At 61.6% G+C, this 113778-nt stretch carries 105 protein-coding genes and 1 tRNA gene (1 of these 106 only partly in view); 55 read left to right on the top strand and 51 right to left on the bottom strand.

Annotation, left to right across the window (positions count from 1 at the left end; translation table 11 throughout):
* Positions 1 to 178: 178 nt before the first annotated feature.
* From U862_RS0100810 to U862_RS0100825, 4 genes are all read right to left on the bottom strand, one after another.
* Entirely contained in the window at positions 179 to 2062 is a 1884-nt protein-coding gene (locus tag U862_RS0100810; RefSeq protein ID WP_025108659.1) for a TonB-dependent receptor domain-containing protein, read from the bottom strand.
* A gap of 141 nt (positions 2063 to 2203) precedes the next feature.
* The gene (gene dxs, locus U862_RS0100815) at positions 2204 to 4102 is read right to left on the bottom strand and encodes a 1-deoxy-D-xylulose-5-phosphate synthase (RefSeq protein ID WP_025108660.1); all 1899 of its coding nucleotides are present in this window, start codon (positions 4100 to 4102) and stop codon (positions 2204 to 2206) included.
* 91 nt (positions 4103 to 4193) lie between these two features.
* Entirely contained in the window at positions 4194 to 5081 is an 888-nt protein-coding gene (gene ispA / locus U862_RS0100820) for a (2E,6E)-farnesyl diphosphate synthase (RefSeq protein WP_025108661.1), read from the bottom strand.
* Complete coding sequence (locus tag U862_RS0100825) at positions 5078 to 5320, bottom strand: exodeoxyribonuclease VII small subunit (RefSeq protein ID WP_003228627.1); 243 nt, start codon at positions 5318 to 5320, stop codon at positions 5078 to 5080. The genes ispA and U862_RS0100825 overlap by 4 nt, the downstream gene beginning before the upstream one ends.
* A 364-nt stretch (positions 5321 to 5684) precedes the next feature.
* On the opposite strand from U862_RS0100825, the gene U862_RS0100830 reads away from it, so the two are divergent.
* Positions 5685 to 6476: a YfaP family protein gene (locus tag U862_RS0100830; RefSeq protein ID WP_025108662.1), complete on the top strand. Its 792-nt coding sequence runs from the start codon at positions 5685 to 5687 to the stop codon at positions 6474 to 6476.
* Positions 6477 to 7013: 537 nt separating this feature from the next.
* On the opposite strand, the gene U862_RS30725 is transcribed toward U862_RS0100830, so the two are convergent.
* A tRNA-OTHER gene (locus U862_RS30725) sits at positions 7014 to 7102 on the bottom strand.
* On the opposite strand from U862_RS30725, the gene U862_RS0100835 reads away from it, so the two are divergent.
* From U862_RS0100835 to U862_RS0100855, 5 genes are read left to right on the top strand one after another with little or no spacing between them, the layout of a single operon-like run.
* Positions 7073 to 8227: a DUF2138 family protein gene (locus tag U862_RS0100835; RefSeq protein ID WP_157836047.1), complete on the top strand. Its 1155-nt coding sequence runs from the start codon at positions 7073 to 7075 to the stop codon at positions 8225 to 8227. The two genes, U862_RS30725 and U862_RS0100835, sit on opposite strands and share 30 nt — an antisense overlap.
* Positions 8197 to 8862 (top strand): DUF1175 domain-containing protein, encoded by a 666-nt coding sequence (locus tag U862_RS0100840; RefSeq protein WP_049827973.1) that lies wholly within the window; start codon positions 8197 to 8199, stop codon positions 8860 to 8862. The genes U862_RS0100835 and U862_RS0100840 overlap by 31 nt, the downstream gene beginning before the upstream one ends.
* Positions 8859 to 13433, top strand: a complete 4575-nt coding sequence (locus tag U862_RS0100845; RefSeq protein WP_081794833.1) for an alpha-2-macroglobulin — start codon at positions 8859 to 8861, stop codon at positions 13431 to 13433. The genes U862_RS0100840 and U862_RS0100845 overlap by 4 nt, the downstream gene beginning before the upstream one ends.
* Position 13434: 1 nt before the next feature.
* Complete coding sequence (locus U862_RS0100850) at positions 13435 to 15054, top strand: DUF2300 domain-containing protein (protein WP_025108666.1); 1620 nt, start codon at positions 13435 to 13437, stop codon at positions 15052 to 15054.
* A 3-nt stretch (positions 15055 to 15057) separates the two neighbouring features.
* Complete coding sequence (locus U862_RS0100855) at positions 15058 to 15870, top strand: YfaP family protein (RefSeq protein WP_025108667.1); 813 nt, start codon at positions 15058 to 15060, stop codon at positions 15868 to 15870.
* Positions 15871 to 15929: 59 nt separating this feature from the next.
* On the opposite strand, the gene U862_RS29315 is transcribed toward U862_RS0100855, so the two are convergent.
* The 10 genes from U862_RS29315 to U862_RS0100905 form a co-directional block, all read right to left on the bottom strand.
* Positions 15930 to 16181 (bottom strand): type II toxin-antitoxin system RelE/ParE family toxin, encoded by a 252-nt coding sequence (locus U862_RS29315; protein ID WP_081794834.1) that lies wholly within the window; start codon positions 16179 to 16181, stop codon positions 15930 to 15932.
* Between the two features lie 340 nt (positions 16182 to 16521).
* Positions 16522 to 17268: a S24 family peptidase gene (locus tag U862_RS0100865; protein WP_025108669.1), complete on the bottom strand. Its 747-nt coding sequence runs from the start codon at positions 17266 to 17268 to the stop codon at positions 16522 to 16524.
* 223 nt (positions 17269 to 17491) lie between these two features.
* The gene (ppa, locus tag U862_RS0100870; RefSeq protein ID WP_008052339.1) at positions 17492 to 18019 is read right to left on the bottom strand and encodes an inorganic diphosphatase; all 528 of its coding nucleotides are present in this window, start codon (positions 18017 to 18019) and stop codon (positions 17492 to 17494) included.
* Between the two features lie 112 nt (positions 18020 to 18131).
* Entirely contained in the window at positions 18132 to 18944 is an 813-nt protein-coding gene (locus tag U862_RS0100875) for a zinc-dependent peptidase (RefSeq protein ID WP_025108670.1), read from the bottom strand.
* Positions 18945 to 18948: 4 nt separating this feature from the next.
* A complete protein-coding gene (locus tag U862_RS0100880; protein ID WP_025108671.1) occupies positions 18949 to 19599 on the bottom strand; it encodes a DedA family protein in 651 nt (216 codons plus the stop codon).
* 229 nt (positions 19600 to 19828) lie between these two features.
* The gene (locus U862_RS0100885; RefSeq protein WP_007958617.1) at positions 19829 to 20290 is read right to left on the bottom strand and encodes an N-acetyltransferase; all 462 of its coding nucleotides are present in this window, start codon (positions 20288 to 20290) and stop codon (positions 19829 to 19831) included.
* Positions 20291 to 20405: 115 nt separating this feature from the next.
* A complete protein-coding gene (gene eutC / locus U862_RS0100890; RefSeq protein WP_025108672.1) occupies positions 20406 to 21230 on the bottom strand; it encodes an ethanolamine ammonia-lyase subunit EutC in 825 nt (274 codons plus the stop codon).
* A gap of 5 nt (positions 21231 to 21235) precedes the next feature.
* A complete protein-coding gene (locus U862_RS0100895; RefSeq protein ID WP_025108673.1) occupies positions 21236 to 22630 on the bottom strand; it encodes an ethanolamine ammonia-lyase subunit EutB in 1395 nt (464 codons plus the stop codon).
* A 190-nt stretch (positions 22631 to 22820) separates the two neighbouring features.
* The gene (gene eat / locus U862_RS0100900; RefSeq protein WP_025108674.1) at positions 22821 to 24191 is read right to left on the bottom strand and encodes an ethanolamine permease; all 1371 of its coding nucleotides are present in this window, start codon (positions 24189 to 24191) and stop codon (positions 22821 to 22823) included.
* Positions 24192 to 24488: 297 nt separating this feature from the next.
* Positions 24489 to 26009, bottom strand: a complete 1521-nt coding sequence (locus U862_RS0100905) for an aldehyde dehydrogenase family protein (protein ID WP_025108675.1) — start codon at positions 26007 to 26009, stop codon at positions 24489 to 24491.
* A gap of 301 nt (positions 26010 to 26310) precedes the next feature.
* On the opposite strand from U862_RS0100905, the gene U862_RS0100910 reads away from it, so the two are divergent.
* From U862_RS0100910 to U862_RS0100925, 4 genes are all read left to right on the top strand, one after another.
* Complete coding sequence (locus tag U862_RS0100910) at positions 26311 to 28218, top strand: sigma-54-dependent Fis family transcriptional regulator (RefSeq protein ID WP_025108676.1); 1908 nt, start codon at positions 26311 to 26313, stop codon at positions 28216 to 28218.
* A 157-nt stretch (positions 28219 to 28375) separates the two neighbouring features.
* Complete coding sequence (gene mpl / locus U862_RS0100915; protein WP_025108677.1) at positions 28376 to 29725, top strand: UDP-N-acetylmuramate:L-alanyl-gamma-D-glutamyl-meso-diaminopimelate ligase; 1350 nt, start codon at positions 28376 to 28378, stop codon at positions 29723 to 29725.
* Positions 29722 to 30369: a flavin prenyltransferase UbiX gene (gene ubiX, locus U862_RS0100920; RefSeq protein ID WP_025108678.1), complete on the top strand. Its 648-nt coding sequence runs from the start codon at positions 29722 to 29724 to the stop codon at positions 30367 to 30369. The genes mpl and ubiX overlap by 4 nt, the downstream gene beginning before the upstream one ends.
* Positions 30362 to 30646: a YceK/YidQ family lipoprotein gene (locus U862_RS0100925; protein ID WP_025108679.1), complete on the top strand. Its 285-nt coding sequence runs from the start codon at positions 30362 to 30364 to the stop codon at positions 30644 to 30646. Before ubiX ends, U862_RS0100925 begins: the two co-directional genes overlap by 8 nt.
* Before the next feature lie 107 nt (positions 30647 to 30753).
* Here the strand turns inward: U862_RS0100925 and U862_RS0100930 are convergent, their stop codons facing one another.
* The 3 genes from U862_RS0100930 to U862_RS0100940 form a co-directional block, all read right to left on the bottom strand.
* Entirely contained in the window at positions 30754 to 31395 is a 642-nt protein-coding gene (locus U862_RS0100930) for an oxidoreductase (RefSeq protein WP_025108680.1), read from the bottom strand.
* Positions 31396 to 31422: 27 nt separating this feature from the next.
* The gene (locus U862_RS0100935; protein ID WP_025108681.1) at positions 31423 to 33150 is read right to left on the bottom strand and encodes a C13 family peptidase; all 1728 of its coding nucleotides are present in this window, start codon (positions 33148 to 33150) and stop codon (positions 31423 to 31425) included.
* Between the two features lie 111 nt (positions 33151 to 33261).
* Positions 33262 to 33717, bottom strand: a complete 456-nt coding sequence (locus U862_RS0100940; protein WP_025108682.1) for a MaoC family dehydratase — start codon at positions 33715 to 33717, stop codon at positions 33262 to 33264.
* Between the two features lie 180 nt (positions 33718 to 33897).
* Between U862_RS0100940 and U862_RS0100945 the strand changes: the two genes are divergently transcribed.
* Genes U862_RS0100945 through U862_RS0100955 form a run of 3 tightly spaced genes read left to right on the top strand, consistent with a single transcriptional unit; the run spans position 33898 to position 35577 of the window.
* Positions 33898 to 34260: a CidA/LrgA family protein gene (locus tag U862_RS0100945; RefSeq protein WP_025108683.1), complete on the top strand. Its 363-nt coding sequence runs from the start codon at positions 33898 to 33900 to the stop codon at positions 34258 to 34260.
* Positions 34260 to 34976: an LrgB family protein gene (locus U862_RS0100950; RefSeq protein ID WP_007960614.1), complete on the top strand. Its 717-nt coding sequence runs from the start codon at positions 34260 to 34262 to the stop codon at positions 34974 to 34976. Before U862_RS0100945 ends, U862_RS0100950 begins: the two co-directional genes overlap by 1 nt.
* A gap of 10 nt (positions 34977 to 34986) precedes the next feature.
* A complete protein-coding gene (locus tag U862_RS0100955) occupies positions 34987 to 35577 on the top strand; it encodes an LON peptidase substrate-binding domain-containing protein (protein ID WP_025108684.1) in 591 nt (196 codons plus the stop codon).
* A 3-nt stretch (positions 35578 to 35580) separates the two neighbouring features.
* On the opposite strand, the gene U862_RS0100960 is transcribed toward U862_RS0100955, so the two are convergent.
* Complete coding sequence (locus tag U862_RS0100960) at positions 35581 to 36897, bottom strand: bifunctional DedA family/phosphatase PAP2 family protein (protein WP_025108685.1); 1317 nt, start codon at positions 36895 to 36897, stop codon at positions 35581 to 35583.
* A gap of 133 nt (positions 36898 to 37030) precedes the next feature.
* Positions 37031 to 37750: a DNA-3-methyladenine glycosylase gene (locus tag U862_RS0100965; RefSeq protein ID WP_025108686.1), complete on the bottom strand. Its 720-nt coding sequence runs from the start codon at positions 37748 to 37750 to the stop codon at positions 37031 to 37033.
* 177 nt (positions 37751 to 37927) lie between these two features.
* Here U862_RS0100965 and U862_RS0100970 point away from each other — a divergent pair, with 177 nt between their 5' ends.
* The 13 genes from U862_RS0100970 to U862_RS0101030 all read left to right on the top strand — a co-directional run bounded on the left by U862_RS0100970 (position 37928) and on the right by U862_RS0101030 (position 50477).
* Positions 37928 to 39199, top strand: coding sequence for a glutamate-5-semialdehyde dehydrogenase (locus U862_RS0100970; RefSeq protein WP_025108687.1), 1272 nt, complete (start codon positions 37928 to 37930; stop codon positions 39197 to 39199).
* A complete protein-coding gene (gene nadD / locus U862_RS0100975) occupies positions 39168 to 39890 on the top strand; it encodes a nicotinate-nucleotide adenylyltransferase (protein ID WP_049827974.1) in 723 nt (240 codons plus the stop codon). The genes U862_RS0100970 and nadD overlap by 32 nt, the downstream gene beginning before the upstream one ends.
* Before the next feature lie 72 nt (positions 39891 to 39962).
* Positions 39963 to 40457, top strand: coding sequence for a ribosome silencing factor (gene rsfS, locus U862_RS0100980; protein WP_007960601.1), 495 nt, complete (start codon positions 39963 to 39965; stop codon positions 40455 to 40457).
* 9 nt (positions 40458 to 40466) lie between these two features.
* The gene (rlmH, locus tag U862_RS0100985; RefSeq protein ID WP_003185785.1) at positions 40467 to 40934 is read left to right on the top strand and encodes a 23S rRNA (pseudouridine(1915)-N(3))-methyltransferase RlmH; all 468 of its coding nucleotides are present in this window, start codon (positions 40467 to 40469) and stop codon (positions 40932 to 40934) included.
* Positions 40935 to 40944: 10 nt separating this feature from the next.
* Positions 40945 to 42840, top strand: a complete 1896-nt coding sequence (gene mrdA, locus U862_RS0100990) for a penicillin-binding protein 2 (protein ID WP_025108689.1) — start codon at positions 40945 to 40947, stop codon at positions 42838 to 42840.
* Positions 42841 to 42871: 31 nt separating this feature from the next.
* Positions 42872 to 43975 carry a rod shape-determining protein RodA gene (rodA, locus tag U862_RS0100995; protein ID WP_049827977.1) on the top strand — a complete coding sequence of 368 codons (1104 nt, stop codon included), beginning with the start codon at positions 42872 to 42874 and terminating at the stop codon, positions 43973 to 43975.
* Positions 43976 to 43992: 17 nt separating this feature from the next.
* Positions 43993 to 45003, top strand: coding sequence for a lytic murein transglycosylase B (gene mltB, locus U862_RS0101000; protein ID WP_025108691.1), 1011 nt, complete (start codon positions 43993 to 43995; stop codon positions 45001 to 45003).
* On the top strand, positions 45003 to 46013 hold the full coding sequence (locus U862_RS0101005) for a septal ring lytic transglycosylase RlpA family protein (RefSeq protein ID WP_025108692.1): 1011 nt from the start codon (positions 45003 to 45005) through the stop codon (positions 46011 to 46013). The genes mltB and U862_RS0101005 overlap by 1 nt, the downstream gene beginning before the upstream one ends.
* Positions 46014 to 46200: 187 nt before the next feature.
* Entirely contained in the window at positions 46201 to 47358 is a 1158-nt protein-coding gene (locus tag U862_RS0101010) for a D-alanyl-D-alanine carboxypeptidase family protein (RefSeq protein ID WP_025108693.1), read from the top strand.
* Positions 47359 to 47444: 86 nt separating this feature from the next.
* Positions 47445 to 47720 (top strand): DUF493 domain-containing protein, encoded by a 276-nt coding sequence (locus U862_RS0101015; protein ID WP_025108694.1) that lies wholly within the window; start codon positions 47445 to 47447, stop codon positions 47718 to 47720.
* Positions 47720 to 48367 (top strand): lipoyl(octanoyl) transferase LipB, encoded by a 648-nt coding sequence (lipB, locus tag U862_RS0101020; protein WP_025108695.1) that lies wholly within the window; start codon positions 47720 to 47722, stop codon positions 48365 to 48367. Before U862_RS0101015 ends, lipB begins: the two co-directional genes overlap by 1 nt.
* A 25-nt stretch (positions 48368 to 48392) precedes the next feature.
* A complete protein-coding gene (lipA, locus tag U862_RS0101025; protein WP_160768663.1) occupies positions 48393 to 49391 on the top strand; it encodes a lipoyl synthase in 999 nt (332 codons plus the stop codon).
* 135 nt (positions 49392 to 49526) lie between these two features.
* On the top strand, positions 49527 to 50477 hold the full coding sequence (locus U862_RS0101030) for an LD-carboxypeptidase (protein ID WP_025108696.1): 951 nt from the start codon (positions 49527 to 49529) through the stop codon (positions 50475 to 50477).
* 126 nt (positions 50478 to 50603) lie between these two features.
* Here the strand turns inward: U862_RS0101030 and U862_RS0101035 are convergent, their stop codons facing one another.
* Positions 50604 to 51926, bottom strand: a complete 1323-nt coding sequence (locus U862_RS0101035; protein WP_025108697.1) for a lytic murein transglycosylase — start codon at positions 51924 to 51926, stop codon at positions 50604 to 50606.
* A 231-nt stretch (positions 51927 to 52157) separates the two neighbouring features.
* On the opposite strand from U862_RS0101035, the gene U862_RS0101040 reads away from it, so the two are divergent.
* Positions 52158 to 53096: a hypothetical protein gene (locus tag U862_RS0101040; RefSeq protein ID WP_025108698.1), complete on the top strand. Its 939-nt coding sequence runs from the start codon at positions 52158 to 52160 to the stop codon at positions 53094 to 53096.
* Positions 53097 to 53107: 11 nt separating this feature from the next.
* Here U862_RS0101040 and arfA read toward each other — a convergent pair whose 3' ends face one another.
* The 4 genes from arfA to leuS all read right to left on the bottom strand — a co-directional run bounded on the left by arfA (position 53108) and on the right by leuS (position 57787).
* Positions 53108 to 53272 (bottom strand): alternative ribosome rescue factor ArfA, encoded by a 165-nt coding sequence (gene arfA / locus U862_RS0101045; protein ID WP_025108699.1) that lies wholly within the window; start codon positions 53270 to 53272, stop codon positions 53108 to 53110.
* Positions 53273 to 53409: 137 nt separating this feature from the next.
* The gene (gene holA / locus U862_RS0101050; RefSeq protein WP_025108700.1) at positions 53410 to 54447 is read right to left on the bottom strand and encodes a DNA polymerase III subunit delta; all 1038 of its coding nucleotides are present in this window, start codon (positions 54445 to 54447) and stop codon (positions 53410 to 53412) included.
* Between the two features lie 39 nt (positions 54448 to 54486).
* A complete protein-coding gene (gene lptE, locus U862_RS0101055) occupies positions 54487 to 55092 on the bottom strand; it encodes an LPS assembly lipoprotein LptE (protein ID WP_025108701.1) in 606 nt (201 codons plus the stop codon).
* Between the two features lie 88 nt (positions 55093 to 55180).
* Positions 55181 to 57787, bottom strand: coding sequence for a leucine--tRNA ligase (gene leuS, locus U862_RS0101060; protein WP_025108702.1), 2607 nt, complete (start codon positions 57785 to 57787; stop codon positions 55181 to 55183).
* Between the two features lie 255 nt (positions 57788 to 58042).
* On the opposite strand from leuS, the gene U862_RS0101065 reads away from it, so the two are divergent.
* Both U862_RS0101065 and U862_RS0101070 read left to right on the top strand, forming a co-directional pair.
* Positions 58043 to 58366: a hypothetical protein gene (locus tag U862_RS0101065; protein ID WP_025108703.1), complete on the top strand. Its 324-nt coding sequence runs from the start codon at positions 58043 to 58045 to the stop codon at positions 58364 to 58366.
* A gap of 104 nt (positions 58367 to 58470) precedes the next feature.
* Positions 58471 to 59250, top strand: coding sequence for a YdcF family protein (locus U862_RS0101070; protein WP_025108704.1), 780 nt, complete (start codon positions 58471 to 58473; stop codon positions 59248 to 59250).
* 75 nt (positions 59251 to 59325) lie between these two features.
* On the opposite strand, the gene lnt is transcribed toward U862_RS0101070, so the two are convergent.
* The 5 genes from lnt to miaB all read right to left on the bottom strand — a co-directional run bounded on the left by lnt (position 59326) and on the right by miaB (position 64717).
* The gene (gene lnt / locus U862_RS0101075) at positions 59326 to 60849 is read right to left on the bottom strand and encodes an apolipoprotein N-acyltransferase (protein WP_025108705.1); all 1524 of its coding nucleotides are present in this window, start codon (positions 60847 to 60849) and stop codon (positions 59326 to 59328) included.
* Positions 60850 to 60864: 15 nt separating this feature from the next.
* Positions 60865 to 61704, bottom strand: coding sequence for an HlyC/CorC family transporter (locus U862_RS0101080; RefSeq protein WP_025108706.1), 840 nt, complete (start codon positions 61702 to 61704; stop codon positions 60865 to 60867).
* A 5-nt stretch (positions 61705 to 61709) separates the two neighbouring features.
* Positions 61710 to 62204, bottom strand: a complete 495-nt coding sequence (gene ybeY, locus U862_RS0101085; protein ID WP_025108707.1) for an rRNA maturation RNase YbeY — start codon at positions 62202 to 62204, stop codon at positions 61710 to 61712.
* The gene (locus U862_RS0101090; protein WP_025108708.1) at positions 62197 to 63195 is read right to left on the bottom strand and encodes a PhoH family protein; all 999 of its coding nucleotides are present in this window, start codon (positions 63193 to 63195) and stop codon (positions 62197 to 62199) included. The genes ybeY and U862_RS0101090 overlap by 8 nt, the downstream gene beginning before the upstream one ends.
* Positions 63196 to 63382: 187 nt before the next feature.
* The gene (gene miaB, locus U862_RS0101095) at positions 63383 to 64717 is read right to left on the bottom strand and encodes a tRNA (N6-isopentenyl adenosine(37)-C2)-methylthiotransferase MiaB (RefSeq protein WP_025108709.1); all 1335 of its coding nucleotides are present in this window, start codon (positions 64715 to 64717) and stop codon (positions 63383 to 63385) included.
* A 133-nt stretch (positions 64718 to 64850) separates the two neighbouring features.
* On the opposite strand from miaB, the gene U862_RS0101100 reads away from it, so the two are divergent.
* Complete coding sequence (locus U862_RS0101100; RefSeq protein WP_003185742.1) at positions 64851 to 65180, top strand: DUF1820 family protein; 330 nt, start codon at positions 64851 to 64853, stop codon at positions 65178 to 65180.
* A gap of 108 nt (positions 65181 to 65288) precedes the next feature.
* Here the strand turns inward: U862_RS0101100 and U862_RS0101105 are convergent, their stop codons facing one another.
* The 4 genes from U862_RS0101105 to U862_RS0101120 all read right to left on the bottom strand — a co-directional run bounded on the left by U862_RS0101105 (position 65289) and on the right by U862_RS0101120 (position 68824).
* Positions 65289 to 65843 (bottom strand): tetratricopeptide repeat protein, encoded by a 555-nt coding sequence (locus U862_RS0101105; protein WP_003228518.1) that lies wholly within the window; start codon positions 65841 to 65843, stop codon positions 65289 to 65291.
* Between the two features lie 225 nt (positions 65844 to 66068).
* Positions 66069 to 67352: a glutamate-1-semialdehyde 2,1-aminomutase gene (gene hemL, locus U862_RS0101110; protein ID WP_025108710.1), complete on the bottom strand. Its 1284-nt coding sequence runs from the start codon at positions 67350 to 67352 to the stop codon at positions 66069 to 66071.
* Positions 67353 to 67384: 32 nt separating this feature from the next.
* Positions 67385 to 68008, bottom strand: a complete 624-nt coding sequence (thiE, locus tag U862_RS0101115) for a thiamine phosphate synthase (protein WP_025108711.1) — start codon at positions 68006 to 68008, stop codon at positions 67385 to 67387.
* 18 nt (positions 68009 to 68026) lie between these two features.
* The gene (locus U862_RS0101120) at positions 68027 to 68824 is read right to left on the bottom strand and encodes a hydroxymethylpyrimidine/phosphomethylpyrimidine kinase (protein WP_025108712.1); all 798 of its coding nucleotides are present in this window, start codon (positions 68822 to 68824) and stop codon (positions 68027 to 68029) included.
* A gap of 304 nt (positions 68825 to 69128) precedes the next feature.
* On the opposite strand from U862_RS0101120, the gene U862_RS0101125 reads away from it, so the two are divergent.
* The 4 genes from U862_RS0101125 to U862_RS0101140 all read left to right on the top strand — a co-directional run bounded on the left by U862_RS0101125 (position 69129) and on the right by U862_RS0101140 (position 75612).
* On the top strand, positions 69129 to 71477 hold the full coding sequence (locus U862_RS0101125) for a hybrid sensor histidine kinase/response regulator (RefSeq protein WP_025108713.1): 2349 nt from the start codon (positions 69129 to 69131) through the stop codon (positions 71475 to 71477).
* A gap of 97 nt (positions 71478 to 71574) precedes the next feature.
* On the top strand, positions 71575 to 73224 hold the full coding sequence (locus tag U862_RS0101130) for an acyl-CoA dehydrogenase family protein (protein ID WP_025108714.1): 1650 nt from the start codon (positions 71575 to 71577) through the stop codon (positions 73222 to 73224).
* A gap of 180 nt (positions 73225 to 73404) precedes the next feature.
* Positions 73405 to 74904, top strand: a complete 1500-nt coding sequence (amn, locus tag U862_RS0101135) for an AMP nucleosidase (RefSeq protein ID WP_177327301.1) — start codon at positions 73405 to 73407, stop codon at positions 74902 to 74904.
* Between the two features lie 72 nt (positions 74905 to 74976).
* Complete coding sequence (locus U862_RS0101140) at positions 74977 to 75612, top strand: pseudouridine synthase (RefSeq protein ID WP_025108716.1); 636 nt, start codon at positions 74977 to 74979, stop codon at positions 75610 to 75612.
* On the opposite strand, the gene U862_RS0101145 is transcribed toward U862_RS0101140, so the two are convergent.
* A complete protein-coding gene (locus U862_RS0101145; protein WP_003228500.1) occupies positions 75607 to 75816 on the bottom strand; it encodes a DUF2788 domain-containing protein in 210 nt (69 codons plus the stop codon). The two genes, U862_RS0101140 and U862_RS0101145, sit on opposite strands and share 6 nt — an antisense overlap.
* A 216-nt stretch (positions 75817 to 76032) precedes the next feature.
* Entirely contained in the window at positions 76033 to 76512 is a 480-nt protein-coding gene (locus tag U862_RS0101150) for an Lrp/AsnC family transcriptional regulator (RefSeq protein ID WP_007909658.1), read from the bottom strand.
* A gap of 456 nt (positions 76513 to 76968) precedes the next feature.
* Between U862_RS0101150 and U862_RS0101155 the strand changes: the two genes are divergently transcribed.
* Positions 76969 to 78018: a DUF6515 family protein gene (locus tag U862_RS0101155; protein WP_025108717.1), complete on the top strand. Its 1050-nt coding sequence runs from the start codon at positions 76969 to 76971 to the stop codon at positions 78016 to 78018.
* On the opposite strand, the gene U862_RS0101160 is transcribed toward U862_RS0101155, so the two are convergent.
* Together U862_RS0101160 and U862_RS0101165 are read right to left on the bottom strand one after the other, a co-directional pair.
* Entirely contained in the window at positions 78012 to 78920 is a 909-nt protein-coding gene (locus U862_RS0101160) for a cation diffusion facilitator family transporter (protein ID WP_003228494.1), read from the bottom strand. The two genes, U862_RS0101155 and U862_RS0101160, sit on opposite strands and share 7 nt — an antisense overlap.
* A gap of 15 nt (positions 78921 to 78935) precedes the next feature.
* Entirely contained in the window at positions 78936 to 79355 is a 420-nt protein-coding gene (locus U862_RS0101165; protein WP_025108718.1) for a hypothetical protein, read from the bottom strand.
* Positions 79356 to 79718: 363 nt separating this feature from the next.
* On the opposite strand from U862_RS0101165, the gene hrpB reads away from it, so the two are divergent.
* Positions 79719 to 82238, top strand: coding sequence for an ATP-dependent helicase HrpB (gene hrpB, locus U862_RS0101170; protein ID WP_025108719.1), 2520 nt, complete (start codon positions 79719 to 79721; stop codon positions 82236 to 82238).
* 97 nt (positions 82239 to 82335) lie between these two features.
* Here hrpB and U862_RS0101175 read toward each other — a convergent pair whose 3' ends face one another.
* Positions 82336 to 83250: a LysR substrate-binding domain-containing protein gene (locus U862_RS0101175; RefSeq protein ID WP_025108720.1), complete on the bottom strand. Its 915-nt coding sequence runs from the start codon at positions 83248 to 83250 to the stop codon at positions 82336 to 82338.
* Between the two features lie 222 nt (positions 83251 to 83472).
* Between U862_RS0101175 and U862_RS0101180 the strand changes: the two genes are divergently transcribed.
* From U862_RS0101180 to U862_RS0101195, 4 genes are all read left to right on the top strand, one after another.
* Positions 83473 to 84963: an aldehyde dehydrogenase gene (locus U862_RS0101180; protein WP_025108721.1), complete on the top strand. Its 1491-nt coding sequence runs from the start codon at positions 83473 to 83475 to the stop codon at positions 84961 to 84963.
* Positions 84964 to 85314: 351 nt separating this feature from the next.
* On the top strand, positions 85315 to 86301 hold the full coding sequence (locus U862_RS0101185; RefSeq protein ID WP_025108722.1) for an ABC transporter substrate-binding protein: 987 nt from the start codon (positions 85315 to 85317) through the stop codon (positions 86299 to 86301).
* 9 nt (positions 86302 to 86310) lie between these two features.
* Positions 86311 to 87114 (top strand): ABC transporter permease, encoded by an 804-nt coding sequence (locus U862_RS0101190; protein ID WP_025108723.1) that lies wholly within the window; start codon positions 86311 to 86313, stop codon positions 87112 to 87114.
* Positions 87102 to 87938 (top strand): ABC transporter ATP-binding protein, encoded by an 837-nt coding sequence (locus U862_RS0101195; RefSeq protein ID WP_025108724.1) that lies wholly within the window; start codon positions 87102 to 87104, stop codon positions 87936 to 87938. The genes U862_RS0101190 and U862_RS0101195 overlap by 13 nt, the downstream gene beginning before the upstream one ends.
* A 129-nt stretch (positions 87939 to 88067) precedes the next feature.
* Here U862_RS0101195 and U862_RS0101200 read toward each other — a convergent pair whose 3' ends face one another.
* Together U862_RS0101200 and U862_RS0101205 are read right to left on the bottom strand one after the other, a co-directional pair.
* Positions 88068 to 89147, bottom strand: coding sequence for an endonuclease/exonuclease/phosphatase family protein (locus tag U862_RS0101200; protein ID WP_025108725.1), 1080 nt, complete (start codon positions 89145 to 89147; stop codon positions 88068 to 88070).
* Positions 89148 to 89221: 74 nt separating this feature from the next.
* Positions 89222 to 89896 (bottom strand): YciC family protein, encoded by a 675-nt coding sequence (locus tag U862_RS0101205; protein ID WP_025108726.1) that lies wholly within the window; start codon positions 89894 to 89896, stop codon positions 89222 to 89224.
* A gap of 178 nt (positions 89897 to 90074) precedes the next feature.
* Here U862_RS0101205 and U862_RS0101210 point away from each other — a divergent pair, with 178 nt between their 5' ends.
* The 3 genes from U862_RS0101210 (at position 90075) to U862_RS0101220 (ending at position 92138) form a co-directional block, all read left to right on the top strand.
* A complete protein-coding gene (locus tag U862_RS0101210; RefSeq protein WP_025108727.1) occupies positions 90075 to 90830 on the top strand; it encodes a DUF2076 domain-containing protein in 756 nt (251 codons plus the stop codon).
* 181 nt (positions 90831 to 91011) lie between these two features.
* Complete coding sequence (locus U862_RS0101215; RefSeq protein WP_007949802.1) at positions 91012 to 91491, top strand: NYN domain-containing protein; 480 nt, start codon at positions 91012 to 91014, stop codon at positions 91489 to 91491.
* Positions 91492 to 91532: 41 nt separating this feature from the next.
* Entirely contained in the window at positions 91533 to 92138 is a 606-nt protein-coding gene (locus U862_RS0101220) for a PolC-type DNA polymerase III (protein WP_025108728.1), read from the top strand.
* 136 nt (positions 92139 to 92274) lie between these two features.
* On the opposite strand, the gene U862_RS0101225 is transcribed toward U862_RS0101220, so the two are convergent.
* Complete coding sequence (locus U862_RS0101225) at positions 92275 to 92727, bottom strand: Lrp/AsnC family transcriptional regulator (protein ID WP_025108729.1); 453 nt, start codon at positions 92725 to 92727, stop codon at positions 92275 to 92277.
* Positions 92728 to 92890: 163 nt separating this feature from the next.
* Between U862_RS0101225 and yedA the strand changes: the two genes are divergently transcribed.
* Both yedA and U862_RS0101235 read left to right on the top strand, forming a co-directional pair.
* On the top strand, positions 92891 to 93832 hold the full coding sequence (yedA, locus tag U862_RS0101230) for a drug/metabolite exporter YedA (protein WP_025108730.1): 942 nt from the start codon (positions 92891 to 92893) through the stop codon (positions 93830 to 93832).
* Between the two features lie 65 nt (positions 93833 to 93897).
* The gene (locus U862_RS0101235; RefSeq protein WP_025108731.1) at positions 93898 to 95238 is read left to right on the top strand and encodes a DEAD/DEAH box helicase; all 1341 of its coding nucleotides are present in this window, start codon (positions 93898 to 93900) and stop codon (positions 95236 to 95238) included.
* A gap of 117 nt (positions 95239 to 95355) precedes the next feature.
* Here U862_RS0101235 and U862_RS0101240 read toward each other — a convergent pair whose 3' ends face one another.
* Positions 95356 to 96597: a TIGR03862 family flavoprotein gene (locus U862_RS0101240; RefSeq protein ID WP_025108732.1), complete on the bottom strand. Its 1242-nt coding sequence runs from the start codon at positions 96595 to 96597 to the stop codon at positions 95356 to 95358.
* Between the two features lie 293 nt (positions 96598 to 96890).
* Entirely contained in the window at positions 96891 to 97811 is a 921-nt protein-coding gene (locus tag U862_RS0101245; RefSeq protein ID WP_025108733.1) for a histone deacetylase, read from the bottom strand.
* A 96-nt stretch (positions 97812 to 97907) separates the two neighbouring features.
* On the opposite strand from U862_RS0101245, the gene U862_RS0101250 reads away from it, so the two are divergent.
* From U862_RS0101250 to U862_RS0101260, 3 genes are all read left to right on the top strand, one after another.
* Positions 97908 to 98477: a GNAT family N-acetyltransferase gene (locus tag U862_RS0101250; protein ID WP_025108734.1), complete on the top strand. Its 570-nt coding sequence runs from the start codon at positions 97908 to 97910 to the stop codon at positions 98475 to 98477.
* A 105-nt stretch (positions 98478 to 98582) separates the two neighbouring features.
* Positions 98583 to 99452: an acyl-CoA thioesterase II gene (tesB, locus tag U862_RS0101255; protein ID WP_025108735.1), complete on the top strand. Its 870-nt coding sequence runs from the start codon at positions 98583 to 98585 to the stop codon at positions 99450 to 99452.
* Entirely contained in the window at positions 99449 to 100042 is a 594-nt protein-coding gene (locus U862_RS0101260; protein ID WP_025108736.1) for an HAD family hydrolase, read from the top strand. Before tesB ends, U862_RS0101260 begins: the two co-directional genes overlap by 4 nt.
* A 115-nt stretch (positions 100043 to 100157) precedes the next feature.
* On the opposite strand, the gene U862_RS0101265 is transcribed toward U862_RS0101260, so the two are convergent.
* The gene (locus U862_RS0101265; RefSeq protein WP_025108737.1) at positions 100158 to 101111 is read right to left on the bottom strand and encodes an alpha/beta fold hydrolase; all 954 of its coding nucleotides are present in this window, start codon (positions 101109 to 101111) and stop codon (positions 100158 to 100160) included.
* Complete coding sequence (locus U862_RS0101270) at positions 101112 to 102005, bottom strand: neutral zinc metallopeptidase (protein ID WP_025108738.1); 894 nt, start codon at positions 102003 to 102005, stop codon at positions 101112 to 101114. It abuts the gene before it with no gap.
* Between the two features lie 297 nt (positions 102006 to 102302).
* Here U862_RS0101270 and U862_RS0101275 point away from each other — a divergent pair, with 297 nt between their 5' ends.
* Positions 102303 to 103181: a DMT family transporter gene (locus U862_RS0101275; protein WP_025108739.1), complete on the top strand. Its 879-nt coding sequence runs from the start codon at positions 102303 to 102305 to the stop codon at positions 103179 to 103181.
* Positions 103182 to 103295: 114 nt separating this feature from the next.
* Here U862_RS0101275 and U862_RS0101280 read toward each other — a convergent pair whose 3' ends face one another.
* Positions 103296 to 104609 (bottom strand): MFS transporter, encoded by a 1314-nt coding sequence (locus U862_RS0101280; protein WP_371262549.1) that lies wholly within the window; start codon positions 104607 to 104609, stop codon positions 103296 to 103298.
* A gap of 287 nt (positions 104610 to 104896) precedes the next feature.
* Between U862_RS0101280 and quiC the strand changes: the two genes are divergently transcribed.
* Entirely contained in the window at positions 104897 to 106798 is a 1902-nt protein-coding gene (gene quiC / locus U862_RS0101285; RefSeq protein WP_025108741.1) for a 3-dehydroshikimate dehydratase QuiC, read from the top strand.
* Positions 106799 to 106900: 102 nt separating this feature from the next.
* Positions 106901 to 107578 carry a TetR family transcriptional regulator gene (locus U862_RS0101290; protein ID WP_025108742.1) on the top strand — a complete coding sequence of 226 codons (678 nt, stop codon included), beginning with the start codon at positions 106901 to 106903 and terminating at the stop codon, positions 107576 to 107578.
* 116 nt (positions 107579 to 107694) lie between these two features.
* On the opposite strand, the gene U862_RS0101295 is transcribed toward U862_RS0101290, so the two are convergent.
* Both U862_RS0101295 and aroQ read right to left on the bottom strand, forming a co-directional pair.
* On the bottom strand, positions 107695 to 108549 hold the full coding sequence (locus U862_RS0101295; RefSeq protein ID WP_025108743.1) for a shikimate dehydrogenase: 855 nt from the start codon (positions 108547 to 108549) through the stop codon (positions 107695 to 107697).
* On the bottom strand, positions 108546 to 108995 hold the full coding sequence (gene aroQ / locus U862_RS0101300; RefSeq protein WP_025108744.1) for a type II 3-dehydroquinate dehydratase: 450 nt from the start codon (positions 108993 to 108995) through the stop codon (positions 108546 to 108548). The genes U862_RS0101295 and aroQ overlap by 4 nt, the downstream gene beginning before the upstream one ends.
* Before the next feature lie 331 nt (positions 108996 to 109326).
* On the opposite strand from aroQ, the gene U862_RS0101305 reads away from it, so the two are divergent.
* Together U862_RS0101305 and U862_RS0101310 are read left to right on the top strand one after the other, a co-directional pair.
* On the top strand, positions 109327 to 109755 hold the full coding sequence (locus U862_RS0101305; protein WP_025108745.1) for a hypothetical protein: 429 nt from the start codon (positions 109327 to 109329) through the stop codon (positions 109753 to 109755).
* Positions 109752 to 110198 carry a DUF2442 domain-containing protein gene (locus U862_RS0101310; RefSeq protein WP_025108746.1) on the top strand — a complete coding sequence of 149 codons (447 nt, stop codon included), beginning with the start codon at positions 109752 to 109754 and terminating at the stop codon, positions 110196 to 110198. The genes U862_RS0101305 and U862_RS0101310 overlap by 4 nt, the downstream gene beginning before the upstream one ends.
* Before the next feature lie 55 nt (positions 110199 to 110253).
* Here U862_RS0101310 and trmA read toward each other — a convergent pair whose 3' ends face one another.
* Complete coding sequence (gene trmA / locus U862_RS0101315) at positions 110254 to 111333, bottom strand: tRNA (uridine(54)-C5)-methyltransferase TrmA (protein ID WP_025108747.1); 1080 nt, start codon at positions 111331 to 111333, stop codon at positions 110254 to 110256.
* Complete coding sequence (locus U862_RS0101320; protein WP_025108748.1) at positions 111330 to 112625, bottom strand: NCS2 family permease; 1296 nt, start codon at positions 112623 to 112625, stop codon at positions 111330 to 111332. Before U862_RS0101320 ends, trmA begins: the two co-directional genes overlap by 4 nt.
* Before the next feature lie 222 nt (positions 112626 to 112847).
* On the opposite strand from U862_RS0101320, the gene U862_RS0101325 reads away from it, so the two are divergent.
* Together U862_RS0101325 and U862_RS0101330 are read left to right on the top strand one after the other, a co-directional pair.
* The gene (locus U862_RS0101325; protein ID WP_025108749.1) at positions 112848 to 113297 is read left to right on the top strand and encodes a DUF4879 domain-containing protein; all 450 of its coding nucleotides are present in this window, start codon (positions 112848 to 112850) and stop codon (positions 113295 to 113297) included.
* A 67-nt stretch (positions 113298 to 113364) separates the two neighbouring features.
* On the top strand, positions 113365 to 113778 hold the 5' portion of the coding sequence (locus tag U862_RS0101330) for a DJ-1 family glyoxalase III (protein WP_025108750.1). Its footprint extends 138 nt past the window's final position; only the first 414 of its 552 coding nucleotides appear in the window; its start codon is at positions 113365 to 113367; the stop codon falls past the right edge of the window.

Genomic DNA, 113778 nt, shown 5'->3' on the forward strand with positions numbered 1-113778 from the left:
TTTGCCAGAGTTTCAGGGCAGGCCCCGATCTACTGTGGGAGACCGAGGTGAATTGTTCGCGAGCAAGCCCGCTCCCACATGGGATCTGTGTTTTGCCAGAGTTTGAGGACAGGCCCCGATCTACTGTGGGAGCGGGCTTGCTCGCGAAGAGGCCAGTCAAAGCAGCGTGAATTCTGGATCAGAGCTCCGGTGTCCAGGTCACCCCAAACACCCACGCTCGACCTTCCTCGCGATAGCCATATTGGCTGCCGTCATAGCTGTACAACGCGCGGCTGTAACCCTTGTCCAGCAGGTTATCCAGCTTTAGATCCAGTTTGATCTCACGGTTCAGCGCCCAGCTGCTGCGCAACCCGACTGTGCCGTAGCCACCCAGCGACTGCGTGTTGTTCAGGTCGTCGTAACTGCCGCTGACCAGTTGCCAACTGGCGCCCAGTCCCAACCGGTCGAACTGGCGATCCAGATCCCAACTCGCGGTACGCCGTGCACGACGCGCCAGGGTGTGCCCGGTATCGCGATCGCGCGGGTCGATGATCGCCACGCCGAGGTTGCTCTGCCAGCCAAACAGTTCCTGTTTCAGCGCCGCTTCAAAACCATTGATCCGCGCCGAGGCAACGTTCTCCGGGCGTGAGTTGCTGCCGAAGATGATCGCGTCTTGCAGGTCAGTACGGTAAATCGACGCTTCCAGACGGCTGGTGTCGCTCAACTGGCTGCGCCATTGCAGCTCGTAGCTTTTCGAGGTTTCCGGTTTCAGGCCAGGGTTGCTGAAGTCCGGGTAGTACAGGTCGTTGAAGGTCGGTGCACGGAAACCTTCGCTGTAGCTCAGCAACAGGTCGTTGTCCGGGTTCAGCGGCAGGGTAAAGGTGCCGCTCCAGGTGTTCTGGCTGCCGAACTGCTGGTTGTCATCGTGACGCAGGCCCAGTTCAGTCGAGAAGCTGTCGGCCTGATAGCGATGCTGGATGAAGACGGCGCGGTTCCAGCGGCTGTCCTCGTTGAACGCGGTGCTGCTGTTGATCCGGTCTTCGTACCAGTCGCCGCCAAGGATCAGGCTGTTGCGCACATCCAGGGCCAGGTCGTTCTGCCAGGTCAGCGAGTCGCGGTAGGTATTGAACACCGTGCGCTCGTCGCTGAGCTTGTCGAGGGTCTTCTCGCGGTTCTCGGTGTGGCCGAACTCGACGCGGGTTTTCCAGGTTTCGTTGACCCGCGCATCGACGTAGCTGCTGACACTGCTGACGTTGAAGTCGCTGTAGGGCTGCTGCTGCACCGATTCGAAGGTGCTCGTGTCGAAGCGGCCGAACGGATTGTCGAATTCGCTCTTGCCACGGTTATCCAGCAGATTGGCGCCGACTTCAATGTCATCGGTCAGCGCATGGCTGAGGCTCAGGCTGATGGATTTGTTGCGGTAGGCATCATGATCGCTGTCGCTGGGGTAGGACTCGTGAGTACGGTCGAGGCCGGCGGTGTCATCGAGGCTGGCGCCAAGGTTGAAGCGGGTTTTGTCATCGCCCCCTGACAGGCCGAGGCTGCGCTCCCAGGTCTGGTTGCTGCCGAAACCGACGTGCAGGCGCGGCTGCAGGCCTTGGTCGTTGCCGCGCCGGGTGAAGATCTGAATCACCCCGCCAATCGCATCGCTGCCGTAAATCACCGAACGCGAACCGCGCAGCACTTCGACGCGCTCGATCTGATCGATGTTCAGGTGCTGCAGGTTGCTGTCGCCGGAGGTCGAACTGCCAATGCGCAGCCCATCGACCAGCACCAGGCTCTGCGCCGACTGCGTGCCGCGAATGTAGATTCCCGGCAGACTGCCGCGTCCGCCGGTCTGCGCCACTTGCACGCCCGGCACCCGTTGCAGCAGGTCGGTAACGCTGCTCGGCTGCAGGCGATCGATGTCTTCGCGGGTGAACACGGTGTTGGCAGCGCTGCTGTCGTTGCGCGCTTCAACCTGGCGGTTGGCGCTGATCAGCGTGTCCGGCAGCTTCAGGGCTTCGTCGCGTTCGAAGGTGTCGGCGAGGGCGCTGGCGGCTGGCAGCAGCAAGAGGGGCAGGGCGAGGCGCGAGAGGTTCATCGGTGATCCATTGGGTATTTCTGATGTACACAAATCAAATGTGGGAGCGGGCTTGCTCGCGAAGGCGGTGAATCAGTCAACACTGAGTTGATTGACAGTCCGCCTTCGCGAGCAAGCCCGCTCCCACATGGGTATTGCGTGTTACTTGTTGAGCAGTTCCAGGCGCTCGCGAATCGAGGCCTCGATTCCGGCCTCGTCCAACCCGCATTCGGCCAGCATCTGCGCCGGTTTTGCGTGTTCGACGTAAACATCCGGCAAGCCCAGGTGCAGCATCGATTTGAGGATGTTCTCGCGTGCGAGAAATTCGCTGACCGCCCCACCGGCGCCGCCCATGATCGCGTTTTCTTCGATGGTCACCAGCAGCTCGTGGCTAGCGGCAATCTCGCGCACCAGTTGTTCATCCAGCGGTTTGACGAAGCGCATGTCGACCACGGTGGCGTCGAGCTTCTCGGCGACTTTCAGCGCTTCGGTCAGTTGCACGCCGAACACCAGCAAGGCGACGTTGCGGCCCTGACGACGGACGATGCCCTTGCCGATTTCGATCGGCTCCAGATCTTTGTCGATGCTCGCGTTCGGGCCAGTGCCGCGCGGGTAACGCACTGCCGCCGGGCCGTTGTACAGGTGACCGGTGGTGAGCATCTTGCGCAGTTCGTTTTCGTCGCTCGGGGTCATGATGACCATGCCCGGGATGCAGCGCAGGTACGACAGATCGAAGCTGCCGGCGTGGGTCGGGCCGTCTTCGCCCACCAGACCGGCACGGTCGATGGCGAACAGCACGTCGAGGTTCTGCACCGCGACGTCGTGCACCAGTTGGTCGTAGCCGCGTTGCAGGAATGTCGAGTAGATCGCCACCACCGGTTTGGCACCTTCGCAGGCCATACCGGCAGCGAACGTCACAGCGTGCTGTTCGGCAATCGCCACGTCGAAGTAGCGCAGCGGGAAGCGCTCGCTGAACGCCACCAGGTCCGAGCCTTCCTTCATCGCCGGGGTGATCCCGACCAGGCGTGGGTCAGCCGCTGCCATGTCGCACAGCCATTCGCCAAACACTGCCGAATACTTCGGCCCGCCGGCCTTTTTCGGCGCAGCGGCCGGGGCGTCGACCGGTTCGAGCTTGGTGATCGCGTGATAACCGATCGGGTCGACTTCCGCCGGGGCGAAGCCTTTGCCTTTCTTGGTGACGATGTGCAGGAACTGCGGGCCTTTCAGATCGCGCATGTTGCGCAACGTGGCGATCAGGGTCGGCAGGTCGTGGCCGTCGATCGGGCCGATGTAGTTCCAGCCCAGCTCTTCGAACAGGGTGCCGGGCACCAGCATGCCCTTGGCGTATTCTTCAGTGCGACGGGCGATTTCCCAGGCGCCGGGCAGGCGCGACAGGACTTTCTTGCTGCCCTCGCGCATGCTTGCGTAAGTGCGGCTGGAAAGGATCTTCGCCAGATAGTTCGACAGGCCGCCGACGTTGCGCGAGATCGACATGTCGTTGTCGTTGAGGATCACCAGCATGTTGGCGTTGACTTCCGGCGCGTGGTTCAGCGCCTCGAAAGCCATGCCGGCGGTCAGCGCGCCGTCACCGATCACGGCAATCGCCTTGCGATCGCTGTTTTGCAGGCGGGCGGCAATCGCCATGCCCAGCGCTGCACTGATCGAGGTGCTGGAGTGACCGACGCCAAAGGTGTCGTATTCGCTCTCGGCGCGACGCGGGAAGGCGGCAATGCCGTCCTTCTGACGCAGGGTTTCCATGCGCTGGCGGCGACCGGTGAGGATCTTGTGCGGATACGCCTGATGACCGACGTCCCACACCAGCCGGTCATCCGGGGTGTCGAAGACGTAATGCAACGCGATGGTCAGCTCGATGACGCCCAGGCCGGCACCGAAATGCCCGCCGGTCTGACCGACCGTATAGAGCAATTCCAGGCGCAACTCATCGGCCAGGGTTTCCAGCTCGGCTTCGCCTAACCGGCGCAGGCCGTCCGGCGTGTTCGCGCGGTCGAGCAGGGGCGTGGTCGGGCGCTTGCGGGGAATCTCATGAAACGTCGTGGGCATCAGGCGAATCGTTATAGGTATAAAAGATGCGGCAGTTTACCTGATGCATCGCCCCCTGCCCACGCGTTGGTCTTTTTTGGCAGGTTGGCGTTCAGTTACGCCGCTCGACGATATACCGGGCCAGGTCGCGCAAAGGCTCTGCCGCCGCGTCAAACGGTCGCAGTGCGTGCAGCGCCTGATCGCGCAGTTCCAGAGCGTAGGCCTTGGCCGCGTCCAGACCCAGCAGGGCCGGGTAGGTCGGCTTGTCACGGGCGATGTCGGCGCCCTGGCGTTTGCCGAGGGTTTCGGTATCGCTTTCGACGTCGAGAATGTCGTCCTGGACCTGGAAAGCCAAGCCAATGGCCTGTGCATAAGTTTGTAGGGCCTTGAGTTCGTCCTTTTCGGCACGGCCACTGGCCAAGGCGCCAAGCTGGACGCTGACTTCGATCAGCGCGCCGGTCTTGTGCCGGTGCATCAATTCCAGTGCTTGCTGATCGAGCTTCAGGCCGACCGAGCCGAGGTCGATGGCCTGCCCGCCGACCATGCCCGCCGGGCCTGCCGCGTGCGCCAGCGCCGTGACCTGTTGCAGACGGATGTCGGCGTCGAGGGTGCTCAGGCGTGGGTCAAGCAGGGCGCTGAACGCCAGGCTCTGCAAACCGTCACCGGCGAGGATCGCGCAGGCTTCGTCGAATTTTTTATGAGTGGTGGGCTGGCCGCGACGCAGATCGTCGTCGTCCATCGCCGGCAAATCGTCGTGCACCAGCGAATAGGCGTGGATCAACTCCACCGCGCAGGCCGCGCCGTTGGCTTGCTCGGCCTTGCCGCCGAGCGCTTCGCAGGCGGCATAGGCCAGCAGCGGACGCACGCGTTTGCCACCGATCATCACGCTGTAGTGCATCGCCTCATACAGACGCGACAGCTCTGGCAGCGGTGCCTTGAAGAGAATTTCCAGTGCCGCATTGACCCGCGCCTGGCTGGTCGCCGAATACGCTGCAATCATTCTGGCTGTTCCGCGTCGAAGGGTTCCTCGGCGAGTTCGCCATCGCGCTCCAGCAGCACTTGCACCTTCTGCTCGGCCTGGGCCAGCGCTGCCTGGCAGTCACGGGTCAGGCCGATGCCCTGCTCGAAAGCGGTCAGCGAGTCTTCCAGCGACAATTCTCCGTTCTCCAGACGCTCGACCAGTGTTTGCAGGTCGGCGAGGGACTGTTCGAAATCCAGTGCAGCTTTTTTGCGGGCCATGGCGGCGATTTCCGGTTGACGTTAAACCGGCGCGACACTAGCAGATAGGGGGTTTATGGGCAAATGAGCGGCGGTTTCACGGCCATCGCGGGCGGATGGGAAACGGGTTTTGGACGTGGTGAAAGTTATTCGGCTCATTTTGTGAGCCGAATAAGTCCGCTATTCGGCTCACGCCTCGTAAATGTGCGTGATTCCCACCGCATTTCAAGATGTATCCGATTGTTAAAAAACTGCCGAATCGCTAATCTTCGCGCCTTCTACGACCCGGTAGTCACGGGTCTTTCAGACGAAACGCAGTTTTCACCGCTGTGAAGTACCGAGGATCGGGTGCAAGGTTTCGTCCAGGCATGGCAGGAGGCATTACATGCGTTCATTTCTTTTGCTGCTGATCGGCCTGGCTTGCGCGCCTGCGCTCTCGGCGGCGCCGAGCGCTGAACTGTCGGAACCGGCGGGCGGCTGGCGTTACCACGGCCTGCTTGATCGCAGTGAAAACCCGCAGGTCGCTTACCCCACGCCGCCGATCGATCGCGGTATCCAGCGCAATCGCACGATGATCCAGGGCCAGCTCAAGGCCATCGGCAATCAGCGCGGGCCGCACACGCTGGCGGTCAACGGCAATCCATTGAATCTGTACACCGACGATGACGGGCGTTTCGCCCGGCCGTATGCGTTCGGCGCCGGCTCCAACAGTGTCGAGGTGCGCAGCGCCGCGGGCCAGTCGCTCAAGCGCGTGCAGTTTTACGAAGCGAATAACCTGCGCACGCCGGCGAAGATCCGTGTGGTGCTCGGCTGGGACGACCCCAAGGCCGAGCTCGACCTGCACATCATTACCCCCGACGGCCAACACGCGTTCTTCGCCCACACGGCGCTGACCAACGGCGGCGGTCTGGACCCGGATGGCGTCGATGGCCCCGGCCCGGAAATGTTCACCATGACCGCTCCGCTGCATGGCACCTATCTGGTTTACGTCAACTATTGGGGCAACTTCGGTGACGGCGGCTATAACTTCGAGGAGGCCAGCAATCAGAACGAGGTCATCACCTCGCAAATCACGCTGGTGCTCAACGAAAACACGGTCGACGAAAAACGCGAGACCTTCATCGTGCCCCTGCGGGCGATCGGTGATCTGCTGCTGGTCAAGACTTTCAACTATTAAGCATCCCGCACCACGGATGAACTTCGGGTTTTGTGAACATGAGTGATAACGCTGCTTCTCCGGCCGTCCCGACACCTGCCGGCCAACCTTCCCGGCGCTGGCCGGCGCTGCTGATCGGCCTGGTCCTGGTGGCCGGGGTAGCCGGTGGTCTGGGCTGGCTGCTGCACAAACCCAAGCTGCCGGCGGCGGCACTTGCCAGCGACAAGCTCGGCCTGAGCCGTCCGGACGCGCTGCTGGAAACCCGCTCCCTGAGCCAGTTGCCCAAAGACCTGCTGACGGTGCCGTTGCTCAAGGCCACGCTCACCGAAGATTTCGTCTTCTATTACGAAACCCACGCCGACCGCCTGGGGCTGATCGGCAGCCTGCGGCGGATCATCTACGAGCATGACCTGAAGCTGCAGGACAGCCTGATCGAGCAGCTTTTCGATCAGCCGGCCGATGTCGCGCTGTGGCGCGGTGCCGATGGCCGGCTCAAGGATTTCCTGCTGGTGATGGATCGCGGCGGGTTGGCGAAGCTGCTTGAACCACTGGCGAAAGTGGCGCTGGACGATTCGCAGCTCAGCGTCTTCGGCAGCCTCAAGGTCGGCAGTGACGAGGTGCCGCTGTACCAGCTCAGCTACAACGCCAGCAAATCGCTGCTGTTCGCTTCGCGCGGCGACAAACTGGTGGTGCTGTCCAATCCGAACAAGTACTACGACCCGGCCACCGGTGAATCCGAGGAGTCGGGGCACGTCTCGCCACAAGCGCTGGCGGCCCTGCTCAACGGCGACAAACTGTTCCCCGAGGCCTTCGGCTTGCCGGCCAAGGCGCCGGAGATCAAGCAGCGTCTGTCGGTCAATTCCAGCGTCCTCGCCATGGGCTATCAACGCTTCATCCCGAACTTCGCCGGGCTGCGCTTCGACATGGATGACAAGGGCTGGCACAGCTTCCTTGCCATGGACGAGCTGGATAACCAGCCGGACTTCGATTTCAAACCGGTGTGGCAAGCCATGCCGCTGGGTGCCAGTGCCTGCGTGACCTTGCCGGTGGCGGCCGAACCGCAGAAACCGCTGCTGGTGAAACTCGGCGCCGACGAAGCGGTGGCGCAGAAACTCACCGAGCACGTGGCCGGTGCGGCGGGTCTGTGCTGGTACGCCGACTCGCGGTTGTACACACCGTTGCTGGTTGCCAGTCTGAAGGACGAGGACAGCAGCAAACTCGACGGTGACCTGGGCACGTTGTTCGGTTCGATGGTTGGCGCCTACGAGTCGAATGTCGACGAACACGCGTTCCCGGTGGTCGAGAAACAGCAAGGCCAGAGCCACGTCTGGCAGCGTCAGGTCAGCTCCAACTTCGGCCCGTACGCGGCGAAGACGGCCGAGAACCCGGACGCCATCAGCGGCCGCGCTTTCATGAAAGTCAGCCTGGCACGCCACGGTTCGACGCTGCTGTTTTCCCTCGACGACAAACTGGTCGACAAGGCCCTCGGCACGCTCGACAAACGCTTCCCGCCGATGGCTGACGTATTGCCCAAAGACGTGCTGATGCCGATCTACTTTGGCCCGGATTCGATGGCGCAACTGATGCAGCAGGAAACCCTCGACAGCCTGCCGCAGGACATGGAACCGGTGTTCTACAACGCCGCGCAAACCTACCTGATCCCGAAACTGCGCACCCTCGGCGGCATGGGCAAATACGCCCTGACGTTGCCGGAAGGCAGCGAACCCGACGGTCACTGGCAATGGCTGCCGCTGGAGTGGAAAGCGCTGTGACGGCACTGATCCGCAGCCTCGGCTTGCTCGCGCTGTTACTGAGCGCGGGTGCCCGAGCGGTCGAAGCACCTGCGCTCGATCCTGCGCAGTCCCAGGTCTTTCGCGCCTGGTTCGTGCGCATCGCTCAGGAGCAGTTGAGCAAAGGCCCGAGTCCGCGCTGGTATCAGCAGGACTGTGCCGGGCTGGTGCGTTTTGCCGCCAACGAAGCGCTGAAAGTCCACGACGACAAGTGGCTGCGCAGCAATGGTCTGTCCAATCGCTACCTGCCGCCGGAACTGTCGCTGAGCGATGAGCAGCGCAAGCTCGCCCAGCAATGGCAGCAGGGCGGCGGCAAGGTCGGGCCATACGTCAACGCGATCAAACTGATTCAGTTCAACAGCCATCTGGTCAGCCGCGACGTGTCCCAGGCACGCCCCGGCGACCTGATGTTTTTCGATCAGGGCGACGACCAGCACCTGATGATCTGGATGGGCCGCTACATCGCCTATCACACCGGCACGACCACCCCCACTGACAACGGCATGCGTTCGGCAAGCCTGCAGCAACTCATGACATGGAAGGACACCCGATGGATACCCGACGCAGCCAACCCCAACTTCATCGGCGTCTATCGACTGAACTTTCTCTCCCAATGACCGGTGCCCGCATGCTGCGACTCTGCGCTCGAATTCCCCTGCTGCTGGCGCTGTTGCTGCCATTGGCGACCGTCAACGCTGAAGATTCGGTGGAGCCGAGCGGCTACACGCCGGTCGCCGGTGAAAGCTTCTTCCTGCTCGCCGACAGCAGTTTTGCTGCCGACGAACAGGCGATGGTGCGTCTCGAAGCTCCGGGCCGCGACTATCGCCGCTTCCGTATGGAGCCTTACGGCGGCGCCGATATTCGCGTGTACCGCATCGACAAGCCGCTGGATTTCCTCAAGCGCCAGAAGAACCTGCACCGCGTGGTCAGCGACGGCCAGTTCAAGGGTGAAGGGCTGTCCAACACCCTCGCGTACCTGTGGGACAACTGGTACCGCAAATCGCGGCGGGTGATGCAGCGCGCGTTCTCCTATGAGTCGCGCAAGCAGGTCACCGAGGAAGTGCCGGAACTGAAGATGGGCACCGCCATCGCCGCGCCGACCCCGTACGACGCGCAGCCGCAATTCGCGCTGATTCCGGGTCTGCCGGTGGTCAGCCAGTTCCGCTATCCGTTGTGGCAGGCCAAGCCGATCCAGCCGCCGGCCGGGGTCAATCTGGCCGGCTCTTCCAGTGAGTTCGTCAGCGTTGCACCGGGTAACGTGTACATCCCGTTGGGCAACCTGAAACCGGGCCTGTACCTGGTCGAAGCGCTGATCGGCAAGTACCGCGCGACCACCATGGTTTTCGTCTCCAATACCGTGGCGGTGAGCAAGATTGCCGGTGATGAATTGCTGGTGTGGGCGGCGCGCAAACACGAAGGCAGTTCGGTACCGAAGGTCAATATGCTGTGGACCGACGGCCTCGGCGTGATGAGCAGCGGTGCTACCGATGCCGATGGTTTGCTGCGTCTGAAACACGTCAGTCCCGAGCGTTCGTTCGTGATCGGTGAGGACGAAGAGGGCGGGGTATTCGTCTCCGAAAACTTCTATTACGACAGCGAAATCTACGACACCAAGCTCTATGCGTTCACTGATCGACCGCTGTATCGCCCGGGTGATTGGGTGTCGCTGAAAATCGTTGGGCGTGAGTTCAAGAACGCGCGGGATTCGGTATTGCCAGGTGCGGCGGACGTCACCGTCAGTGTACTCGACGCCACCGGCACCGAGCTGCAACACCTCGACCTGAAACTCGATTCGAAGGCCGGTACTCAGGGCCGTTTCCAGTTGCCGGACAACGCCGTGGCCGGTGGTTACGAGATCCGTTTCAACTACAAGGATCAGGCCTACAGCAGTGCCTTCCGCGTGGCCGAGTACATCAAGCCACACTTCGAGATTTCGCTGAATCTGGCCAAGCAGGATTACCGCACCGGTGAACCGGTCAAGGGCAGTCTGGTGCTGCTCTACCCGGACGGTAAACCGGTGGCCAACGCCAAGTTGACCCTGAGCCTGCGCGCCCAGCAACTGTCGATGGTCGATAACGAACTGCAATACCTCGGGCAATTTCCGGTGGAGCTGACCAGCACTGAACTGACCACCGACAGCAAAGGCAACGCGACCCTCGACCTGCCGGCCGCCGACAAGCCGAGCCGCTACATGCTCACCGTGTTCGCCAGCGACGGCGCGGCGTATCGGGTCAAGACCACCAAGGAAATCCTCATCGACCGTGGCGCTGCCAGCTTCCGTTTGAGCGCGCCGCAACGCTTCAGCGCGGTCAACGACAAAGTCGCGTTCAGCTATGCCAACGAGGGTGGCAGCGAGCAGAGCAAAGCGGTCACCCCGAGCAGCTACAGCTGGGTGCGTCTGGAAGACCAGAGCACGGGTGAAGGCAAACTTGCGGCGACGGACAAGGGCTTCAGCATTGCCTTCGAACGTCCCGGTACTTACAACCTGACGCTGAAAGATCAACACGGTCGCGTCCTCGGCGCCACCGGCCATTCGGTCACTGGTGAGGGCGTCAAAGCGGTGCCGGGCACCGTGGAAATCGTCCTCGACAAGCCCGAGTACAAGGCCGGCGATGAAGCGCTGGCGCTGATCACGTTCCCTGAGCCGGTCAGCGATGCACTGCTGTCGCTGGAGCGCGACAAGGTCGAAGCCACCGCGCTGCTGGGCAAGGGCGGCGACTGGCTGAAACTGGAAAAGCTCAGCGACACCCAATACCGCGCGCGCATTCCGGTGAAGGACAACTTCGCGCCGAACCTGACCTTTTCGGTGCTGTACACCAAGGGCGGTCAGTACAGCTTCCAGAACGCCGGGATCAAGGTGGTTGCGCCGCAAATCGACGTGGCGATCAGCACCGACAAAGCGGTGTATCAACCGGGCGATACCGTCACCGTCGACCTGACTACCCAGTTCGCCGGCAAAGCGGTGCCGGCGCACCTGACCGTCAGCGTGGTCGATGAAATGGTCTACGCGCTGCAACCGGAAGTCGCGCCGACCATCGACCAGTTCTTCTACCACCCGCGTCGCAACAACGTGCGCACCAGCGCCAGCCTGTCGTTCATCAGTTACGACGTGGCGTTGCCGGGCAGCCCCGGCGCACCGGGCAAGGCCAACCGCAGCGAGCGTGGGGTGAAAGTGCTGGAGCGTCCGCGTCGCGAAGACGTCGATACCGCGGCATGGCAGCCGGAACTGCTCACAGGTGCCGACGGCAAAACCCGCTTCACCTTCAAGATGCCGGACTCGCTGACCCGCTGGCGCATCACCGCCCGGGCCATCGCCGATGACGGTCAGGTCGGGCAGAAGAAGCAGTTCGTGCGTTCGGAAAAACCGCTGTACCTGAAGTGGAGCGGGCCAAGCAAATTCCGCAAGGGCGATCAGCCGCAACTCGGCGTGTTCGCTTTCAGCCAGGCCGAGAAACCGGTCAAGGCGGAACTGGTTACGCATTACGCGGGCGCCGAACAGCGCCTGCCGGTGACCCTGAACAACGGCATCAATTACGTGCCGCTGCCCGCGTTCGCCCTGGCCTCGGGTGAGTGGACTGCCGAACTGGTGCAGGATGGCAAAACCGCTGACGCCCTAGCCGTACGCCTGAGCGCGACCGGTGACGGCTGGCAAGTGACGCAAACCCAGAGCCTCGATGTGGCTAGCGGCGACACACCGTTGAGCCTGCCGGCGGACGCCACCGACATTCGCCTGCGTCTGGATGACAGTCCGCAAGCGCTGTTCCGTTCGGCCCTCGATGATCTGCTGAGCTACCCGTACGGCGGCGTCGAGCAGACTGCCAGCCGTCTGCTGCCGCTGAGCATCGCTTATCCGTCGCTGGCGTCGAACCCGCAGATCCGCGATCGCCTGCGTCTGATCATGCAGAACAGCCGTTTGCGTCTGGTGCAAATGGCCGGGCCGTCGGCGAGCTTCACCTGGTGGGGCTTCGACGGTGAGCCGGATGCCTTCCTTACCGCTTACGCCTATTACGCCGACTGGAACGCCAGCCAGGTGCTGGAACTGACCCTGCCGCCAGAGCACTGGCAGCGAGTGCTGGAGGTCTACGCCAAGCAAGCGCCGAACACGCCGTTGCTGCAGCGGGCGCTGATCCTGTCGTTCGCCAAGCAGATGCACCTGCCAGTGAACACTTTGCTCAGCGGCTTGATGGACGATCTGGCCAAGGCCGGTGAAGGCAACGCCGAGACGTTGATGGACGACGGCGAAGACAGCCTGGTGATGAGCGACCCGGATTCGGCGCTCGGTCTGGCGGCGGCGCGGGTGTTGACCGCATCGTTGGCCACCCAGTCGAAAGTGGCGTTGCCGGAGGCGTTCAATCGTCAGGTCGGCGCGGCGCAGCAGCGTCTGGCGGTCAGTTCGCAGCCGTTTGCCGAGGCGCTGAACCTGTCGCTGCAAGCGTTCGATCAGGCCCGCGCGAGCGCATTGCTGCAACGTCTGCTGCCACAACAATCGACTCTCGAACGCGCCCTGGCGCTGAGCTGGTTGCAACGCAGCATTGCTCAGGCCTCGCCAACCATCGCGCTGATGCCGGGTGAAGGCTGGAAGAAAAACTACGGCGCGACCGGCGAGATGTTCTGGACGTGGCAGGGCACGACGCCGGTGCCAAGCGTGTTGTCGGTGTCGGGCACTCAGGAGCGTCCGCTGCGTGCGGCGCTGAGCTTCCAGACCCAGCAACCGGCGGTCGATCCGATGGCCGTGACCATCACCCGTCGCCTGTCGCGACTGGTGCCGGGCGATGAAGCGTTCACCTTCAAACTGGAGCCGGTCGGCACCAGGCCGCTGTCCAGCGACAGCCTGTATCTGGACGAAGTGATCCTCACCAGCAAGGCACCGAAACCGCTGCGCTACGGCATGCTCGAAGTGCCGCTGCCACCGGGCGCCGATGTCGAGCGCACCACCTGGGGCATCAAGTTGCAGGGCAAGGACGGCACCGAACCGACCGCGCTGGAGAAGGCGCGCTTCGAGCCGGGGCAACTGGCCTACGCGGTGCCGGTGGATGCACTGAGCGGCGAATTGCGTCTGCGCCATCTGGTGCGTTTCTCGCAGAAGGGGCAGTTCAACCTGCCGCCGGTGCGTTTCACGCAGGTGTACGCGCCGCAGCATCAGGCCCAGGAAGCGAAAGCCGCCCTCGGCCAGGTCACGGTCAACTGACATGAACCGGCCGCTGCTGTGGCTGCTGATGTGTGTGATTCCTGCGCTGGCGACGGCGCAGGATGAGCCGCTGCGGCTGGCGTACAAGGGCGAGTTGCTGTCGTTGAATCACACGCAACTGATCGCTCGCGAGCCCTTGCCGTCGACGCTGGATACGCCGCTGGGCAGCCTGTGGAAATTGTTCGTGTACGCGTGGCTGGTGGATACCGGTGCGCGTGAGCCGGCTTATGAATGTCGCGGGCAGTCCAAGGAAGAGGTTTATTGCTGTTCGGCGGGCGGCAAGATCGAGCGCGATCAGGCGTTGGTGAAATCCTGCGGGTTGTACTTTGATCCGTCACGGTTGGGCATTGCTTCTGCCGATTGGCGCACGTATTGGCAGGCGCGGCAGGCGCCGTCGTGGTTGCTGGATTTGCCAACCGTGCAACCGGCAACAAGGGTTTCGGTGGCTGAGTTATTGGGCGTTTTGGCTTTGCTGCCGGCGCAGGATCAGATGCGCCGCGTGTTGCTCGACGTCGTGCTGAACGCGGCGGACGGCAACGTCGTCGGTGAACTGGGTGGGCGTTTGCGGGTGAAGACCTGGAGCTGGCTCGGTGATCAGGATCCGCAATCGCGCCAGGGTGGTTTTGCCGGCTGGACGGCGGACGGTTCGCCGATCTGGGCCGGTGGGCGTGGCACCAGTCAGATGGTTTTGCGCCATTACGGGCAGGCGTTGGCGACGGTGTTGCCTTCTTCCTGGCCGGCTGACGCAGGGCGTTGTGTCGAGGTCGGACTGTTCTCGCGTTATCCGGTTTCGCGAGTCCTGTCGGGTGAGCGCGTTGCCGGCGCCGGGCCTTTGCAGGGCGACTACCGCGTCGAATTCGCCAACGGTAACGCGCTGGATATCCACAGCGCCGGCGAACTGTTTCTGCTCAACGACAAACTCGTCGCACGGCTTGACCGTGAGGAATACGTCGCCCGCGTCCTTGAGCGCGAAGCCAGACCCGAACCCACCGAAGCCGCCAAGGCACTGGCCGTGGCGATCCGCACCTATCTGCTGCAAAACGCCACGCGCAACGGCGATTGCCTGAGCATCGACGACAGCAGCAACCGTCAGCGCGTCGCCCCACGCCCGGCTTCCGCCGAGTCGCGCAACATCGCGGCGTGGACAGCGGATCTGGTGCTGGCCGGCAGCACCGTCACCTATCATTCCGACCAACCAGGCCCGGACAAACTCGCCTGGCAACAAGCCGTCGAACAGGCCAACGCCGGCCAGCGTTACGACGCGATTCTGCTGCACGCCTATCCGCGCGCCAGCCTCAGCCGTTGGGACAACCCGGTCGCCTCCTGCGAAGCGCTGCCGGCCGCTCAGGACTGGTTGCAAAAGCAGCGTCGCGGCTGGCGTCCGACGCTGGAAAGCGAAACCGGCTACAACGAAGTCAGTACCTTCGCCGTGTGCAAACTGGCTTTCGGCCGCCCGTTTGTCGACCGCGAGCGTCAGCGCATCTACGTGCGCGGCGTGCTGACGCTGCAGGATCGCCTCGACCTGACTCACGAATATCTGCACCTGGCTTTTGAAGCACATCCCAACGGCCAGGATGAAACTTACATCGAAGGGCTTGCCCGTCACCTCTTGCTGGAATAGACCATGACACTCCGTTATCCACAGGTCTTGCTGTTGCTCTGCGTGTTCAATGCGTTGCCGATGGCAATGGCCGCTGACAGCTTCAAACTCGACACCCCGGTCGGCGGCTGGCGCACCGGCGCGCCTGAGGGCGAAGGCGAAAACTTCCGCCAGACCGTCAACTACCCGGCCTCCTCGGTGAACACCCCGGTCGGCCAGGCCAACACCGCGCGCATCAGCGGCGAAATCAAAGCCACCCCCAAAAGCAAAGATCCCGGCCGACTGATCGTCAACGGCGTCAGCATGCCGCTGAAAATCGACGACAGCGGCCGCTTCGACCGTCCGTTCTCCTTCCCCAACGGCAGCAACAGCGTCGAAGTGCGCAGCCCCGACGGCCAGCAACGCCACCGCACCCAGTTCCTCAACGCCAGCGGCGGCGCCACCCCAGCCAAACTGCGTGTGCTGCTGTCGTGGGACAGCGACGGCACCGACCTCGACCTGCACCTGATCACCCCCGACGGCGCGCACATCTGGTACGGCGACCGCGTCGCCCCCAACGGTGCAGCGCTCGACGTCGACGTCACCACCGGCTACGGCCCGGAAATCTTCGCCATGCCGGCGCCGATCAAGGGCCAGTATCTGGTGTATGTGAACTACTTCGGCGGCGGGTATCGCGGGGATGACGAGGGCGGCGAAGAGGCGGTGCAGCCGCTGACCACGGCGCAGGTGACGGTGATTACCGAGGAAGGCACGCCGAGCGAGAAGATGGAGACGTTTGTCGTGCCGATGCGGGCGGTGGGGGAGTTGACGTTGGTGAAGTCGTTTAGTTATCCGTGAGGGGGCTTGGGCAGCAGGTTGTTGCCCAATTACAGAGTCGGTCCTGATGATTAACTGGCTCAGGGTTGGGACGACAGTCGATCCTGTGCAGCGTCATAAGCCGCCTCTCGCTCCCTCTTTCCGATAGAGACTACGAACTCCACAATTTCGTGATCAATCACCTCATAAATCAGGCGATATCCAGCGTTTTTCAGCTTCACCCTGTAACAATCTGGCAGCTCGCGAAGCCTGTTGGCTTCTATGCGCAAGCGCGTTTGGTATCCGGCAAGCGGCAGTTGAGAATTCGGACGGTAGGTTTGGCCTTTAAGCAGGCATTAAAAAGCCGGCTTGTGGCCGGCTTCTCGGGGACTGGCTTGGCCTATTTTTGGTAAGCCTTGCCAGCCTTCAAAACGTACACCCGGATCTGCGTCCGGCTGTGGGACTTGGTCAGACGTTGGTCTGCCGCGTCGGGCGTCATCTGAGCCGCGGGAGCGGGTCGATGCGCAAATGTGGGGCGCAGGATACTGAGTTTTGTTGGGGATTCCCAGTCTCAACTGCGGAATAGAGCCACTGCGGTGATCGAAATTCGTAATTTGTACTGACTTTTGGGGCCTCTTCGCGAGCAAGCCCGCTCCCACAGGGTTTGGTGCAGGGTCGAAGATTCGTATCCGGTCATAGAAACGGCACCACCGGGCGACGTTTGCCCAGGGTCGACCACCAGAAGACCCAGCCCAGAATGTGTATCCGCTGCTCATCGATCTGCGCCGCGCGAAAGATTTCGTCCGGGTGTTCGGCGCTGTTGTGGCTGCGCAGGCGCAGGGCGTTGCCGGGCATGCGGTGCAGGTACTTGATGCGTAGCATGCCGTCGTGTTCGATGGCGTAGATTTCGCCGTCGACCACCTGGGTCAGGCCACGATCGATGCCGACGATGGAGCCGTCTTCTATGCGCTCGCCCATGCTGTTGCCGATCATGTGCGCGCAGATAGCGTCGGTGTGACGGATCTCCAATTGGTCGAGGTGGGCACGGGGCAGGCGGATGGTTTGCTCGGGGTCGAGGATGACGTGGGTCTTGCCGGCGCCGGTGGTGAGTGGCGTTTCCTTGAAAAACGGCAGTTCGATGTCGTTGGGGTCGATGACTGTGTAGACACCGCGGATGGCCTGGGCGTCGAAGGTGTCGCCATTGCTGGCAGGGGTTTGCAGGCGGGGAGACTCCTTGCTGCCTTCGCCGGTTTTCAGCCAGTCGCTGTTGACAGACAGCAGGCGTGAGACTTCCTCCATGCGATACGCCGGGACGCCCCGGGTGTACCAGTTATGAATATTTTGGGCTTCCGTGCCCCAGAACTTTGCGAATCCCGTGGTGGTGATGTTCGCTGCTTCCAGGAGTGCCTTGAATCTTGGACCGCTAGTGTTCTTTCTCATAAACACCGAGTCTACGGCCGTGCCAGAGCGGTTTGAATAAACCGGGCGTTCAAAAAAGGGCTGTATTTTGCGACTGGATGTAAGGCGTGCTTGTGGGAAATCACTCACTTCGAAACTTTTCTGTAGTCCGCCATAAACGCAGCGTTTAAGACAGCTTCTCGCAGGCACAAAAAACCCCGGATCAACCGGGGTTTTCTTCAGACTTCACGCAGCAAGCAAGTGCTTAGCCCTTGTAGGCAGCAACCGACTTGGTGATCGCGTCGCGAGCGGCGTCAGCGCCAGCCCAGCCTTCGATCTTGACCCATTTGCCTTTTTCGAGATCTTTGTAGTTAGCAAAGAAGTGCTCGATCTGCTGGATCAGCAGTGGCGGCAGGTCGGTGTATTCCTTCACATCGACGTACAGCTGGGACAGCTTGTCGTGTGGGACTGCGATGACTTTGGCATCGCCGCCGCCGTCGTCGGTCATGTTCAGGATGCCGACCGGACGCGCGCGGATCACCGAGCCTGGAGCAACCGGGTAAGGGGTCACAACCAGCACGTCGAGGGGATCACCGTCGTCAGCCAGGGTGTTCGGGATGTAACCGTAGTTGGCCGGGTAGAACATTGGGGTGGCCATGAAACGGTCAACGAACAGGCAATCGCTGTCTTTGTCGATTTCGTATTTGATCGGCGCGTGGTTGGCCGGGATCTCGATCGCGACGTAGATGTCGTTCGGCAGGTCTTTGCCAGCCGGAATCTTGCTGTAGCTCATTGGGCGTTGCCCCCGTAGTTGACCAAAAACACTTGGCCGGATTGACCAAAAAGTGGCGGCGATTATAGGCACATTCCTACGCCGACGCCACGTACCAGAAGTCGTGCAGCGCTTACTCGTGCGCCTGATAGACCGGGTCTGTGGCCTGAAGTTGCCGCAGCCTGCCCAACGGATCCTGCCGGTAGAAAAGCTTCAGTTGCAAGTAGACCTGTGAATAAGCCTCGTACAGCAGATCCGGGGCGCTGAAGAAGTATTCGCTGGTGACTGCGAAGAACTCGGCAGGGTTTTCGGCGGCGTATGGGTCGATGGCGGTTTCGGCATCGGGATGGCGGTCGAGCTGGCGGTTGAGGTCATCGTAGGCGTGCTGCATGACCTCGGCCCAGTCGCTGACGCGCATGTCGGCGTGCAGTGGCGGCAGGCCGTTGGCGTCGCCGTTGAGCATGTCGAGTTTGTGCGCCAGTTCGTGGATCACCAGGTTGTAGCCTTCCCAGCCACCGCTGGCCATTACGCCTGGCCAGGCAAGGATGATCGGCCCCTGTTGCCAGGCTTCGCCGCTGTGTTCGCCGTCCCACTCGTGCTCGACCCCGCTGGCATCGCGATGGCGTTGCGGGCTGAGGAAGTCATCGGGGTAGAGGATGATTTCGTGAAAGCCCTGATACCAGTTCAAGTCGCCCAGATTGAGCAGGGGCAACTGGGCCTGTGCGGCGAGCAGCAGGCGTTGCTCCTGATGCAGTTCGACGCCGGGCAGGGCGGTCAGGTGTTTGTCTTCGAGAAACAGCACGCAGGCTTCACGCAGCCACTGGTCCTCGGCGGCGCTGATGCCATCGAGGAAGCTCAGGTGGTGGCGCACCCGTTGCCACAGGTCGTCGGCAATCGGGTGTCTGGCCAGAATGCGCCGGCGACGCCAGGCGCTCAGTGACCACATCGGCTCAGCGGGTTTCGGCTTTGGCGCCGCCGAAACGGCTGCGCACCACACCGATGATCATCGGCACCAGCGACAGCAGGATGATACCGACGACCAGCAGCGACAGGTTCTTCTTGATAAATGGCACGTTGCCGAAGAAGTAACCCAGGGTTACCAGGCCACCGACCCACAGAACGGTGCCGAATACGCTGAAGCCGAAGAAACGCGGGTAGGGCATCCGCGCGACGCCTGCGACGAACGGTGCAAATGTACGGATGATTGGCAGGAAACGCGCGAGGGTCACGGTTTTGCCGCCGTGCTTGTCGTAGAAGTCGTGGGTCTGTTGCAGATAGTCGCGGCGGAAGATTTTCGAGTTCGGGTTGCTGAAGAGTTTTTCGCCCGCCGTTCGTCCGATCACGTAGTTGGTGCTGTCGCCGAGGATGGCCGCGAGCATCAGCAAACCACCCAACAGAACCGGGTCCATGCCACCACCCGCCGCCACGGCACCGGCGATGAACAACAGCGAATCGCCCGGCAGGAACGGCATCACCACCAGACCGGTTTCACAGAAGATGACAGCGAACAGAATCGCGTAGATCCACGGCCCGTAGTTGGTTACCAGCAAATCGAGGTACACGTCGAGATGCAGGATAAGGTCGAGCGGGTTGAAATCCATGGGGGCACCTGTGGTGGCGGCCCGACTCGGCAGGCCTGTGCGGATGATTCGGGTGTAAGCCTACAGCGGGGTGTAGTTTTTCTTACAAGCCGGAAAGCTCGGGATTATACGGTCTGGGAGGTGAAAAACGCGTTGGTTTTGTAGCGAGGAATGTCGGGGTGTGAATATTTGTCAGGCAGGGTTAATGGTGATGAGGGAGCTTGCTCCCTCATCACTGAGGCTTGGGCTATTACAGCTCGTCGCTGATCGGCAGCACGTAGTTCTTGAACTCGGTGTCTTCCTTGAAACCGATCGATTCGTAAGTTTTCTGCGCCACTTCGTTATCGGCACTGGTGGAGACGCGCATGCGCACGGCCTGGGTTTCCTTGGCCATTTTCTTCGCGGTGCGGATCAGGTTGTCGGCCACCAGTTGGCGGCGGGCGTCTTCGGCGACATAGATGTCGTTGAGGATCCACACGCGTTTGAGCGACAGCGAGGAAAAGCTTGGATACAACTGGCAGAAGCCCATCAGCTTCTTGTCGTCATCGTCGGCCAGGGCCAGGTAAATCACCGATTCCTTGCGCCGCAGGCGTTTTTCGAGAAACGCGCGGGAGGAGTCCGGGTAAGGCAGGGAGCCGTAGAACTCGCGATATTTGACGAACAACGGGGTCAGCAAATCCAGGTGTTCGAGGGTCGCTTGAATAATCCGCATGATAGGTCTCATCCTCAAGGGGCTGTCTTCAACTGCTCTGACGGCGATGGGAAACCCTGGCGGCCGTGCATCGATCCTGCCTGAAAGCAGCGCAGAAACGCAATGCGGAAACGGTTCAGGTTGTCGACGGGCCCAGTAGGAAGTTTCCCTTCATATCGGCGCCAGCGTCCGACTCCAGCGTCTGCACCTGTGCTTCGTCCTTCAGATTGACCCCTGACAACTGCCGTCGGCAGGCTTCGCGCATCAGGTACAGCAAGCGATGCGCCGCCATGCCGTAACTCAAGCCCTCAAGCCGCACGTTGGAGATGCAATTGCGGTACGCATCGGTCAGCCCGATCTTTGGATTGTAGGTGAAATATAAACCGAGGCTATCTGGCGAGCTGAGTCCAGGGCGCTCACCGATCAGCATCACGAGCATTTTCGCGCCGAGCAACTGGCCGATTTCGTCACCGACGGCGACCCGACCCTGTTCCACCAGCACGACCGGGGCAATCGACCAGCCGTCGGCGCTCATCTGCTCCTCAAGGCGAGTCAGAAACGGCAAGGTATGCCGATGCACCGCCAGCGCTGACAGACCGTCCGCGACCACAATCGCCAGATCTACCCCGTCCGGATGCGCCGCAGCGTAATCACGCAGGTTCTGCGCCGAGTCTTCGCTGAGCTTGCGCCCCAGATCCGGCCGTTGCAGGTAGCTGTTGCGATCGACCGCCGCGCTGTGCAGCAACAGGCTCTCGCGCCCGCGTTCGCTCAGTTGCGCGCTGAGCCCGGCATGATCGAACGGCAGATGCACCGCATCCCGCGCCTGGGCGTGGGCGAACTGGAAATCCAGCTGAGCGCTGGTCGGCAGGCTGGTGCCGGTGCGGCCGAGGGCAATGCGCGCCGGGGTCAGGTGGCGCAGCGCCAGCCACGGGTTTTGCGGGTCGACAGGCGGTTTTTCCATAACACTCATCCCAGTTGCGCCAGCGCCTGGCGGAAGGCCGGCGGCAGGTTGTTGCCAAAGCGAACCTTGCCGTCCGCCTGGGTGAAGATGCCCATGTTCGCCAGCCATTGCTCGAATTCCGGCGCCGGTTTCAGGCCGAGGGTCTGGCGCGCGTAGAGCGCGTCGTGGAACGAGGTGGTCTGGTAGTTGAGCATGATGTCGTCGGAGCCAGGGATACCCATGATGAAATTGATCCCGGCGACACCCAAGAGAGTCAGCAGGGTGTCCATGTCATCCTGGTCGGCTTCGGCGTGGTTGGTGTAGCAGATGTCGCAGCCCATCGGTACGCCGAGCAACTTGCCGCAAAAATGGTCTTCGAGGCCGGCGCGGATGATCTGTTTGCCGTTGTACAGGTATTCCGGGCCGATGAAGCCGACCACGGTGTTCACCAGAAACGGCTTGAAATGCCGCGCCACGGCATAGGCCCGGGTTTCGCAGGTCTGCTGGTCGACACCGTGATGGGCGTTGGCCGACAGCGCGCTGCCCTGGCCGGTTTCGAAATACATCAGGTTCTGCCCGAGGGTGCCGCGTTTGAGGCTCAGTCCCGCGTCATAACCTTCCTGCAATACGTTGAGGTTGATGCCGAAACTGGCGTTGGCCGCTTCGGTACCGGCAATCGACTGAAACACCAGGTCCATCGGCACACCACGGTTGATCGCTTCGATCGAGGTGGTGACGTGGGTCAGCACGCAGGCCTGGGTCGGGATGTCGTAGCGCTGGATGATCGCGTCGAGCATCTCCAGCATCGCGCAGATCGAGGCGATGCTGTCGGTGGCCGGGTTGATGCCGATCATTGCGTCGCCATTGCCGTACAGCAGGCCGTCGAGAATGCTCGCGGCGATACCGGAGGGTTCGTCGGTCGGATGGTTGGGTTGCAGTCGGGTCGACAGGCGCCCGCGCAGGCCGAGGGTGCCACGGAATTGGGTGACCACGCGGATCTTCTGCGCCACCAGCACCAGATCCTGCACGCGCATGATCTTCGACACGGCAGCGGCCATTTCCGGGGTCAGACCGGGGGCGAGGTTGCGCAGGCTGGTTTCGTCGGCTGCATCGCTGAGCAGCCAGTCGCGCAAACCACCGACGGTGAGGTGGCTGACCACGGCAAAGGCTTGCTTGTCGTGGGTGTCGATGATCAATCGGGTGACTTCATCGGCTTCGTAGGGAATCAGCGCTTCCTGCAAAAAATGCGTGAGCGGAATGTCGGCCAGCGCCATTTGCGCGGCCACGCGTTCGCCGTCATTGAGCGCGGCGACGCCGGCCAGGAAGTCCCCGGAGCGCGCCGGGCTGGCCTTGGCCATGACGTCCTTGAGACTGTCGAAGCGATAGGTCTGGGCGCCGACGGAATGGGCAAATGTGGCCATGGGGCGGTGTCCTCCTGATTCTGTGGATAACTCGATCCCCTGTGGGAGCGGGCTTGCTCGCGAAGGCGTCGTGTCAGACGACATGGTTGCTGGATGACACACCGCATTCGCGAGCAAGCCCGCTCCCACACTGGATCTTCATGCACTTCTATATGGCGGGCACCGGGCGTCGGGCCCGGTGCCGGTGCAACTAGATACCTTCGAGCATAGCGTCTGCCGGGGCTTCGGCGCGTTGCTTGGCGGTCAGCTGGAAGTACAGGTAGCCAGCGGCCATGAAGCCAAGGAACACACAACCGATCAGCGTGTTGAACCACGCCATCGCCACCAGGCACACCACCGCCAGGAACAGCGCAATCGCCGGCACCACCGGGTAGCCCGGGGCGCGGAAGGTGCGCTCCAGGTTCGGTTCGGTTTTACGCAGTTTGAACAGGCTGAGCATGCTGATGATGTACATCACGATCGCGCCGAACACCGACATAGTGATCATCGCAGCGGTCAGGGTCATGCCCTGCAGATTGACCAGGCCATCGCTGTAGATCGCCGCGATGCCGATCACGCCGCCGGCCAGAATCGCCCGGTGCGGGGTCTGGAAACGTGACAGCTTGGCCAGGCTTTTCGGCAGATAACCGGCGCGGGCGAGGGCGAAGAACTGTCGCGAGTAGCCGAGGATGATCCCGTGGAAACTCGCCACCAGGCCAAACAGGCCGATCCACACCAGCATGTGCATCCACGAGGAGTTGTTGCCGACCACCGCTTTCATCGCCTGCGGCAATGGATCGTTGATGTTCGACAGTTGGCGCCAGTCGCCGACGCCACCGGCCATCACCATCACGCCGATGGCGAGGAACACCAGGGTCAGGATGCCGCTGACGTACGCCTTGGGGATCGTGCGTTTCGGGTCCTTGGCTTCTTCGGCCGCCATGGCGGCCCCTTCGATGGCAAGGAAGAACCAGATCGCGAACGGGATCGCCGCGAAGATCCCGGGGATCGAGCCCATGGTGAACTCGTTGGAGCCCGACCAGCCGTTGAGCACGAAGTTGCTGAAGCTGAAGCCCGGTGCGACCACGCCCATGAACACCAGCAATTCAGCGACCGCCAGCACGGTGACCACCAGTTCGAAGGTCGCGGCGATGCTGACGCCGAGGATGTTCAGGGTCATGAACACGAAGTACGCGCCGACCGCCGCGACCTTCGGATCAAGCTCCGGGTACTGCACGTTGAGGTAGGCGCCGATCGCCATGGCGATCGCCGGTGGTGCAAAAACGAACTCGATCAGGGTGGCAATGCCGGCGATCAATCCGCCTTTCTCGCCGAAGGCCCGACGGCTGTAGGCAAACGGCCCACCCGCGTGGGGAATCGCGGTGGTCAGTTCGGTGAAGCTGAAGATGAAGCAGGTGTACATGGTCGCGACCATCAGCGCCGTGACCAGAAACCCGAGGGTGCCCGCAGTGCCCCAGCCGTAACTCCAGCCGAAGTACTCGCCGGATATCACCAGGCCGACGGCAATGCCCCAGAGGTGCAGGGTGCCGAGTGTGGGTTTGAGCTGTGTGGTGGAAGTCATAAGTCCTCTCTGTTTTTTATTGTTCGATCTGTTGGACTTTCGGGTGCAGCGGTTGGGTGGAGGGATGCTGTTCACGCAGCGGCAGTTTTCGGTAAAAACCTGAATGACGGGTACGCAAGGGCCGTGCCAGAGCGGCCAGGCCTTGTGTGATGTGTCATTGAGGACGCCTTCGCGAGCAAGCCCGCTCCCACATTGGATGTCCAACAATGTGGCCCGAAGCAAGTCCCCTGGGGGAGCGGGCTTGCTCGCGAAGGCGATTGAACAGGCAACACAGAGTCATCTGTGTTGCCCAGGTTTTTAGAAGAAGCCCAACGGATTGATGTCGTAGCTCACCAGCAGGTTTTTGGTCTGCTGATAGTGATCGAGCATCATCTTGTGGGTTTCACGGCCGACGCCGGACTTCTTGTACCCGCCGAACGCGGCATGCGCCGGGTACAGGTGGTAGCAGTTGGTCCACACGCGACCGGCCTTGATCGCGCGGCCCATGCGGTAGGCGCGGTTGATGTCACGGGTCCACAGGCCGGCACCAAGGCCGAACTCGGTATCGTTGGCAATCGCCAGGGCTTCGGCTTCGTCCTTGAAGGTGGTGATGCTCACCACCGGGCCAAAGATTTCTTCCTGGAACACGCGCATCTTGTTGGTGCCCTTGAGCAGGGTCGGCTGGATGTAATACCCGGTCGCCAGATTGCCCTCGAGTTTTTCCACCTTGCCGCCGGTCAGCAGCTCGGCGCCTTCGCCCTTGGCAATTTCCAGGTACGACAGGATCTTGTCGAATTGCTGCTCGGACGCCTGCGCGCCGACCATGGTGTCGGTGTCCAGCGGGTCGCCGCGTTTGATCTGCAGGACTTTCTTCATCACCACCTGCATGAATTCGTCGTAGATCGATTCCTGCACCAGTGCGCGGGACGGGCAGGTGCACACTTCGCCCTGGTTGAAGAACGCCAGCACCAGCCCTTCGGCGGCCTTCTCGATGAAGGTCGGTTCGGCCTGCATGATGTCTTCAAAGAAGATGTTCGGCGATTTGCCGCCCAGCTCCACGGTCGATGGAATGATGTTCTCGGCGGCGCATTTCATGATGTGCGAGCCGACCGGGGTCGAGCCGGTGAAAGCGATCTTGGCGATGCGTTTGCTGGTGGCCAGCGCTTCGCCGGCTTCTTTGCCAAAGCCTTGCACCACGTTGAGCACGCCCGGTGGCAGCAGATCACCGATCAGCTCCATCAGCACGCAGATGCCCAGCGGGGTTTGCTCGGCAGGTTTGAGCACCACGCAGTTGCCGGCAGCCAGCGCCGGGGCGAGTTTCCATGCGGCCATCAGCAGCGGGAAGTTCCACGGGATGATCTGGCCGACCACGCCCAGCGGTTCATGGATGTGATAGGCCACGGTGTTGCCGTCGATTTCGGCAGCGCTGCCTTCCTGTGCACGCAGGCAGCCAGCGAAGTAGCGGAAATGGTCGGCGGCCAGCGGGATATCGGCGTTGAGGGTTTCGCGGATGGCTTTGCCGTTGTCCCAGGTTTCGGTGATCGCCAGCAATTCGAGGTTCTGTTCGATGCGGTCGGCGATTTTCAGCAGGATCAATGAGCGCGCCTGCACCGAGGTCGCGCCCCACGCGTCGGCAGCGGCGTGGGCGGCGTCCAGTGCCTTGTCGATGTCTTCGGCAGTGGAACGGGGGAATTCGGCAATCGGCTGGCCATTTACTGGCGAGGTATTGGTGAAGTACTGACCTTTGACAGGCGCGACGAACTCGCCGCCGATGTAGTTACCGTACTTGCTCTTGAACGAGACTTTGGCGCCTTCAGTACCGGGGTGAGCGTAACGCATGATGATGTTCTCCTTGGCTTTGTACTTATTAGAGAAACGCGCAAGTGCGCTTGCTATAAGCTTAGAGCAAAGGTCGGGCCACTGCCGTACAGGGCAGACAGATCAAGGCCTTGCGTGGTTTTTGTCGGACAGGCGGATTCGCGGCGTGACGGTTTCGGTACAGGTCGGGTGACAGTTTGTACCGCTTCTGGCACAGCCTGTGACCGAGCGGTCTCGCCAGCATTGCAATGCCGGGGCGGCTGGAGGATGCTGGGCGTCACCTCAGCATTGGGCCACCGAGCCTCGGGGAGAATAATAAGAAATGCACGACAACCATTTGAGTCGCCATGCCCAACAGGTTCTCACCGTTACTCAGGGCAAACCGCACCTGCACGGGCCCGGTGCCGACCCGTCGATTGCGCGTTCGTGGCTGCGCTGTCTTGAGGACTATCACCTCGACCCGGCCCTGACCATGGCGCCCACGGTGCTTGAACACGGGCGCGTCCTCGAAAGCCGCGAGCGCCTGCAACAAGTGTTGCAGATTGCCGGCAATGAAATGAGCAGCCTGCATCAACAACTGTCCGGCGCCGGCCATGCGGTGTTGCTGACCGACGCGCGCGGGGTGATCCTCAACTGCGTCACCGCGCCGGCCGAACGCAAGATTTTCGAGCGCGCCGGGCTCTGGCTTGGCGCCGACTGGAGCGAAGCCTGCGAAGGTACCAACGGCATCGGCACCTGTCTGGTCGAGCGCCAGGCGCTGACCATTCATCAGGACGAACACTTTCGCGGCCGTCACACCGGGCTGACCTGCTCGGCGAGCCCGGTGTTCGACCCGCACGGCGAATTGCTCGCGGTGCTCGATGTGTCCTCGGCGCGCCACGATGTCTCGCGCCAGAGCCAGTTCCACACCATGGCGCTGGTCAACCTGTCGGCGAAGATGATCGAGAGCTGCTATTTCCTGCGTTGCTTCGATAACCAGTGGCTGCTGCGTTTTCACTTGCAGGCCGAGTCCGTCGGGTTGTTCAGCGAAGGGTTGCTGGCATTTGATGGAGACGGGCGGATCAGTGCGGTCAACCAGAGTGCGCTGAATCTGCTGGGGCATATTCGTGGTGGCTTGCTCGGCAAACCGGTGGAAGCGTTTTTCGATTGCTCGCTGGACGATCTGCTCGGCCGTGCCAGCGCCAATGCCAGCGCCAGTTGGCCGCTGCGCACCCGTAATGGCCGGCATCTGTTTGCCTTGCTGCGCGGCGAATCGCGCAAACCGCTGCCGAGCATGCCGGCCCCGGTGGTGGCCAAGGCTCAGCCTCTGGCGGGCATTTGTCTCGGCGACGCGGCGTTGCAAGCCGATTTTCGCAAGGCGCTGCGCGTGTTCGAGCGCGACGTGCCGCTGCTGGTCAATGGCGAAACCGGCTCCGGCAAGGAGGCCTTCGCCAAGGCTGTGCATCACGCCAGCCAGCGCGCCAACAAAGCCTTTGTCGCCCTTAACTGCGCAGCGATTCCCGAGAGCCTGATCGAGAGCGAACTGTTCGGTTATCGCGGCGGCAGTTTCACTGGCGCGCGCAAGGACGGCATGCGTGGCAAGTTGCAGCAGGCCGATGGCGGCACGCTGTTTCTCGATGAAATCGGTGACATGCCGCTGGCGCTGCAGACCCGTTTGTTGCGGGTGCTGGAGGACCGCCAAGTGGTGCCGATCGGTGGCGAGCCAGAAGCGGTCAACGTGCGGATCATCAGCGCCACGCACCGCAATCTGCTGGAACGGGTCGAGGACGGCAGCTTCCGCGAAGATCTGTATTACCGGCTCAACGGTCTCGAAGTTGCACTACCGGCGTTGCGCGAGCGCAGCGACAAGTCGCAATTGCTGGATTTCCTGCTGGCCGAGGAGGCGGGTGGGGAGGTGATCGTGATCGATGAACCGGCACGCCAGGCGTTGCTGGCCTTCAACTGGCCGGGCAACGTGCGCCAGTTGCGCAATGTCCTGCGTACGCTGGCGGCGTTGTGCGATGACGGACGGATCAGGCTGGAGGATTTGCCGGCGATGATTCGCCAGGTGCGGCCGCCACTGGAGCTGAAAACGCCTGAATCCGAGCATCCGCTGGAGGATGCCGAACGTCTGGCGTTGCTCAATGCGCTGCAGCAGACACACTGGCACATGACTCAGACCGCGCAGCAGCTCGGCGTCAGCCGCAACACCCTCTATAGAAAGCTGCGTAAACACGCGATCACCCGCTGAACCGAGTCGCGCCATTCGCGAGCAGGCTCGCTCCCACAGGGTTGGCGCCGACCTTGTGAGGGCGGGCTTGCTCGCGAAGGCGTCGGCGCAGGCGAAACACAAGGTGCGATTTTCCCCACCCTACGCTAACCTGCGGCCATGTTTTACGAGGTCGACTATGCACATTCATATTCTGGGTATCTGCGGGACTTTCATGGGCTCGATGGCGGTTCTGGCCAAAGAGCTGGGCCATCACGTGACGGGCTCCGACGCCAACGTCTATCCGCCGATGAGCACGCAGCTTGAGGCCCAGGGCATTCAATTGACCCAAGGCTACGACCCGGCTCAGCTCGATCCGGCACCGGATCTGGTGGTGATCGGCAACGCCATGTCCCGCGGCAACCCGGCGGTGGAATATGTGCTGAACAAAGGCCTGCCGTACGTCTCCGGCCCGCAGTGGCTGGCTGATCACGTGCTGCAAGGTCGCTGGGTGCTGGCGGTCGCCGGTACGCACGGCAAGACCACCACCAGCAGCATGCTCGCCTGGGTGCTGGAGCACGCCGGCATGAGCCCGGGGTTCCTGATCGGCGGTGTGCCGCAGAACTTCTCGGTGTCCGCGCGTCTGGGCGGCACGCCGTTCTTCGTGATCGAGGCGGACGAATACGACAGCGCGTTCTTCGACAAACGTTCGAAGTTCGTCCACTACCGCCCGCGCACCTCGATCCTCAACAACCTTGAGTTCGATCACGCTGATATCTTCCCCGATTTGCCGGCGATCGAGCGGCAGTTCCACCATTTGGTGCGGACCATCCCGAGCGAAGGCCTGGTGATTCACCCGACGACCGAGCCTGCCTTGCAGCGCGTGATCGAAATGGGCTGCTGGACCCCGGTGCAAACCACCGGTGCCGGTGGTCAGTGGCAGGTCAAGTTGCTCAAGGATGACGGTTCGGCGTTCGAAGTGATGTTCGAAGGCGTGTCCCAAGGTACCGTCGAATGGGAGCTGACCGGTCAGCACAACGTCGCCAACGCCCTGGCTGCTCTGGCGGCCGCGCGGCATGTCGGTGTGGTGCCATCGATGGGCATCGCCGGATTGAGCGCATTCAAGAACGTCAAGCGCCGGATGGAGAAAGTCGCCGAAGTGCGCGGCATCACCATCTATGACGACTTCGCCCACCACCCGACGGCCATTGCCACCACGCTGGATGGTCTGCGCAAACGCATCGGCGACGCGCCGCTGATCGCGATCATCGAACCACGCTCCAATTCGATGAAGCTCGGCGCGCACCGCGACGGTTTGCCGGAAAGTGTGAATGATGCCGATCAGGTGATCTGGTACGCCCCGGCCAACCTCGGCTGGGATCTGGCCGGCACTGCCGCGCTGTGCACGGTGCCGTCGATCGTCAGCGATTCGCTCGAAGGCATCATCGAGCGCGTGAAGAGCCAGGCCCAGCCCGGCACCCACGTGGTGATCATGAGCAACGGCGGCTTCGGCGGCCTGCACGGCAAACTCGCCGAGGCGCTGCAATGAACACGCATTCCCGGGGCGGTGGCCCGGAACGCATCACGCTGGCCATGACCGGCGCGTCTGGCGCGCAGTACGGTTTGCGCCTGCTCGATTGCCTGGTGCGCGAAGATCGCGAAGTGCACTTCCTGATCTCCAAGGCTGCGCAATTGGTGATGGCCACCGAGACCGACGTCTCGCTGCCGCCCAAACCGCAGATGATGCAGGCCTTCCTTACCGAGTACACCGGAGCGGCTGCCGGGCAGATCCGCGTATACGGCAAGGAAGACTGGATGTCGCCGGTGGCCTCGGGCTCCGGCGCGCCAGCGGCGATGGTCGTGGTGCCGTGCTCCACTGGCACCTTGTCGGCAATTGCCACCGGTGCCTGCAACAACCTGATCGAGCGCGCGGCGGACGTAACACTCAAGGAACGCCGCCAGCTGATTCTGGTACCACGCGAGGCGCCGTATTCGAGCATTCATCTGGAGCACATGCTCAAGCTGTCGAACATGGGCGTGACCATCCTGCCGGCCTCGCCGGGTTTCTATCACCAGCCACAGACCATCGATGACCTGATCGATTTTGTCGTGGCACGGATCCTCAATCTGCTGGGCATTCCTCAGGACATGCTGCCGCGTTGGGGCGAGCATCATCTGAGCAGCGATGAATAAGCTGCTGACGATTGTGCTGGCGTTGCAACTGACTGGCTGCGCCACGGCGCGAACGCTGGATGCAGCCAAACCCGGCGCGCCGGTGGTGTACTCCGGGACGCGGCTGGATTTGTACGCGATGAATGGCGGGTGCTGTGCGATGGACCGGTTCGGGGCTGAGGCGCCGGGCTATCCGGGAGTGGACCTGCCGGCCAGTGCGTTGCTCGATACGCTGTTGCTGCCGTTGTCCTTGCTCACGGTGATTGGCGTGGGGTTTCAGGCGACTGGCGGATTGTAGGGGAGTGCTTTGCTCTCCATTCGCGAGCAGGTTTGCTCCCACAGCGGTACGCGGTGCAAATGTGGGAGCGAGCCTGCTCGCGAAAGCTTTCTTCCAGGCGCTATAGCTTACTTGCCGAGCTTGCGCAGCTCATCCGACTCGACCACCCGCACTCCATCCTGTTCTTCCAGCGCAAGCCGCCACATCGCCCGGGCCAGTTGGCAGGCTTCGATGCCGCGGTACTTGCCGGGAATCAGCTTGGAAAACGGCGCGGCCAGTTGTTCGCCCAGGCGCGGTTCGGTTCGGTCGCCCAGGAGCAGCGACGGCCGGCAGATGGTCAGTTGCGGCCAGTCCTGGGCGCGCAACGCCTCTTCCATTTCGCCTTTGACACGGTTGTAGAACACCGATGATTTCGGATCGGCGCCCAGCGCACTGATCACGATCAGGTGCCGTGCACCCATCTCCCGGGCGCGTTTGGCGAACGCCACCACCATGTCCAGATCGACCGCGCGAAACGCCGCTTCCGAGCCTGCCTGCTTGATGGTGGTGCCGAGGCAGCAGTAGGCGATATCGACGCGACCACTGAGTTGCGGCAGAAACGCCTGTGGGTCGCCAACCGGGTTTTCCAGGTGCGGATGCTCAGCCAGTGGCCGGCGGGAAGGGGCGAGCACGCGGGTGATCGTTGGCTCGTTGAGCAAGCGGTCGAGCAGGTGTTCACCGGTCAAACCGGTGGCTCCGGCAAGCAATACGTGCTGAGGCGTCAAGTACATAGTGTCTCTCCCTTGATACTGTTCAGCTTAGTTGCTGTTTGTCGCTCCGTCGTTCAATGCAGCACTTTGCAAAGCTTTTCTTGCCTGCTGTTTGCGCAGCAGTTGCCAGTGTGCCAGCACGGTTTTCGGTGCCCAGATCTGCGGCTCCGAGGCTTCGAAGTTGTCTGCCAGTTCACGCTCGGCAACCGTGGCCTTGGCCAGTTTGAAGGCTTGTTCGAGGTCGTCGGTCTGGTTCAGCGCCTGGGCGAACAGGGCGTCGCCGAAGTAAGTGAAGTTGGCTTCTTCCGAGCAGCCGAACGACACGCGATCGGCACGCGAGGCGGTCATGATCAGTGTGCGCTCATCTTTCAGCGCGGGGATGAAACCGCCGGAGTAGCACGATGAAATCACGATCACCTTGTCGCGATTCTTCAGCGGCGCGAGCACTGCAGCGAGTTCGTCGGCGGGCAGGTCGGCCAGTTCCATGCGCGGCTGGTCGAGCACCAGCTCGTGTTCGGCGGTGCCGTGGCTGGTCAGGTAGATGAAGATCAGGTCTTCCGGGCCGCTGCGCTCGGCCAGGGTCTGGGCAGCACGGCGCAGGTTTTCGCGGGTGGCCATCGGTCGGTCGACAAGGTGGTCGCGATGGTTGACCAGACGAATCTGGCCATAGGCGCCGAAGCGCGTGGTGAGCATGTTGGCGACGTAATCGGACTCGCGCAGGAACACGCTTTGCTTGCCGTCGCCGCCGAGGGTCAGGGTGTACAGCTCCACCGCCGGCGTCGAGGCGGGCACGGCGGCCAGCGCATTATCAAGCAGGCGGCCCTGGGCCAGCAGACCGAGTTCGAGGGTGTCGGGCAACAGTTTGCCGTCGGCGTCGCGTACCCGTTGGCCGTTGATCCAGGTGCCGCTGAGCACGGTGCCATCGGTCAGCACCAGGGTGCCGTGCCCGGCGTAGCTGTCGCTGTCGAACTCGCCAATGTAGAAACTGCCGTCAGACAGGTTCAAACGGCCTTGACCGCTGAAGCGCCAGTCGTTGAAGTAGCCGATGTAATGGCTGCCGTCGGCGCCGATCAATTCGCCCTTGCCGGTCAGCGCGCCTTCCTTGAACTGGCCGAGCCAGACGTCGCCATCGGCGTTTTCATAGCGGCCCTTGCCGTGCAACTGGCTGTTCTTGAAACCGCCGACATAGATGTCGCCGTCGGCACTGTTGAAGGTGCCATTGCCTTCAAGCTGGCCGTTGACGAAATGGCCGCTGAACGAATTGCCGCTGGCGTCGCCGCGCTGGCCCTCGCCGTTGGGTTTGCCGTGGGTGAACTGGCCCTGATAGGAACTGCCGTCGTCCATCTCCAGACGGCCCAGCCCGGAATACTGGTCGGCCTTGAACTCGCCACGGTAGGTCATGGCGTTTTCCTTGAGGGTGCCTTCGCCGTCGCGCCGCCCCTGTTTGAAGCCGCCGGTGTAACTGCTGGCGTTGGTGGTCAGGCTGCCCTGGCCATCGAACAGGCCCTGCTGGAACTGGCCGCGATAGACCTCGCCATTGCTGCCGTGCCACTCACCCTGGCCATGCCATTGGCCCTTGTCGAATTGCCCGGCGTACCAACTGCCGTTGGGGTAGTCGACGCGACCCTGGCCTTGCAGCAAGCCGTTGACCAGTTCGCCGCGATAGCGTCCGCCGTCCGGCAGACGCGCATCCGGAGGCAGCAGCGATTCGCCGTCGCCGCACGCGGTGAGCATCAGGGTCAGGGCAAGGGGTGCAAGGGAAGCGAGTGGGCGCATAGCGGGATCCGGGCAATTAGGCGACCGAGTATGCCGCAGCTATGTGACCTTATACAGCCGGTAAAAACAGCGCTGATGCGAAACAGCGTGCGCTGTTTCGCATCCAGAGGCTTAAACGAAGCAGAGCGACAACGGCTCGGCGATATAGGCCGGTTTGTCCGAGCCCTCTATCTCCAGCGTGGCAGTGGCCTTGAGCAGCCATTGTCCGGGTTTCTTCTCGCTCACTTCGGCCAGATCGACCTTCAGGCGAACTTTTGAATTGACCTTCACCGGCTGGATGAAGCGCACGCTGTCCAGGCCATAGTTGACCACCATCTTCAGGCCTTGCGGCAGCACGAGGATGTCTTCCATCAGTTTGGGGATCAGCGACAACGACAGGAAACCGTGGGCAATGGTGCTGCCAAATGGCGTTTGCGCGGCTTTGACCGGGTCAACATGGATGAACTGATAATCCCCGGTGGCTTCGGCGAACAGGTTGATACGCTCCTGATCGATGGTGAGCCATTCGGAACGTCCGAGTTCCTTGCCGACATAATCTTTGAGCTCTGCAACTGGAACATAGGGCATTGAGACTCTCCTTGGGTTCATCGGTTTTATAGTTTTTCAGGTGGGGGATTTGACCGCCCTGCGAACCACTGTAGATCAACATGGCGATTTGCTCCGGTCAACCTGCCATGCTTTTGGCGAATGCCGATCCATAGCGCAGGCGTGCTTATAATGCCGGCGACTTGCGGGGGGAGATGTCTGATGTTGTTACGTGGCCTGACCATGCTGGTGCTGTTCCAACTGCTCGGCACGGCGCTCAACCATTTGCTGTTGCCGGTGCTGCCGGGGCCAATCATCGGCCTGCTGCTGTTGCTGGTGTTTCTGATCATTCGCGGTGAAGTCGGCGAGCCACTGAACCTGGCGGCCGGCAGCCTGTTGCGCTATCTGCCATTGCTGTTGGTGCCACCGGCAGTGGGTGTGATGGTGTATGCGAGCGACATTGCCGCCGATTTCTGGGCGATTGTCGGCGCGCTGGTGCTGTCGTTGATCCTGTCGATGGCCTTCGCCGGGGTGCTGATGCAGCGCATGGTCAAGCGTCACGCGCCGCACTCGGAGGACACCTGATGCTCTTTGACTGGCAAGGCGCGTGGGCCTCGGTGATCCATCATCCGTTGTTCGGTATCGGCATCACGCTGGGGGCCTATCAACTGGTGCTGGCGGCGTTCGAGAAAACCCGCTGGATCTTTCTGCAACCGGTGCTGGTCTCCATGCTGTTGGTGATCGGCGTGCTGGTCGGCTGCGGCCTGACCTACGCCGAGTACCGCAAGAGCACCGAGATCCTCAGCATTCTGCTGGGCCCGGCGACCGTGGCGCTGGCGGTGCCGCTGTATCTCAACCTCAAGCGTATCCGCCAATTGTTCTGGCCGATTTTTACTACGCTGGTGATAGGTGGCGTAGTCGCCACCGGCATGGGCGTGTTGCTGGGCTGGTGGTTCGGTGCCGAGCACATGATTCTGATGACCATGGCGCCGAAGTCGGTGACCTCGCCGATTGCCATGCTGGTGGCCGAGCAGATCGGTGGTGTCGCGGCGCTGGCGGCGGTGTTCGTGCTGATCACCGGGGTGATCGGCGCGATCTTCGGGCCGGCGCTGCTGACCCGCCTCGGTGTGCACAGCCCCGAGGCGCGCGGCATGGCGCTGGGCATGACCGCGCACGCAGTCGGCACCTCGGTGGCACTGCAGGAAAGTGATGAGTGCGGCGCCTTCGCGGCGCTGGCGATGAGTTTGATGGGCGTGGCCACGGCGGTGTTCCTGCCGTTGGCGGTGTCGATGGTGGTCTAAGGAAATGTCTATGAGTCTGCCGCTTTTCCCGCTGAACACGGTGCTGTTTCCCGGCTGCAATCTCGACTTGCAGATCTTCGAGGCGCGCTATCTGGACATGATCGGCCGCTGCATGAAACAAGGCGGCGGTTTCGGCGTGGTGTGCATCCTTGAGGGCCACGAGGTGGGCGTTGCGCCAGAGGGTTTTGCCCTGGTCGGCTGCGAAGCGCGGATCACCGATTTCCAGCAGCAGGACAATGGCCTGCTGGGGATTCGCGTACAGGGCGGGCGCCGTTTCAATGTGTTGCGCACCGAAGTGCAGCGCGATCAGTTGATTCTCGCCGATGTCGAGTGGCTGGACGATGAACCGGAGCAGCCGTTGCAGGATGAAGACGCCGATCTGGTGGCGCTGCTCAAGGCTTTGGCCGAGCACCCGATGGTCGAGGCGTTGAACATGGGCAGCGAGGCGTTGGGTCAGCAGTCGCTGGCCAATCAGCTGGCGTACCTGCTGCCGTTCGCCGAGGAGGACAAGATCGACCTGCTGCAACTCGACGATCCGCAGCAGCGGCTGGATGCGATCCAGGCGCTGCTTGATGAGTTGCAGGGCGAGCTGTTTGCCTGAGTGTCAGTAGGCGTAACGCAGCATCGTTTGCGGCAGATGCCGGAAGACGAACAGGCTGAACAGCACCAGCAACGCCGGCAGAATCAGCCACCAGACCTTGAACGGCATTGGCTTGAGCGGCGTCTGGCGCTGACTCAGCCACAAGCCTGCCGCACACACGCATGCTGCGAGCATTGCACCGGCCAGGATGTCCGTCGGCCAGTGCGCGCCCAGATACACCCGCGACAAGGCAATCGACAGCGCCGGAATACAGCCGAGCAGCAGCCAGGTCAGGCGCATGCGCGGTGGCTGGCCGCGGCCGGCGAGAACCGCGAGCACCAGAAACAGCGCGAACGAACCCGAGGCATGGCCGCTGGGCATGCTGTAACTGGTCAACGGATCGGTCAGCACTTCCGGGCGTACCCGGGCGAAAAACTGTTTGGTGACGGTATTGAGCAACGCCGTGCACAGCAAAGTGCCGCCGGCAAAGAGTGCCTGGCGCCATTGCCGGCACAGCAATAACAGGCCGGTTAGCAGGGCGCTGAACATCAGCATGTTGCGGAATTCACCGATCAGGGTGAACGTCACCGCGATTTCATCCAGCAGCGGCTGACGGTGTTCCTGCACCAATGTCATCACGCCCTGATCGAGGGCGCTCAGGTACGGATAGCCCACGAACAGTCCGAGCAGAATCAACAGGCTCATGCTGCTGATCCAGATCGTCGCCCGGCGATGCTGGCGCAAGCTGCTGTTGACGCTCAGGCCGACCATCACCGCGATGCTGGCGGCGACGATGCCGGCCTGCGGCCAGAAACCTTCCGGCAGCGGCAGGCGGATCGCCGCGCCGGTGGCCCAACCCGGCAGCAGGTAGGCGACGCTCCAGCCAGCGGCGGCCAGCAGGCTGACCGCGGCAAAGCGCGGGAAGGGCATGTCGCACATCCCGGCGACCATCGGCAGCATTGGCCGCAACGGGCCGATGAAGCGCCCGACCAGCAGGCTGGCGATACCGTAGCGCTGGAAGTAGGTTTCGGCGCCGGCCATCCATTCCGGATGGTGACGCAGCCCTGGCAAACGGCGGATGTTCTGGTGGAAATGCCGGCCGAGGAAGTACGAAATCACATCGCCCAGAATCCCGCCGAGAAAGCCCAGCAGCAGGGTTTCGCTCAACGACAGCGCGCCGCTGCCAGCCAGTACGGCGACGGCAAACAGCAACACCGTGCCCGGCACGATCAGCCCGGCAATCGCCAGGCACTCCACGCAGGCGACGATAAACACCGCAGCGGCCAGCCACTGCGGATTGGCGGCCAGCCAACCGGTCACGCTATCGAGCCATGGGCCCATAAAACCACTCCATCAAATCTTCAATTGATCCTTGTAGGAGTGAGCCTGCTCGCGATGGCGCCTGGTCAGTCGAGTTCTTCGTTGACTGATACACCGCTATCGCGAGCAGGCTCACTCCTACAGTGAATTCCTTTTACTTCAGACCTGCCTCTAACCCCGGCAGCAGGAAATAATCGCGACCTTCGACCTGACCCCGGCGCAGCGGGTTCCGTGTGCACCATTGCGCGTAGGTGGCGTCGACAAACCGGTACATCAGGTGTTCATCACGCCCATGAGGGATGCCCAGGCGGGTGGTTTGAATAATCTGCGCAGGTGCCGGGCCGGTGTCTTCCACCAGCAGCAGATCATGGTCGAAACGCTTGGCGTCCCACACCGGCACCTTCAATCCCAGCGCCTTGCACAGCAAGGTCTGGCCGGCGCAGAGCTTTTGCGAAGGGCGAGGGCGGCCCTGAGCATCGGGGTTGTTCAGCAGCATCTGCGCCAGACTCGCCGGCCCGCTGAGCTCATCGACCCACGGATAAGCCGATTTGATCAACACGGCGTTGCCCGGCCCTTGAGCGCTGAAGTTCAGCGAATCGCCGCCACGGGCGTAATACATATAGATGTGTCCGCCATCCAGAAACAAAGCCTTACGCTTTTCCGTGTAACCGAGGGACGCATGGCTGCCTTTTTCCGCGCAGTAATAGGCTTCGGTCTCAATGATCCGGGCGCTGAGCCACAGGTCGCCGACCCGATGGCGGATGACTTTACCAAGCAGGTCGCGAGCCAGCACTTGCGCATCACGGTCGAAAAAAGCGTCCGGAAGGCCCAGTGGCAGGCGCTCGGCGGTCGCGCGAACGGTCAGGTTGGACATGGCAAACGGTGTTTATCCAGGCGAAAGAGGTCGTGATGATAACAATCCGAGGCTTAATTACGGCTGAACGTCGGCAAATTGCAGTCCATTTCGACCATCCGCCTGTCACCGCTGTTAGTCCCGGGACGCGACAGCTATAATCTGCCGCTTTCCTCTTTGCCAAGACCCCAGCAGACCATGACTGAGTCCGTTCTTGACTACATGACCCGATTGGGTCGCGCCGCCCGTGAAGCTTCCCGGGTCATCGGCCGTGCCAGCACCGCGCAGAAAAACCGCGCCCTGCAGGCTGCAGCCAATGCCCTGGACGCCGCGCGCGCCGAGTTGGCCGCCGCCAATGAACAGGACTTGGCCGCCGGCCGCGCCAACGGCCTGGAGCCGGCCCTGCTGGAACGTCTGGAACTGACCCCGGCGCGCATCGACGGCATGATCGTCGGTTTGCGCCAGGTTGCTGCACTGCCGGATCCGGTCGGTGCGATCCGTGACATGAGCTTTCGTCCGTCTGGCATTCAGGTCGGCAAGATGCGTGTGCCATTGGGTGTGATCGGGATCATCTACGAATCCCGTCCCAATGTGACCATCGATGCCGCCAGCCTGTGCCTGAAGTCGGGCAACGCGACCATCCTGCGCGGTGGCTCCGAGGCGATTCATTCCAACCGGGCGATTGCCGCGTGCATTCAGCGCGGTCTGGCCGAGGCCGAGTTGCCGGCAGCCGTGGTGCAAGTGGTCGAAACCACCGACCGTGCCGCCGTTGGCGCGATGATCACCATGCCCGAGTACGTGGATGTGATCGTGCCGCGCGGTGGTCGTGGCCTGATCGAGCGCATCAGCCGCGATGCCCGCGTGCCGGTGATCAAGCACCTGGACGGCATTTGCCACGTTTATGTCAGTGCCCACGCTGACCTGGCGAAAGCCCAGCGCATCGCCTTCAATGCCAAGACCTACCGTTATGGCATCTGTGGCGCGATGGAGACCTTGCTCGTCGATCAAAGTGTTGCGAAGGATTTCCTGCCTTCGATGGCTGCCCAGTTCCGCGAAAAAGGCGTCGAGCTGCGTGGCTGCGAGCGCACCCGGGCGATCATTGATGCCGTGGCGGCCAGCGAAGATGACTGGAGCACCGAGTATCTGGCGCCGATTCTGTCGATTCGCGTGGTCGACGGGCTGGACCAGGCCATCGAACACATCAACCATTACGGCTCGCATCACACCGACTCGATCGTCAGCGAAAACCTCGCGGACACCCGTCGTTTCGTGGCGGAAGTCGACTCGGCGTCGGTGATGATCAACACCCCGACCTGCTTCGCCGATGGGTTCGAATACGGATTGGGTGCCGAGATTGGCATTTCTACTGATAAGCTGCACGCCCGTGGCCCGGTGGGCCTCGAAGGACTGACCTGCGAGAAGTACATCGTGGTCGGTGATGGCCAGTTGCGCGGCCAGGCGACGGTCTGACTTGACCGACCTCGACCTGACAGCGTCGCTGCCTGGCAGCGAGCTCCAGCCCCGGCGCATCGGCGTATTGGGCGGCACGTTCGATCCGGTGCACATCGGCCATTTGCGCGGTGCGCTGGAAGTGGCCGAAGCGCTGCTGCTCGACGAGCTGCGCATGATGCCCAGCGCGCGGCCGCCGCATCGCGATACGCCGCAGGTGTCGGCGCAGGACCGGCTGGCGATGGTCGAGTGCGCGGTGGCCGGAGTGCCGCCGCTGGTGGTGGACGCCCGCGAACTGCAGCGGGACAAACCGTCCTACACCATCGATACCCTGGAGTTGATGCGCGCCGAAATGGCCGCAGAAACCCAGGTTTTTCTGCTTTTGGGCTGGGACGCATTTTGCGGCCTGCCCACTTGGCACCGCTGGGAAGAGTTGCTCCAGCATTGCCACATCCTGGTGCTACAGCGCCCGGACGCCGACAGCGAACCGCCGGATGCCTTGCGCAACCTGCTGGCAGCGCGTTCGGTGAGCGACCCGCTGGCTCTGAAAGGGCCGAGCGGACAGATTGCATTCGTCTGGCAGACACCGCTCGCGGTTTCCGCCACCCAGATCCGTCAACTGCTGGCCAGCGGTAAGTCGGTACGTTTCCTGGTGCCCGACGCGGTCCTGGCCTACATCGATGCGCACGGTCTGTATCGTGCGTCGAACTGAACAAGGCGTGCTTCACTGATACGAATCCACGTATCGCCAAGCCGCCGAATATACGAGCAAAACGAGTTTTATATGACTGACAAAGACGTAAGCAAAGTTAAGCGCAAAGGCACGTTCAAGAGCGCTCCGCTGCCGGAAGTCGCCAACACCAACGAGCCGCTCAAGGGCGACGAACTGGTCAAGGTTGCCGTGGCGGCCCTGGAAGACGTCAAGGCACAAGACATCCAGATCATCGATGTTCGCGACAAGCAGAGCATCACTGACTACATGATCATCGCCACCGGTACTTCCAATCGCCAGATCAACGCGATGCTGGACAAGGTCCGCGAAGAAGTCAAAAAGCAGGGCGCCAAGCCACTGGGCGAAGAAGGCAAGGGCGACAGCGACTGGGTACTGCTGGACCTGGACCTGGTGATCGTACACATGATGACCGCCTCGGCACGTCAGTTCTACGACCTGGAGCGCCTGTGGGCCGGTGCCGAGCAAAGCCGTGCGGCAGACGCCAAGCACCACAGCCCGGAAAACACCCACGAGCATTTCACCAAGCTCAACAAAGACCAGCTGTAAGGGATTGCTGTGCGACTGCGACTGATCGCCGTCGGTTCACGCATGCCCAAGTGGGTGGAAGAAGGCTGGCATGAATATGCCAAGCGTCTTCCGTCCGAGCTGGCGCTGGAACTGGTGGAAATTCCGCTCAATACCCGTGGCAAGAACGCCGACGTGGCCCGTTTCATCCGCCAGGAAGGCGAAGCCATGCTGGCCAAGGTCGGGCCGAACGAGCGGATCGTCACGCTGGAAGTCCACGGCAAGCCCTGGAGCACCGAGCAACTGGCGGTCGAGCTTGACCGTTGGCGGCTGGATTCGCGCACGGTCAACTTCATGGTCGGTGGCCCCGAAGGGCTGGCGCCGGAGGTCTGTGCCCGCGCCGATCAGCGCTGGTCGCTGTCGCCGCTGACCTTGCCGCACCCGCTGGTGCGGATCCTGATCGGCGAACAGTTGTACCGTGCCTGGACCGTGCTGTCCGGTCACCCTTACCACAAGTAGTCCTGCCCTCATGTCTCAGCCGATCCGCATCAAGGACCACGAAAAGGACGCCCGCCTGGTGCGTAGCCGCGTCGTGTTCGGGGCCATTGCGGTCATGCTGTTGATCTGCGTACTGATTGCGCGGCTGTACTACTTGCAGGTGATCCAGTACGAGTACCACTCGACGCTCTCGGAAAACAACCGCGTCCATGTGCAGCCGATTCCGCCGACCCGCGGGCTGATCTTCGACCGCAACGGCGTGGTGGTGGCGGACAACCGCCCCAGCTTCAGCCTGAGCATGACCCGCGAGCGCTCCGGCGACTGGCAACAAGTGCTCGACGCGATCGTCGAAGTGCTGCAACTGACGCCCGAGGATCGGGTGATCTTCGAGAAACGCATGCGTCAGGGGCGCCGGCCGTTCGAGCCGGTGCCGATCCTGTTCGAGCTGACCGAAGAGCAGATCGCCCGGATCGCGGTGAATCAGTTCCGCCTGCCCGGGGTGGAAGTGGTCGCGCAATTGGTCCGCCACTACCCGCAGGGCGCGCATTTTGCGCATTCGGTGGGTTACATGGGGCGGATCAACGAGAAAGAGCTCAAGACCCTCGACCCGGTCAACTACAGCGGCACCCATCACATCGGCAAGACCGGCATCGAGCGTTTTTACGAGCCGGAACTGCACGGGCAGGTGGGTTACGAGGAAGTCGAGACCAACGCTCGAGGCCGCGTATTGCGCGTGCTCAAGCGTACCGATCCGATTCCCGGCAAGGACATCGTCCTTAGTCTGGACATCAAATTGCAGGAAGCGGCTGAAGCCGCTTTGGGCGGGCGGCGCGGTGCGGTGGTGGCGCTCGATCCGAAGACTGGCGAAGTGCTGGCGATGGTCAGCCAGCCGAGCTTCGACCCCAACCTGTTCGTCACCGGCATCAGCTTCAAGGCGTACGCCGAGCTGCGCGACTCCATCGATCGGCCGCTGTTCAACCGGGTGCTGCGTGGCCTGTATCCGCCAGGTTCGACAATCAAACCGGCGGTGGCGATTGCCGGTCTCGATTCGGGCGTGGTGACAGCGTCGAGCCGGGTGTTCGACCCCGGTTACTACATGCTGCCCAACTACGATCACAAATACCGCAACTGGAACCGCACCGGTGACGGCTTCGTCGACCTCGACACGGCGATCATGCGTTCCAACGACACCTACTTCTATGACCTGGCGCACAAGCTGGGCATTGATCGGCTGTCGGCCTACATGAACAAGTTCGGCATCGGCCAGAAGGTCTCGCTGGACATGTTCGAAGAATCTCCCGGCCTGATGCCGTCGCGCGAGTGGAAGCGCGCGACTCGCAAGCAGGCGTGGTTCCCGGGCGAAACCCTGATTCTGGGGATCGGCCAGGGCTACATGCAGTCCACGCCGTTGCAATTGGCGCAAGCCACGGCGCTGGTGGCCAACAAAGGCATCTGGAACCGCCCGCACCTGGCCAAGACCATCGAAGGTGCAAAACCGGTGGACGAGAACCCGATACCGGACATCGTCCTGCGCGATCCGTCGGACTGGACCAAGGTCAACCACGGCATGCAGCAGGTGATGCACGGCGCCCGGGGGACCGCGCGCAAGGCGGCGGTCGGTGCGCAATACCGGATCGCCGGCAAGTCGGGTACGGCCCAGGTGGTGGCGATCAAGCAAGGCGAGAAATACGACCGTTCCAAGGTTCAGGAGCGCCACCGCGACCACGCCTTGTTCGTTGGATTTGCCCCGGCCGACAACCCGAAAATCGTCGTCTCGGTGATGGTCGAGAACGGTGAGTCCGGGTCGGGTGTCGCCGCGCCGGTGGTGCGTCAGGTCATGGATGCCTGGCTTCTGGACCAGGATGGTCGGTTGAAGGCCGAATACGCCGGTCCTATCAGTGCGGAGGCTACGGCCCGTGATGAATAATTTTGATCGCATGCTCTCCAGCGAGGATGTGATGCGTCGCCGTGCGACGCTGCTGCAACGTCTGCATATCGATGGTCCTTTGTTGATCCTGCTGCTGATCCTCGCCGCAGGCAGTCTGTTCGTGCTGTATTCGGCCAGCGGCAAGAGCTGGGACCTGCTGGGCAAACAGGCCACTTCGTTCGGCATCGGCCTGGTGTCGATGATCGTCATCGCCCAGTTCGAGCCGCGGTTCATGGCCCGTTGGGTGCCGCTCGGTTACGTGGTCGGCGTGGTGTTGCTGATGGTGGTGGACATCATGGGCCACAACGCCATGGGCGCCACGCGCTGGATCAACATCCCCGGGGTGATCCGCTTCCAGCCCTCGGAATTCATGAAGATCCTGATGCCGGCGACGATCGCCTGGTACCTGTCCAAGCGCACGCTGCCGCCGCAGCTCAAGCACGTGGGCATCAGCCTGCTGCTGATCGGCGTGCCGTTCATTCTCATCGTGCGTCAGCCCGACCTCGGTACGTCGCTGCTGATTCTGGCCGGCGGCGCGTTCGTGCTGTTCATGGGCGGGCTGCGCTGGCGCTGGATCCTCAGCGTGCTGGCGGCCGCCGTACCCGTGGCGATCGCCATGTGGTTCTTCATCATGCACGACTACCAGAAGCAGCGGATCCTGACCTTCCTCGACCCGGAAAGCGATCCGTTGGGCACGGGCTGGAACATCATTCAGTCGAAAGCCGCCATCGGTTCCGGTGGTGTATTTGGCAAGGGCTGGCTGCTGGGCACCCAGTCGCACCTGGACTTTTTGCCGGAAAGCCACACCGACTTCATCATCGCCGTACTGGGCGAAGAGTTCGGCCTGGTGGGCATCTGTGCACTGTTGCTGATCTATTTGCTGTTGATCGGTCGCGGCCTGGTGATTACTGCCCAGGCGCAGACGCTGTTCGGCAAATTGCTCGCCGGTGCGTTGACCATGACGTTTTTTGTTTATGTTTTCGTCAACATCGGTATGGTCAGTGGCCTGTTGCCGGTGGTGGGGGTGCCGTTGCCCTTCATTAGCTACGGAGGAACTTCGCTGGTGACACTGCTGTCAGCGTTTGGGGTTTTGATGTCGATCCATACCCATCGCAAGTGGATCGCACAGGTTTGAATAAGGTGAAGAGTTCAATGCAAGTCATGCGCAGCTGGGCGACTCGTTACGCGCCGTGGGTCGGTCTGGTCGGCATCCTTGGCAGCGCGCAGGAAGCGCTGGCCGGCGATTACGAAGGCTCGCCGCAGGTGGCCGAATTCGTCGGTGAAATGACCCGCGACTACGGTTTTGCCGGCGAGCAACTGATGGCGGTGTTTCGCGAGGCCCAGCGCAAGCAGGCGATTCTTGACGCTATCTCCAAACCGGCCGAGCGGGTCAAGCAGTGGAAAGAATATCGCCCGATGTTCCTTACCGACGCGCGCATTGCCCGGGGTGTGGACTTCTGGCGTCAGCACGAGGCGGTACTGGCCCGTGCCGAGCAAGAATACGGCGTACCGGCACAAGTCATCGTGTCGATCATCGGCGTCGAGACCTTTTTCGGACGTAATACCGGTAATTATCGGGTGATCGATGCCTTGTCCACGCTCGGTTTCGACTATCCTCCCCGTGCCGAATTTTTCCGCAAGGAATTGCGTGAGTTCCTGCTGCTGGCCCGCGAAGAACAGGTCGATCCGTTGACCCTCAAGGGCTCGTACGCCGGGGCAATGGGCTTGCCGCAGTTCATGCCGAGCAGTTTTCGCGCCTATGCGGTGGACTTCGACGGTGATGGCCACATCAACATCTGGACCAATCCGGATGATGCGATCGGCAGCGTTGCCAGCTATTTCAAGCGTCACGGCTGGGTTGCTGGCGAGCCGGTGGTCAGTCGGGCCGATGCCCGTGGCGATCAGGTCGACGAGGGGCTGACCACCGGGATCGAGCCGACAAAGACGGTGGGAGAGTTGCGGGCGCTGGGCTGGTCAAGTCATGATGCGCTGCGCGATGATATGCCGGTTACTGCATTTCGCCTCGAAGGCGACAACGGCCCTGAATACTGGATGGGCCTGAAGAATTTCTACGCGATCACGCGTTATAACCGCAGCGTGATGTACGCCATGGCCGTATATCAACTGTCTGAAGAGCTGGTAAAAGCACGGGGCGTCAAGTAATGCGGGCATTGCCTATCAATAAACCCCTGAAGCTGGTGGCTTTCGCTGCGTTGGCGGTGCTGGTCGCCAGTTGTTCGACCAGTCGCGCGCCAAGTCAGAAAACGTCCTCCACCGCGGTGCGTGCGCAGCCGGGTCTGGACATCAACCGTGCGCATAAAGATGGCGCGCCGTGGTGGGATGTGGATGTTTCGCGGATCCCGGATGCCACGCCGACCCTGCACACCGGCCCGTACAAGGCCAACCCGTACACCGTGCTGGGCAAGACCTATTTCCCGTTGCAGGAATCCAAGACCTACGTCGCTTCGGGCACGGCGTCCTGGTACGGCACCAAGTTTCATGGTCAGAACACCGCCAACGGCGAGGTGTATGACCTGTACGGCATGAGTGCCGCTCACAAGACTTTGCCACTGCCAAGTTACGTTCGGGTGACCAACCTGGACAACAACAAGAGCGTGATCCTGCGGGTCAACGATCGCGGGCCGTTCTACTCGGACCGGATCATCGACTTGTCCTACGCCGCTGCCAAGAAGCTCGGTTATGCCGAAATCGGCACGGCGCGGGTCAAGGTCGAAGGCATTGATCCGCAACAATGGTGGGCCGCGAAGGGCCGTCCGGCGCCCTTGATGCTCAACGAGCCGCAAGTCGCGCAGAATAGCGCCCCGGTGATCACGGCTTCGGCCGGCACTGTCGAGCAATGGACTCCGCCACCGCAGCAGCACGCCTCGGACACGGTTCCCGTACCGATCAGTGCAAAAAAAAACGCTTCTGCACCAGCGTCTGGCCAGTATCTGCAGGTGGGCGCGTTCGCCAACCCGGACGCTGCAGAACTCCTGAGGTCGAAGCTAAGCGGGATGGTGAGCGCTCCGGTGTTCATCAGCTCGATCGTGCGCAATCAGCAGACCCTGCACCGGGTACGCCTGGGGCCGATCGGTTCGCCGGGTGAAATCGCCCAGGTGCAGAACAGCGTGCGCCTGGCCAACCTCGGCTCGCCGAGCGTGGTCACTGAGTAATAAACGTAGTACTTGATTGACGGTTCACTTGCGGTTTTGGGGGGTGGACCAGGTTGTTGGCTCGTCGAAGAACAAAAGCCCGGCAAGGGTGACTGGAGTGAGCAACTGAACACGCGATGGCCCGTTAGAAGGCTGTCTGAATAGTTTTGCCCTCGGGCAAGTTTCCATTAGCGATTTCGAGAGACGGATGAACATCACCACCTTTGCCAAACGCCTGTGTCTGCTAGTCCCGCTGCTCCTCTCGCCAGCCGCCTTCGCGGCCGAGATGATGCCGTCGCCACCTCAACTGGCTGCAAAAGCCTACGTGCTCATGGACGCCAGCAGCGGCAACGTGCTGGTCGAGAACAATGGTGATCAGCGTCTGCCGCCAGCCAGTCTGACCAAACTGATGACCGCGTACATCGCTACGCTGGAAATCCGTCGCGGCCAGATCGGTGAGAACGACCCGGTGACCGTCAGCGAAAACGCCTGGCGTACCGGCGGTTCGCGGATGTTCATCAAGGTCGGCTCGCAAGTGACCGTCAGCGACCTGCTGCACGGCATCATCATTCAGTCCGGCAACGACGCCAGCGTCGCACTGTCCGAGCACATCGCCGGCAGCGAAGACGCTTTCGCCGACCTGATGAACAAGACCGTTACCGATCTGGGCATGACCAATTCCCACTTCATGAACCCGACCGGCCTGCCGAACCCTGAGCACTACTCGTCGGCTCACGACATGGCGATCCTGGCCCGTGCGATCATTCACGAAGACCCGGCTCACTATGCGATCTACTCGCAGAAAGAGTTCTTCTGGAACGGCATCAAGCAGCCTAACCGCAACCTGCTGCTGTGGCGCGACAAGACCGTCGACGGTCTGAAAACCGGTCACACCGACGAAGCCGGCTACTGCATGGTGTCCTCGGCTGTACGTGACGGCCAGCGTCTGATCGCGGTGGTGTTCGGCACCAACAGCGAAGTGGCTCGCGCCGCTGAAACCCAGAAACTGCTGACCTACGGCTTCCGTTTCTTCGAAACCCAGACCTTCTACCAGAAGGGCACCGAACTGGCTCAGGCCCCGGTGTGGAAAGGCACCACCAGTCAAGTCAAGGCCGGCCTGGCTGAAGACCTGACCATGACTCTGCCAAAAGGCCAGCTGAAAAAGCTCGCTGCCAGCATGACCATGAACCCGCAACTGACCGCGCCAATCGCCAAGGGCGACGTGATCGGTAAAGTCGAAGTGAAACTGGACGACAAGGTGGTGCACAGCGCCGACCTGATCGCTCTGGACGCTGTCGAGGAGGGTGGTATCTTCCGTCGCATGTGGGATAGCATCCGTCTATTCTTCTACGGCTTGTTCAACTGATTGAGTGTTGACCTGCATGGCCCCGTTCCCATCCGGATCGGGGCCATGTGCGTTACCACGGCTTACGCTTACGAGGCCGTTACGCCATGACCGATACCGAAGTAAAGGCGCCAAAGATCGAATTTCCCCAGGTTGATTATCCGGTTAAGGTAATCAGCGACACGGGTGTGGGCCACAAGGACAAGATCATCGAGATCGTGAAGAAATTCGCGACCATCAACGATGAGCGTGTTGACGAGCGCCAGAGCACCAACGGCAAGTACACCACCATCCAGTTGCACATCGTCGCAACCGACCAGGATCAGCTGTACAACATCAACAGCGAACTGCGGGCGACCGGTTTCGTACACATGGTGTTGTGATGCCGGGCACGCTGGGCTTTCGCGAACTTGGCCAGATGGCTTACGAGCCGGTCTGGCATGCCATGCAACGCTTCACCAACGAACGCGGCAGCAATGCCGCCGACGAAATCTGGCTGGTCGAGCACCCTCCGGTGTTCACCCAGGGCCAGGCCGGCAAGGCCGAACACCTGCTGCTGCCGGGGGATATCCCGGTGGTACAGGTCGATCGCGGCGGGCAAGTGACCTATCATGGCCCCGGCCAACTGGTGGCCTACCTGTTGCTGGACGTACGCAAGCTGGGTTTCGGCGTACGAGACCTGGTCACGCGCATGGAACAGTGCCTGATCGAACTGCTGGCCAGCTACGGCGTGACCGCCGCCGCCAAGCCAGATGCTCCCGGCGTCTACGTCGACGGAGCGAAAATCGCTTCTCTGGGTTTGCGGATTCGCCACGGTTGTTCCTTTCATGGCCTGGCCCTGAACGTGGATATGAACCTGGAACCGTTTCGACGGATTAATCCCTGCGGCTATGCCGGGCTGGCGATGACCCAGCTGAGCGATCACGCAGGATCGATTGAATTTGCCGAGGTAAGTGCCCGGCTGCGCGCGCAGCTCGTCAAACACCTCGACTATGCTGAGCAGACGACCCTGACGGGCGGAATCGACTGATATGACTACTGATGCAGTGCAAACCATGATCCCGACGCTCGACGTGACCGAGCGCCCGGCCCCGCGTCCCAAGGTTGAAGCCGGCGTAAAGCTGCGCGGCGCCGAGAAGGTTGCACGCATCCCGGTAAAGATCATTCCGACCACCGAACTGCCGAAGAAGCCTGACTGGATTCGCGTACGCATCCCGGTTTCGCCGGAAGTCGACCGGATCAAGAGCCTGCTGCGCAAACACAAGCTGCACAGTGTCTGCGAAGAAGCGTCCTGCCCGAACCTCGGCGAGTGCTTCTCCGGCGGCACCGCGACCTTCATGATCATGGGTGACATCTGCACCCGTCGTTGCCCGTTCTGCGACGTCGGCCACGGTCGTCCGAAACCACTGGACGTCAACGAGCCGGAAAGCCTGGCGATCGCCATCGCTGACCTGAAGCTCAAGTACGTGGTGATCACCTCGGTTGACCGCGATGACCTGCGTGACGGTGGTGCCCAGCACTTTGCCGACTGCATCCGCGAAATCCGCAAACTGTCGCCGAACGTGCAACTCGAGACTCTGGTCCCGGACTACCGTGGCCGCATGGACATCGCTCTGGAAATCACCGCAGCCGAGCCGCCGGATGTGTTCAACCACAACCTGGAAACCGTCCCGCGCCTGTACAAGGCTGCGCGTCCGGGTTCGGACTACCAGTGGTCGCTGACCCTGCTGCAGCGCTTCAAGCAGATGATGCCGCACATCCCGACCAAATCCGGCCTGATGCTGGGCCTGGGCGAGACCGACGAAGAAGTCATCGAAGTCATGAAGCGCATGCGCGAACACGATATCGACATGCTGACTCTCGGCCAGTACCTGCAACCGTCGCGCAGCCACTTGCCGGTGCAGCGTTTCGTGCACCCGGACACCTTCGCCTGGTTCGCCGAGGAAGGTTACAAGATGGGCTTCAAGAACGTCGCTTCCGGCCCGCTGGTACGTTCCTCGTATCACGCCGACGAGCAGGCGAAACTGGTCAAGGCCGAGCTGCTCGGTTCCTGATTCAGCACTGATAGCCTCCGAAAATACCCGCCCTGGCGGGTATTTTTGTTTGCGCCTGCCGAGCACCGAATCTCTTTTGTTTATCGCTGTTCCTGACTACTGTGTCTGCAAGACTTCACACAGGGAGACCCATGGATGACCGTTCGACCGACTCACACCCTTTTTGCACACAAGCCGGTGCCGGCGCTGCCGTCAGAAGGGCGGATCGGCGTGATCGCGCCCGCCGGCCCCGGTGCACTGGACACCGACAAGGCTGTGCAGTGGATGCGCGCCCGTGGTTACGCATTGAAGGTGTTTCCCGGTGTCTACGAGAACGACGGCTACCTGGCCGGCAGCGACGACGTACGCCTCAATGATCTGCATGCCGCGTTCGCCGACCCCGAGGTTGATGCGATCATCTGCCTGCGCGGCGGCTACGGTACGCCGCGTCTGTTGGACCGGATCGACTTCGACCTCCTGAGTCGTCATGCCAAGCCGTTTGTCGGCTACAGCGACATCACCGCCCTGCATCTGGCTATCAGTCGCTACGCAGGTTTTGTGACTTTCCATGGTCCGCTGCTCAATGCTGATCTGCTGGGCGACAAGGAGCCGCCGACCGTCACCTCATTCTTCGCCATGCTGCGTGGTCAATTGAAGGCGGGGAGTGTGCTGAGCCACCCGGTGGCTTATCCGTTGACTACCGTCGAGCCCGGCATTGCCCATGGGCGGCTGCTGGGTGGCAATCTGGCGATGATTGCCTCGACACTGGGGACGCCTTATGAAATCGACGTGGAAGGCGTGATTCTGCTGATCGAGGACGTCAACGAGCCGCTGTATCGCATCGACCGCTTGCTCACCCAGATGCGCTTGGCCGGCAAGCTGGCCAGGTTGCGCGGGGTGCTGGTCGGTGATGTGGCCGGGGTGGAGGTCGAGGCGTTGAACCGCTTGCTCAAACAGACCTTCGAGCCATTGCGGATTCCGGTGCTGTCGGGGTGGCGCAGCGGGCATTGTGATCCGAACCTGACGCTGCCGATGGGCGCCTTGGTCAGGCTGGATGCGGGGAAGCAGGAGTTGATGCTGGAGCAGGATGTAGTGATCAAACTCTAGAGTTTTGTTGCCTGTGTGTCAGTCTTCGGGAGCAAGCCCGCCCCCACATTTGATTTGTGTCGTACACAGAACCAATGTGGGAGCGGGCTTGCTCGCGAAGGCACCATCAGCCATACAACCTGCCAACTATTGAGTGCGCAGGCTCTCAAGCAGCTTATGCGTCGGATACCCGTCCGCTGGCCAGCCAAACGACTGCTGTGCGCTGCGAATCGCTTTACGCGTGTTGGCGCCGATGATCCCGTCCGCCGTGCCTGCATCGTAATTACGCGCACTTAGCAGGGTCTGCAATTCGATACGCTCGGAGCGGCTCAATGGCAGATCATCTTTTGGCCAGCTGCCATTGATCAGCCCACCACCGTTGAAGCGCTCGGACAACAGGCTCACCGCCAGTGCATAGGACGAGGAGTTGTTGTACTTGAGGATCGCCCGGAAGTTGTCGAGGATCAGGAATGCCGGGCCACGGTAACCGGCCGGCAGCAGCAAAGCCGCAGACAGCTGTTCCGAACCGACCGGGGCCTGACCGCCATTGGGCAGGATCACCCCCAGTTGACGCCATTCGGCAACGCTCTTGCGAATTGCGCCGTCGGCCAGGGTGTAATTGAAGCCGCTCGGCAGTTGCACTTCGAAGCCCCACGGCTGACCGCGCTGCCAGCCGGAGCTTTGCAGGTAGTGCGCGGTAGAGGCCAGCGCATCCGCCGGGCTGCCCCAGATGTCGCGGCGACCGTCACCGTCGAAATCCACGGCATGGGTGTTGTAGGTGGTCGGAATGAACTGGGTCTGGCCCATCGCACCGGCCCACGAGCCCAACATCTTCTCCGGAGTGATATCACCCTGTTGCAGGATTTGCAGGGCAGCGATCAGTTGCGCATGAGCGAAGGCCGGGCGGCGGCCTTCATAGGCCAGGGTCGCCAGTGAGTTGATCACCGACTTGGTGCCCTGGAACTGGCCGAAATTGCTTTCCATGCCCCACACCGACACCAGCGCCTGACGATCCACACCATAACGCTGCTCGATGCTTTGCAGGATGTCGGCGTACTGACTGATCAGCGCCTGACCCTTGCGCACCCGCAGCGGCGACAACGCGCCGTCGAGGTATTCCCACACCGGGCGGGAGAATTCCGGCTGGCTGCGGTCGGCGCGGATCACGCTGGCATCGAAGCTGACATTGGCAAAGGCGCGGTCGAATACATCCGCGCGAATACCGGCGGCGAGGGCATCCTTGCGGAAACCTGCCTGCCATTCGGCAAAGGTCTGGGTCGGTTGAATATCGAGATTGTCGCCGGACGGCACTACCGGCGGGATGATCGCTGGGGCCGTGACTGCGGGGACGGTCTGTAACGGTTGCGCATCGGCGGCGGTCGGTTTTTCCGCACAGGCGACAAGCAGAATGAAGCTGGAGGCAGCGATCAGCTGGCGAACGGGCCAACGACGGGAAAGACGAAAGGGCATGCACGGTTCCAGGGAATACTATTCAGGTACAGACCTTAACATGCCGGCCCTGAAAATCGGGATTCGGTACGGGAATTTGATCAGCGACAGGCCCGTATGCGGGTCACCTTATTCCTTTCCTTGCACGCTGTTCAACTGTCATATCTGACAGTTGTCGAGGGATCATTATCGGAGGTTAACTCGCATCTTGTGGCTGATTGCCTCGGCCTGACACCCACCGAGACTATTGAAATGAAAAAGCTACTGTTGCCCATTTTAATAAGCGTGCTGGCTGGCTGTTCGTCGCAATCTACCTCTGTGCAGAATTCATCTGTAGATAACAATATCGCAGCGGCAAGTTCGGTGCAGTCGATGGCTACCAACGCTACCGGCCCTGAGCTGGCAGCTGAGTTGACCCGGCGTTATCGCGATACTCGTGTCAACTGTGGCAAGGACTCCATGCCGGCATTCCTCTGCTCAGGTATTTTGCTTCGAGGCACGGCGCGGGCTGCCGGGTTTGATGTGTGGGACCCCAGCCCCACCGCGATAAGGGTGGGCGGAACATCATTTTCCTATGTTCGCTCCGACTACAAAATGCGGCGTATGGCGTTCACCTATAACAAGGGGCTGATTTTCTATCCGGTTCTGAGCTTGCCGGCGGGAAAGGAAAAAATTGAGATTTTGTGTTTCTTCCCGATCGATGGAAGTTCCGACTTACGTACTTCAAATGGATGCGGTGAAATAGCGGGGAGCCCCGGTACGGTAGCTTGTGCTGCGCAGAATATTCGTACGGGTGAGCAATGGGCGGCGAACTATCTCAAATATGCCCCTACGAGCCACAACTACCGTGGTGTATGCAGTTTTGATGTCAGGGACGCGGCCAATAACCTGGCAGGGCCGAACTTTTATCAGGGGATGATCGGGGGCAGGGCAATATCACCAAGAGCGTTTGAAGTCCCCAATGATGTGAAGCTCAAGACCTGGGCGCCGGGCCTGGCGAAGACGTTACCGATCGAGGCGTTTTTCTACTATGTCAGGGATGGCAAGTCCGGCTTGGCGGACGTCCAGATCGATCAGCGTCGATTCAAGGAGCTGACGGGTATTTCGATTCCGATCATCAAGACCACCTTTCCCACAACACTGGATGAAAGCATGACCTTCGTTTATCAGGCGGGGGATCAGACAAACTAATGACCCGACTTTCAGGCAGCCAGAAAGCAAGAAGCCTCCCAGCTATCAGACTGGAAGGCTTCGCGGCGGTAGCTGCCCTTGCCCTTGGTCGGTCGTTCCTGGCGGCTGCGGAACAGGGGTTGGGCGATGATGGATTTGGCCTTGTTCGGGCCATGTTTCGATGGCTTTTTGCTCATGCTGGATCTCTCGGTGGGTGGGTGTTGCGGGGCGAATAATCTGCCGATATCAGGCGTCTGTCTATAGGACAGATGTAGAGGCGAGGTGTAGGAAAAAAGATCAAAAGATCGCTGCGGCACGCTGCGATCTTTTACTTTTATTCAGCAGGCAAAGACAGACGCTGCCCGGCCATCAACAACGCCAATCGGCTCAGGCTCATCCACGGCGAACCGGCAGCCTGGCCCTTGATCTGCGCATCGATGCGCTGGGCTTCGAGCAACAACTGCGCCCAGCGTGGCGCCGAGTAGCGTTGCAGGGCTTTGCTCATCAGCGGTTTGCGCTTGTCCCAGACCGGTGGTTTCGCCTGGCTGAAGCACTTGTCCAGCGGCGTGCCCTGGCTGTACTGCAGCGAGATATTGGCCAACAGGCGCAACTCCCGCGCCAGCGCCCAGAGAATCACTGGAGGTTCGACGCCTTCACCGCGCAGGCCTTCGAGCATGCGCAGTGCATGGGCCGGTTCGCCGTTGAGCACGGCGTCAGTCAGGCCGAACACGTCGAAACGGGCGCTGTCAGCCACCGCGGCCTGCACGGTTTCGACGGTGATCTGCCCACCTTCGGCCATCAGCTTGAGCTTTTCGATTTCCTGCGCAGCGGCGAGCAGGTTGCCCTCGACGCGTGCGGCAATCAGTTCGACCGCGTCCTGACTGGCCGATAAACCGGCCTGCGACAGACGCTGACGAATCCAGCTCGGTAGCTGATTGGCATCCACCGGCCAGATCTGGATGAACTGGGTCTGCTGACCTTCGACCAGCGCCTTGCCCCACTTGGTCTTCTGCGCACTGCCGTCGAGCTTGGGCAGGCTGATCAGCAGCACCGTGTCTTCAGCGGGGCGCGAGCAGTATTCGATCAGCGCCGCCGCACCCTTGTCACCGGGCTTGCCTGACGGCAAACGCAGTTCCAGCAGGCGTTTTTCGGCGAACAACGACATGCTGGCGCCGGCCTGCAGCAACGTACCCCAATCGAAATTGGCGTCGGCGGCGAACACCTGGCGTTCGTCGAAACCTTGCTGGCGGGCGGCACTGCGGATGGCGTCGGCGGCTTCCTGGCACAACAGCGGGTCATCGCCGCTGATGATATAGACGGGCGCAAGCGCGCCTTGCAGGTGTTTGCCGAGTTGAGCGGGAGCGAGCTTCATAAGAGAGGGCGAACGGGGCGCCTGAGCGCCCCGTGCGTCTTACTGCTGCGGCAGTTCGAGCGGCGACTGACGCGGGGTTTCCGCTTCAGCCTTCTGTGCCGCCTTCAGCGCGTCGGCTTCAGCCCGGGCACGGTCGTTGGCCGCTTGCTGCAATTGCTGCAGTTGGCCCGGAGTCAGCTGTTGCAGGCGCAGAATCATGCGCTGAACCAGCTCGCGACGGGTTTCGTTGCGGGCGTCGTTGGCTTCCTGGTCGGAGCCTACAAGGTTGTTGCCGTCGTGGATGAACACCTTCTGCACTTCAAGCTTGTCGCTCAGCAGGTTCAGATTGTGTTCACCAACGATGTCGTAATTCAGCACGGTGGTCACTTGGTACTCACCCGTACGACCGGCGCCGGCGTAGCTGAGAATGCGCTGGTTTTCCTGCTCGTCAGACAGATACAGCTTGTACGGCGCACCGTTGTAGACCTTGACGCCGCTGGACTCCAGTACCTGACGCAGTTGAGTGACAGTCGGACCATAGGTGTTGCGGGCGCTCAGGTCGAGTTCCTTGATCGCCAGTTCGGTGGTGCCAGTGCCACGCAGCTGGAAACCGCAGGCGCTCAGCAGAACGGCGAGGCCCATCACCAGCAGATTGCGTTTGATCATTGTGTTGCTCCCCTTGAAACCATGTGGGCCGACCCTGCGGCCCGAAAGGTTTTACAGAGCGCCGGGCAGACCCGGCGCCCAATCCAATTTAGCTGGCGACGATATTGACCAGTTTGCCCGGCACGACGATCACTTTGCGAATGGTCAGACCGTCGACGAAACGCAGCACGTTTTCGTTGATGCGGGCCGCCGCTTCGACTTCTTCGCGGGTCGCGCTGGCCGGCATTTCGATCTGGCCACGCAGCTTGCCGTTGACCTGGATAACCAGTGTCAGACTGTCCTGCACCAAGGCACTTTCGTCGACTGCCGGCCAGCCGGCGTCGATGACCGCGTCAGCGTGGCCCAACTGGTTCCACAGCTCGTGGCTGATGTGCGGCGTGATTGGCGCCAGTAGCAAGGTCACGGCTTCGAGGCCTTCGTGAATCAGAGCACGATCCTGTTCGGTGCCTTGTGCGGCTTTCTCCAGCACGTTCATCAGCGTCATCACTTGAGCGATGGCGGTATTGAATTTGTGGTTCTGGCCGACGTCGTGGCTGGCCTGCTTGATGGCCAGGTGGATCGCGCGGCGAACGGCTTTCTGCTCGTCGTTGAGGCTGGCGATGTCCAGTTTGCCCGGCAGGCCCTGGGTGACGTGGGCCTGAGCCAGACGCCAGACGCGCTTGAGGAAGCGGTGCGAGCCTTCGACGCCGGAGTCAGACCATTCGGCGCTCATGTCAGGCGGCGAAGCGAACATCATGAACAGGCGGCAGGTGTCGGCGCCGAACTGATCGATCATCGACTGTGGGTCGACACCGTTGTTCTTCGACTTGGCCATTTTCTCGGTGCCACCGATTTCCACCGGCAAACCGTCGGATTTCAGTTTGGCGCTGATGACCTTGGCTTTGCTGTCACGCTCAAGTTCCACGTCCGCCGGGTTGAACCAGGTGTAGGCACCATTGGCCTCGCGACGATAGTAGGTCTCGGCGATCACCATGCCCTGGGTCAGCAGGTTCTTGAACGGCTCGTTGGAGCTCACCAGGCCTTCGTCGCGCATCAGCTTGTGGAAGAAGCGCGCGTACAGCAGGTGGAGAATGGCGTGTTCGATACCACCGATGTACTGATCCACCGGCAGCCAGTGGTCAGCCGCGGATTTTTCCACCAGGCCACCTTCGAAGTGCGGCGAGGCGTAACGGGCGTAGTACCACGAGGACTCGACGAAGGTGTCCATGGTGTCGGTTTCACGCTTGGCAGGCTGACCGCATTTCGGGCAGCTGCACTCGTAGAATTCCGGCATGCGCGCCAGCGGCGAACCGGCGCCGTCCGGCACCACGTCTTCCGGCAGCACCACCGGCAACTGGTCTTCCGGCACCGGCACGTCACCGCAAGTGTTGCAGTGGATGATCGGGATCGGGCAGCCCCAGTAGCGCTGACGGCTGATGCCCCAGTCGCGCAGGCGGAACTGGGTGCGCGAGGCACCGAGGTTTTTCTTGATCAGGGCGACTTCCATGGCGTCGAACGCACCGGTGAAGTCCAGGCCGTCGAACTCGCCGGAGTTGATCAGCGTGCCGTGCTCGCCGTAGGCGTCTTGCCACGGGGCCGGGTTGCTGTCACCGGAGCTGGTGCGCACCACTGATTTGACCGGCAGGTTGTACTTGTGGGCGAATTCGAAATCGCGCTCGTCGTGCGCCGGAACTGCCATCACGGCGCCGTCGCCGTAATGCATCAGCACGTAGTTGGCGACCCACACCGGCAGTTTCTCACCGGTCAGCGGGTGCTCGACGAACAGGCCGGTCGGCAGGCCTTTTTTCTCTTGCGTGGCGACGTCGGCTTCGGCAACGCTGCCGCCCTTGCATTCAGCGATGAACGCTTGCAGCTCTGGGTTGTTCTTTGCGGCCAGAGCGGCCAGGTGGTGCTCGGCGGCCACGGCGACGTAGGTCGCGCCCATCAGGGTGTCCGGACGGGTGGTGAAGACTTTGAGTGTGCCTTCTTCGCCGATCGATTCGACGTTGTACGGGAACTGCACTTCCATGCCGCGGGATTTGCCGATCCAGTTGCGCTGCATGGTCTTGACCTGTTCAGGCCAGCCAGTGAGTTCGTCGAGGCTCTCGAGCAGCTCATCCGCGTAAGCGGTGATCTTGAAGTAGTACATCGGGATTTCGCGCTTTTCGATCAGCGCGCCGGAACGCCAGCCGCGACCGTCGATCACCTGTTCGTTGGCCAGAACAGTCTGGTCGATAGGGTCCCAGTTCACGGTGCCGTTTTTACGGTAGATCACGCCTTTTTCGAACAGGCGAGTGAACAGCCATTGTTCCCAGCGATAGTAATCGGGCTTGCAGGTGGTCACTTCACGGGACCAGTCCACCGCCAGGCCCAGGCTGCGCAGCTGGGACTTCATGTAGGCGATGTTTTCGTAGGTCCACTTGGCAGGCGCCACGTTGTTCTTCATCGCGGCGTTTTCCGCCGGCATGCCGAAAGCGTCCCAACCCATGGGTTGCAGGACGTTCTTGCCTTGCATGCGCTGGTAGCGGGAGATCACGTCGCCGATGGTGTAGTTGCGCACGTGCCCCATGTGTAGCTTGCCGCTGGGGTAAGGGAACATCGACAGGCAGTAGTAGGTCTCCTTGCCTGGCTGTTCACTGACTTCAAAGGACTTTTGCTCGTCCCAGAACGACTGGGCGGCGGCTTCGATTTCACGGGGCTGATATTGTTCGTGCATGGCTACTTTTGTACTGGATAGGGGTGGCCTAATCCTCTTCAACGAGCGATCCGGAGATGGTCCGGACGAGCTGGAAGTGGAATTACAGGAAGCGCCGTAGCATACATGACCGCGCTTGGCCTAGGGAAACCCTGATTACAGCTGTTTGGCCGGCAAAAAACCTGGCCAGGGCCGTTGGTCGCGGCGTGCAGCCGGTTTGTGCAGCGAAGCTAAGCTCTAATTGGGGAGTGAGTCTTATCTTCAATGAGGTGAGGGATGGTGGAGCAACGGCAAAAAAACGTGACGAAACCCGAGTTGTACGAGCGGTTGATGGATCGTCTGGGCATGGCGCTCGACGCGGCAAAAACCGCTGGCCGGCTGCGCGATGAGCGCCCCCTGGAACTGGAATTGCGTGGCTTGAGCCCCGCCGAGTTCAAACTGGTCAAGGCCTATCTGGATCGCAGTGAACGTGAAACGCATGGATACCTGTCGCAGGCAGTGAAGCAGCTCGATGCAGCACATTCGGCCAAGGTCATCTGGCTCAAGGACAAGGCGCCCGGCAAAGACACCGTCAAGGTTCGCTCTTTGCAGGCCAAGTAAGCGCAAGACGGCAAAAAACGGATCTTTTTCAACGGGATCCCACCCTATCGGTTGTAACGCTTTATTAACACTCTTAGGCTTCGGGCATCTCTGGAGATGCCCCGATGCCATTTCGTTATTTCATCAAACAACTTCTGTTGCCGCCCGGCATTCTTTTACTGCTGTTGCTGGTCGCCTGGTGGCTGCGCCGCTCCCGACCGCGACTGGCCGGTGTGTGTTTTGCCATTGGCCTGGGCGGTTTCTGGCTGATGAGCCTGCCGGTGGTCGTGCAGTGGGGCGCCAAAGCACTTGAGCGTGAACCGCCGCTGCCCCGTGATGCATGGACGGCGCTGGCGCAACGGGCCGATGCCATCGTGGTGCTGGGTTCAGGGCGTGAGCGCGGAGACCTGGCCTGGGGCGAGGATCAGCCGACCGGAGTGGGGCTGGAGCGTCAGCGCTATGCCGCGCGGCTGGCCAAGGCGTCCGGTTTGCCGATCCTGACCAGCGGCGGCTTGCATTACGGCACGCCGCCGACCGAAGCCAAGCTGATGGCTGATTCGCTGCTCGACGATTTCGGCGTGACAACACGCTGGCAGGAAGGTGAAAGCCGCACCACCTGGGAGAACGCCAGACTCAGCGCCGATATCCTGCTGCCCCAGGGCATCAAACGCGTCGTCGTGGTAACGCAGGCCTGGCACATGCCGCGCGCAGTCTGGTGTTTCGAGCAGGCTGGATTTGAAGTGGTACCAGCGCCTGTCGGCTTTTTAGGCACCGATAACGCCCGGCCATTTGGTGGCTGGCTGCCGGAGTTCAAGTCGATCTGGCAGAGCGGGCAATTGCTGAATGAGGCGGTGGGGCAGGTGGGGTATTCGCTGTTTTACCGAGGTGATGCGATACCTGATTGATTGGGTGCTGCTCATGTCCCCTTCGCGAGCAAGCCCGCTCCCACAGTAGATCTGCAGGGCTTGCTCGCGAAGTTTTTAAAGGGTTTTTGACATCCGGCTCGCCATCAGCGCCCAGCCAAACAGCAACACACACACGATGATCAGTGGCCACGAACGCCATTGCAGGTACGGCGTCAGGTTGTGCATCGGCACCACTTCGCCGTACAGGATGCCCTGCTCGAACTGCGGAATCTGCTCGGTGATCTGCCCGAAAGGGTTGATCAGCCCGGTTACGCCGTTGTTGGTGGCGCGGATCATCCAGCGGCCCGCTTCAAGTGCGCGCATTTGCGCCATCTGCAGGTGTTGCAGCGGGCCGATCGAGGTGCCGAACCAGGTGTCGTTGCTGATCGTCAGCAGCAGATCACTGCGTGCCGACAGGCCTGCGGCGAATTCCGGGTACACCACTTCGTAGCAGATGAACGGCGCAATCTGATAACCCTTGGCTTGCAGCAACGGCTGGTCCGCCGGGCCGCGAGCGAAGTCGGACATCGGCAAGTCAAAGAACGCGATCAAGCCGCGCAGCAGTTCCTGCAACGGCACGTATTCACCGAAAGGCACCAGTTTCTGCTTGAGGTAGGTGCCATCGCCTTCACCGACCACGGTGATGCCATTGAAGAAGCGTTTTTCGTGACGGACCATCTCGCGGATCGGCACGCCGGTGATCAGCGCCGATTTACGCTCGGCGGCGAAGGTGCCCATCATGCTCAGGTAGCCTTCGGCAGACTCTTTGAGTACCGGCACAGCGGTTTCCGGCCAGATCAGCAGGTCCACACGCTTCGAGCGAAAACTCAGGTCGCGGTACAGCGCCAGTTGTGCGTTGAGCTCGGCCGGGTCCCATTTCATGCTCTGCGCGACGTTGCCCTGAATCGCGGCAACCGTCAGCGGCGCGCCGGACGGGCTGGTCCAGGCATGGCCCTTGAGGGCAATGCCAGCGACCCACGGCCCGACCAGCAACAGCAGACCGGCGGCGATAAAGCCTTTGCGTCCGCCGCTCAACAGACGTGGTGCGTTGTAGATCAGCGCTGCGGTCAGCGCCAGCACGAACGAAACCAGCCACATGCCGCCGACCGGGGCGAGCCCGGAGAGCGGGCCGTCGAGCTGGCTGTAGCCGGAATAGAGCCACGGGAAGCCAGTGAGGAACCAGCCGCGAAAGGCTTCCTGGCCGACCCACAGCGCAGCAAACGCCAGCGCGTCGGCCAGCGGTGCTTCGTTGCGGCGCAACCAGCGCGCCCAGACCCACGCGGGTAGGGCGAAGAAAAACGCGATCGCTGCGGTGAACAGCAGCATCAGGAACCCGGCCAGCAGCACGGATGCGCCGCCGAAGTGGTGGATGCTGTAGTAGATCCAGCTGGTCCCGGCGCCGAACAGGCCGAAACCGAAGCACCAGCCACGGCCCAGCGCCTGGCGCGGTTTCAGCTCGCGCAGGCCGGCGTAGAACAGACCGACCGCCAGCAGGGCCAGCGGCCAGATGTTGAACGGAGCCAGCGCGAAGGTGGTGATTGCACCGGCCGCCACGGCCAGCAGGTTACCGGGCCAGCCGGGGCGGGTTGTCCAGCGCATTTCTATCCTTAATGATTACCGAGCGATTGGCGTCAGTCGCAGCAAATGAATCCGACGGCTGTCGGCGTTCAGGATGCGGAAACGATAGGCGCCGATTTCAGTGATTTCGTTGCGTTTTGGCAAGTGCCCGAACGCGCTCATCACCAGGCCGCCGACGGTGTCGAATTCGTCGTCGGAGAATTCGCTGTCGAAAAACTCGTTGAAGTTCTCGATCGGCGTCAGGGCCTTGATCAGGAAGTCACCGCTGGGCAGCGGTTTGATGTAGCTGTCTTCTTCGACGTCGTGCTCGTCTTCGATGTCGCCGACGATCTGTTCCAGCACGTCTTCGATCGTCACCAGACCGGCCACGCCGCCGTATTCGTCGATGACGATGGCCATGTGGTTGTGGTTGGCGCGAAACTCACGCAGCAACACGTTCAGACGCTTGGACTCCGGCACGAACGTGGCCGGGCGCAGCAGGTCCTTGATGTTGAAGGTGTCACCGTTCTCCTTGAGGATCAGCGGCAGCAGATCCTTGGCCAGCAGCACGCCCATCACGTCGTCGTGGCTTTCACCAATGACCGGGTAGCGCGAGTGGGCCGAGTCGAGCACGGCGGGCAGGAATTCACGAGGGGTCTGGGTCGCCTTGATGCTGATCATCTGCGAGCGCGGGACCATGATGTCACGCACTTGCAGGTCAGCCACCTGGATGGCACCTTCGACGATGGCCAGCGCTTCGCTGTCCAGCAGTTTGTTCTGATGTGCATCACGCAGCAGCTCAAGCAGCTCCTGACGGTTCTTCGGCTCGTGGGCAAAAGCCTGGGTCAGTTTACCCAGCCATGACTTCTGCCCGTTGCTCGATCGATCTTCGCTCATAGCGATTACTCTGAATCCTTTGTTGTAACGATAGGGGATGTTTCGGTTTCGTCGTCCGCGTACGGATCGGGATAACCCAATTCGGCAAGCAACTCGCGTTCCAGTGCTTCCATTTCTTCGGCTTCGTCGTCATCTATATGGTCGTAACCGAGCAGATGCAAGCAGCCGTGAATGACCAGATGTGCCCAGTGCGCTTTAAGTTCCTTGCCCTGTTCGGCGGCTTCACGCTCGACCACGGCCACGCAGATCACCAGATCGCCGAGCAGCGGGATGTCGAGAAACTCGTCGGGTACTTCGGCAGGAAACGACAGGACGTTGGTCGCGTAATCCTTGTGGCGCCAGGTGTGATTGAGCTCACGACCTTCTTCCTCGTCAACCAGGCGAATGGTCATTTCCGAGTCGGCGGTGCGCTGGCGCAGGGCCAGTTCGCACCATTGGTGGAACTCGGCTTCGCTCGGGGCGTTCGCTTCGGTAGCGATTTGCAGGTCCAGCTCAAGCATCGCGCGAGGTGTCCTTGGGGGCATCGGCGCGGTTTTCGAAGCGCTCGTAGGCTTCGACGATCCGCTGCACCAATGGGTGGCGCACGACGTCTTTGGGCTGGAAGTGCGTGAAGCTGATGCCCGGAACGTCCTTGAGCACTTCGATCACATGATGCAGGCCGGACTTGGTGCCGCGCGGCAGGTCGACCTGGGTGATGTCGCCGGTGATGACCGCGGTGGAGCCGAAGCCGATCCGGGTCAGGAACATCTTCATTTGCTCGACGGTGGTGTTCTGGCTTTCGTCGAGAATGATGAAGCTGTTGTTCAGCGTTCGACCACGCATGTAGGCCAGCGGCGCGACTTCGATCACTTGACGCTCGATCAGCTTGGCCACGTATTCGAAGCCGAGCATCTCGTAGAGTGCGTCGTAGAGCGGGCGCAGGTACGGGTCGATTTTCTGGCTCAGGTCACCGGGCAGGAAGCCGAGTTTCTCCCCGGCTTCGACCGCTGGGCGCACCAGCAGGATGCGGCGGATCTGCTCGCGCTCCAGTGCATCGACGGCACACGCTACGGCCAGATAAGTCTTGCCGGTACCGGCCGGACCGATGCCGAAGTTGATGTCGTTGCCGAGGATTTCCTTCACGTAGCGCAGTTGATTCAAGCCGCGTGGGCGAATCATGCCTTTCTTGGTGCGCAGGGCGACGGACGCTTCGGCGGGGGCGTGATTGTCCAGCTCGACGACGGCCGATTCCTGGAGGAACAGGTGCACCAGGTCTGGCGACAGCTCGGTACCCTTGGTTTCCCGGTACAGGCGGCGCAGCAGGTTTTCCGCAGACGTGGTGTGTTTGGGTTCGCCGATCAGTTCGAACTGATTTCCGCGGTTGCGGATCTCGATGGCCAGGCGTTGTTCGATCAAGCGCAGGTGCTCGTCGAATTGCCCGCACAGATTGGCGAAGCGGCGAGCTTCAAAAGGCTCGAGGATAAAACGATGTGGTTCTATGGGTGCGTTCAAGGTCGTATTTAGCCGCCCTGGGGCAATTAAGATGAAATCAAGGATAACGCCAGTGGCGTGGGTGCGAAAGCTCTTAAATAAATGCAGTTCCTATGGGAGCGAGCCTGCTCGCGATGGGCGTGATGCGGTTCATCTGACAAACCACGTCATCGTTCATCGCGAGCAGGCTCGCTCCCACAGTTGAACATTAGTGTTGCTGGATCAGCGAGCCGCGCAACGAGTGCGGTTGTGCCGCGTCGATGTGCACGTCGGCGAACTGGCCGATCAGGGTCGGATTATCACAGCGGAAGTTGACGATACGATTATTCTCGGTACGCCCTTGCAGCTCGCCCGGGTCTTTTTTCGAGTAGTCGGTGACCAGAATGCGCTGGATCGAACCGACCATTTGTCGGCTGATCTCGAACCCTTGCTGGTTCAGGCGGTGCTGCAAGGCGTTCAGGCGTTCCTTCTTCAGTTCTTCCGGGGTGTCATCGGCCAGATCGGCCGCCGGGGTGCCCGGGCGCTGGCTATAGACGAACGAGTAGGAGAAGTCGAAGCCGACGTCGGCAATCAGCTTCATCGTCTGTTCGAAGTCTTTCTCGGTTTCGCCGGGGAAGCCGACGATGAAGTCCGAGCTGATGCAGATGCCCGGCACGGCGGCGCGCAGTTTGCGCAGCTTGGACTTGTATTCCAGCGCCGTGTGGTTGCGCTTCATTGCCGCCAGAATCCGGTCCGAACCCGACTGCACCGGCAAGTGCAGGTGTTTCACCAGCTCCGGCACGTCGGCATGGGCCTGAATCAGGCTGTCGGAGAACTCCAGCGGGTGCGAGGTGGTGTAGCGGATGCGGTCGATGCCATCAACGGCGGCCACTACGCGGATCAACTCCGCCAGATCGGCCAGGCGACCGTCATGGGTGGTACCGCGATAACCGTTGACGTTCTGCCCCAGCAAAGTCACTTCACGCACGCCGTTTTCGGCGAGGTGGATGATTTCGGCGATCACGTCGTCGAACGGCCGGCTGACTTCTTCGCCTCGGGTGTAGGGCACCACGCAGAACGTGCAGTACTTGCTGCAGCCTTCCATCACCGACACGTACGCGCTCGGGCCATCGATGCGCGGCTCGGGCAGGTGGTCGAATTTTTCGATTTCCGGGAACGAGACGTCGACTTGCGGCAGCTTGCTGCTGCGCGCGGCGTCGATCATTTCCGGCAGGCGGTGCAGGGTCTGCGGGCCGAAGACCACGTCGACGTACGGTGCGCGATCACGGATCGCCGCGCCTTCCTGGCTGGCCACGCAACCGCCGACGGCGATCACCATGTCCGGGTTGGCCAGTTTCAGTTCGCGCCAGCGGCCGAGCTGTGAGTACACCCGATCCTGGGCGCGTTCGCGGATCGAGCAGGTGTTGAGCAGAATCACGTCGGCGTCTTCGGCGCGGGCGGTGACTTCCAGGGCCTGATGTTCGCCCAGCAGATCGACCATGCGCGAGCTGTCGTACTCGTTCATCTGGCAACCGTGGGTTTCGATGTAAAGCTTCTTGGCCATGGAGTAGGGTCGTCACGTGATTCAAAGAACCGCGCATTATAGGGAACAAGCCCTCAGGTTCCTACCGCTGTGCGTCCAGTGGCTATGCTATAGTTTGCGCCCTCATTTTTATCCCCGATGTTATCCCCCCGCCATGACCAAACGCGAAGCTCCAATCTATAAGGTGATTTTCCTCAACCAGGGCCAGGTGTTCGAAATGTACGCCAAGCAGATCTATCAAAGTGATCTGTGGGGTTTCCTGGAAGTGGAAGAGTTCGTCTTTGGCGAGCGCACGCAAGTGGTGGTCGATCCGAGCGAAGAGAAGCTCAAGGCGCAGTTTGAAGGCGTGGTGCGCAGTTTTGTGCCGATGCATTCGATTGTGCGCATCGACGAGGTGGAGCGTCTGGGCACCCCGAAAATCAGCGAAGCCCGTGGCGCAGTCGGCAATGTGATGCCGTTTCCGATGCCGATGCCTGAGAAGTAAGTCGCCAACCCGGGTCGCTGCCATCGCGAGCAGGCTCACACCTGCAGGTGATCTTCAGTGTGCAGGAGATCCCCTGCTTGCGAGGGGCCAGAAAGGTCGGCGCAGAAATTAAGGCAGTGGCGAAAACGGCGTACGCCCATCGGCGCTCTGCAGTTCCATCAGGTATTTACGGAAAATTTGCCCGAGCACCTGAGTCGCGGTTTCGAGGTCTTCGCGGGACATTTTTTCGGAGACTTCGTCGGCGGTGTCCAGTGCATCTTCAGCGCCGTTGACCGCGGCCATCTTCAGCACGATGTAAGCCTGAATGTTGTTGGCCTGCACGCCTTCACCGTGGAAGAACATGGTGCCGAGCTTGAACTGCGCCTGAGCGTGGCCTTGCAACGAGGCTTTTTCGAAGTAGCTCAGGGCTTGATTGAGGTCACGCGGCGCATTCTTTCCGTCGTAGTAGAACTCACCCAACTCGTATTGCGCTTGCGCATCCCCTTCGTCCGCCGCTTTCTGGCAGGCGGCCAGTGCCTGCGTGACGTCTTGCGGCTGAGTGTTGAGGGTGCAACGACCCATCGCCGGGATCAACAACGAGTTGCCGCCTGCTTGTGCATGCGCGAGCAGGGGCTGAAGGAGCAACAGGCAGCCCAAGGCAAGGGTGCGGCCGGTGCGGTTCATGGGAATCGACTTACCTCTGAAGGGCACGCGGACCCATCGAGGGATCCAATAAGCGCGCATTATGAAATAAGCAGGGCCAACCTTACAAAGTCTTTACTCGTTTTTCTGCTGCGCGGGGAATATATCGGCCACTTTCTGGCGGATTTTTAGCAGAGGCGTGGGAAAAACGGCGCAGGTGTAGGTGAAAGCTGACGCTGGCAATGGCCAACGTCAGCGGTGCGGCGATTACTTCAATGCAGCGAAGGCGCGCTCGGCAGCGTCCAGAGTGATTTTCAGCTCGGCTTCGCCGTGGGCGATCGAAGTGAAACCAGCTTCGAATGCGCTTGGTGCCAGGTACACCCCGCCTTCCAGCATCAGGTGGAAGAAGCGACCGAACAGTGCTGCGTCGCTGGCCATCACGTCTTCAAAGGTGACGATATCGTCGGCGCCGCTGAAGTACAGGCCGAACATGCCACCAGCCTGCGTGGTCACGAACGGGATGCCCGCGGCATCGGCGCGCTGTTGCAGGCCGTCGAGCAGGCGCGTGGTGTAGTCGGTCAACTCGGCGTGGAAGCCTGGACGACTGATCAAACGCAACGTGGTCAAACCGGCGGCCATCGCCAGCGGGTTACCCGACAAGGTGCCGGCCTGATACACCGGACCCAGCGGCGCGATGCGCTCCATGATTTCACGCTTGCCGCCGAAGCAGCCGACCGGCATGCCGCCGCCGATGATCTTGCCGAAAGTGGTCAGGTCAGGATTGACGCCGTAGTAGGCCTGGGCACCGCCGAGGGCGACGCGGAAACCGGTCATCACTTCGTCGAAAATCAGCACCACACCATGCTTGTCGCACAGCGCGCGCAGGCCTTCGAGGAAGCCCGGTGCCGGCGGTACGCAGTTCATGTTGCCTGCCACTGGCTCGACGATGATGCACGCCACGTCCTGGCCGACTTCAGCGAGCATCTTTTCAACCGCGTCGATGTCATTGAACGGCAGAGTCAGGGTGTGTTTGGCGAATGCGGCCGGCACACCGGCGGAGCTTGGCACGCCCTGAGTCAGTGCGCCGGAGCCGGCCTTGACCAGCAGGCTGTCGGAGTGACCGTGGTAGCAGCCTTCGAACTTGATGATGCTGTCACGACCGGTGTGACCACGGGCCAGACGGATCGCGCTCATGGTCGCTTCGGTACCGGAGCTGACCATGCGCACCATGTCCATCGATGGCACCAGCGAGCAGACCAGATCGGCCATCTCGGTTTCCATCGCGGTCGGCGCGCCGTACGACAAGCCGTGTTGCAATTGATTGCGTACCGCGTCGAGCACGTCCGGATGGCTGTGGCCGAGGATCATCGGACCCCACGAACCTACGTAATCCACATAGCGCTTGTCATCTTCGTCGGTGACGTAGGCGCCTTCGGCGTGCTTGAAGAACAGCGGTGTGCCGCCCACGCTCTTGAACGCGCGAACCGGCGAATTCACGCCACCGGGAATGTGTTTCTGGGCATTGGCAAACAGGGTTTCGGAACGAGACATGATCGGGCTCTCAAATCAGATTTCTAAGCGACTTAAATAGAAAGCAGTTGGTTGAACGCGCGAGCGCGGCGGGTCACTTCGGCGGTGCTGTCGGCACCGAACAGGCCATGCACCACGGCGAGCAGGTCGACCCCGTGGGCCACCAGCGGTGCGGCGTTGTCGAGGGTGATGCCGCCAATCGCGCAGATCGGCAGATGCAGTGTGCGTTTGGCTTCGTCGAGCAGATCGAGGCCGCAACTTGGCGCGCCGGGCTTGGTGCTGGAGTTGAAGAAGCGGCCGAAGGCGACATAGCTCGCGCCTTCCTTGGCGGCTTGCTCGGCCAGTTCGAGTTGCGCGTGGCAGGTCGAACCGATGATGGCTTTGGAGCCGAGCAGGGCGCGGGTCGGTGACAGCGGGCCGTCGGTCTGGCCCAGGTGCACGCCGACGTTCAGGCGCGCGGCCAGTTCGGCGTCATCGTTGATGATCAACTGCGTCTTGTAGCGCTCGCACAGGTCGCGCAGCGCTTCGGCCTCGCGCAGACGGCGGGCCTCGTCGCTGCTTTTGTCGCGGTATTGCAGCAGGGTGACACCGCCTTCCAGCGCTGCCTCCACGTACGACAGAAACTTGCCCGCCAGCAGTGTGCTGTCGGTGATGGCATACAGGCCACGTAGTTTCATCAGGCAGACCTCACGACGTTACGAGCAAAAATCCAGCGGCAGGCGACGCGGCACGAACTGGCCTTTGCCCAGTTGTTCGGCATCGCGCAGGGTGCGCCAGGTGTAATCCAGCGCGGTGCGTACGGCGCTGGCGAGTTTTTCACCCTGGGCCAGACGACCGGCGAGGGCGCTGGCCAGAGTGCAACCGGAACCGTGATAACTGCCTGGCAAACGCTGGCAATAGAAGGTTTCACGCAGGCCATCACGGCTGTACAGGCGATTGTGGATTTCAGTTTCGTCGCCATGACCGCCAGTGATCAGCAGGTTTTTGACGAACGGCAGGAGTTTTTCAGCGCACTCGTCCGCCGTGCCTTCGGGCAGTTCGGCGAGGATCCGCGCTTCAGGGAGGTTAGGGGTGGCAATGATCGACAGCGGCAGCAGGCGCTCGCGCATTGCATAACCGACTTCGTCCTTGCCCAGGCGTCCGCCGCCGCCGGCACGCAGCACCGGGTCGCAGACCACTGGCAGGTGCGGGTGCGCCGAAAGCAGTTCGACAACGGTGTCGACCATTTCCAGCGAACCGAGCATGCCCAGTTTGACCGCAGCGACTTCGGAGTCGTTGAGCACGGCATTGGCCTGGGCCAGTACCCACTCACGGTCGAGGACGCGGAAGTCAGTGACGTTGACGGTGTCTTGCACGGTCAGGGCGGTGACGGCCGGAGCCGCATGGCAACCCTGCGCGAGCAGGGCTTCGATATCTGCCTGCAAGCCGGCGCCACCACTGGGGTCGTGGCCGGAGAGACAGAGGACAACGGGGCGGGAGCTGTAGATATTCATGGTGCGCGAGCTTACCACCAAACCTGATTTTGGGGTTCAGTCCCGATCAGGCTTGTCGCCACAAAAGGTATTCACATATCGGATGTTGTCGTGAGCTGGCCGACTCAACAGCTCTAGTCCGCTGCTTTGCTCTGAAACGCCCGTTCTAGAGCCTTTGTCGTAAATATTTTAATGGTGCTCAATGGCCATCAACGGCTATGCTAGTCTGGATCCAAACCAATAACAGGTAATACCGGTTTTACGTCTACTCAAAGGGAATGGGGGGGCTTCCTGACACAACCGGACGAGCCACGCTGGGGCTTCAATGCGCTATTTGCTGATGTTGCTGTTCTGCTTGCCCCTCTTCGCAAGCGCCGTCGAGTTCGACGAAAATACCCAGAGCCTTCCCCTGGGTCGCTCCTTGCAGGTGTTCGAAGACCCGAGCGGTCAGGCGAGCATCGCCGACGTCCGCGCCCAAGCGGCGGCGGGCAATTTCAAACCCCACGATAAAGCCACGCTCAATGCCGGTTACTCACGTTCGGCGTTCTGGCTGAAGATCGACCTGCATTACCGTCCGAACAACCCGGCCGCGCAGCGCACCTGGCTGCTGGAGCTGGCGTACCCGCCGCTCGATCATCTTGATTTGTACAGGGCCGACGCCAACGGTGACTATCGCCTGATCCGGCAGACCGGCGACGCCTTGCCATTCGCCAGTCGCGAGATCCGTCAGAACAACTACCTGTTCGACCTCAGCTTCACCCCCGACCAGCAGCAGACCCTGTACCTGCGGCTGGCCAGTGAAGGCTCGATCCAGGCGCCGGTGACGTTGTGGTCGAGCACCGCGTACCTCGAAGACCAGCCGGTGCGCCTGTATGTGCTGGGGATCATTTATGGCGTGCTGCTGGGGATGCTGGTCTACAACCTGTTCATCTACCTGAGCGTGCGCGACACCAGCTACCTCTATTACATTTTCTACATCGCCTCGTTCGGCCTCTATCAACTGTCGGTGAACGGCGCGGCGGTCGAGTATTTCTGGCCGGACAATCCGTGGTGGGCCAACGCCGCCACACCGTTTTTCATCGGTTGTGCCGGCCTGTTCGGCAGCCAGTTCGCCCGCAGTTTCCTGCAGACCAAAACCCACAGCCGTTGGCTCGACCGCTTGCTGATTGCGCTGATTGCGTTCGGCGCGCTGGTGGTCGGCCTGTCGCTGATGACCAGCTACGCGTTGTCGCTGCGTCTGGCGACAATACTGGCGCTGACCTTCACCGTGGTGATCTTCGCTGCCGGGATCCTCGCCTGGTGGCGTGGCCTGCGCGTGGCGCGTTATTTCATCATTGCCTGGTCGGCGTTTTTGCTCGGCGGCATCGTCAACACGCTGATGGTGCTGGGCTTGCTGCCGAACGTGTTCCTGACCATGTACGCCAGCCAGATCGGCTCGGCGATTGAAGTGGCATTGCTGTCGCTGGCGCTGGCCGATCGCATCAACGCGATGCGCGAGCAGCAGGCACAAACGCTGTTCGACGCCGGGCAGAAACTCGAAGTGCTCAACCAGCAACTGGCCCACAGCAACAAGCTCAAGGACGAATTCCTCGCGACCCTGACTCATGAATTGCGCACGCCGATGAACGGCGTGATCGGTTCGCTGGAGTTGATGCAGACCGTCGAGCTGGAACCTGAGCTGGAGCAATATCAGCAAACCGCCGCCGGTTCCGCCCGGGACATGATGCGCATGGTCAACGGCATCCTGACCCTCACCGAACTGCAGGCCGGCAAGCTTAAGGCGACACCGGGCAGCTTCAGCCTGCGTGCGGTGGTCGAGGCCTTGCGTGTGCAGTTCGACGGCAACGCCGCGAGCAAGTCGCTGGATTTCAAGGTCGAGGTGCTGCCGACCTTGCCCGATCGCCTGCATGGCGACAGTGCCAAGCTGGCGCAGTGCCTGGAGTGCCTGTTGGACAATGCGATCAAGTTCACCCGGGTTGGCGGCCTGGCCCTGCGGGTGACCGGCAAACCGGCGGCGGACAACCGCTTGGCGCTGTCGTTTGCGGTGATCGACACCGGCATCGGCTTCACCGATCTGGGCGAGGCGACGATGTATCAGCGTTTCTTCCAGCTCGACGGCTCGATGACTCGCGAATACGGCGGGCTGGGCGTGGGGCTGGCGATCTGTCGGCAACTGGTCGAGCTGCTCGGCGGCAAGCTCACCCATCGCTCCGAGCCCGGGCGCGGCAGCCGCTTTCAGCTGGATGTCGAATTCGAACTGCCGATGGTCGAGGCGGCGCCGAGCCCGCTGCATGACCGCATTCGTGCGCCGCAGGACTGCACGGTGTTGCTGGTGGATGACAACAGCGTCAATCAACTGGTGATGCGCGGCATGCTGCTCAAGCTCGGTTTCCGCGTGCGCACGGCTGACAACGGCGCGGCGGCAGTCGATTGCCTGCAACGGGAAACCTTCGACGCGGTGCTGATCGATTGCCAGCTGCCCAGCCATGAAGGGGCGTCGTTGTGCTGCCAGATTCATGCGTTGCCCGGCTGCGCCAATCTGCCGGTGTTCATGCTGGCGCTGGGCACGGATCGCGAGCAATGCGCGCCCGGTACGCGCATCGATTACCTGAACAAACCGGTGAAATTCGAAGACCTGCAGACCGCACTGGAGCGTCGAGTGCTCAGCGCCTGATAGGGTGAAAGCGCCGACAGTTCGGCGCATATGACACTTTGATCAGCCACGGGGCGGTGCTTAACTGGATTCCTTGGCTGACCAAAGGAGCCCCGTCATGAACCTGCATCAGTTCGCCGAAACACACGAAGTCACCAACCAGCCACCGTCGCTGGACGGTGCCAACCTGTACCGCATCGACCTGCCGCTGCAGGAGTGGTCGCGGCGTTTCGGCGCCGGTTGGGCCGAGTCGCGGATCGATGCCTACGGTGCGCTGGCCGGCGGGCCACTGATGGAAGCCGGGTTCCTCGCCAATCAGAACAAACCGGTGTTCGTCAGCCATGATCGCTACGGTCATCGTATCGATCTGGTGGAGTTTCATCCGGCCTATCACGAGCTGATGCGCACAGCGATCGAACATGGCCTGACCTCATCGCCATGGACCCGGCCGCAGGACGGCGCGCATGTTGCCCGCGCCTCCATGAGCTATCTGCACAGCCAGGCCGAAGCCGGTAGCGGTTGCCCGTTGACCATGACCTTTGCCAGCGTCCCGGCGATGCGCTTGCAGCCGGATCTGGCCGAACAGTGGCTGCCGAAAATCCTCGCCACCGAATATGACCCGCGCAACGTCGGCATGGCGCACAAGGCCGGCGTGACCATCGGCATGGCGATGACCGAGAAGCAGGGCGGCACCGATGTGCGGGCCAACACCACCAGGGCTTATCCGGTCGGTGCCAGTGGGCCGGGCCAGGCCTATGAACTGGTCGGGCACAAGTGGTTCTGCTCGGCGCCGATGTGCGATGCGTTCCTGACGCTGGCGCAGACCGACAAGGGCCTGACCTGCTTCCTGCTGCCACGTCATCGTCCGGACGACACACGCAATCAGTTCTACATCCAGCGTCTGAAAAACAAGCTCGGCAACCAGTCCAACGCCTCCAGCGAAGTGGAATTCCGTGGCGCCCTGGCGTGGATGATCGGTGAAGAGGGGCGTGGCGTGCCGACGATCATCGAGATGGTGGCGATGACCCGTTTCGATTGCATGGTCGGCTCCAGCTCGCTGATGCGTCAGGCGCTGACCCAGGCCAGCCACCACTGCGCGCACCGCAAGGTCGGTGGCAAACTGCTCAGCGAGCAACCGTTGATGCAGAACGTGCTGGCCGATCTGGCGCTGGAAAGCGAAGCCGCGCTGGCCCTGAGCCTGCGCATGGGCCAGGCGCTGGATCATCTGGATGATCGTCACGAAGCGCAATTCGCCCGACTGGTGACGGCGGTGGGCAAATACTGGATCTGCAAGCGTGCGCCGGCAATGATCAACGAGGCTGCCGAATGCATGGGCGGTGCCGGGTATGTCGAGGAGAGCATCCTGCCGCGCCTGTATCGCGAGGCGCCGGTCAATTCGACATGGGAAGGCTCGGGCAACGTGCAGTGCCTGGACGTGTTGCGCGCACTCTCGAGGGAGCCGGGTGTACTCGATGTGTTGTTCAGCGAATTGGGTGACGGTCATGGCGACAAGCGTCTGGCCGCGCATATCCAGCAGTTGCAGGCGCAGTTCAAGGACACCAGCGATATTCAGTACCGCGCGCGGCAGTTGACCGAGGATATTGCGTTGGGGCTGCAGGCCAAACTGCTGCTGGAGGCGGGGAATTCGGCGGTCAGTGATGCATTTATTGCCAGTCGCCTGAGCGGCGGCGGCCGGGTCTATGGCGCATTGCCGCGGGGGCTGGATGTCGAAGCCATCGTCGCGCGCTCGACGCCGCAAGGTTTCTGACCTTCCACAAATCCCCTTGTGGGAGCGGGCTTGCTCGCGAAAGCGGTGTATCAGTCAAATGGTTGGTGGCTGACACTACGCTTTCGCGAGCAGGCTCGCTCCCACAGGGATCTTCTTTATTCTGAAGATTGAGGTACAGCCACAACGCCACTGTTCCCGTGAGACCGCGATGCAGGCAAGATGAAGCTCTGCAAGTCAGAACACAGGAAGCTGATCGTGACCGAAGCGTTTATTGTCGTTCAAACCGCCGAACAAGCCGTGGACCGTCTGGCCGAGCTGCACGAGCGGGCCACCACTGCGCTGAACTCGGCGCTCAAGCGTTACCTCAAGGATCGCGTCGAGCCTGACGCTGCGCAGCGCGCTCTGTTTCGTTATCCCGAACTGCGTCTGACCTACCTGTGCCAAGGCGAAGTCCCGCAGACCACCCGCGCCTACGCCAAGGTGCAACTGCCGGGCACCTACAGCGTCACCGTCACCCACCCCAAGGCGTTCCGCAAATACCTGCTGGAACAACTGGTGCCGTTGATGCACGACTTCACCGTGACCGTGGAAGTCGGCGTCAGCCAGCAGAACATTCCGTACCCGTATGTGGTCGAGCAGGGCGATGAACTGGCCGGCTCCGGCGTCACCGCTGCCGTGCTGGCGCGGGTGTTTCCGAGTACCGACCTGTCTGCTGCCACCGATGGCATCGCTGACGGCCTCTACGACTGGGAAAACACCGATCCGCTGCCGCTGGCGCTGTTCGACGCCGCGCGGGTCGATTTTTCCCTGCGCCGCCTGGTGCACTACACCGGCAGCGACTGGCGCCATGTGCAGCCGTGGATCCTGTTGACCAACTACCACCGCTACGTCGACCAGTTCATCGTCCATGGCCTGGAACAACTGCGCAAAGACCCGCGTTTCGTGCGCATGGTCCTGCCGGGCAACGTGATCATCGAGAAGGGCATGGATCACGGCGAAGCCTCGGCGATTGCCGCCGGCGTGGTCTGGCACCGTTACCAGATGCCGGCCTATCACCTGATCGCCAGCGATGGCCATGGCGTGACCCTGGTCAACATCGGCGTCGGCCCGTCCAACGCCAAGAACATCACTGACCACCTGGCGGTGCTGCGTCCGCATTGCTGGTTGATGATCGGCCACTGCGGGGGCCTGCGTCAGTCGCAGACCATCGGCGACTATGTACTGGCTCACGCCTACATGCGTCGTGACGGGATCCTCGACCGCGTTGTGCCGCCGAACATTCCGATTCCGGCACTGGCCGAAGTGCAGCTGGCGCTGCAACAAGCTGCGGCCAACATCACCGGCGAAAAAGGTGAGGAGCTGAAAAAACGCCTGCGCACCGGCACCGTGCTGACCTACGACGACCGCAACTGGGAGCTGCGCTGGGCTCAGGAGCGTCCGCTGATCAACCTGTCTCGCGCCGTGGCCGTGGACATGGAAAGCGGCACCATCGCCGCCCAGGGTTATCGCCTGCGAGTGCCATACGGCACGTTGCTGTGTGTCTCGGACAAACCGCTGCACAGTGAGATCAAGCTGCCGGGCTCGGCCAACGCGTTCTACGAACGTGCGGTCAGCCAGCACTTGAAGATCGGCATTGAAGCGGTGGATCTGCTGCGCACCGAACTCAACTCGCTGCACTCGCGCAAACTGCGCAGCTTCGACGAGCCGCCGTTCCGTTAACGGTTAGTCGTGGTCATTTGGCGGTCGGGGCACTAGCATTGTCAGCCCCGACCGTTAGATGTTCTTTTCGCCATGTCCCGTCCCCAACGTCCACCTTCCCGCCGCCCCGGCGCGAAGCCGTCCCCTTCAGCCCCGCGTCGTGTCGCCAAGGCGCCGCCGGCCGAGCCGAAGCTGATCCTGTTCAACAAACCGTTCGATGTGCTGACGCAATTCAGCGATGGCGAAGGGCGAGCGACGCTCAAGGATTACATCGACGTTCCGGGCATCTACCCGGCCGGACGGCTGGACCGCGACAGCGAAGGTTTGCTGCTGCTGACCAATGACGGCCAGTTGCAGGCGCGGATTGCCGATCCGAAGCACAAGCTGGCGAAAACCTATTGGGTGCAGGTCGAAGGCGTGCCGACGGCTGAGCAGTTGCAGCGTCTGCGTGACGGTGTCGAACTGAATGACGGCATGACCTTGCCCGCCGAAGCGCGGCAACTGGATGAGCCCGAGCTGTGGCCACGCAATCCGCCGGTACGCTTTCGCGCGACGATTCCGACAACCTGGCTGGAGCTGGTGATTCGCGAAGGGCGTAACCGTCAGGTTCGGCGGATGACCGCAGCGGTCGGGCTGCCGACGTTGCGGTTGGTGCGGGTCAGGATTGGCGACTGGACAATCGAAGGGCTCGATCAGGGCCAATGGAAAGAAGTGCCGGCGCGTCTATAGCGCGCCGGATTCGATCAGGCCGATCACCACGCTCTTGATGATGAACGCGGCCACGCCCAGGCCCAGTACGAAGAACAGAATGAACGAGCCGAAACGCCCGGCCTTGGACTTCTTCGCCAGATCCCAGACGATGAAACCCATGAAAATGATCAGGATGCTGACCAGGCCAGTCATCATCCACTCTTCGAATACTGCAGGATCCATCGGGCATCTCCGGCGCAGGCGCGGCTGAAAGGGCTCGGCGATTATACGCCGAGGGTGGCAATAGCCGCATTGACCTGCGTCGGTGTGCCGCAGTTATGGGGTGCCTGTACCGGCCCCTTCGCGAGCAAGCCCGCTCCCACAGGTGATTCGGTGGTACACGAATTGTGAGCTCGACGAAGATCAATTGTGGGAGCGGGCTTGCTCGCGAAGGCGGTTTCAGCTGCGCAGGTGCGTCAGTGGCAATTCAGTGCTGTTGAGCACCTGATTCAGCACAAAGCTTGAGCGCACGCTGGTCACGCCCTCAATCCGGGTCAGGTGCCCCAGCAGCAGCTTCTGATAGTGATCCATGTCCGGCACCACTACTTTCAACTGATAGTCGGCATCGACGCCCGTCACCAGGCTGCATTCCAGCACCTGCGGCAGCGTGCGGATTGCCGCTTCGAAGTTCTCGAAACGCTCCGGCGTGTGCCGGTCCATGCCGATCAGCACGTAGGCGGTCAGGCTCAGGCCGAGCATCTTGCGATCGAGCAGGGCGACCTGGCGGGAGATGTAGCCGTCGTCCTCCAGTTGTTTGACCCGGCGTGAGCAAGGGGAGGGCGACAGACCGATGCGCTCGGCCAGTTCCTGGTTGGAGATGCGGGCGTCGCGCTGCAATTCCGCCAAAATGCTCAGGTCGTAACGGTCGAGTTTGCTCATGAATCTGTCCTTGGTTGTAACTATTGCGGAGGATTATCTATCCAGGGTTAAAAATTGCGCAAGTGATGTTTATTTGAGCAATCTTCGCAATCCTCTGTCGCGGCTCGCGGCCTATTCTTATCACCAGAATCACTGCTCGGTAACACAGTCCACTGCGGCCCGCCCAATCAGGCCCGCCGCGGCCGCCACCCCCACCGGGGATGTGCCGGCCCCCGAGCTGCACACTGTCCAGAAGACGGCGTGAGGTGAGCCGACGTCAAAAGCGTCGAGCCAGGACGAAGTTCTCTAGAAGGGAGACCGACGGGTCTCCCTTTTTTCTTGCCTGCGATTTTTGTGCCTTGCAGCGCCGCCATCCTCAATAAATAAGTTTCGTGACTGATAACCTGTCGCAGAACCCGGTGTGTGTATTCCCGGTCTTAGTTACAAGCCCCCTTATTACCCGCAGTGAGGAAAAGCATGAAGTCGCGCATCTGGCGTCTGGCCGGTGTTGGTTTGCTGTGTGTGAGTGTCAGTGCGCAAGCGCTTGCCGACGATCCACAGAACCGTGGCCCCGAGAATAACGGGCACGGTGGTGAACATCAGGGCAATCAGGGGCATGGCGGCGAACATCAGCCCCACGGGCAGAACAACCCGCCGCCGCAAAATCAGCCGCGGCCGCAGAACAACGAAATCATTCGAGGCGACAACAGTCGCCAGTTCGAGCACAACGGCCAGCAGCACAATAATAACGGTCAATGGCAGAACCAGAACCGCGCGCCCACCCCGCCTGCTCCGGTTCATCAGGCGCCACCGCCACCGGCGAACAATCTGCCGATCCAGCCACGGCCCGACGCCGTGCGTCAGACCCAGGAACCGCGCCAGGGTTACTACCGCGACGAGCGTCCGCAGAATGGTTACCACAACCAGCAATGGCAAACCGGCAACCGGCCCAATGACAATCGCTGGCCGGGCCGCCCGGACGGGCATGGCAATGGCTGGGGCCCAGGCCCGCAGTACCGCCCGGGGCATGTGATCGATCGTTTCCCGGATCGCGAATACCGTGTGCCGTATCGCGGTCAGGATTACTTCTACTCCGGCGGCTACTGGTATCGCCCGCAAGGCCCGCGCTACATCGTCGTGCAACCGCCTCGAGGGATTCGGACCCAGTATCTGCCGGACTATGCGCGTGAAGTGTGGATCGGCGGTGCGCTGCTGTTCCTCGCTGCCGGCTCCTACTATGCGTATGAGCAATCCACCCAGGATTACGTAGTGGTCGAGCCGCCGGTGCAACAACCGCCGCAGCCGCAGCCGCAATCCCAGGGTTATGACGTCGAGGCTTATCCCGCTAACGGTCAGTCGCCGGAACAGGTCCAGCAGGACGGTTACCAGTGCTACCAATACGCGGTGCAGCAAAGCGGTTTCGATCCGCGTACCGCGACCTATCAACCGGCGCCAGAAGTGGTGCAGGCCTACCGTCAGGCTCAGGGCAATTGCCTGAGCAGTCGCGGTTATCAGGTGTCTTACTGAATCCGGGTTTGCGCCCGTTCGGTCTTGACCACTTCCTGCGGGTCGGCGTGCACCAGCACCTCGGCTCGCGGGTAGGCGGCGTGAATCGCATCCGCCGCCTGATCGCTGATGCCGTGAGCGACTGACAGCGTCAGTTCTCCCGGCAACTCCAGATGCAACTGCACGAACCAGTGATTGCCCGAAATCCGCGTGCGCAGATCATGCGCGCCCAGCACGCCGGGGACGCCGCAGGCCAGTTCGAGCATGTGCTGACTGACGTCCGTCGGCAGCTCTTCATCCATCAGCACCGAAAAACTTTCCCGGGCGATCTGGATCGCACTCCACAAAATGTACCCGGCAATTCCCAAACCGAACCATGCATCGAGCTGATGAAAGCCCATCCCGGCGAGGATCAGCGCGATCAGAATGCTGCCGTTGAGCAGCATGTCCGAGCGGTAGTGCAGCGAGTCGGCGCGCACCGCGTTGGAGCCGGTCTGCTTGATCACGCGATGTTGCAGTGTCAGCAACGCGGCGGTCAGTAGCAGGGAAAACACGATCACGCCGATGCTCAGCCACGGTGCGCCCAGCGGCTCCGGTTGCTGGATGCGTTCGTAAGCCTGAAAGGCAATCAACACCGCACTGCCACCGATGAACAGCGCCTGCGCCATGCCCGCCAGCGACTCGGCCTTGCCGTGGCCGTAACGGTGATCGTCATCGGCCGGGCGCAGCGCGTAATGCACTGCCAGCAGATTGAGCAGCGAGGTGACGCCATCCAGCGCCGAGTCGGTGAGGCCGGCGAGCATGCTCACCGAACCGCTGAGCCACCAGGCGATGGCTTTGGCGATAATCAGCGTGCAGGCCACCGCGACCGAGGCGCGGGTCGCCAGCCTCAGCAGGCGGGCGTGTTCGGGGCTGGTGGTCATGTGAGTGCGATTTCCTTATGCGGCAGGTTGCAGGCCAAACATCGCCAATTGTTGAGTACTGCCCTTGTGCTGGATCAGACGTGGATCGTCCAGTGGCAGGTTGCGGCCCAGTTCAGTTTCGAGAATAGCCTGCAACTTGAGGTTATCGACCTGACCGTCCGGGCCAATGGCTTGTTTCAGTTTGGCCGGATCGACCTGGGCGGTGTGGCCCGGTTCGAAATAGATCGCGCCGGTGGTGAAGTCGACCGCGAATGCGATCAGGCCGGGGATGACGTAGAACAGCAGGCCCACGGCGTCGAGCACGGCAATTGCCGGGTCGATCTTGCCGTCAATCTGACCGCGCCGGTCCGGGTAGAAAATCGAACCGCAGGCGGTGAGTTGAGTGAGCAGGGTGGCGACCAGTACACCGCCGATCAGGCGAGAAGGTAAGCGCATGGAAAATCTCCTGAGTCATTTGAAAACGAAGCGTCGTCATTGGAAATTAAGACCCTGACAAACGCCCGGCAGTTCGCCGTTATACTCGCGGCTGGCAGGGCATGCCCACAGTAAATTGCGGCCTCGTCTCACCCCTACCGAAATATGTTGAGGATTGAAGTTGTTTTCTCCAGATCGACACCGCGTGAAGGCTGATGAATCCTGTCGGGGTTCGGCCCTACGGGCTAAAGCTGTGAGCACGCCATGCTGCGTTGCGGGACTTGGCAAGGAAACGACCCTTACCTGCGTCCCGCGCCTTGCCTGGCACGCTCACAGCTTTAACGCGACTCGCAATTTACGGTGGACACGCCCTGGGGAGCCAGCATGATTTCTTTGCCGATCGATGAAGTTTTACCCGCCCTGCGTGAAGCGTTGGCGACACGCCACGAAGCCGTGCTCGAAGCACCGCCCGGCGCCGGTAAAACCACCCGCGTGCCCTTGGCCTTGCTCGATGAAGCCTGGCTGGCCGGGCAGACCATCCTTATGCTCGAACCGCGCCGTCTGGCGGCGCGTGCGGCGGCTGAACGACTGGCCAGCGAACTGGGCGAGAAGGTCGGTGAAACCGTCGGTTATCGCATCCGCCTCGACAGCAAGGTCGGCCCCAACACCCGTATCGAGGTGGTCACCGAAGGCATTCTCACCCGGCGCCTGCAGGACGATCCGGCGCTGGAAGGCGTGGGCCTGCTGATTTTCGACGAATTCCACGAGCGCAGCCTCGATGCCGATCTGGCATTGGCGCTCAGTTTGAACGGTCGTGAACTGTTCCGAGCTGAACAGCCGCTGAAGATTCTGCTGATGTCGGCCACGCTGGAAGGCGAACGTCTGGCCGGGTTGCTGGATGACGCGCCGATCCTGCGCAGCGAAGGGCGCATGTACCCGGTGGCGATGCGTTGGGGCCGGCCATTCCAGCCCGGCGAATACATCGATCAGCGCGTGACCCAGACCGTCCTCGAAGCCTTGCACGATGAAACCGGCAGCCTGCTGGTGTTCCTTCCGGGGCAGGCGGAAATCCGTCGCGTGCATCAGCAATTGAGCGATGCCATTGGCGAGCGCAGCGATGTGTTGCTCTGCCCGCTGCACGGCGAACTGGATCTGAATGCCCAGCGCGCCGCGATCGATCCGGCTCCCGCCGGCCAGCGCAAAGTGGTGCTGGCGACCAACATCGCCGAGACCAGTTTGACCATTAACGGCGTGCGCGTGGTGATCGACGCCGGGTTGGCGCGGGTGCCGCGTTTTGACCCTGGCAGCGGCATGACCCGACTCGACACCCAGCGTATTTCCAAGGCCAGCGCCACCCAGCGCGCGGGCCGGGCGGGGCGTCTGGAACCGGGTGTGTGTTATCGCTTGTGGTCGCAGGATCAGCACGAACAACTAGCCGCTTACGGCAGTGCGGAAATTCTTTCAGCGGATCTGGCGAGCCTGGCCCTCCAGCTCGGACGCTGGGGCGTGACCCCAGGCGAACTGGTCTGGCTCGATGTGCCACCGGCGGCGGCTTATGCCCAGGCGCAGGATCTGTTGCAGCGCCTCGGCGCGCTCGAAGGCGAAACGCTGACCGCGCATGGTCAGGCCATGGCTGAACTGCCGGCGCATCCGCGCATCGCCCATCTGTTGCTGCGCGGCCAGGCGCTGGGGCTGGCGAACATGGCGTGCGACGTTGCGGCGCTGCTCGGCGAGCGCGATATCCTGCGCGGAGCCGGTGCGGATTTGCACAGCCGATTGGTCCTGCTCTCTGGCGAGGAGCGCGCATCGCGCGGTGCTCAGGGGGGCGTGCAGCGAGCGCGGCAACTGGCGCGACAATATCGGGGTTATCTGCGCGGCAAGGCGAGCGCGCCGGTCAGCGATCCCGATCACCCGCGCTGGCTCGGTGCGCTGCTGGCGCTGGCCTATCCGGATCGCGTCGCTCAGCAGCGCCGCGCCGGTGGTGCGGAATATCGTCTGGCCAATGGTCGCGCAGCACTGTTCGCCGAAGCCGACAGCCTGATGAAGGAGCCGTGGATTGTCATTGCCGACCTCGGCAGCCGTCAGGGTCAGCGCGAGGAACGGATTTATCTGGCGGCGGATTTCGATCCGGCGCTGTTCGATTCAGTGTTGGCCGAGCAGGTCAGTGGCGTCGATCAACTGGATTGGGACGAGCGCGAAGGCGTGCTGCGCGCCGAGCGCCAGCGCAAGGTTGGCGAACTGATCCTCAGCCGCGAACCGTTGACCGGTCTCGACGAAGCGGCGCGCAGTCAGGCGCTGGTCAATCTGGTGCGGCGCAAAGGTCTGGAGTTGCTGCCGTGGACGCCGGAGCTGCGCCAGTGGCAGGCACGGGTCGCGCTGCTGCGGCAACTGGATCTGGCGGCACAGACTGACAGCCAGTGGCCGGATGTCGGCGACGCGACGTTGCTGAACACCCTCGAGCATTGGTTAATGCCTTATTTGGGCAAAGTCTCGCGGCTCAGCCATTTCGCCAATCTGGACCTGTCGAGCATCGTCCGCAATCTGCTGCCGTGGCCGTTGCCGCAACGGCTGGACGAGCTGGCGCCGCATCACATCAGTGTGCCGTCGGGCTCGTCGATTCGTCTGGACTACAGCGAGCAGCCACCGATTCTCGCGGTGCGCCTGCAGGAGTTGTTCGGCCTGGCCGAGACACCACGCATTGCCGGCGGCCGGCAAGTGGTCAAGCTGCACCTGTTGTCCCCGGCGCGGCGGCCGGTGCAGGTGACGCAGGATCTGGCCAACTTCTGGCGCAGCACCTATGCCGAGGTGAAGAAGGATTTGAAGGGACGTTATCCGAAGCACTATTGGCCGGATGATCCGTTGGTGGCCGAGGCCACGGCGCGGGCCAAACCGCGCGGCACGTGAAGGTCAAAACATCACAACCTGCCATCCATTGACGGTGCGACATCGATCTACTGTGGGAGCAAACCCGCTCCCACAATGAGTCTGAGCGTGTTCGCTGCTAAATACGCGCCTTGCCCGTCAGTTGTTCCCGGCAGTAATCGGCGAACAACTGCGCCGGCTTGGTCAGTTGCCCACGCTTGAGCCAAGCCGCCACCAGCCCTGAGCCGGTGACATCTTCGGCAATCTCCACGCACACCACTTTCTTGCCGTCATAGGTGCATTCCGAATGCGGTCGGGTGACCAGCACCGAGAAGCCAAAGCCCTGGCCGACCATGCCGCGGACCATCTCGATCGACGGCGAGCTGAACTCGATGCGCGGAGTCAGGCCCAGTTCTTCGAAGAGGCTGACGAAGTAGGTCCGGCTCGGTTGTACGTCCAGCAGAATCATTGGCTCCAGACACAGGTCACGCAGCGACACTTGCTTGTACTGGGCGAAACGGTGGTCGGCCGGCAGCAACGCGTACGGCCGTTGCGCCGGCATCAGTGGCTCGGTCTGGATGGTGGCGTCGAGTTCGTGTTCATAGAGGATGACCAGGTCGAACGTGCCCGAGGTCAGGCCCAGCACCAGTTCCTGTTGTTCGCCGTCGCGGATGCGGATTTTCACCCCGGGGTAGAGCGCGGAAAACCCGGCGATCAATTGCGGCAAGTACAACGGGGCGACGGTTTCGAAGCAGCCGATGTCGATCTGCCCGGCGACGATGTCATTGTCGGCCAGGGCGTTCTGCTCGAACTCCCGGGCCATGCGCAACAGCTCCTGCGCCTTGCGGAAAAACCGTGCACCGCTGGGCGTCAGGGATACGCCTTGGGCGTGATGGCGGATCAGCAGTTGCACGGCGAAGCTGTCTTCCAGCCCCTTGATTGCCGTGGAGATCGCCGGTTGCGCGATGTACAGCTTGCGTGAAGCTTCGGCAACGCTGCCGCATTCGACGGTGGTGATGAAGTATTTGAGCTGACGCAAATTGTAGGCGGCCACGGCAAACCTCAGGACGAGCGGACTCGACTTCCAAGCAATTTGTGCGCCGCCGCGTCCGCTGCGCGACGTTGTTTTTGTCCTTGAACCTTAGTCATCCGTGCAGGTTTTGGGGAAACCGATTGAGCAGTTTTTTCATTGCCTGCGAAGACATTTTTACTGGTTTTAGCCCGCCGGGGCCTGAGCGACCATCGACTGCACAATAACGTCCAAGGAGCATCCGACGTGTTCGAGCTTGCAGAGTGGCAGCGCCAGGCCGTTGCATTGAAGTTTCCCGATCAAGCCGTGATCAACGGTCAACACTGCGCCGCGCAATCAGGGCAGACCTTCGTTGCGATCAATCCCGCCACCGGCCAGTTACTGGCCAATGTCGCCGCGTGTGGCGAGGAGGATGTGGACGCGGCGGTGTGCAATGCGCGACAAGTGTTCGAGGCCGGTACCTGGGCGCAGCGCCCGCCCGCCGAGCGCAAGCAAGTGCTGCTGCGCCTGGCTGATCTGCTGATGGAGCATCGTGAAGAGCTGGCCTTGCTCGACTCGCTGAATATGGGCAAACCGGTGATGGACGCTTACAACATTGACGTGCCGGGCGCCGCCGGGGTGTTTCGCTGGTATGCCGAAAGCATCGACAAACTCTACGACCAGATCGCCCCCGGCGCGGCCAATGTGCTGGCGACCATCACCCGTGAAGCGCTGGGTGTGGTGGCAGCAGTGGTGCCGTGGAATTTCCCGTTGGACATGGCCGCGTGGAAGCTCGCGCCGGCGCTGGCGGCGGGTAATTCGGTGATCCTCAAACCGGCCGAGCAATCACCGTTTTCCGCGTTGCGTCTGGCCGAGCTGGCGCTGGAAGCCGGCCTGCCGCCGGGCGTGCTCAACGTGCTACCGGGGCTTGGCGAACAGACCGGCAAAGCCTTGGGCCTGCACCCGGATGTCGATTGTCTGGTGTTCACCGGCTCGACGCAGGTTGGCAAATATTTCATGCAGTACTCGGCGCAATCCAATCTCAAACAAGTGTGGCTGGAGTGCGGCGGAAAAAGTGCCAATCTGGTGTTCGCCGATTGCCGCGATCTGGATTTGGCTGCGGAAAAAGCCGCGTTCGGGATCTTCTTCAATCAGGGCGAAGTGTGTTCGGCCAACTCGCGGCTGTTGGTCGAACGCTCGATTCACGACGAGTTTGTCGAGCGTCTGAAATCTCAGGCTGAGCGCTGGCTGCCGGGTGATCCGCTCGACCCGCAAAGCCGTGCCGGTGCCATCGTCGATCACCGGCAGACGGCGAGCATCATGCGCGCCATTCGCGGCGCCGAGCAGTCGGGGGCGGCCCGGGTGTGTGGCGGTCAGCAGCGGCGTTTCAATGGTTCGGACAACTTCATCGAGCCGACGATTTTTACCGGCGTCAGCGCCGACATGCCGTTGTTTCGCGAAGAGGTGTTCGGGCCGGTGCTGGCGGTGGTGCCGTTCGACGATGAAGACGAAGCGGTGCGGCTGGCCAATGACAGTGTGTATGGGCTGGCGGCGTCGCTGTGGACCGATGATCTGCATCGCGCGCACCGCGTGGCCCGACGGCTGCGGGCGGGCACGGTGTCGGTCAATACCGTCGATGCGCTGGACGTGACCGTGCCGTTCGGCGGCAGCAAGCAATCGGGGTTTGGCCGCGACCTGTCGCTGCACTCATTCGACAAATACACTCAGCTGAAAACCACCTGGTTTCAGTTGCGCTGATACCGCGTCGCCCCTTTTCGCGAGCAGGCTCACTCCTACAGTTGACCGCGTTCCACTGTGGAAGCGGGCTTACTCGCGAATGCGGTGGGTCAGTCACAGAAAATCCCTGATCTGCCCCCCCTTTGAGCACCCCCGCAAACCGCGCCCTTTAGCAGTGCACACTACCCAGTTTTTTCATCATTTGCTGCCAACTATTTCCTGATTTTCCTCGGATCGCACATGGGCCACCATCGATCTCGCCAGCCCGATGTTTCACGCCAGAGTCCAGCAGAGACCGCAGCGTGGATTACATCATCGGTGCCGGCCGTACTGCCCATGACAAAACTAAATCAACAGCGTCGGGAGTGCTCCATGATCAAGTCCTTGTGTATCCGTCTCACCCATCCTCTGGCGATCACCGCCCTGGCGGCCACGGTCGCGACCAGCGCCCAGGCCGGCACCCTGTCCATCGGCCATACCACCTGGGTCGGCTATGGCACGCTCTATCTGGCTCAGGACCTTGGCTACTTCAAGGAAAACGGGTTGACCGTCGAACTGCCGGTAGTTGAAGAAGCTTCGATGTACATGGCAGCCCAAGCCTCCGGTCAACTGTCCGGCTCGGCCTCGACCATCGACGAGGTGCTCAAATACCGCCCGCAGTTCTGCTTCAAGGCAGTTGCGGCGCTGGATGACAGCCATGGCGGCGACGGTGTGCTGGTCGGCAAGGACGTGAAGTCGTTGCAGGAACTCAAGGGCCAGGCCGTGGCGGTCAACGAAGGCTCGACGTCGCAGTTCTGGCTGTCGTACCTGCTGAAAAAGAACGGCATGAAAATGAGCGACATCACCGTGCAGAACATGACCGCCGACGATGCCGCCACCGCGTTCATCGCCGGGCGTGTACCCGCTGCCGTGACCTGGGAACCGCACCTGTCGATGGTGCGTGACAAGCAGCAGGGCAAGGTGCTGATCGACAGCAGCAGTACCCCGGGGGTGATCGTTGATGTGGTGGCGCTCAACTGCAGCGTCATCGAAAAACAGCCGCAGGACGTCAAGGCGTTGGTCAGCGGTTTGTACAAGGCGGTCAAGTACACCCAGGAGCATCCGGACGAGGCCTACGCGATCATGGCCAAAGGTGTCGGCGGCTACCTCTCCGATCCGAAGGAACTGGCCGCTGCCGCCAAGGGCGTGCGTTTCTACGATCAGGCCATGAGCGAAAAACTCCTCGGTTCGCCGGGCAAGCCGGGTGACAGCGCAGCGCTGATCAAACTGGCCAACGAAACCGCCAGCGAACTGCAAGGCAAGCCCTACAACGTCAGCCATGACGATCTGGTCGACAACCGTTTCGTCAGCCCGCTTTAGGAGGTCTGCATGTTCAAGCGCAAATCATGGCTGAGCCGCTGCCTCACGCCCAAGACCGGGTTGCCGGTGCAAGTGGTGTGGAGCGCCAGCGGTCTGGCCTGGGTGTTGCTGGTCGGCCTGTGGGCCGGGTTGTCCTACGGCGGCATCGTTCCGGGGATGTTTCTGCCAACCCCCGGCGCGGTGCTCGAGGCGGCCGTGCGCCTGAGCCGCGACGGTACGCTTGGCACCCACGTGTGGGCCAGCGTCGAAGTGGTGATGGTCGGCTTCATTGTCTCGTCGCTGGTGGCGGTGCCGCTGGGCTTGCTGATGGGCAGCTTTCGCATCGTCCAGGCGTTCCTCGAACCGCTGGTCAACTTCATTCGCTACCTGCCGGTGACCTCGTTCGTGCCGCTGTTCATCCTGTGGATTGGTATCGGTCTGGAGCAGCGCGTGTCGGTGATTATCTTCGGTGTGTTCTTCCAGCAACTGGTGATGATCGCGGACGTGTCCAAAGGGATTTCCAAGGATCTGATCAACGCGTCCTACACCTTGGGTTCCAGCCGCCGTGACGCGGTGCTGCATGTGATCGCTCCGGCCTCGGTGCCCGGTGTGCTCGACACCCTGCGCGTGACCATGGGCTGGGCCTGGACGTATCTGGTGGTGGCCGAGCTGGTCGCGGCCTCCAGTGGCCTCGGTTACCTGAGCCTCAAAGCCATGCGCGGCTTTCAGGTCGACGTGATTTTCCTCGCCATCGCGATCATCGGCCTGCTGGGTCTGGTCACCGATCAACTGTTCCGTTTTCTCCGCTTGAGGGTTGCCGCATGGGCTCAGTAACCGCTGCCAATCACCGTTTCCTCGAACCGCGAGCCGCCGCGCCGCAAGCCGCCGCGCGCCTGCAAGTGGACAAGGTCAGCCTGCGCTACAAGAGGCCCGATGGCGGCACATTCACCGCGCTGGAACAGGTGTCGTTCGAGGTGCCGGATCAGCAGTTCGCGGTACTCGTCGGGCCGTCGGGGTGCGGCAAGTCGAGCCTGTTGTACCTGACTGCCGGCCTGGCCGAGCCGACGTCCGGCGAGATCTACGTCGGCGGTCAGCAAGTGCAAGGCCCCGGTGCCGATCGCGGCATGGTGTTCCAGAGCTACACGCTGTTTCCGTGGCTGACGGTGCGCCAGAACGTCGAATTCGGCCTCAAGCGGCGCGGCATGCCGGCGGCGCGGCGCAAGGAAATCGTCGACTATTACGTCAACGAAGTGGGCCTTGCCGGGTTTGCTGACAACTACGCCAAGCAGCTCTCGGGCGGCATGATGCAGCGCGTGGCGATTGCCCGGGCGCTGGCCAATGATCCGCAGATCCTGTTGATGGATGAACCGTTTGGCGCACTGGACAGCCAGACTCGTTTGCAGATGCAGCAGCTGTTGCTGCGGGTCTGGGGCAACAGCAAGAAGACTGTGCTGTTCGTGACTCATGATATTGACGAGGCGATCCTGCTCGGCGACCGGGTCTACGTGATGGGCGCCAAACCGGGGCGGATCAAGCAGATCCTCGACGTGCCGATCGAACGTCCGCGCTCACTGGACATGGTCATGGAGCGCTCGTTCATCGACATGAAACGCGAGATCTTCGGGCTGCTGCATGACGACCTCGAAGAAGTGCACTGACTTGGAGTCATGCATATTTCCCTGTGTGTGGGCTTGCTCGCGAAGGCGTAGTGTCAGCCGCCATCAACTTTGCAGACACACCGCTTTCGCGAGCAAGCCCGCTCCCACAGGAGGTCTTGTGTTTGCTGGCTATGGGGTAGCCGGGAGCAGGAACCGGGCGATGACCGGCAAGTGATCGGAAACGCGCAAGGTATCGTCCTGCCGCACCCTCGCTTCGACCCGTTTGATTTTCGGGCTGTAGAACAGGTAGTCGACCGTGCGATCCGGGCCATTGAGGCCTGGGTCGTTGGGGTAGTGGGTCAGCCAGTGGGCGCGGTCGATGCCGCTGGCTTCGTTGTTGGTCGGGATCATCGGGTATTTGTCCCACAACAGGTGCAGCGCGCTGTCGATCGAGTAGGGCGTGCGCTGCTCGGCGGGCAGGCGCTGATACTGGCCCAGCGGCAACAGGTTGAAGTCGCCGCCGATCAGCCACGGCAGGCCCTGGCTTTCGTATTTGTCGAGCACTTTGGCCACCGCGGTCACTTGCGCCTGCAAGGTGTCATCGGGTTGTCTGGCGCGATCCAGGTGTGTGTTGAACACCGTCAGCTGCCCGCCGTCACTCAGCGGCAGTTTGGTGACAAGCAGGGCGTCCTTCGGTTGGAACTGGCGGCTGATGAGGTTCGCCGGGGGCACCGGCAGTTGCAGGCGTTCGGCGTGTTCGATGCGGTAGCGGCTCAGGGTCGCCAGTTGTCGGCCAACGCTGCCGAAGATATGCGGCTCGGGGACGAAATCGGCCTTCCAGTCGAAAGCGTGGGCGCTGCACGGGTAGAGGTCGGTGACCCGCTCCTGCAGCAGTTTGAGCTGATTCTGGTAATCACTGGCCTTGGCACCGTCATCCAGTTCCTGCAGCAACACCACGTCGGGCTGCTCGTCGCGAATCACCCGCGCCACTTCGTCGAGGCTGAAGGCCATGTCTTCCGGCGTCGGCGCTTCATCGTCGCCTTGGGCCAGGTCGTTCCAGAACACGTAGCGCTTGCCGGCGAGGTATTGCACGTTCCAGGTCATGACTTTCAGCGCCTGCCCGGGCACCAGGTTCGGCGGCGTACCGGTGCAGGTGACTGGCAGGGTTTTGCGGGCATCGGGGCGCCAGGTCAAGCTGTAGATCAGCCCGCCGATCAGGACGATGGCGAGCAAACACGGCAACAGGGTGTAGCGCAGCAGACGGGGCATGGCTCGGCTTATCGCGTTACAAAAGTGACCCCGAGCATACCCGACCGCAGACGCTTGGCCCAAGGGGCACGAGGTCAGGCCACTCCGTTGCGTTTGTCGGGCAATTCACTGATCAGCATGAACAGGCGGAACAGCACCACACTGGTAAACAGTTGCAGGAAGCTGTGTGCACTGTCGATCAGTACCGCGATCAGCGGATTCTGCGGGTCGGGGTACACCGCCAGCGTCGCGCCCTTGAGCAGCCACAACGGCCCCATCACGCACAGAATGCACAGCAGGATGCGCCAGAAATGCCCACGGGTCAGGCGCAGGCTTTCCTTCATCGCCTGCAACGGCCCCATGCCGCGCAGCACCAGCAGGTATTCAGCGAACGCCAACATCACCATCAACATCAGCCCTGGCAGAAAATACAGGGACAACCCGAGCAGAATCAGCAGCGTATTGAGCGCCGTGAGCAGGGCGAAGCGCGGCCACAGACGGGCGGACATCGCCAGCAGGTCGAGGGTGCGCGGGGCTTCGCCGCGGGTGCGGGCGTCGAGGAACAGGATCAGCGCGGCGGTGTACAGCGGGTACACCAGCAGACCGACCACGACGCTGGCGGCGGAGAAGCTGTCCGGGTCGGTGACATGGTCCACCACTTGCTGCAGCGCCGCTTCGAAGATCACCAGTGGCAGGCACAACTGCACGATGCTGGCCAGATGGCGTTTGAAAAAATACAGAGAGTCACGCAGTACATCGAAGGCATTCATCAGTCGGTATCGCAGGTCGAAAACAGTGGCTCACTTTAACCGATGATGCGCGGGCCGACACAAACGTAAACATTCGGTAAAGGTCGTTGAAACATCCTGTCACTGCCTCCATTACAGAGGAGCGCCTTGTCCACAGTGGACACGGGCAACGTTATCCCCGGCAATCTACGAGGTCGCCATGAACAGCGAAGAGCAAACCCTGATCGATGGACTGTTTTCCCGGCTGCAACAGGCCGAAACGGAGGCAGCCCCGCGCGACGCCCAGGCTGAGGCGCGGATCAAGGAACACCTGACCCGCCAGCCGGCGGCAGGTTATTTCATGACCCAGGCGATTCTGGTGCAAGAGGCGGCCATCAAGAGCCTCGACGAACAGAACAAGCAGCTGACCCAGCAAGTCCAGCAATTGCAGGCCGAACTGCAAGCGGCCAAGGCCCAGACTGCGGCCCCGGCGCCAAGCGGCGGCGGTGGTTTCCTGTCCAGCATCTTCGGTGGCAGCTCGCGTCCGGCGCCGACCCAGAGCGCTCCGGCTTCTACTGGCGGCTGGCGTGAACCGGCACCGCAGCAGAACTACGCTGCGCCACCGGCACAACCGAACTATGCCGCGCCACCGCCCAACTACGCGCAACAAGCAGCCCCGGCAGCGGGCAGCAGCTTCCTCGGCGGCGCCCTGAAAACTGCCGCTGGCGTGGCCGGTGGCGTGATGCTGGCACAAGGCATCAGCAGCTTGTTCCATCACAACCAGCAGCCTGAAGAAATCGTTGAAGTGATCAAGGAAGAGCCGGCGCAAGTGGCTGACCAGAGCACCAACGACTGGGGCAACGACCAGCGTATGGCCGGCAACGACAGCTTCGGTAACGATCAGGGTGGTCTCGCCGACACCGATTACAGCGACGACAACTCGTCGTTCTTCGATGACGACGATTCCTTCGTCTGACTGATCAGCCGCCCGTACCAACCTGTGGCGAGGGGATACATCCCCTCGCCACAATCCACCATCCGTCCGGAGTGGTGGGTTGATTATTCGCGCCACCTTCCTGTGGACTGGCATACTGGGCGCCTTTTTCGGGCCTGGCGCCTGATCCCGCTTCGTGCGCTATGCGCTCACAGGAATCCCGGTGAAAAAAATCGCAGTGTTCGCCGACGTGCAGAACCTCTACTACACCGTGCGTCAGGCCTATGGTTGTCACTTCAACTACGCCGCATTGTGGGCAGACATCAGCAAGGACGGGCAGATCGTCGAGGCCTACGCCTATGCGATCGACCGTGGTGACAGCAAACAGCAGCAGTTCCAGCAGATCCTGCGCAACCTTGGCTTCACCGTGAAGCTCAAGCCCTATATCCAGCGCAGCGACGGCTCCGCGAAGGGTGACTGGGACGTGGGCATCACCCTCGACATCATGGACGCGGCCGACCATGTCGACGAAATCGTCCTGGCCTCCGGTGACGGTGACTTCGACATGCTGCTCGAACGCATCATCAGCAAACACGGCGTACAGGCAGTGGCCTACGGCGTACCCGGCCTGACCGCCAATTCGCTGATCCGCGCCGCCAGCCGTTACGTGCCGATCGAAGGCGCGTTGTTGTTGAAGAATTAAGCTGTTACTGAAGAATTGATTTGTACGGAGTTGAACCCGGTTTGGAACGCATTGCAGTCATCGACTTTGAAACCACCGGCCTGTCGCCGAACAGCAGCTGCCGCGCCACGGAAATCGCCGTGGTCATGCTGGAAAACGGGCGCATCGTCGAGCGTTACCAGAGCCTGATGAACGCGGGTGTACGCGTCCCGGCCTTCATCGAACAACTGACCGGTATCAGCAACGCCATGCTGCGCACCGCACCCTCGGCCGAGCGGGTAATGGAGGAGGTCAACGAATTCGTCGGCTGCACGCCGCTGGTCGCGCATAACGCATCGTTCGACCAGAAGTTCTGGGACTTCGAGCTTGGGCGGATCAAACGGACCCGTCTGCAGAATTTTGCCTGCTCGCTGTTGTTGGCGCGCCGCCTGATGCCAGCGGCGCCGAATCACAAGCTCGGTACTCTCACTGCATTCGCCAGCCTGCCGCACACCGGTCAGGCGCACAGGGCGATGGCGGATGCGGAGATGGCGGCCAATCTGATGGCGCATCTGGCGCAAGAGTTGCGGCACAAGCATGGGGTGCGTGAGCTGAACCACGACCTGCTGTGCAAACTGCAAAAAGTCCCGGCAGCCAAAGTCAGCGAGCACCTGCAGCGCTACCGCTGATCCCGAACCCAACACAAAATCCCCTGTGGGAGCGGGCTTGCTCGCGAAAGCGGTGTGTCATTCGGCAAATATGTTGTCTGACACTCCCTCTTCGCGAGCAAGCCCGCTCCCACATTTGGATCGTCTGAGTGCCTGATTACTTGCCGTTGTTCTCGATGAGCCCCAGCGGCACGCGTTTCTCGATCGCGCTCGACAGCACAATCGAAGTCTTGCTGAAGCCGAACTTCGCCACGCGGTTGATCAGCTCTTCCAGCTCCGGCATCGAGCCCACCGCGCCCTTCATCATCACGCACGGATCGCCCGTCACTCGAAAGCACTCGGTCAGTTGCGGAATTTTCACCAGTTCGTCGTAGACCTTCTGACTGCCGTTCTGGTGCAGGCGCAATTCGATCATGCACTGGATCGGCAAGCCGATTTTCGACAGGTCGATGTTCGCCTGATACCCGGTGATCACCCCGCACGCCTCAAGCTTGGCCACGCGCTCGGCCACAGCCGGAGCCGAAAGGTTCACCTTGCGCGCGAGGTCGGCGTAGGACGCGCGACCGTTTTCCAACAGGGCGCTGAGCAGCATGCGGTCGTATTTGTCCAAGACCAGACTCCTGAAATTGCCAGACTTTCGAAATCACGGTTTATCCCGATGATCTCCGTTATTTCAAAAGTGTACCGGCGCTATAAACAGGTTTTGTAACTTATTTTTGCTCGCAGGCCTTTCTAGAATAATCCACACCCTGCCTCTGACCGTCGAGCTGCCCATGCCTGCCTTGCGCCGTTTTTCCTTGCCGTTGATCGCCGCGTTTTTCGCGCTGTACGTGATATGGGGGTCGACCTACCTGGTGATTCGCATTGGCGTCGAATACTGGCCGCCGCTGATGCTCGGCGGGGTACGCTTTGTGATTGCTGGCAGCCTGATGTACGCCTTCCTGCGCTGGCGCGGGGCACCGGCGCCGACGTGGGCGCAGTGGAAAGCGGCGGGGATCATCGGGATTTTGCTGCTCAGCTTCGGTAACGGCGCGGTCAGCGTGGCCGAGCACACGGGCGTGGCTTCCGGCGTGGCGGCACTGGCGGTGGCGACGGTGCCGTTGTTCACCTTGCTGTGCGGGTATTTCTGGGGTGCGCGCAACACTCGACTGGAATGGGCCGGGGTAGCGTTGGGGATTATCGGCATCGCCATGCTCAACATGGGCTCCAACCTGCAATCGAGCCCGATGGGCGCGGCGCTGCTGATTTTTGCGGCGGCGACCTGGGCGTTCGGCTCGGTGTGGAGTAAACACCTGCCGCTGCCGCAAGGGGCGATGGCCAGTGCCGTGGAGATGCTGGTGGGCGGCGTGGTGCTGCTGATCGGCAGCGCGGTGAGCGGAGAACACCTGCAAGCCGTGCCGCCGGTAGAAGGCTGGCTGGCGCTGGCGTACCTGATTTTCTTCGGCTCGATCATCGCCTTCAATTCCTACATGTACCTGCTCAAGCATGTGCGTCCGGCGGCGGCCACCAGTTATGCCTACGTCAACCCGGCGGTGGCCGTGTTGCTGGGGATCGTGTTTGTCGGTGAGACCATCGGCCTGGAAGAAGCGCTGGCGATGCTGGTGATCATCAGTGCCGTGGTGCTGATCGGTCTGCCGCAATGGCGGCGCCCCGCGCAGCCACCCGTCGTGGAGGCGCCGAAGACAGCCATTCCCGCAGAGCAACGTGTGAATTAGGGTAAACTGCGCGCAATTGCACTCTTGTTTTGCGCAACCGCGCTGATTTTTCCTACGGTACTCCCATGACTTTCGCCACCCTTGGCCTGATCGAACCCTTGCTGCGCTCCCTCGAGACGCTCGGCTACCAGACTCCAACGCCGGTCCAGGCGCAAGCCATCCCGGCCGTTCTGGCCGGTCGCGACCTGATGGCTGCGGCCCAGACCGGCACCGGCAAGACCGCCGGTTTCGCCTTGCCGCTGCTGCAGTTGCTGGCCATGGAAGGGCCGAAAGTCACCGCCAACTCGGTGCGCGCACTGATTCTGGTGCCGACCCGCGAGCTGGCCGAACAGGTTCACGAATCCGTGCGCCAGTACGCTGAAAACCTGCCGCTGCGCACCTATGCGGTGTACGGCGGCGTGAGCATCAACCCGCAGATGATGAAGCTGCGCGGCGGCGTCGATCTGCTGGTGGCGACGCCGGGGCGTCTGCTCGACCTGTTCCGCCAGAACGCGCTGAAATTCAATCAGCTGCAAACCCTGGTGCTGGACGAAGCCGACCGCATGCTCGACCTCGGTTTCTCCGAAGAGCTGGCGAACATCTATCGCGCGCTGCCGAAGAAGCGCCAGACCCTGCTGTTTTCCGCGACGTTCTCCGATGACATCCGCCTGCTGGCCGGGCAGATGCTCAACGATCCGCTGAGCGTCGAAGTCAGCCCGCGCAACGTTGCAGCCAACACCGTCAAGCAATGGGTGGTGACGGTGGACAAGAAGCGCAAGCCGGAACTGTTCGTGCACTTGATGCGCAAGAACAAGTGGAAGCAGGTGCTGGTGTTCGCCAAGACCCGCAACGGCGTTGACGCGCTGGTGGAAAAACTCCAGGGCCTGGGCGTGAATGCCGACGGCATCCATGGCGACAAACCGCAGGCGACCCGCCAGCGTGCGCTGGATCGTTTCAAACTCAGTGAAGTGCAGATTCTGGTGGCCACCGATGTGGCTGCCCGGGGTCTGGACATCGAAGACCTGCCGCTGGTGGTCAACTTCGACCTGCCGATCGTGGCGGAGGATTACATTCACCGCATCGGTCGTACCGGGCGCGCTGGCGCTACGGGCGAGGCGATTTCGCTGGTGTGCGCCGATGAAGTGAACATGCTCTCGGCGATCGAGATGCTCACGCGTCAGACCTTGAAGCGCCAGAACGAGCCGGACTTCGAACCTGAGCACCGCGTGCCGGATACCGATGCCAGCGGTCAGGTGATCAAAAAGCCGAAGAAACCGAAAAAGCCGAAGACCTCCGGCGGCGGTGGCGGCAAGCGCAATCTTGGCAAGTGGGTCGACAGTGGCGATACCCAGGCGCCGGAGCCTTCGATCAAGCCTGTGCGTAAAGTGCCGGTGTTCAATACCGGGCCGCGTAAGCGCAAACCTTGATTTGATGCGGCGTCTGTAAGGACGCCTTCGCGAGCAAGCCCGCTCCCACATGGGTCTTCAGTGAAATGGAGATATCCTGTGGGAGCGGGCTTGCTCGCAAAGGGCGCACCGCAGTCTTCAGCCCTTGCGCTGCAACCACTCCAGCAGCCCAAACCCCGCAGTCCGCCCACTGGCAAAGCACCCTGTGAGCAAATAGCCGCCCGTCGGCGCTTCCCAGTCCAGCATCTCCCCCGCGCAGAACACCCCCGGCAACGCCTTGAGCATCAAGCACTCATCCATCGCCTCGAACATCACGCCACCGGCGCTGCTGATCGCTTCGTCCAGCGGACGGGTTTTCACCAGGGTCAACGGCAATGCCTTGATCGCCCAGGCCAACAGCGCCGGGTCGGCAAAGGTTGTCGCGTCAGTCAATTCACGCAGCAGCGCCGCTTTCACCCCGTCGATTCCGACCTGACTGTGCAGATGCTTGGCCATCGAGCGCGAGCCTCGCGGTTTGCTCAACGCGGCCTGCAATTTATCCACAGGCCGGCCCGGCAGCAGATCGATGTGAACCGTGGCTGAGCCATGCGCGTTGATCGCCTCGCGAATCGGCGCCGACAGCGCGTAGATCAGGCTGCCTTCAATGCCCGTTGCGGTGATCACGCATTCGCCCAGGCGCGGCACATCGTCGTTCAAACCGATAGCGACGTTTTTCAGCGGTGCGCCAGCGAATTTGCTGACAAGCAACTCGCTCCAGGCCTGCACCTCGAAGCCGCAATTACTCGGCTGCAACGGCGCCAGTTCTACGCCTTTTTGCTCCAGCGGCAGCATCCACGCGCCGTCCGAGCCGAGTCGCGACCAACTGCCGCCGCCGAGGGCGAGCAGGGTGGCATCGGGTTTGACGGTGATGTCGCCGTCGGGGCCGGCGATGCGCAGTGCGCCGTGTTCATCCCAACCAAGCCAGCGATGGCGGGTGTGGATAACCACGCCGCAGTCGCGCAGGCGCTTGAGCCAGGCACGCAGCAACGGGGCGGCTTTCATGTCGGTGGGGAACACCCGACCGGAGCTGCCAATGAAGGTCTCGATACCGAGGTCGTGAATCCAGCGGCACAACGCATCGGCGTCGAAGGCGCGCAAACAGGGTGCGATTTGCGGTGCGCGTTCGGCATAGCGCGCGAGGAACGCCGGGTAGGCTTCGGAATGGGTGATGTTCATGCCGCCGACTCCGGCCAACAGGAACTTGCGCCCCACCGACGGCATGCCGTCGTACAGATCGACGCGCACGCCGGCCTGGCTCAGCACTTCGGCGGCCATCAGGCCGGCGGGGCCACCGCCGATGATGGCGACGTGAGCGGGGAGGGGGGCGGATGTCTGGGTCATGGCGAGCGCTGTGGTATGGCGGGATAAGGCGCGCATTCTAACAGCGCAGATCGATGTGGGAGATCCCTGTGGGAGCGAGCCTGCTCGCGAAAGCGATGGGTCAGTCACTTTTATGTCGACTGTGCCGACGTCTTCGCGAGCAGGTTCGCTTCCACAGGGAAATCATGGTGGGTTCGGTATCTGGTTAAAAAACAACCATCAAGCTGTACGCCATGTTCGCTGTGGCCTGTAGTCCCTTTCGCTCAGGTTATCCACAGGCCGTTCCACAGCCATTGTGGGTAACGCAGCACACTTTAATGACAGCCCAGTGACTGCCAGACTCGTTGCGCGCTGTGGTGCAGGATGCCGTGGCGGCGGGCGAGGGCGTGGCGATCCTTGCTGTAGCCGCCACCGATGACCCCGACCACCGGGATGTCACGGCCCAGACAATGGCGCATCACGCTTTCATCGCGGGCGGCGACACCGGCGTCGGTCAGTTGCAGATAACCGAGGGCGTCGTCCTTGTGCACATCAACGCCGGCGTCATACAGCACCAGATCCGGTTGATACAGCGGCAGCAGGTAGTTGAGTGTGTCATCCACCACTTTCAGGTAATCGGCATCGCCCATGCCTTTGGGCAGCGGAATGTCCCAGTCGCTTTCGGCCTTGCGTGCAGGAAAATTCTTTTCACAGTGCAGGGAAACGGTGATCGCCTCTGGCGTGTCCTGCAGGATTCGCGCGGTGCCGTCGCCCTGATGCACGTCGCAATCGAAGATCAGCACCCGGCTCACCCGACCGCTTTGCAGCAGGTAATGGCTGATGATTGCCAGGTCGTTGAAAATGCAGAACCCGGCCGGGTAATCGTAATGGGCGTGGTGTGTACCGCCAGCCAGGTGACAGGCCAGGCCGTGCTCCAAGGCTTTTTCGGCCGCCAGAATCGAACCGCCGACAGCCCGCACGGTGCGTCGGGCCAGTGCTTCGTTCCATGGCAGGCCGAGGCGCCGCTGGTCTTCGCGGGACAACTCGCCGCTCATGTAGCGTTCGATATAGCTACGGTCATGGGCGAGGGCGAGGATGTCGTTGGGGCAGATCTCTGGACGCAGCAGATCAGCGTCGCGGGTCAGGCCGCTGTCGACCAAGTGATCGCGTAGCAAACGGAACTTGTCCATCGGAAAGCGGTGATCCGCCGGAAAGTCGGGGCTGTAGTCTTCGTGGTAGATCAGCGGCACTGGCATGGCGATTTCTTATCAGTACTTGGGGTCAGGAACGTAGGAAAGCGTGAAGGATCCTACCAGCGATGTAGACTTGCGGCATGGAAACGGAGGGGCACGATGGAGCCGATACAGGAACTCGAAAGCGCACGCCTGTTGATGCGCCAGTGGCGCGACGAGGATTTGCCGGCATTTGCTGCGATGTGCGCCGATCCTCAGGTGATGCGCTATTTTCCGGCGCCGATGAGCCGCCTGGAAAGCGCGTCGATGATCGGTCGCGTGCGCGGGCATTTTGCCGAGCACGGTTATGGCTTGTGGGCGCTGGAACGCAAGGACAGCGGCGAGTTCATCGGTTTTACCGGCCTCGGCGTGGTCGGCTTCGATGCGCCATTCACCCCAGCCGTGGAAATCGGCTGGCGTCTGGCCAAGGAACATTGGGGCCTGGGTTACGCCAGTGAGGCAGCCTGGACGGCATTGCGCGCAGGCTTTGATCGGCTGGCGCTGAAGGAGATCGTGTCCTTCACCGCACAGAGCAATCTGCCGTCGGAGAAAGTCATGCAGGCGATTGGCATGCATCACGACCCTGCCGATGATTTCGATCACCCCAAACTGGCTGTCGACCACCCGCTGCGTCGACATCTGTTGTACCGCATCACCCGGGAGCAATGGCTGCAGACCTTGCATGGCTAAGCCGACACGGACGTTTACAATGGCGCGACAGTGGCTCGCGCCAGAACCTGAATGGGCCGCCGCAGCCAAGACTGCGTGGCATAGCGTTGTGTGAGGAGAGTCTGAATGAGCCAAGTGTTGGATGATCTGGTCGACCTGCTGACCCTGGAGCCGATCGAGGAAAACCTGTTCCGTGGCCGCAGCCAGGACTTGGGTTTCCGTCAGTTGTTCGGTGGTCAGGTGCTCGGTCAGTCGCTGTCGGCGGCCAGTCAGACGGTTGAAGAGGCGCGTCATGTGCATTCGATGCACGGCTATTTTTTGCGCCCCGGCGACGCCAAGTTGCCGGTGGTGTATTCGGTGGATCGCGTGCGTGATGGCGGCAGTTTCAGCACTCGCCGGGTGACGGCGATCCAGAAAGGGCACCCGATCTTTACCTGCAGCGCGTCGTTTCAGTACGACGAGGAAGGCTTCGAACATCAGAGCCAGATGCCGGTGGTGGTCGGCCCGGAAAACCTGCCGTCGGAGCTGGAACTGACCCAGCAACGCGCGCACCTGATCCCCGAGCACATGCGCGAAAAACTGCTGTGCCCGAAACCGATCGAAGTGCGCCCAGTCACTGAAAAAGACCCGTACAACCCGCAGCCGGCCGATCCGGTGAAGTACGTGTGGTTCCGCGCCGACGGTGCGCTGGCCGACATTCCGGCGTTGCATAAATACCTGCTGGCCTACGCCTCGGACTTCGGTCTGCTGACCACCTCGATGCTGCCCCACGGCAAGTCGGTCTGGCAGAAGGACATGCAGGTCGCCAGCCTCGATCACGCGTTGTGGTTCCACAACGATCTGCGCGCCGATGACTGGTTGCTCTACGCGATGGACAGCCCATGGGCCGGCAACTCCCGTGGCTTCTCCCGTGGCAGCGTGTACAACCGCGCCGGGCAACTGGTGGCGTCGGTGACCCAGGAAGGCTTGATTCGTCACCGCAAGGACTGGGCATGAGCCTGAGCGATGTGAAGCACTGGGTGTTCGACATGGACGGCACCCTGACCGTCGCGGTGCATGACTTTGCGGCGATCCGCGTGGCGCTGGCGATTCCGCCCGAGGATGACATCCTTACCCATCTCGCAGCGCTGCCAGCCGATGAAGCGGCAGCGAAGCATGCGTGGCTGCTGGAGCATGAGCGTGATCTGGCGCTGGGTTCAAAACCGGCGGTGGGTGCGGTGGAGCTGGTGCGTGACCTGCACGGGCGCGGTTATCGCCTTGGCATCCTGACGCGCAATGCACGGGAACTGGCGCATGTGACGCTCGAAGCGATTGGCCTGGCCGACTGCTTCGCGGTGGAAGATGTACTGGGCCGCGATGAAGCTCCGCCCAAGCCGCATCCTGGCGGGTTGCTGAAACTGGCCGAGGCCTGGAACGTGCCGGCCAGCGAGATGGTGATGGTCGGTGATTACCGCTTCGATCTGGATTGCGGGCGAGCGGCCGGGGCGCGGACGGTGCTGGTGAATTTGCCGGATAACCCGTGGCCGGAGTTGACCGACTGGCATGCGCAGGATTGTGTGGTGTTGCGGCAGATGCTTTCGGCCTGAGATCTTCAGCGCCTGCCAGATTGCCTTCGCGAGCAAGCCCGCTCCCACATTCGGAATGTATTCCCCTGTGGGAGCGGGCTTGCTCGCGAAGAGGCCAGAACGGCCACCGCAGGGATTACTGATCGAACAGGGCTTTCTGCCCCTGCGGCGATGTCAGCATCCCATCACCGTTATGCCCCACCCCGGGCACCTCGACCAGTCGCTGATTGACCCCTTCCGGATGGCGGCGCAGCAGGTAGCCGAAAAACAGTTTGCCGCGCTCCAGGCGATAAGCGCCCTGGGCTTCGGCGGCGCAACGCTTGTCCAGCGCCGGATGCTGCGGGTCGATGTCCTGTTGGCCGAGCAGATAAATCACCTCGCGCTTGATGTAACTGCTTTCAAGCTGCAAAGGCGTTTGCCCACCGGCGTACACCGGCATGTCGCTCAGACCGTACTTCCAGCGATTGAAACCCGGGCACTGCGCGTGATCGAACGCCACGGGCCGCTGTTCGTTGAAATAAGCATACGAAGACGGATTGGCCACGACATACCGCAGACGAATGCCGTTGGCCTTCAGTGCCGGCTGATCCTTGGCGAGCAGGGCATAGCGCTGCACCACTTGGCCGCCACCGGAATGGCCGAAAATCACGATCTGCTGCACATCCGGGAACTGCTTGCGATCACTGACCCGCGCGACGATTTCGTCCAGTGCAGCGTAGGAGCTCAGCGGATTCGGCCCTGTGGATAACCCGCCACCCATCCACTCGTTGCCTTTCCAGCGCAACAACGTGTTCGGCAGGGAATACAGGGCGACGTCACTTTCGTTGAGAAACTGCGGGGCGATCACCAGCGTGTGCGCGGTTTGCCCGGCGAGTTCGGCGGCGCTCTCGGCACTTTTGCGATAGGTCTCGGCGTTGCGCAGACGACCGTGAATGACGATCAGCACCCGTTCGATCTTCTCCGGCGCCGGGCCGAGTCCGACAGCCATTTCCCCGGCCTTCAGTTGCAGGCGCCCGGGACTGATCGCGTCGACACCGGCGGCTTGGGCACTGCCGCCGATGATCAGTAAAGCCAAAAGCCATTTACGCATTTAGAGGTTTTTCGCGGCGAAGGTATCGCACTGGCCGACCTGGCCCTGGGCGAATCCGGTTTTGAACCAGCGCACTCGTTGCGCCGACGTGCCATGGGTAAACGAGTCCGGCACCACACGGCCCTGACCCTGTTGTTGCAGTCGATCATCACCGATGGCGTTGGCCGCGTTCAAGGCCTCTTCGACGTCACCGGGTTCCAGCCAGTTCAGGCGCTTTTGCGCATGGTAGGCCCAGACGCCGGCGAGGCAGTCGGCCTGCAATTCCTGACGCACCAGCAAACCGCCATCGCCTTGCATCTGCCGGCCCTGCTGGCGGGCTGCCTGGATTTTTGCCGAGACACCAAGCAGCGTCTGCACATGGTGGCCGACTTCATGCGCGATCACGTAGGCCTGGGCGAAGTCGCCGGCGGCCTTGAAGCGCTGGGCCATTTCCTGGAAGAACGCCATGTCCAGATAGACTTTCTGATCCGCCGGGCAATAGAACGGGCCAGTGGCCGAGGTGGCGAGACCGCAGGCGGAATTCACCCGGTTGCTGAACAGCACCAGGGTCGGATCCTTATATTGGCGCCCGGCCTGCTGGAAAATCGCGCCCCAGGTGTCTTCGGTGTCGCCAAGAATAGAGCGGACGAATTCGGCCTGCTGGTCATTGGCCGGTGGCGCTTGACGGGTTTGCGTTGTAGCGGGTGCCGATTGCTCGGTCATTTGCCCGGTGAGCTGGCCGAGGATCTGCAAAGGATCCTGCCCGGTGATCCAGCCGATGCCGACGATCAGCAGGATCGCCCCGAGGCTCAGGCCCTTGCCGCCACCGAAACGCATGCCACCGCCACCGCTGTCGCCCTCATCACCCCGGGCGTCGACGACGTTGTCACTGCGTCGGCCTTTTTTCCATAGCATGTGGGAATCCTCTATCTGTACCGGGTGAAAGTTGCGTGGTGATGAGTGTTGCTGGTGCGCAGGAGCGGCGCCAGTCCGGTCGTCAGACAGCCGGGCGGCGCGACGGTTCTGTCGCCGCCAGATTAGCGTTTTAGCCGCGTGCCCGGGAAGGTATCGTGTGCAGTGCGGTGGTTTCTACTCTGTGTGGAAACGCGGTGCGGGTGAAGTCGTGCGTTGTTCGCCCAGTATTTGGTTTGTCGTGTGTGAGAGTCTGACGCCTGGCTCTAGATTGTTGCGCAGTATTTACAAGGAGAGCTCATGACCGTCAGCACACCGTTATCCGGCGTCAACCAACCCTTCAAAGGGATCTTGCTGATTGTCCTGGCGACCTTTCTGTTTTCCAGCCATGACGCGCTGTCGAAATACCTCTCGGGTTTCTATCCGATCGTGATGGTGGTGTGGGCTCGGTATCTGGTGCACACCTTGCTGATGGCGGGGATCTTTCTGCCGCAGTCTGGGTTGCGGGTGCTGCGCACCAAGCGACCGTTGTGGCAGTTGGCGCGGGCCTTGTGCCTGTTGGGCACCAGTCTGTTTTTCACCACCGCGCTGCTGTACATCCCGCTGGCCGAAGCCACGGCAGTCAACTTTCTCGCGCCGGTGCTGGTGACCGCGCTATCGGTGCCGTTGCTCAAGGAGCGGGTGACGCGCGGGCAGTGGATCGCGGTGATCTGCGGATTCATCGGCGTGCTGATCATCGTCCACCCGGGAGGTGAATTGTTCACCCCGGCAGTGCTGTTGCCCTTCTGCTCGGCGCTGTTCTTCTGTTTCTATCAACTGCTCACGCGCAAGCTCAGCGAATTCGACAGCCCGACCACCAGCAACTTTTTCGCCGGCCTGTGCAACACGTTGGTGATGAGCGCGCTGGTGCCGTTCTTCTGGCAGGTGCCGAGCTTGGGGCATGGGGTGTTGATGCTGGCGCTGGGCACCTGCGGGATGACTGCGCACCTGTTTCTGACCCAGGCGTTCCGCCACGCCGCGCCGGCCTTGCTGGCGCCGTTTGGCTACTGCCAGATCGTGTTTGCGGGGTTGTTGGGCTGGGTGGTGTTCAAGCACACGCCGAGTCTTTTGACGGTGATCGGGATCGCGGTGATCTGCTGCAGTGGATTGGCGGCAGCGTGGCAGCAAAGCCGTCGCTGAAGAAACGCAAATCCCTGTGGGAGCGGGCTTGCTCGCGAAGGCGGTGTTTCAGTCGGCATCTTCAGTGACTGAGAGGACGCTTTCGCGAGCAAGCCCGCTCCCACAGGGGCGGGGTTACTCGGTGATCGTCGGAATCTTGCGCGGCGCCAGGAAGTACATCCACGCCAGTGCGATGAAGTACATCGCCGGAATCAGCGTGAACAGCACCGTGTAGTTGTTGTGGGTGACGGTCAGGATGTGGCCGACGATCTGGGTCATGAACATCCCGCCGATCGCTGCGCACATGCCGCCGAAACCGAACACCGTGCTCATCATGTGCTTGGGCGTGTAGTCCATCACCAGGCTCCAGATGTTCGCGGTCCAGGCCTGATGCGCGCCGATCGCCAGGGAAATTGCCGCCACCGCGACCCACAGATTGCTTGAACCGGCCGCCATCACCACGCCGATGATGCAGCAGGCAAACAGGAACATCGACAGCAGCCGTGCCTTGATCGGGTTCATCCCGCGGCCAATCATGAAGGACGACAGGATGCCGCCGCCGACACTGCCGAAGTCGGCCGTGACGTAGATGATGATCAGCGGAATGCCCATCTGGGTCACGTTGATGCCCAGGTTGTATTGCTGATTGAGAAACGGCGGCAGCCAGTACAGGTAGAACCAGAACACCGGCGCGGTCATCGAGTAGGCGAGGGCGAAGGCCCAGGTGCCACGCATGCGCAGGATGCGCGAGAACGGTACGCGGGCCTGCTCCGGTTCGACTTCCTGCTGGATGTAGTCGAGTTCGGATTTTTTCACGCTCGGATGGTCTTCCGGGTTGAAGTACTTCAGCCCCCAGAGCAGCAGCCAGATCCCGCCCAGTGCCGACATGCACAGGAACGCCGCCTGCCAGCCCCACACATGGAGGATCAGCGGCAGCAGCATCGGCGTGAACATCGCGCCAACGTTGGTGCCGGCGTTGAAGATGCCGGTGGCGACCGCACGTTCACCGGCCGGGAACCACAGGCGCGTGGTTTTCACGCAGGCCGGGTAGTTGGCCGCCTCGGTCAGGCCGAGGATGAACCGGCAGACCATGAAGCCGACGGCCGAGGTCGCCAGGCCGTGAGCGCCGGTGGCCAGGCTCCAGAGCAGTACCGCGCAGAAGAACACGCGCTTGACCCCGACCCGGTCGATCAGTCGCCCCTGCAGGACGAAGCCGATCGCGTAGCCCACCTGAAACCAGAAGTTGATGTTGGCGTAATCCATCGCCGTCCAGCTCATTTCCTTGGCGAGGATCGGCTGCATGACGCCCAGGGCGGCGCGGTCGATGTAGTTCAGGGTGGTGGCAAAAAACACCAGCGCCAGCATGCCCCAACGGGTCTTGCCGACGGCCATGGCGCCGCGGATCTTGTCGCCGATGCCACCCGTGGCAGTGCTCATGGCCGGAGCCATGTGGGAAGTCTGTGAAGGAATCATTGTTCCACCCGTTTTTGAATTTGTTATGTGGTGTTGTTTGCAAGGCACTGCGACCGAGCGTTCACGTCCGGACTCAATGTGCAGTCGATGTTGGGCAGTGGACGAAAAATCGTCAATTCGTCGAAACGCCTTAGTGTTCGATAATCGCACGCAAAACTAACCGGGTAGTACACTTTAAATTGCTGTGCGCAGTCATGCAGCCAATAATTTGCAGACGATAAAAACATCCCTGAATCAGAGCAGTGCAGACCGGGAGTTCAAGCATGCAGCGTTCCATTGCCACCGTTTCCCTGAGCGGCACCCTGCCGGAAAAGCTCGAAGCCATTGCCGCCGCCGGATTCGACGGCGTCGAGATCTTTGAAAACGATCTGCTGTATTACGACGGCAGCCCTCGGGAAATCAGGCAGATGTGTGCTGACCTGGGCATCGCGATCACTCTGTTCCAGCCGTTTCGTGACTTCGAAGGCTGCCGGCGCGAGCGTCTGGCGCGTAATCTGGAGCGGGCCGAGCGCAAGTTCGACTTGATGCAGGAACTGGGCACCGATCTGATTCTGGTGTGCAGCAACGCCTCTGCGGACTGCGTTGGCGACCGGCAGATCCTCGTAGATGACCTGCGCCTGCTGGCCGAGCATGCGGGCGCCCGCGGGCTGCGCATCGGCTATGAAGCGCTGGCCTGGGGCCGGCACGTCAATACCTATCAACAGGTCTGGGACATCGTGCGCCAGGCCGATCACCCGGCCCTCGGCGTGCTGCTCGACAGCTTTCACACCTTGTCGTTGAAAGGCGATCCGAGCGCGATTGCCGACATCCCCGGCGACAAGATCTTCTTCGTGCAAATGGCCGACGCGCCGATCCTCGCCATGGATGTGCTGGAGTGGAGCCGGCATTTTCGTTGCTTCCCCGGGCAGGGCGAATTCGATCTGCCGGGGTTCCTCGCGCCGATCATTCAGAGTGGTTACACCGGGCCGTTGTCGCTGGAGATCTTCAACGATGGTTTCCGCGCCGCGCCGCCACGGGCCAACGCCGCCGATGGTCTGCGTTCGCTACTGTATCTGGAGGAGAAAACCCGCCAGCGCCTGGAGCAACAGACAGCACCGGCGAGCAACCGCGAAATCCTCTTCCAAACACCGAAGGCCAGTGAGTACAACGGCATCGAGTTTCTCGAGTTCGCCGTCGATGAAAGCCTGGGCGCCAAATTGACGAACTGGCTGGAACGCCTGGGTTTCGTCAAGGCCGGGCAGCACCGCTCCAAGAGCGTGAGCCTGCTGCGTCAGGGCGATATCAACCTGATCCTCAACGCCGAACCGTATTCGTTCGGCCACAGTTTTTTCGAGGCCCATGGCCCGTCACTGTGCGCCACCGCCGTGCGGGTCAAGGACAGCGCCAGCGCGCTGGCCCGCGCGGTCGCTTACAAGGGCCAGCCCTATCGCGGACTGGTCGGCCCCAACGAACTGGAACTGGCCGCCGTACGCGCGCCGGACGGCAGTCTGATTTATCTGGTGGATGAGGCCGCGGACGTCTATGGCACGGACTTCAATCTGTTGCCGAGCGCTCAGGCTCGTGGCGGCCTCAAACGCATCGACCACATGGCCATGGCGTTGCCGGCCGACAGCCTCGACAGTTGGGTGCTGTTCTACAAGAGCCTGCTGGATTTCGAGGCCGACGATGAAGTGGTGCTGCCCGATCCTTACGGTCTGGTGAAGAGCCGTGCGTTGCGCAGCCGCGACAGTTCGATCCGTCTGCCGCTGAACATCTCGGAGAACCGCAATACCGCGATCTCTCATGCACTGTCGAGTTATCGCGGCTCGGGTGTGCATCACATCGCCTTCGATTGTGACGACATCTTCGCCGAAGTCAGTCGCGCCAAAGAAGCTGGTGTGCCGTTGTTGGATATCCCGCTCAACTATTATGACGACCTCGCTGCACGCTTCGATTTCGATGACGAGTTCCTCAGCGAACTGGCCTATTACAACGTGCTCTACGACCGTGATGCACAGGGCGGCGAGCTGTTCCATGTGTACACCGAGCCGTTCGAGGGACGTTTCTTCTTCGAGATCATCCAGCGCAAGAACGGTTACGCCGGTTACGGTGCGGCGAACGTCGCTGTGCGTCTGGCGGCAATGGCCAAATCACGCAGCGGTGCGGTGCGCCAGGCGAAGTTGTAGGAAATTCGTAAACGCGGGATTAAACACGGGCCACGTGGCTTCCTTCACTGTGCGACGCGGCCCATAATCGCCCACCTGTGCAGTGATGGCCGTGAGCCCGCAATGACAATGACATCAGAACTCCCCGCCGCTCCCGTCGTATCAGGCATCGAGCCGCGCAAGAGTCGCAAGAACAACCCGGAAAAGACCCGCGAGAACATCCTCCAGGAGGCGATCGTCGAGTTCGTCCAGCAGGGGTTGTCCGGCGCCCGCGTCGACGCGATCGCCGAGCGCATCCACACCTCCAAACGCATGATCTATTACTACTTCGGCAGTAAGGAGCAGTTGTACGTCGAGGTGCTGGAGAAACTCTACGGCGACATCCGCAGCACCGAAAACCGCCTGCACCTGGCGGAGTTGCCGCCGGTGGTGGCGATCCGGCGACTGGTGGAATTCACCTTCGATCACCACGACCGCAACGTCGATTTCGTGCGCATCGTCTGCATCGAAAATATCCACAACGCCGAGTTCGTGAAGCGTTCCGACGCGATCAAGGCGATGAACAACACCATCCTCGATTCGCTGGGCGAGATTTTGCGCCGTGGTGCCGAGGAGGGCGTCTTCCGTGCTGGCCTCGATGCGCTGGACGTGCACTTGCTGATCAGCTCGTTCTGCTTCTATCGCGTCTCGAACCGCCATACGTTCGGTGAGATCTTTCAAATCGACCTGCCGGACGAAACCATCAAGCAGCGCCATCGCGAGATGATCTGCGAGTCGGTGCTGCGCTACTTGCAGCCGTAACACTATCCAATGCGGGAGCGGGCTTGCGCGCGAAGGCGGCGTGTCCGCCGAAACATCTGGCGCCTGACACACCGCTTTCGCGAGCAAGCCCGCTCCCACAGGTTTTATATTGTTCTTCAGCCATTCATGCTTTGAAAATGCGCGAGCATCCGCTGCGTATCAGGCACCACGCCGCTGAACAGTTCAAACGCCTTCACCGCTTGAAACACCGCCATGTTGCCGCCGTCCAGCGTGCGGCAACCGAGGGCGCGGGCGTTGCGCAGCAGTTCGGTTTCCAGCGGAAAGTAAACAATCTCCGCGACCCACAATTCTTTGCGCAACAGTTCGATAGGCACCGGCATGCCCGGTAGTTTGGCCATGCCCATCGGCGTGGTGTTCACCAGGCCATCAGCCTTGTTCAGCGTGCCCGGCAGGTCTTGCCCGGCGACAGCGCGACCGAAGCCGAAATGCTGGTTGAGGTTGTTCGCCAGACTTTCGGCGCGCTCGCGGTCGACGTCGAAAATGCTCAGTTGCCGCACGCCCTCACTCAGCAGCGCGTGGGCAACTGCCGCACCTGCACCGCCGGCGCCCATCTGGACCACACGCTCTCGGGCAGCATCCTTCAAGCCGCGACGAAAGCCTTCGGCAAAGCCCAGGCAATCGGTGTTGTGGCCGATGCGTTTGCCGTCCTTGAGCACCACGGTATTGACCGCGCCGATGCCCCGGGCTTCCGGCGACAGTTCATCGAGCAGCGCAATGACTGCCTGCTTGCACGGAAAGGTGATGTTCAGGCCCGTGTAGTTCATCCGCTCCGCCGCCAGCAGCAAGTCAGGCAGGGCGTTGCTGTCCAGTTGCAACTGATCGAGGTCGATCAGTCGATACAGGTAGCGCAGGCCTTGGGCGTCACCTTCATGCTCATGCAGTGACGGCGTGCGCGAAGCCTGAATGCCGGCGCCGATCAGTCCGGCCAGTATCACGTGCTTGCGGATCATGCTGCGCGCCCCTTCAGCCGTTGACTGAAATGTTCCAGGGCCAGGCGATATCCATGGCTGCCGAAGCCACACATCACCGCTGTGGCGATGGCCGAAACGAACGAGTGATGCCGGAACGGCTCGCGTGCATGGACGTTGGACAGGTGCACTTCGATCACCGGCAACTCACTGGCAACTAGCGCATCGCGGATCGCCACCGAGGTGTGCGTCCAGGCCGCCGGGTTGATCACGATGCCGGCACAGCGCCCGCGTGCCGCATGAATCCAGTCGAGCAATTCGCCTTCGTGATTGGTCTGGCGAAACTCCACCGCCAGGCCGAACTCCTCGGCGGCGCGACCGCACAGGGCAGAAATATCGGCCAGGGTTTCGTGACCGTAGGTCGCTGGTTCACGGGTGCCGAGCAGGTTCAGGTTCGGGCCGTTGAGCACCAGAACGATAGGGGGCATGGGGGGGAAACTCCACTTATTGTTGTTGGCTTGGGCCGAGGGTTTCGGCCTGTGGAGATAAAATGTACCAGATGGTTACCGTGGTCAAATGAAGTGCTTGAGCCTGGGAGTTTTGTGTTCGGTGATCGCACGCAAGCCATTTTTGTGGGCAGGGTTGTTCTAATTGTAACGACAGCTTTGCTTACGTTTTCCTTCGAATGTTTGCCGACTCCTGACCCTGCCAACGCTAGCCTGAGAGTGGTGAGAAGCAGCGCTTGTGGTGCAGCTCCGATCGTCGGATTTGCAAGGATTATCGAATCCTGAAACTTATTAACCTAACGGATGGGTTAGCATGAAGGTATGCAGCTACAAGGGATTGTCGATACGCATCATGCTGCGAGATGAACATTGCCCACCGCACGCTCATGTGGATGCGGGTGCCTGGAATGCCCGATTGCAGTTCAGCTTCTGGCACAACGACATTGATCTGTGGGATGTCGTGCCGATTTCTCGTCGACCGCCGATGGCCGTGCTGCAAGGCTTGTGTCGATCATTGGGGCAAACTGCTCATTTGCGTCGTGCACGAGGGATCTGGTGGTCAGGCTTGCGGACCGTTTGTCTCGACAATCAGGTGTGGGACTGCGAATCAAACGAAGTGCCCGTGATGAAACCGGTTACCGATACGACCTACAGGATCGGTGCCGCGCGCTATGAGCCAGAAGAAGACAAAGTGCTTCTGACATTGGTCGGCAAACTGGAAGGAGTTGAAATCCATTTATGAAAGTCATCAAGGCCAAGCCGTCTGTACCTCGTCCAATGACGGAAGACATGCTCGATGCAGCCATAATGCGTGGCGAAACACGACAAGCCAGCAGTTTGCAGGCTGTTTCGGTGAGCTTTGAAAAACCATCGCTGGTCATCCGTTTTGAAGACGGTAGCGGTGTGTTACTGCCGGTGAATCAGTATCCGGAGTTCGACGGGTTTGAGGCAGGCGACTATGAGGGACTGACAATCGGTTTCGCAGGGACCGCGCTTTGCCACGAGGGCAAAGACCTCGATGTTTCCATCTCCGGAATGATTTCGGCGAACCCGTCACTCATGAGGATGGCGGCTTCTGTGGTTGCTTCGCGCAACGGTCGTCAAAGCAGTGCGGCAAAATCCGAAGCTGCACGAGCGAATGGCAAAAAGGGCGGGCGCCCCCGCAAAACCGATATCGCACCGTGACACCCACAAAAAAGCCGTCGATCACGACGGCTTTTTTGCATCCGGGAACCGGCAATCAACGCCGGGTCAGCAACACGCCTGACTCCATGTGATGCGTCCACGGGAACTGGTCGAACAGCGCGCAGCGGGTGATGCGGTGCGTGTCGTGCAGTTGGGCGATGTTGGCCGCCAGGGTTTCCGGGTTGCAGGAGATGTACAGGATGTTGTCGAAGCGCCGGGTCAGCTCGCAGGTGTCCGGGTCCATGCCTGCGCGCGGCGGGTCGACGAAGACGCTGCCGAACTCGTAGCTTTTCAGGTCGATGCCTTGCAGGCGACGGAACGGGCGCACTTCGTTCAGGGCTTCGGTCAGCTCTTCGGCGGAAAGGCGTACCAGCGTTACGTTATCCACAGCGTTTTCACTGAGGTTGCTCAGTGCTGCGTTGACCGAGGTCTTGCTGATCTCGGTGGCCAGCACTTTACGCACGCGAGTGGCGAGCGGCAGGGTGAAGTTGCCGTTGCCGCAGTACAACTCCAGCAGATCGTCAGTGCGATCGCCCAATGCTTCGTACGCCCAGTTCAACATCTTCTGGTTCACGGTGCCGTTAGGCTGGGTGAACGCACCTTCAGGCTGACGGTAGCTGAAAGTACGACCGCCGACTTCGAGCTTCTCGACCACGTAATCGAGGCCGAGCACTTCGCGTTTGCCCTTTGAGCGACCAATGACGCTGACATTGAGATCAGCGGCCAACTGGGTAGCGGCGGCATGCCAGTGCTCGTCCAGCGGACGGTGGTAGCACAGGGTGATCATCGCATCGCCGGCCAAAGTGGTCAGGAACTCCACCTGGAACAGCTTGTGGCTGAGCGCCGAACTGGCTTGCCACGCGGCTTTGAGTTGCGGCATCAATTGGTTGATGCGCAGGCTGGCAATCGGGAACTCTTCGATCAGGATCGGCGTGCGTTTGTCGTCCTGGGAGAACATCGCGTAGTGCCGTTCGCCGGCCTCGCGCCACAGGCGGAATTCGGCGCGCAGACGGAAGTTCTGCAGCGGCGAATCGAACACGCTTGGCTCGGGGGCATCGAACGGCGCCAACAGGTCACGCAAACGCGTGACCTTGGCTTCAAGTTGCTCGGCGTAAGCCTGGGAATCGAAAGTCATGCGTTGAACCAACCCAACTTGATCACGAACAGAATCGACAGAATCACCAGCGCCGGGTTCAGCTCACGGGCGCGGCCCGACAGCAGCTTGATCACAGTCCAGGAAATGAAGCCGAACGCGATGCCGTTGGCGATCGAGTAGGTGAACGGCATGGCCAGCGCGGTGACCACGACCGGCGCAGCGACGGTGATGTCTTCCCAGTCTATTTCCGCCAGGCCCGACGTCATCAGCACGGCGACGAACAGCAGGGCCGGTGCGGTGGCGAAGGCCGGAACGCTGGCCGCCAGTGGCGAGAAGAACAGCGCCAACAGGAACAGCAACGCCACGACCACGGCCGTCAGACCGGTACGCCCGCCCGCGCTCACGCCGGCAGCGGATTCGATGTAGCTGGTGGTGGTCGAGGTGCCCAGCAGCGAACCGGCCATGGCCGCGGTGCTGTCAGCGATCAGTGCGCGACCCATTTTCGGCATGTGGCCGTCCTTGCCCATCAGGCCGGCGCGCTTGGCAACGCCGATCAGGGTGCCGGAGTTGTCGAAGAGGTCGACGAACAGAAAAGCGAAGATCACGCTGACCAGACCGATGTCCAGTGCGCCCTTGATGTCCAGTTGCATGAAGGTCGGGGCCAGCGAAGGTGGCATCGAGGTCACGCCGCCGAACGGAGTGAAGCCCATCGCGATGGACACGATGGTTACCGCGAGAATGCCGATCAGCACTGCACCGCGCACTTTCAGGGCTTCGAGGGCAACAATCAGGGCGAAACCGAGGGTGGCGAGGATCGGAGCCGGGGCTTTCAGGTCACCGAGGCCGACCATGGTGGCCGGGTTGCTGACCACGATGCCGGCGTTGTGCAGGGCGATCAGTGCCAGGAACAGACCGATGCCGGCGGCGATCGCCGAGCGCAGCGGCAGCGGGATGCTGTTGATGATCCATTCGCGGATGCGGAAGATCGACAGCAGGAAGAAGCACACTGCCGAGATGAACACCGCACCCAGCGCCACTTGCCAGGTATGGCCCATGTGCAGGACCACGGTATAGGTAAAGAAGGCGTTCAGGCCCATGCCCGGTGCGAGGGCGATCGGGTAGTTGGCGATCAGGCCCATGATGGTCGAGCCGATGGCGGCTGCCAGACAGGTGGCGACGAACACCGCGCCCTTGTCCATGCCGGTCTCGCCGAGAATGCTCGGGTTGACGAACAGAATGTAGGCCATGGCCAGGAAAGTCGTGATACCCGCAAGAATCTCGGTACGCACGTTGGTGTTGTGTGCCTTGAGTTGAAACAGCCTTTCCAGCATGTCTGCTCCCCGTGGCGCGCGTGGCGCCGTGAATGTATCGACCTCAACAGCAAAGCACAGACCGTCGCAAGCGCCTGGAAAATTGTGGTGGGCCGGAAAAAGCCGCGCATCATACCAGTAGCGTGAGGAATATGGCGGTTGTTGGTGCCGAACGTCGTCGAAGTTTTGCCACAGGGGCAACTGCGCCATACTGCGCGCTGATTTTTTCGGGATGGACAACGCATGAGCGAGCGCGCGATGAAGGCTTTGGGTTTGATGGCGGTGCTGATGGCCGGGGCTCCTACGGCGCAGGCCGCCTCGGCTGCGCCGTTGACGCAAGTGAAAGTCATCAAGGTCCAGTCGCCGGCCTGTGGCCTTGAAGACATTGGCGATGGACAGTCGCAGACTCAATGCAATCACGCCGGACCAAGCATCAAGGTGTACGTACTGGAAGTCGGCTATGGCCAGAACCAGCCGCACGCCACGCTGGACGGTTTCGAAGTGAATGGCACCCGGGCCCCGGTGTGTGCCTTCGATAACGGCAATCTGACCGAGTGCACGCCAGGCCGTAGCACCGTCGGTTCGCTGTATACCTTCGATCTGGCGGGCAAGCAGGAAGGCACTTTCACCTTCAGCAACACCTCGCTCAACGCACCGCGCAACACGCTGTCGACCCAGCTGTACATCAAGTAACGGCTGTCACCGAACAGGGCAGGGCAAAGCTGACTACGCTTGAAAGATCACCCAGCGGATGGCGGCCATGACCTTTAGAGCCCTGATTACCCTCGCCGAGGGCATCGATGATCTGCAATGCGTGACCCTGATCGATGTGCTGCGCCGCGCCGGCGTCGAGGTGGTAGCGGCCAGCATCGAAGGCCGGCGCATGTTGACCTGCGCGCGCGGCACGCGCCTGACAGCAGACGGCATGCTGATCGATGTGCTGGCGCAGGCCTTCGACCTGATCGTCCTGCCCGGTGGCGCCATCGGTGCCCAACATCTGGCGGCGCATCAACCGCTGCAACAATTGCTCAAGGACCAGGCCAGCGCCGGACGCCTGTTCGCCGCCATCGCCGAGTCCCCGGCCATCGCCCTGCAAGCCTCAGGTGTATTACGCCAACGGCGCATGACCTGCCTGCCGGGTGCCAGCCATCAACTGTCAGGTTGTACATTTGTT

It is taken from the genome of Pseudomonas sp. H1h, assembly GCF_000633255.1.
GTDB lineage: Bacteria > Pseudomonadota > Gammaproteobacteria > Pseudomonadales > Pseudomonadaceae > Aquipseudomonas.

Excerpts from the sequence above, each read along its gene's own strand:
- U862_RS0101310 (WP_025108746.1), top strand. The coding sequence starts at position 109,752 with ATGAAAGTCATCAAGGCCAAGCCGTCTGTACCTCGTCCAATGACGGAA.
- ppa (WP_008052339.1), bottom strand. The coding sequence starts at position 18,019 with ATGAGCTACAGCAAGATTCCGGCTGGCAAAGACCTGCCGAACGACATC.
- U862_RS0100950 (WP_007960614.1), top strand. The coding sequence starts at position 34,260 with ATGCTCTTTGACTGGCAAGGCGCGTGGGCCTCGGTGATCCATCATCCG.
- U862_RS0100875 (WP_025108670.1), bottom strand. The coding sequence starts at position 18,944 with ATGTGGTCACTGAGCGCCTGGCGTCGCCGGCGCATTCTGGCCAGACAC.
- hemL (WP_025108710.1), bottom strand. The coding sequence starts at position 67,352 with ATGTCTCGTTCCGAAACCCTGTTTGCCAATGCCCAGAAACACATTCCC.
- U862_RS0101270 (WP_025108738.1), bottom strand. The coding sequence starts at position 102,005 with ATGCTATGGAAAAAAGGCCGACGCAGTGACAACGTCGTCGACGCCCGG.
- U862_RS0100810 (WP_025108659.1), bottom strand. The coding sequence starts at position 2,062 with ATGAACCTCTCGCGCCTCGCCCTGCCCCTCTTGCTGCTGCCAGCCGCC.
- U862_RS0101105 (WP_003228518.1), bottom strand. The coding sequence starts at position 65,843 with ATGAACCGCACCGGCCGCACCCTTGCCTTGGGCTGCCTGTTGCTCCTT.
- U862_RS0100905 (WP_025108675.1), bottom strand. The coding sequence starts at position 26,009 with ATGCGTTACGCTCACCCCGGTACTGAAGGCGCCAAAGTCTCGTTCAAG.
- U862_RS0100925 (WP_025108679.1), top strand. The coding sequence starts at position 30,362 with ATGAATAAGCTGCTGACGATTGTGCTGGCGTTGCAACTGACTGGCTGC.
- U862_RS0101160 (WP_003228494.1), bottom strand. The coding sequence starts at position 78,920 with ATGACCACCAGCCCCGAACACGCCCGCCTGCTGAGGCTGGCGACCCGC.
- lipA (WP_160768663.1), top strand. The coding sequence starts at position 48,393 with ATGATCCCGACGCTCGACGTGACCGAGCGCCCGGCCCCGCGTCCCAAG.
- arfA (WP_025108699.1), bottom strand. The coding sequence starts at position 53,272 with ATGAGCAAAAAGCCATCGAAACATGGCCCGAACAAGGCCAAATCCATC.
- amn (WP_177327301.1), top strand. The coding sequence starts at position 73,405 with ATGAAGCTCTGCAAGTCAGAACACAGGAAGCTGATCGTGACCGAAGCG.
- U862_RS0101265 (WP_025108737.1), bottom strand. The coding sequence starts at position 101,111 with ATGCGTAAATGGCTTTTGGCTTTACTGATCATCGGCGGCAGTGCCCAA.
- U862_RS0101275 (WP_025108739.1), top strand. The coding sequence starts at position 102,303 with ATGACCGTCAGCACACCGTTATCCGGCGTCAACCAACCCTTCAAAGGG.
- ispA (WP_025108661.1), bottom strand. The coding sequence starts at position 5,081 with ATGATTGCAGCGTATTCGGCGACCAGCCAGGCGCGGGTCAATGCGGCA.
- U862_RS0100840 (WP_049827973.1), top strand. The coding sequence starts at position 8,197 with ATGGCTGCCGCTGGAGTGGAAAGCGCTGTGACGGCACTGATCCGCAGC.
- U862_RS0101030 (WP_025108696.1), top strand. The coding sequence starts at position 49,527 with ATGACCGTTCGACCGACTCACACCCTTTTTGCACACAAGCCGGTGCCG.
- U862_RS0101245 (WP_025108733.1), bottom strand. The coding sequence starts at position 97,811 with ATGCCAGTGCCGCTGATCTACCACGAAGACTACAGCCCCGACTTTCCG.
- yedA (WP_025108730.1), top strand. The coding sequence starts at position 92,891 with ATGCCTGCCTTGCGCCGTTTTTCCTTGCCGTTGATCGCCGCGTTTTTC.
- U862_RS0100945 (WP_025108683.1), top strand. The coding sequence starts at position 33,898 with ATGTTGTTACGTGGCCTGACCATGCTGGTGCTGTTCCAACTGCTCGGC.
- U862_RS0101125 (WP_025108713.1), top strand. The coding sequence starts at position 69,129 with ATGCGCTATTTGCTGATGTTGCTGTTCTGCTTGCCCCTCTTCGCAAGC.
- U862_RS0100845 (WP_081794833.1), top strand. The coding sequence starts at position 8,859 with ATGACCGGTGCCCGCATGCTGCGACTCTGCGCTCGAATTCCCCTGCTG.
- U862_RS0101005 (WP_025108692.1), top strand. The coding sequence starts at position 45,003 with ATGCGGGCATTGCCTATCAATAAACCCCTGAAGCTGGTGGCTTTCGCT.
- ybeY (WP_025108707.1), bottom strand. The coding sequence starts at position 62,204 with ATGCTTGAGCTGGACCTGCAAATCGCTACCGAAGCGAACGCCCCGAGC.
- U862_RS0101250 (WP_025108734.1), top strand. The coding sequence starts at position 97,908 with ATGGAGCCGATACAGGAACTCGAAAGCGCACGCCTGTTGATGCGCCAG.
- U862_RS0100955 (WP_025108684.1), top strand. The coding sequence starts at position 34,987 with ATGAGTCTGCCGCTTTTCCCGCTGAACACGGTGCTGTTTCCCGGCTGC.
- mrdA (WP_025108689.1), top strand. The coding sequence starts at position 40,945 with ATGTCTCAGCCGATCCGCATCAAGGACCACGAAAAGGACGCCCGCCTG.
- tesB (WP_025108735.1), top strand. The coding sequence starts at position 98,583 with ATGAGCCAAGTGTTGGATGATCTGGTCGACCTGCTGACCCTGGAGCCG.
- U862_RS0101290 (WP_025108742.1), top strand. The coding sequence starts at position 106,901 with ATGACAATGACATCAGAACTCCCCGCCGCTCCCGTCGTATCAGGCATC.
- U862_RS0100850 (WP_025108666.1), top strand. The coding sequence starts at position 13,435 with ATGAACCGGCCGCTGCTGTGGCTGCTGATGTGTGTGATTCCTGCGCTG.
- U862_RS0100930 (WP_025108680.1), bottom strand. The coding sequence starts at position 31,395 with ATGTACTTGACGCCTCAGCACGTATTGCTTGCCGGAGCCACCGGTTTG.
- lnt (WP_025108705.1), bottom strand. The coding sequence starts at position 60,849 with ATGCGCTGGACAACCCGCCCCGGCTGGCCCGGTAACCTGCTGGCCGTG.
- holA (WP_025108700.1), bottom strand. The coding sequence starts at position 54,447 with ATGAAGCTCGCTCCCGCTCAACTCGGCAAACACCTGCAAGGCGCGCTT.
- U862_RS0101260 (WP_025108736.1), top strand. The coding sequence starts at position 99,449 with ATGAGCCTGAGCGATGTGAAGCACTGGGTGTTCGACATGGACGGCACC.
- U862_RS0101280 (WP_371262549.1), bottom strand. The coding sequence starts at position 104,609 with ATGGCTCCGGCCATGAGCACTGCCACGGGTGGCATCGGCGACAAGATC.
- U862_RS0101010 (WP_025108693.1), top strand. The coding sequence starts at position 46,201 with ATGAACATCACCACCTTTGCCAAACGCCTGTGTCTGCTAGTCCCGCTG.
- U862_RS0100885 (WP_007958617.1), bottom strand. The coding sequence starts at position 20,290 with ATGCGGATTATTCAAGCGACCCTCGAACACCTGGATTTGCTGACCCCG.
- U862_RS0100865 (WP_025108669.1), bottom strand. The coding sequence starts at position 17,268 with ATGAGAAAGAACACTAGCGGTCCAAGATTCAAGGCACTCCTGGAAGCA.
- U862_RS0101210 (WP_025108727.1), top strand. The coding sequence starts at position 90,075 with ATGAACAGCGAAGAGCAAACCCTGATCGATGGACTGTTTTCCCGGCTG.
- U862_RS0101065 (WP_025108703.1), top strand. The coding sequence starts at position 58,043 with ATGGTGGAGCAACGGCAAAAAAACGTGACGAAACCCGAGTTGTACGAG.
- U862_RS0101240 (WP_025108732.1), bottom strand. The coding sequence starts at position 96,597 with ATGACCCAGACATCCGCCCCCCTCCCCGCTCACGTCGCCATCATCGGC.
- mpl (WP_025108677.1), top strand. The coding sequence starts at position 28,376 with ATGCACATTCATATTCTGGGTATCTGCGGGACTTTCATGGGCTCGATG.
- U862_RS0101305 (WP_025108745.1), top strand. The coding sequence starts at position 109,327 with ATGAAGGTATGCAGCTACAAGGGATTGTCGATACGCATCATGCTGCGA.
- quiC (WP_025108741.1), top strand. The coding sequence starts at position 104,897 with ATGCAGCGTTCCATTGCCACCGTTTCCCTGAGCGGCACCCTGCCGGAA.
- U862_RS0101130 (WP_025108714.1), top strand. The coding sequence starts at position 71,575 with ATGAACCTGCATCAGTTCGCCGAAACACACGAAGTCACCAACCAGCCA.
- lipB (WP_025108695.1), top strand. The coding sequence starts at position 47,720 with ATGCCGGGCACGCTGGGCTTTCGCGAACTTGGCCAGATGGCTTACGAG.
- miaB (WP_025108709.1), bottom strand. The coding sequence starts at position 64,717 with ATGGCCAAGAAGCTTTACATCGAAACCCACGGTTGCCAGATGAACGAG.
- U862_RS0101195 (WP_025108724.1), top strand. The coding sequence starts at position 87,102 with ATGGGCTCAGTAACCGCTGCCAATCACCGTTTCCTCGAACCGCGAGCC.
- U862_RS0100965 (WP_025108686.1), bottom strand. The coding sequence starts at position 37,750 with ATGTCCAACCTGACCGTTCGCGCGACCGCCGAGCGCCTGCCACTGGGC.
- rodA (WP_049827977.1), top strand. The coding sequence starts at position 42,872 with ATGCGTCGCCGTGCGACGCTGCTGCAACGTCTGCATATCGATGGTCCT.
- U862_RS0101035 (WP_025108697.1), bottom strand. The coding sequence starts at position 51,926 with ATGCCCTTTCGTCTTTCCCGTCGTTGGCCCGTTCGCCAGCTGATCGCT.
- leuS (WP_025108702.1), bottom strand. The coding sequence starts at position 57,787 with ATGCACGAACAATATCAGCCCCGTGAAATCGAAGCCGCCGCCCAGTCG.
- U862_RS0101140 (WP_025108716.1), top strand. The coding sequence starts at position 74,977 with ATGTCCCGTCCCCAACGTCCACCTTCCCGCCGCCCCGGCGCGAAGCCG.
- nadD (WP_049827974.1), top strand. The coding sequence starts at position 39,168 with ATGGCCAGTTGCGCGGCCAGGCGACGGTCTGACTTGACCGACCTCGAC.
- U862_RS0101235 (WP_025108731.1), top strand. The coding sequence starts at position 93,898 with ATGACTTTCGCCACCCTTGGCCTGATCGAACCCTTGCTGCGCTCCCTC.
- U862_RS0100940 (WP_025108682.1), bottom strand. The coding sequence starts at position 33,717 with ATGCCCTATGTTCCAGTTGCAGAGCTCAAAGATTATGTCGGCAAGGAA.
- eat (WP_025108674.1), bottom strand. The coding sequence starts at position 24,191 with ATGACTTCCACCACACAGCTCAAACCCACACTCGGCACCCTGCACCTC.
- U862_RS0101080 (WP_025108706.1), bottom strand. The coding sequence starts at position 61,704 with ATGAGCGAAGATCGATCGAGCAACGGGCAGAAGTCATGGCTGGGTAAA.
- U862_RS0101205 (WP_025108726.1), bottom strand. The coding sequence starts at position 89,896 with ATGAATGCCTTCGATGTACTGCGTGACTCTCTGTATTTTTTCAAACGC.
- U862_RS0100935 (WP_025108681.1), bottom strand. The coding sequence starts at position 33,150 with ATGCGCCCACTCGCTTCCCTTGCACCCCTTGCCCTGACCCTGATGCTC.
- U862_RS0101320 (WP_025108748.1), bottom strand. The coding sequence starts at position 112,625 with ATGCTGGAAAGGCTGTTTCAACTCAAGGCACACAACACCAACGTGCGT.
- mltB (WP_025108691.1), top strand. The coding sequence starts at position 43,993 with ATGCAAGTCATGCGCAGCTGGGCGACTCGTTACGCGCCGTGGGTCGGT.
- lptE (WP_025108701.1), bottom strand. The coding sequence starts at position 55,092 with ATGATCAAACGCAATCTGCTGGTGATGGGCCTCGCCGTTCTGCTGAGC.
- U862_RS0101145 (WP_003228500.1), bottom strand. The coding sequence starts at position 75,816 with ATGGATCCTGCAGTATTCGAAGAGTGGATGATGACTGGCCTGGTCAGC.
- ubiX (WP_025108678.1), top strand. The coding sequence starts at position 29,722 with ATGAACACGCATTCCCGGGGCGGTGGCCCGGAACGCATCACGCTGGCC.
- U862_RS0100830 (WP_025108662.1), top strand. The coding sequence starts at position 5,685 with ATGCGTTCATTTCTTTTGCTGCTGATCGGCCTGGCTTGCGCGCCTGCG.
- U862_RS0101165 (WP_025108718.1), bottom strand. The coding sequence starts at position 79,355 with ATGCGCTTACCTTCTCGCCTGATCGGCGGTGTACTGGTCGCCACCCTG.
- U862_RS0100960 (WP_025108685.1), bottom strand. The coding sequence starts at position 36,897 with ATGGGCCCATGGCTCGATAGCGTGACCGGTTGGCTGGCCGCCAATCCG.
- U862_RS0101040 (WP_025108698.1), top strand. The coding sequence starts at position 52,158 with ATGAAAAAGCTACTGTTGCCCATTTTAATAAGCGTGCTGGCTGGCTGT.
- hrpB (WP_025108719.1), top strand. The coding sequence starts at position 79,719 with ATGATTTCTTTGCCGATCGATGAAGTTTTACCCGCCCTGCGTGAAGCG.
- rsfS (WP_007960601.1), top strand. The coding sequence starts at position 39,963 with ATGACTGACAAAGACGTAAGCAAAGTTAAGCGCAAAGGCACGTTCAAG.
- U862_RS0101185 (WP_025108722.1), top strand. The coding sequence starts at position 85,315 with ATGATCAAGTCCTTGTGTATCCGTCTCACCCATCCTCTGGCGATCACC.
- U862_RS0100895 (WP_025108673.1), bottom strand. The coding sequence starts at position 22,630 with ATGGCCACATTTGCCCATTCCGTCGGCGCCCAGACCTATCGCTTCGAC.
- eutC (WP_025108672.1), bottom strand. The coding sequence starts at position 21,230 with ATGGAAAAACCGCCTGTCGACCCGCAAAACCCGTGGCTGGCGCTGCGC.
- U862_RS0100970 (WP_025108687.1), top strand. The coding sequence starts at position 37,928 with ATGACTGAGTCCGTTCTTGACTACATGACCCGATTGGGTCGCGCCGCC.
- U862_RS0101070 (WP_025108704.1), top strand. The coding sequence starts at position 58,471 with ATGCCATTTCGTTATTTCATCAAACAACTTCTGTTGCCGCCCGGCATT.
- U862_RS0101100 (WP_003185742.1), top strand. The coding sequence starts at position 64,851 with ATGACCAAACGCGAAGCTCCAATCTATAAGGTGATTTTCCTCAACCAG.
- U862_RS0101325 (WP_025108749.1), top strand. The coding sequence starts at position 112,848 with ATGAGCGAGCGCGCGATGAAGGCTTTGGGTTTGATGGCGGTGCTGATG.
- U862_RS0101150 (WP_007909658.1), bottom strand. The coding sequence starts at position 76,512 with ATGAGCAAACTCGACCGTTACGACCTGAGCATTTTGGCGGAATTGCAG.
- thiE (WP_025108711.1), bottom strand. The coding sequence starts at position 68,008 with ATGAAACTACGTGGCCTGTATGCCATCACCGACAGCACACTGCTGGCG.
- aroQ (WP_025108744.1), bottom strand. The coding sequence starts at position 108,995 with ATGCCCCCTATCGTTCTGGTGCTCAACGGCCCGAACCTGAACCTGCTC.
- dxs (WP_025108660.1), bottom strand. The coding sequence starts at position 4,102 with ATGCCCACGACGTTTCATGAGATTCCCCGCAAGCGCCCGACCACGCCC.
- trmA (WP_025108747.1), bottom strand. The coding sequence starts at position 111,333 with ATGACTTTCGATTCCCAGGCTTACGCCGAGCAACTTGAAGCCAAGGTC.
- U862_RS0101190 (WP_025108723.1), top strand. The coding sequence starts at position 86,311 with ATGTTCAAGCGCAAATCATGGCTGAGCCGCTGCCTCACGCCCAAGACC.
- U862_RS0101155 (WP_025108717.1), top strand. The coding sequence starts at position 76,969 with ATGAAGTCGCGCATCTGGCGTCTGGCCGGTGTTGGTTTGCTGTGTGTG.
- U862_RS0101120 (WP_025108712.1), bottom strand. The coding sequence starts at position 68,824 with ATGAATATCTACAGCTCCCGCCCCGTTGTCCTCTGTCTCTCCGGCCAC.
- U862_RS0100910 (WP_025108676.1), top strand. The coding sequence starts at position 26,311 with ATGCACGACAACCATTTGAGTCGCCATGCCCAACAGGTTCTCACCGTT.
- U862_RS0101200 (WP_025108725.1), bottom strand. The coding sequence starts at position 89,147 with ATGCCCCGTCTGCTGCGCTACACCCTGTTGCCGTGTTTGCTCGCCATC.
- U862_RS0101295 (WP_025108743.1), bottom strand. The coding sequence starts at position 108,549 with ATGATCCGCAAGCACGTGATACTGGCCGGACTGATCGGCGCCGGCATT.
- U862_RS0100880 (WP_025108671.1), bottom strand. The coding sequence starts at position 19,599 with ATGGATTTCAACCCGCTCGACCTTATCCTGCATCTCGACGTGTACCTC.
- U862_RS0101015 (WP_025108694.1), top strand. The coding sequence starts at position 47,445 with ATGACCGATACCGAAGTAAAGGCGCCAAAGATCGAATTTCCCCAGGTT.
- U862_RS0100825 (WP_003228627.1), bottom strand. The coding sequence starts at position 5,320 with ATGGCCCGCAAAAAAGCTGCACTGGATTTCGAACAGTCCCTCGCCGAC.
- U862_RS0100855 (WP_025108667.1), top strand. The coding sequence starts at position 15,058 with ATGACACTCCGTTATCCACAGGTCTTGCTGTTGCTCTGCGTGTTCAAT.